Origin of the sequence: Enterococcus sp. BWR-S5 (genome assembly GCF_016745255.1) — a bacterium.
In the GTDB taxonomy this organism is placed as follows: domain Bacteria; phylum Bacillota; class Bacilli; order Lactobacillales; family Enterococcaceae; genus Enterococcus_L.
The window spans coordinates 230,687-346,029 of record NZ_JADOEQ010000001.1; the positions used below are offsets into that span (position 1 = coordinate 230,687).

The window sequence follows — 115,343 nt, forward strand, 5'->3', positions numbered from 1 at the left end:
GTGTAAGTTCACATTCCTTCATTTTTAGTTGCTGCCAGTTAAGCTCGGAAAACTCAGCTTGCCTTAAACTGGTTTCTTCAAAATGAACAACCTTCATTGTAGACATTGAGAAGGAGGCGTAATCAAGAATGCAACCACTGAAAAGGCAATCCTTTAAATAGGCTTCAGCAAAATTACAGCCTGTCAGCTTGCACTGACGAAATTCTACTTGATGGAGTCCTGCACCAATCCACTCAGAATTAGAGAAGTCACAATTTTCAAAGATAACATTGACACATTCGAACTGGCTAAGTCGACTGCCGGGCATCTGTAATTTTTTAATTTGGCTTTCTTTAATAAATAAATGGTGGAAATCTGCATAGTTAATCGAAGTATTTTCGATTAAAACAGCTTCAATCATTGCCTCATCTTCAAATAGAGGCGTCACCGTTGTTAGTTTCTCCGGTACAATTGGAGTGATTCGTTTCTTTTCTTTCATATATAGGACTTCCTTTCACTGTCAATTCTTCTCTATTATACTAGAAGAAATTAGTGACAATAAAAGAAAAAGCGGGTTTTAATGTTTCTGTGAGAAAAATGAGGAGAAATATAGGGAGAAGGACTGTATATTATACACTTCTGGTGATTAATTCTGAGCAAAAAGAATTTTTTATGACTTATTATTAGGATAGGATAAGATTTTTCTTGATTTTTTAATGTTATGAAGGTAAACTATATCCCATAGCAATAAATAATTATTAAATTCTGAGTTTTCAGAAAAATTGATGACAGAATTTTTTAGGAGGAAAAGGGAATGAAGTTAAAGAAGTCATTTGCTTTAGGGACAATCACTTTACTTAGTGTGTCAGTATTAACTGCCTGCGGAGGCGGCGGAGGTTCAACAGACGATTCAAAATCTGCAAGTTCAGAATCTACTGGAAAAGCTAGCGGAGAACAAGTCTTTCGTGTAATCGAACAACAGGAAATGCCTAGTGCCGATTTATCAGTAGCGACAGACGTAATCAGCTTTACTGCATTGAACAACGTTTATGAAGGGTTATACCGATTAGACTTGGACAACAAAGTAATCACTGCTGGTGCAGCTGAAATGGCTGAAATCAGTGAAGATGGAACAGTTTACACAGTAAAACTGAATGAAGATTCTAAATGGACTGATGGTGAGCCTGTAAAAGCAGAAGACTATGTATATGGTTGGCAGCGTACAGTTGATCCAGCGACAGCTTCAGAGTATGGCTACATGTTTGCACCGGTAAAAAATGGTGAGAAAATTGCCAATGGTGAAGCGAAGCCGGAAGAACTTGGAATCAAAGCAGTTGGTGATTACGAATTGGAAATCACGCTTGAGCAAGCAACACCTTACTTTGATTACCTGTTAGCATTTCCTTCATTCTTCCCACAAAGAAAAGACATTGTGGAACAATATGGAAAAGAATATGCAGCAACAAGTGAAAACGCAGTATATAACGGACCGTTTGTATTAGACGGATTCGACGGACCAGGTACAGATACTGAATGGTCTTATAAGAAAAATGCAGATTACTGGGATGCAGACACTGTTCAACTGGAAGAAGTGAAAGTGAGTGTTGTTAAGGAAGCACCTACTTCATTGAATCTGTTCCAAGATGGACAAGCAGATGACGTTATTCTAACAGGTGAGCTTGCACAGCAAATGGCAGCTGACCCTGAATATGTTATTCAAAAAGAAGCATCTACACAATATTTGGAATTGAACCAAATCGAAGAAGATTCACCATTTAGAAATGAAAACTTAAGAAAAGCAATTTCTTATGCTATCGACCGTGATGCATTGGTTACTTCTATTCTTGGTGATGGTTCAGTAGCTCCTAAGGGTCTAGTACCTGCAGATATGTCTACGAACCCTGAAACAGACGCTGACTTTGTAGAAGATGCCGGCGACGATATCAGCTCTGATGTAGATAAAGCAGCAGAATATTGGGAAAAAGCGAAAAAAGAATTGAAGATTGATTCTCTTGAATTCGACATCCTTTCTTCTGATACTGATTCTTCTAAGAAAGTAACTGAATATATTCAAGGCGCTATTCAAGAAGCATTGGATGGAGTAAAAGTAACATTGAGTCCTGTACCGTTCTCTGTACGTCTGGATCGCTCAAATAAGGGTGATTTTGATGTTGTAATGGGCGGCTGGGGTGCTGACTATGTTGATCCAAGTAGCTTCCTTGATTTGTTTATCACTGGTAATTCTTATAACCGTGGACGTTACAGCAACAAGGAATATGACGAGTACTTGAAATCTGCATCTACAACAAATGCCAATGATCCTGAAAAACGTTGGGAAGACATGGTTAATGCAGAAAAAGTTATCACAGGTGAAATGGGTGTCATTCCTCTTTACCAAAAAGCAGAAGGTCATATGCGTTCAGCTAAGGTTAAAGATGTTGGCTTCCACCCAGCTGGAGCTCAGTACGATTACAAGTGGACATACGTTTCAGAATAAGCTGAAATAGCCGTCTATATAAATTCTGTTAGATTCTTGAACACACGAAAATTGGCTTTTGAACGTAGTTTAAACAAAGGAAACAATCGTATGTCTCATCTATCTTAATAGGAGTTCTATATAGCAAAAGGACCCTTGCCTTCTTAGGAAAAGGCAACGGTCCTCTTGCTATCTTTGCTTAGAAAAAGTAAAATAGTAAGGAAACGATAGCTGGAATCAACAACAATCCCCCTGTTTCAAGCCAGTAAAGCCGGTGGGCGTTGCCGATTTCTGAAAATGGTATGAATTCTTTCGGTTCATTTTTCTTTCTCCACTGAAATGCTTTTTTCATAAAGTATTGGAAATTATCGAAGAAGCCTGAGGACATAATCCACATTGCAATTCCGATAATGAGAAAGAAAAGTGAAACGATGAAGAAGGTATCAGATATGGATTGGACAGTAACTGATTTTTTTATTAGAAATAGATAGATAAAAATGCCAAAACTGGAGATTATAAATGTGGCCAATGGCCATTTTAATTTTTTCATGGGTTCTTTCCTTGTCTATATTAGTTTTATTGTCTATACTTTATCGAAAACAGCTGTTGAAGTCAAAAAAATTTCGGAGGTGTCATTCTTGAACAGTTTTGGGAAGTATTTTCTTAAACGTGTTTTCTTCATGATAATCACATTGTGGTTAATCGCAACACTTACGTTTTTCCTAATGCAATTATTACCAGGTACTCCATATACCAATCAGGAAAAACTAAGTCCAGAAACAATTGCCATGTTGAACAAACAGTCCGGGCTGGATAAACCGGTCATCGTTCAATACGGAATCTATTTAAAAAATCTTGTAGTGGGTGATTTTGGGATTTCATTCCAATTTAAAAATCAGCCGGTAGCAAAACTCTTGATTAATCGAATCGGTCCTTCTGTACAATTAGGTGGACAGGCGATTATATTCGGTACACTTGTAGGTATCCTATTAGGTATTATCGCAGCAATGCGTCAAAATACTTGGGTGGATACATTGGCAACCTTGCTTGCAATCTTAGGACGGTCTATTCCGAACTTTGTCTTTGCGGTACTGCTTCAATATGTTTTTGCAATGAAATTGGGTGTACTGCCAATCGCGAAATGGGAAACCTTTGCTTCTACAATCTTACCAACCATCGCATTAGCGATGAGTCCTATGGCAGATTCGGCCAGGTTTATTCGAACCGAAATGGTTGAGGTCTTACATAGTGATTATGTAGAGTTAGCGAGAGCGAAAGGATTGAGCCGCTGGCAGGTGGCATTCAGACACGGTTTAAGAAACAGCTTAATCCCGTTGATTACGTTATTGGGACCTTTAGCTGTCGGATTGATGACAGGTTCTCTTGTAGTTGAAAATATCTTTGCAATCCCTGGTATCGGGGAGCAATTCGTTAAGTCAATCATGACAAACGACTACCCAACAATTATGGCAGTAACGATTCTTTATTCCACAATGCTGGTTATCGTTATTTTGATTGTTGACTTGCTTTATGGATTAATTGATCCAAGAATTCGTGTATCAGGAGGGGAGAATAGCTAATGGAAACAATCAATTTGAACAAAGTACCTGATTCTGTTAAAAATATTCCTTCTGACGAGTTTCAACTTTTAGATGCATCGACATCAAAAGAAAGAGAACGAATCGTTGCGCCTTCACTGAACTTTATTCAGGATTCTTGGCGCCGCCTGAAGAAAAATAAGGCTGCGGTTATTTCTCTGGCTATTTTGATTGTGATTATTATCATTTCTATTGGTTCAATTTGGGTATCTCCTCATGATCCAACCAAGCAAAATGTTGCTTATATCAACTTGCCTCCAAAAATTCCTGGCTTAGATGGAATTGATGGATTGAATGGTAAAGCTGTTGTTGCAGGACAAGTGGTAGATAAATATGCACAAGCTAAAGTTCCGGAAGGTACTAATTTCTATTTTGGTACAGACGGATTAGGACGTGACGTTCTAAGTCGTTTGATGATGGGAACGCGCGTGTCGCTATTGATTGCGTTTATTGCTGCGATTCTGGATATTACAATCGGTGTAACCTACGGATTGATTTCCGGATTGCTAGGTGGACGTGTAGATACTGTGATGCAGCGTATTCTGGAAGTTCTTTCCGGTATTCCGAACTTAGTTGTTATGATTTTGATGCTTACAGTATTTGATCCAGGTATCCTATCTATCGTTCTTGCGATGGTTGTAACGAACTGGATTTCGATGGCGCGGATAGTCCGAGCCCAGACCTTGAAATTGAAGGATCAGGAATTTGTATTAGCAGCACAAACATTAGGGGAGTCCCGTTTGAAAATTGCTATAAAACATATCCTTCCGAATATTTCAAGTATCATCATTGTACAAATGATGTTTAGTATTCCATCTGCAATCTTCTTCGAGGCTTTCTTGAGCTTCATCGGATTGGGATTGAGACCGCCAACCGCTTCACTGGGAACACTATTGAACGAAGGGTACAAAACGTTCAGATTCCTGCCTTACCTGATGTGGATTCCGGCAGCGACATTATCTGTAATTATGATTTGTTTCAATTTACTGGCTGACGGATTACGTGATGCCTTAGATCCTAAGATGAAAGAGTAGAGTGAATGACTATGGAAAAAGTATTAGAAGTAAAAGATTTGCATATATCTTTTGATACATTCGCAGGTAAAGTCAACGCCATTCGCGGTGTGAACTTTGATCTTCATAAAGGAGAAACACTGGCAATCGTTGGTGAATCTGGTAGTGGGAAGTCTGTAACAACCAGAACAATTATGCGTCTGTTGAGCAGTAATGCGAATATTGACAAGGGTGAGATTCTGTTTAAGGGAGCTGACATTGTCAATAAAACTGAAAAAGAAATGCAAAGTATTCGAGGAAAAGAGATTGCGATGATCTTCCAGGATCCAATGACATCATTGGACCCAACGATGCCGATTGGTAAACAGGTTGCGGAATCTTTGATTAAACATAATAAAGTATCTAAAAGCGAAGGGCTTGCTCAGGCTTTGGAATTGTTGAAGCTGGTAGGTATTCCGAATGCTGAAAAGCGTTTGAAAAACTATCCTCACCAATTTTCCGGTGGACAACGTCAACGTATCGTTATCGCGATTGCCTTGATTTGCTATCCGGAGGTTCTGATTGCCGATGAGCCGACAACTGCATTGGACGTAACAATCCAAGCACAGATTCTTGAATTATTGAAAGACCTGCAGCAAAAAATCAGCACATCGATTATTTTCATCACCCATGACTTGGGTGTTGTTGCGAACGTTGCTGATCGTGTCGCTGTTATGTATGGTGGACGTATTGTAGAAGTGGGAACTTCAGAAGAAATCTTCTATAACCCACAACATCCATATACATGGGGCTTACTTGGTTCTATGCCTACATTGGAAGGAACAGAAGACAAGCTTTATGCGATTCCGGGATCTCCTCCGGATCTGCTTGATCCTCCGAAAGGGGATGCCTTCTATCCTAGAAATGAGTTTGCATTGAAAATCGATGCAGAACAGCAGCCTCCTTACTTTGAGGTATCACCTACTCATAGAGCTGCAACATGGTTATTAGCACCACAAGCGCCGAAAGTAACACCTCCGGCGGAAATCGAAAGACGTTGGGCTATTTATAGAGAACGTCATAACATTTCAGAGACAGGAGGGGCAAACTAGTGGATTTAGAAAAACGTAAATTACTTTTAGACGTTAAAGGACTAAAACAGTATTTCAACGTTGGCCGTCCTGATGAAGTAAAAGCAGTAGATGATGTCAGCTTTCATATTTATGAAGGTGAAACATTTGGTTTAGTTGGAGAATCCGGTAGTGGGAAGTCAACAACCGGTCGAAGCGTTATTCGTTTGTACAATCCAACAGACGGTGAAATCATCTTTGATGGCGAAAATATTGCAAATATCCGTTCAAAGGAAAAAATGCAGGCGTTTCGTCGTGAAGTACAGATGATTTTCCAGGATCCTTATGCGTCGTTAAACCCAAGAATGAAAGTCAACGATATCATTGCTGAAGGAATTGACATTAATAAGTTAGCGAAAAATGATGCAGAACGGACTGCAAGAGTGGAAGAGCTTTTGAAGGTCGTTGGACTTGATCCAAGTCACGCGTCACGTTATCCTCATGAATTCTCTGGTGGACAGCGTCAGCGTATCGGGATTGCCCGTGCCCTAGCTGTTGATCCTAAATTCATCATCTGTGATGAGCCGATTTCAGCGTTGGACGTATCTATTCAGGCGCAGGTAGTGAATCTGCTTCAGGACTTACAAAAAGATGCCGGCTTGACATACTTGTTTATTGCCCATGATTTATCAATGGTAAAACACATCAGTGACCGCATTGGTGTTATGCACAGTGGTAAGTTGCTAGAAATGGGTTCAAGTGATGATATCTATAATTTCGGTGTTCATCCGTATACAGAAAGTCTATTGTCAGCTATTCCGTTACCTGATCCGGATTATGAGCGTACTCGTAAACGAATCATCTACAAGCCTCAACCACAAGATGGAAAAGCCCGTAAGCTTAGAGAGGTAGCACCGGAGCACTATGTGTACTGTGCAGAAGATGAAATGGATATGTATCGTGAAAAAATTGAAAGCAAAAAGGCGCAAGCACGTCACTAAGATAAGCGTCATGCGATGAAAAACATTATAAAAGCTGAACAAAGCTGTTCAGCTTTTATAATACTCTTGGTAAGTTTAAAAAAGGAAATACGAGTCTGGTCTGTTTGGGGAAACGATTGTTAAAATGAATAATCATTCCAACAATCGTGAGCTTCCTCTTCAGCCATTCTTGCAGGGTGGTGTTATTGGTGAAAATACTAAAAGCCTGTAAGTACAGACTGTACCCAACTTCTTCTCAAATTGAATTTTTTGAAAAGACTTTTTCGAGTGTCTATCTGGTTCACAATCTTCTGTTGCAGGATCGAATCAATTTATACAAAGAAGCAAAGAAGAACCCAAATAGCAAAAAGAGCCCACCGACTCCGGCAAAGTATAAAAGGGAATATCCTTTGCTGAAAGAGGTTGATAGTCTCGCTCTTGCAAATGCGCAAGTTCATTTAGAGCGGGCGCTAAAACGTTACTACAGTGGGAAGGACGTTGGCTTTCCCAAAATGAAATCGAAGAAAAACCCGGTTAATTCATACACAACCAACAATCAAAATGGAACAATAAAGTTTGTTGGTCTAAATTGTTTGAAAATTCCGAAATTAAAATCATTAATAAAAGTAAAGGTACACCGTGAACCGAAGGGAAAGATAAAGTCTGCGACAATCTCAAGGTCTTCCACTGGAAAATACTTTGTGTCAATTCTCTGCGAAGAAACAATCTGTTGTCAAAAAAAGACGAATAGAGCAGTTGGAATCAGCTTAGGATGTTCTGAGCTGGCTGTTTTATCAAACGGCCGCAGAATTGATAACGATCATCTGACGGAAGAAATTGAGAGGAAAATTCAACGAGAAGAAAAGAAGCTGGCCAGAAAAAAATATTTGGCTAGTGCAAAAGGTCTGGATTTGCTGGAACAGAAAAATTATCAGAAACAAAAAATGAAGGTTGCCAGATTGAGGGAACGCTTGTTGAATCAACGAAATGATTTTTTGAATAAAGTGACGACTCATCTGGTTAAGGAATATGATTTAATCTGTATTGAAGATGCGCATAAAAAGGAATTTAATCGAAATTGCAAGCTAACGAAACGAGTTTCGGATGTTTCCTGGTCGCTGTTTGTTTCCAAGCTGGAATACAAAGCGATGTGGCATGATAAACAACTGATTAAGTTGAAAAAAAATGATGACAAAATAGTGACAACAGCGTCGACAGAAATGACATTGGATATCGATCCGGAGCTCAGTAAAAATGATCCGGAGACTGCTGCCAGTATTCAACTGTTGTTACAGGGATTGAACCAGTAAGTATGAAGAACTGTAGGGACTACAGGGGTAGCTTAGGGCATAGAAGATATTAAATTATCTGTTTCTAAGAAGCTCTTCAATTAACTTGAGGGGCAGTTCACTAATTATTAATAAAGAGTATTACGGAGGGTGTGACAAAGGCGTCTAGCTCTGAGAATTGATAAGGAGCTGCTTTGGGAATACCGGTTGTCCGTTGTTTGATACGAAGAGAGTTTGGAACTTTATTTCTGTTCCAAACTCTTTTTAGTTGCGGGTTTGCTACAGAGGCACGATAGAAAAGTACGAAATATCGTGTTGACATCGAAGGGAATATGGTTTATACTAATCGAGTTGAGAAATAAAAGCAGAAGCACCCGCTTCTCGCCTTAGTTGAGTATATCACTGGGCTGGATAAGAGGATTCCTTGTATCAGTAAGATATGAGTATGAATTTACGCGGGTTCTGAATAGAACCGGCTTTTTTTATGCCTTGTCCTGAGACAAAGGAAAGAATGAAGCATTCCGCTGGATGTTCTCTAAAAAACTTGGAGGTGAATGACCATAGCAAAGGATATGATGGTGAACGACGGGATTCGTGCGCGTGAGTTACGTTTGATCGGGCAAGATGGTGAACAACTGGGTGTAAAGACAAAAGTAGAAGCTTTACAAATTGCTGAAACAGCAAACCTGGACTTAGTCCTTGTTGCTCCAGGCGCAAAACCACCTGTTGCACGTATAATGGATTATGGAAAGTTCCGTTTTGAACAGCAGAAAAAAGAGCGTGAAGCTCGTAAAAAACAAAAAGTAATCAGCGTAAAAGAAGTTCGTTTAAGTCCGACAATTGATGTCAATGACTTTAACACAAAACTTCGTAATGCACGTAAATTCTTGGAAAAAGGTGACAAAGTGAAAGCTTCGATCCGTTTCAAAGGCCGTGCCATTACCCATAAAGAGATTGGTCAGAAAGTTCTTGATCGCTTAGCTGAAGAAACAGCAGATATTGCTACAGTGGAACAGAAAGCGAAAATGGACGGACGCAGCATGTTTCTAACGCTGGCACCGAAAGTCGACAAGTAGTTTGAGAAATATCAATGGACCTGTTCGTCAGAACAAAAGATTTTGAGGAGGAAAATTAGTCATGCCAAAACAAAAAACACACCGCGGATCAGCAAAACGCTTCAAGCGTACTGGTAAAGGCGGTTTAAAAAGATTCCGTGCGTTTACAAGTCACCGTTTCCACGGTAAAACTAAAAAACAACGTCGTCAATTACGTAAAGCAAGAATGGTATCAGCTGGCGATTTCAAACGTATTCGTCAACAATTAGCAGGTATGAAATAAAAAGAGAACCAATTCTTGTAACGAAAAAATAAAAATCCAAAGAAATGATAGATATTTAGGAGGAATTCAACATGGCACGTGTTAAAGGTGGAACAGTAACCCGTAAACGTCGTAAAAAAATCCTTAAGTTAGCGAAAGGCTACTACGGATCAAAACATACTTTATTTAGAACAGCTCAAGAGCAAGTAATGAAATCTTACAGCTACGCATACAGAGATCGTCGTCAAAAGAAACGTGATTTCCGTAAATTATGGATTGCGCGTATCAATGCGGCAGCTCGTATGAACAACCTGAGCTACTCTAAATTGATGCACGGTTTGAAATTGGCTGAAATTGATATTAACCGTAAAATGCTTGCAGACTTGGCTGTTAACGATGCAGCTGCGTTCACTGCTTTAGCTGACCAAGCTAAAGGCGCTTTGAATAATTAATCCTTAAAACATTGATATAGCAGCGTTCAAGCCCCTTTCCTATGAGAGGGGCTTTTTTTGACCCAGAGATTGACCCAGATTATTTTTAGTTCTCATGAAAGTAGAGAAAATCTCTGCAGTTGCTTCTTTCGATTCTTTCGTCACATGAGTATAAACGTTCATAGTTGTTTTTATAGTTGTGTGACCAAGTCTTGATTGTACTTGTTTCATATTTGCACCAGCTTCAAATAATAGAGATGCATGTGTATGTCTGAACCCGTGAACTGTAATTCGTTTAATATGGTGATTCTTACGATAGAACACATCTAACCAACTTTGCGGTGTTCTAGGATACATTAAAGTATTATCAATCGTTGAAAAAACTAGCTGCTCTAAAGAATGTATGTGTCCAAGAGATTCTAACTCCCTGAGTTGCTGCAGCTTCCAGCTCTTCAATACTTCTACTATGTCGTTATCCAGACTGATAGAACGATTGCTTGCTGTTGTTTTGGGCTTTTGTATCAATAAAGCGCCTTTCTGACCACTAGCAAGAGTTTTATTCACTGTTAACAGTTTCTTTTTCAAATCGATATCACGCCAAGTAAGACACAACGCTTCTCCTTTTCTTAAACCAGTATAAGCTAATAAAAAGAAAAACGTGAATCTCTTTAACGAGTAGTGATCCTTCATGTATTGCAAGAAAAATAGTAACTCATCCTTATCAAAAAAGTTGGGTTGTTGTTCCTCATCATTTTCGATTGGTGAAGGTAATATGATTTTTCCCATAGGATCACTCTGTAATTCTCCGATTGATACCCCATATTTAAAAACCATTCCAGTATAATTTATAAACCTCTGATACCGTTTAGGGCTGCTGTTTCTCCATATATTCGCTTGCTTTTGACAATAAGCGACATTTACTCTATTCAGCTTCAAGGAGCCGAAAACGGGCAGAATATGTTTGTCAAATATTAATTTTGTGTTCCAGTACGTACTTTCTTTAACTTTGAATTTATAAACCTCATTAAACCAAACCTCGAAAGCATCGTAGAAAGACATGTTTTTCTTAATCTGCAGATAACCCTCTGATACTTCGACTTCTAACCTTGAGAGTGCGAGCTTCGCTTCTTTCTTTGATGCAAAACCACGTCTAGTTGTTTCCTTTTGTTTACCAGTAACAGGATCGACCCCTAAATATTTCTTGAACATATAGGCGGTTGAACCGTCCTTCTTTGTATATTGTTTGATTGTTGCCATTTGTTTTCCCTCCGTAGCAAGCGTGGGGCGCTGGCGAACTATTAGGAATTAAAGGCGTTGCATCACTCCTTTCGTTTTGGTAAAATGGGTATCATAAATAGCCCACCATCATGGGCGGTGTTTAGTTTCACATTACTCAATCTTTGTCAGGGGGAGAGTAGTGTGTTTTTTTAATCTGATTCTAAAGGAACAGATATTTCTTTAGTTGAATCATAGTTGCTATACAAATATAAGATGTTATATGTGGTATCATCTTTTTTGGAATACATAAAAGAGAATGGGTAGCTTTTGCCTTCAAAAACAAAGTTTCCGATTCCATTTAAAACATTTTTATACTCTTCTCCAGTTTCTGCATTTTTATCATCAGGAAATTGGTTCACGCTGGCATCGGTCTCGATAGTCACACCAGAAATTCCGAATAGTTCTTCGATATGTTTAGCAGCTAAAGTCATAAATTCAGCTTTATCATAACTTTCAGTTTCTTTTATGGTAGAATTAGTTTCACTGTAATCTTTTTTTTCTTCCTCAGACGATCCACAGGCAGAAAGCCCGACTAATAGAATTACGCCAGATAATAAAACAAACCATTTTTTCACTTATTTTCCTCATTTCTATGCTATAATTTATTTGCTACAATCTGCATATAATGTGGATATTAGGCTAATCAGTATTTGCGGTACTGGTTAGCTTTTTTATTTGCGAAAAAATAGTATATCGATTGTTTTACTATATTTTCATATGAATAGTCGATATTGTATTGATTCATAATTCTGATTGAATTCAATTGATCCAATTCTAATGAATCATCAGAAAGATAGTTAGTTATTAAAAAATCAATTGTATCGCATTCTGCCTCGTATTCCATTTTTGAATGCGCAGAATTAGACGCGACATATAACGCAGTTTGTTTCTTATGTTTTATTGCATGACCGATTTCATGAGCTAAAATCCTTACTATTTCATGTTCGCTCTTGTTTGCATTAACAAATATCAAGTCGGCTTCCGGTAAAAATCCACCCGATGAACAAACCTCATTTAAAAACACAACTTCGATATCGAATTTCTTTGCTATTGAAAGCAATTTATTTAACATAAGCAGCACGTCCTATTTATCATTTTTATTGTTTGCTTCTCTTTGTGCAATCACTGCTCTTGCTGCCGCTAAAATAATTTCTCTATCAGCTGCAGATACCTCTTTTCCATCGAGTGTCATTATTAATGTGTCATCTGACAGCTCGGAAACTTTCTCCTCCTTTTCTACTTCTCTACCTAATAAGTAATCGGTAGTTACACCGAAATATTCTGCGACCTTTTGCAAAGTTTCAGCTTTAGGGCTGCTAGTCCTCCAATGGTAAATTGCGCTTTCGCTTAAGCCTATTTCACCAGCTAGCTCTTTTAAACCTATATGTTGTTTTTTTGCTAATTCAGAAACCCTTTCAAATAAAGTCATTATGGACATTCCTCTCTAACAAGAATGTTATAGTATAAAAAATTAAGTTAAAGGTGTTTACAAGGTTAAAGTTTTATACTATACTCTTGTTGTAAGCTAATTAGACAGAAAAAAAGCGATTATTATTATCTTTATAAAGCGTAAGTTTGGCGACTGACTGCTAAAAATATTGATATTTTATTGTGCTTATTTTCTATACTCAAATAGTATAAAACTTTAAGTTTTTTGTCAATAGAAAATATAAAATTCTGTCTATTAGACTTACAATTATTTAATTAAAAAGAGGTGATGAACATGCCAGAAACGTTAGTAGCTAGGGAAAAAATCCAGAATTACTTGAACGAAAACAACATTTCCATCAGTGATTTAGCTGTAATGTACAACATCAAAAAACAAGACTTAGCAGATTATCTTGCAGGCAGAAAGAGCAACCCAAGAGGCAACAAGCTTATTTTGAGAATCATTTCAGATTACAAGATTAGGTAATTAAAGTAACTGTCAATTACATTTACATTGTATCTTATAGTAAGTGGTTTATCAAATTAGAAAACTCAAGTTATAAACAAATTTTTTATTAATCAATTAAAGGAGGTAGGAAAATGAACGAAATAATTAGAGTGACAACGAATGAAAATGATGAACAGTTAGTAAGCGGGCGTGAACTACATGAATTCTTAGAAGTAGGAACAAAATATGAAGATTGGTTTCCTCGAATGACTGAATATGGGTTTGAAGAAAACAGAGATTTTCATACTCTCAAAGTTGAGAACGTGGCAAGAGGGCGTGTTTATCACAAAACAGATCATGCTTTGAGTCTAGGTATGGCAAAAGAAATTTCAATGATTCAACGAAACGAAAAAGGAAAACAAGCTAGGCAATATTTCATCCAACTAGAAAAATTCTGGAACAGCCCGGAAATGGTTACAAAACGAGCACTTGAGTTTCAACAAAAGAAAATTGAAGTTCTGCAGTTGGAAAACGAAGCTATGAAGCCTAAGGCGTTATTTGCTGATGCGGTGAGCGGCAGTACAAACAGCTGTCTAGTTAAAGATTTATCAGTCTTGCTGAAACAAAATGGGATTGATATTGGTCAAAACAGACTATTCAAGTATCTCAGAGGAAATGGTTACCTAGGCAAAGGGAAAGGTCATTACAACAAACCTACACAGCGATCTTTAGATCAAGGATTGTTCGAATATCGTGAGCATTTCCATACAAACGGGAATGGGGAAGTTGAAACAAGATTCACCCCTCTAGTTACCGGCAAGGGACAAACGCATTTTGTCAACAAGTTTCTTAATGATGCCAATCTAACCTAAATGTGCAATTAGAACGACTATATAAAGGACGGTGACAAAAAATGAAACTAACTATAGATGAATTGGACTTGTCACCTGCTTTGCGTGAGGTAGTTCGAGAAGCTGCTGCAGAAGAGGGGAAACGACAGGCAATCATCTTTATCGAAGAATACAAAAAGAAGCTTGCTTATCCGAAGTATATGAACTATAACCAGGCAGCAAAATATATGAATACGAGTTATAACACACTAAAAAAAGTATTTATATTAAAAAAAGGTTTAAGAGTAGTGGTAATCGATGGCTATGAAAAAATCGACCAAAAAGATGCCGATGATTTCATGGAAAAAAACAAAAAATAATTGCAGGCGTGGGGCGCTGGCAAAAACAACACAGGAGGAACTAAGTTATGAATCAAGTAGAAAAACTAGAAAAAGAATTAGATGAATTGTACGAGCAACAAGAGAATGTAACTACCGCAGTCGAGAGTATCGCAAATTTTATCAAAGAAGGAATTATACCCAAAAGAGTTGTAACTTCTGATTATCCTTCTTTTGAAAGTTTTGTTGGTAATTCTTACCTAGAAACAGCAGACGATACTGCAGGCTTTATTATGCGCCAAGAAGAATCAGATGAACTTATTTTCGTGCAACATCTAAGTGACGACAAACAGATATGGACTTATTTTGTAGGTACGAAAATCAATAAAACTGAGTTTCTTGTACTAGACACCGAACTAGACACTCAGAAAAAGAAATGCGAAAAAATTGAAGAATACGGCATCGATTTGACTGTTATTCAAAATAAAATTGATGAAGTTGAAGGAATGCTTGCTGCATATGGCGATAAATAGGGAGGAACAATCATGACAAACAATACGAGAAAAGAAACAGTAGAATCAACACCGGAGGAATCAGCAAAATGAGCGAATCAATTTTAGAAAAACTATCAAAGGAAGCCAAGAAAACCCCATCGAATAGTTCTATTTTTCCTGATTGGAATGAACAGGAAATCAGCAATATTCTACTAGATTACCAAGAGGAGGCACTTAAGGACGAAATGGCTGCCGGAGAAGTAGAGCTAAAGTATACACTCAAGTTAATCGAGTATTTCCAAAGCAAGTTAGAACAACAGTACGAAGAAAAGAAAGTAAAAATCCGGATTATTCATGACAATTTCATTGGCTTTAGCTCATATGAAACCGAAGTAACCGAAGAATACTTTGCAAGTATTGCTGATCGTTTGAAAGGACATGGGAAAATTCAAATAGGCGGCTATATTGGTGATAAAACAGCAATTCGTAGAGTTTATGTTGTGGAGGAGGGAACGGAGTGAAACATGAATCCTACATAGAGGATATACCTCTATCTCAGAAAGACATTGTGGAGTTTAAAGATATTATTGTACGAATGATAAACGGAATGAACATGGATGAAACGGCAATGGATAATATTCTGGCTTGCTGTCTAAAAGAAAACAATCGATTAAAGAAAGAGGCAGAACAGCAATGACTAAACATGAGGATAGAAAAAAGCCTTTTGCTACAAAATTCTTGGCGGAATCAGCAAAAGACACAAAAAATATAATTCTATCCTCATTCTAACAGAACTAAGCAAGTAAAATCAATCATGAAATGAGGAATGACAATGAAACAGTACACAGATGAACAATTTTTAAATGCGACGGCTGCAGTAAAACAAGTGGAAGGTTACAAAGAAAGCGAAGCAGGAGGCATTACTCCGAACGAGTTCGCCATTATCAATCACTATGAACATCTTTTGAATGAGCGACCAACTGCTGATAGCGAGGCGATAAAAGATATTGCATACGATATATCAGATTTTACCTATCAATTAGAGTTTATCCGAAACTATTTTTCAGTATTAGCATCAAATTACAAAAATAATCATGATGAAATAAGCCTAGCTAGGCTACACATGACTTTGTATGAGGATGGAGCGCTACAAAATATAGACAAAGTTCTATTAAAGGGCACTGAGGTATTAAACAAGAATAGCGACGACTTGCTATCGACTGTAGGGGAGGAATAGCGATGGATAAGTTTGAAGTGGGTATCAAATTAGAACGGATTCGGCATTTGCTTTTTCTCATGGGCGACACTTTCGAGAAAGTGCAAGACCGGTCTTTGAAGTACCGAGCTAAGGAAAAAGAGTCAGCCTCCAGATTGGCATATGAGATTGATAGAAGTATTGATGAATTAGAAACGCTACGAGATGTTGTATTTGATAAGGTACTGGAGTTAGAAAAGAATTTTAAGGAATAAGGATGTGATGCACATTGAATTTATACACCTGTGTTGGCTACAGTACCAATACAATGGAGCAAATAAGGACAGATAAAAGACCGTTTGATTATCTATGGGAATATGAACCGGCGGAAGTTCCGATTGATGAAAGTTTCGCAAAAAACACCATAAAAGAAACAAAGCATGCCATTGCACCTTATAAGAAGAAAATTCATTACTTTCTTGCTGGGGAGTTAATAGATAGTCAACGGAACAACGGCAATCTGATTCGAAAAGAAATGATTGTGATTGATTACGACGACATCGATTTAAAATATACAGTATTTCTAAATACGATTAAAGAGAAGCTGCAAAATGTTAGTTTTATTCTTTATCCATCTATCTCCAATTATATAGGACAAATGGGGATGCGGTTCCGTTTAATTATTGATACGAGCCGAACGTATACAGAAAAAGAGAGTGATTGGTTAATTCAGAATGTAATAGACTTCATTGGGATCCCTGCAGACAATGCTTCTAAAACATATAGTCAACTAATGGGAATGCCTACGCTCAATAAATTGTCTCCTTCAACACTTATTACTAAACAAGAAGGGCAGCCCTTAGATATAGATAGTTTTTTGTATGAACCGATTGTTAAGAAGGAATACAAACCATCTGTATCTTTCGATGGAGAACTGACTCATGAAATTGCAGTAGAAATGGTAAGCGCGTATACAAGCCATGTCGGAGATAAATTAGCAGATAGAACTTACTACCTCAATCCATACATGAATATCAAGTATGCGTATGAACAGAGAGAAATCGATTGGGAAACAGTTCAGGAGTGCTTAACTATTTTAGCTATAGGGCATGATGATTGGGCTGCTTCTAACATCGAGCATTTTAAACGAGATTCAACTCCTGTTGTGAATGGTACATCCTTTACTGATTTTTTTGGTTGGGCTATAGCTAATCCACACGATGATTTCAAAGGAATAGAAGTTGGAGAGACAACAAAATATAAGCCAATCCACATTGGAATTGAGCTAAGAGAAATAGAAAAATCAATGCAATCTCTTGCTTCGATGAATGAACAGGCTGAGTACCTAACCAATGCATTGAACAGTCTAAATGAAGCTACGCCATCATGGTTTTGGGTAGCTACTAAGATTAAGCGAGACGGCGAGAATGTAACAAAAGTTGATTATTCACACGGATACGACCATGTAAAGATGGGAGATTTATTGATTAGCAAATATTATCTAGTTCGTTTTCCGAAATTACTTCAAGGAGCTGTATACGATGATAGTCGCGGGTATTGGCGCTACTTTGGTAAAAATGAGATGAAAGATTTTGCTGAAAGGGAAACACTTAGAGAATTGCAAGCTTGGGGCTACTACGATATAAAGCGGATCACACCGACCAGAATTTATATTTTACAAAAAACCTATGATAAAAGCTTTCCAAATGCCACACCATTTGAAACGAGCCGACCGGAATTAGTAGTTTTCAAAAATGGAACTTACAATATCTTGACAGGTCAAATGAAATCTAATGATCCGAACGATTATATTCTAAATGCTTTTAACTATGATTTGGATATGAGCGGTCAACCTACACCTCACACAGATGCATTGTTTAATGGACTAGTAGGCGATTCAACCCTATTCTTGAAACAATTTATCGGTTATATGTTCTACCGGAGTCATGCACCAGCTCAAGAAATGCTATTCCTTAAAGGTAATGGAGGAGAAGGGAAGTCTACGTTTATCAATTATGTGAATAATCACATCTTAGGCGGAGACAATTATTCTGCAGTGACACCTCAAGATTTAGCCAATGATCGTTTTCAAGTAGTTGAATTACTAGGTAAAGCGGCCAATATCAGCGCGGATATCAAAGCGGATTATATAGAAGATTCTAGCATCATTAAGAGGTTAACCGGTGGCGACCCTGTGTATGCACAATATAAGGGAATACAGGGGTTTAAAATGCTAAATTATGCAAAGATGCTTTATAGTGCCAATAAATTACCGAAATTTAAGGACCAAACAGACGGTTTTGCTGACCGCTTGGCTGTTGTTCCCTTCATTAACGGGAATCAACGAGTGAAAGGTGCTACGTTTTGGAAGAATCATGATATGGGAAAAGTCGAAGCGGAAACATCAGCTTTTGTTTATAGCTGCATTGTCGAGTTTACCAAAATATTCGATGGGAAAAAAGCGCAGTTCACAAAAACCAAAAATATGGAAAAAGAAAAAAGTAAATGGCTTCTTGATAATAACCATATTGCTGAGTTTATATTAGAGGCTACCGAAATAAATATAGAGGATAAGAGGGGAGAAATAGCCTCAGTTGTTCATAAAGAATATACGGCATTTTCTAAACAAAATGGTTACTATGTAAAAAGTCCTCAAGCTCTAAGAGATTACTTAGAGTCATTAGGAGTCATCAAAGTGAAAAACTCAAAGGGGTTCAAAGATGGTGGCTCTCAACAATGGCGTTTTAGTGGGCTGAAGCTGACAGCTACCTTTTTATATGACTTTGACGATGTGGTGTGATTCAAAATATCCATAAAATCCAAGTGATATCCAAGCATTATCCATAAAAAAAGTAGAGTTACCAAGGGTTTATCCATAAAATCCAAGAAATGACGAACTCTTATAAAATAAAAGAACAATACTAGTTTTATTATTAGTATATAATAAAAGATTTTCGAAATTTTATGGATTTATGGATATTTCTTGATATACCAGCGTTTATTTATGGATATTGATGGATACTACTATTCTATATGTATGAAAAAAATAACTGATAATGTATCAGAGGAGAATTAAATTATGCAAAAACTATCAATGAACCAAAAATTCAACGTTCCGAAAAACGCCTCATACTTTCGGAAGTCAGATGCAGAGGAAACATTCGAACGTCTGGACCACCCAAAATCATTTTATGAGTTATCGGAAGAGCAGCGAAAACAATTATTAGAATGGTGTTCAGGAATGGAGACTATCAAGCGACCTAATCCACATCATACTTCTTACGGATTAAAACACTGGTTTGAAGCGAGTGAAGGAGGATTTTATGTAACTAACGGACAATTCAAAGGCGCAATGATTTTATCAGGCTACAGTGTTGCTAATCCGGATGCTTTGAATTGGACATTTAATATATCGCAGGCAAGTTATAAAGAAAAGCGTAGTCAATTAAAACGATTGCCAATCTAGGAGGAATAAACAATGAAACATTCAAAAGTAGAAGTTTTTCATGGAAAAGATTTAGATAGCACTGTGGATAAAGCTGTGGAAAAATGCCCGATGGGGTATGAGATTATCGATTTCGACGTTTCTTTTGTAAATAGCGAATGGATCGTGATTGCAAAGATTGATAAAGAAACAGGAATGCAAGTGGAAATGTTCAGCGATTGGGATATCAATCAGCTAGAACGTGACATAGCAGACTTTTTAGAAGATAACCCAGATATCAAGATTAAACACGTAACACATAGCAGCGCATCTTTTGGAACCAGCGACGATCAGGGAATAGCAACTAGTATCGCTATCTGGTACAAGGAGGAATAGCCATGGAAATATCAATCACGAAAGTTAAACAATACAATGGACCACTCCGTCACGTTGTATCAGTTGATGGCGTGCCAGTAGCTGTCACCAAGAGAAGAAGACGAGCGGAAAAGCTGTCTGCATACCTACAAGGCTTTCCATCGGATATATCAGACCGGAGCATTGAAAGAGTTTTGAATGTACTGAGGGAGGATTGAACATGAAGGCTCATGAAATAGTGAAATTGATAAATGAATGGGGCGGCTATAAAACCTTAAATGCCATCTTTGAATGTTATGACAAGCCTTTTAAATGCCCAAACTGCGATGGCTCTGGTAGCTACATGAAAGAATTCGTTATTGAGAATAATGATCCTGCTTGGTTTTATCCTCCAACGGTTAGGCATGAGAAAACAGAGTGCCCGCTGTGCAATGGGCATGGATGGACTGAGAAAGAATATAAACCGAAATTAGTCCAGAGTGGCTGGGAGGTTCAAGAATGAATATTTTTCTTTTATGCGGTGCAGCGATTTTAGCCAGTGTGACTGCTGCAATCTGTATTTTGATTATTGGGGTAGCAGTAAAAGCAGTATTGAAAAAATAAATTAGTCGAAAAGAATTGGAGGGTAAGAGGATGTCTAAAGGATTGACAAAGCACCAGCTGCAGATTATTAGTGAAGTTGCCAGCAGAGAAGCCGCAAAGCACGTGGACCAAAAAGAGAAACGTCAAAAGGCTGAACAGCGAGAACGCAATTTGAAAAATACAGATTTGCTGATGAAGAACTACACCAAGCTAAAAGCGATGGCTGAAGAGTATGAAACCGAAGTAGACGAATACGAGGATACCGTCCTTGATTTATCAACATTGAGCTTAGAGACTTTGGAGAAATACCACTTCAAAACAGTTAAGATGATGAAGCATGTTGACGCCATGGTTCGGGCATATGAATGGAATTGTGGTAAGGGATTACCAGAAGAAAAACGGCGCTTTGAAGTATTGAAATATCGCTATCTGGTTGACGAGAAGCTGACAGCTAAACAGTTGTGTGAAAAACTGTTTGTTGACCAGAAAACTGTTTATCGTGATACAAAGGCTGCTATCAGGGATATGTCGGTATTGCTATTCGGTACTGCTGCTATCGATTTCGCTTGATGTCAAAATCGTGTCAACAAATGTCCCAAACTATGTGTTATTATGATAGCATGAAATAAGTTTAAACATCAGGAGAGATCGAACAAACAAGGAAAACTTTTACTGATGTTTAACTTACTGTCGCTCACAGTCTGAGACTTATTCCTAAAAACAAAAAAATGAAGGCAGGTGAAATCCTGCTCCTTTAATCTACCATAGTCTGTGAGCGATATATGTTTACTAAGTGGCGGAATAGGTAGACGCAATAAAGAGTGAAGAATGAAAGTAACTCATGTGTGGTGCAAATCCACACCTTAGTAATTAGGGAGCACCTAGATAACCAGGCATGGGATTTAGGATTGCGACCCTTTAGCAATCGAGGATGAGGAGCGGGCTCCCGAAGTACAAGGGAAAAACGGCAGACGGCACATGGATGGTCGTCGTGTAGATTGCTAGTACACAGTATTATATTTATATGGCATTCAATATAATAACTGGTGAAATGAACAGGAAATATCAGGTTATAATATATTGAAGGGCTGAAAAATATAATAAGGAATGATAATTTTGATTAGAGCGCTTAGGCGTTCTTTTTATTTTGCATAAGGAGGAATAGACATGACAAACATTATATTGACTATCTGCATAGCTGGATTAGCTTTATTGTTGCTAGAGCTGCTCTTGCTATTCTCTATTTCTAATTATATAGAAAATCGATTCGGACCAGTCATGCGAAGCGGAAGGAATCCTGTACCGCCAAAAGATTTAAAGATAAACCCAGACTACAAGTTACTTAAGCCCGAAAGGAAATAACTTTATGGGAGTGAGAGAGTATAACGAACGTGAGCGCAAATGGGGTAAGGAGTTTAGAGACTGGCAACAGAAGTTCTATAGGTCGAAAGAATGGATCAAACTTAGAAACAGAGTAAGAGATATAAACGGAATGCGTTGCAACAAATGCGGTAAGTTGATTAGAGGTAAGAGTATCGTGGACCACATAGAGGAAGTCACACCGGGTAACAAATATGATGTAAGCATTACACTCAATGAGGATAACCTGCAGTTACTTTGCTTAGGTTGCCATAACTCAAAGACGTTTGCGCATCAAATTGATTACGAAATGAAAAACAGAAATGATGTTAATTTGTTTTAGCATCCCCCCTCTTAACGTTAAGATAAAACCCTTTAAGAAAACGGCGTATGAAGGTTTGCGTATCTCTCCCTTATCAAAAATAACTAGTTAACAGGAATTGAGGTGGAATATTTGAAATTGCAAGATGTGCCGGCAGCCGTCGGAGTATCACGAATAACTATCTATAACTACCGCAAAAGGCTTGGTATTGTGGAAGAAACTACAGAAGAAGTACCGGAGGAAACAGTCGAACAGTTTAAAAAGATGGCTGCAAGCAAAATAAAGCCTGGACCATCAAACAATAAAGGTAAAAAGAAAGTGGATGTTGTGGCAGCTGCGCAATTCTCAAATGATTCTAGCGGATTTTTGGAGATACTACCTAATGATTCTACGCAGCTAAAGAACTTGAAAGACCAATACAACTCTAACCAAGTGTTAATTAACCATTTAACAAAAGAAATTAACACTTGCATTGTTGATGGTGAGACACCAAGCAAATTGGAAAGTGACATGATGGAAAAGTACCAAAAACTAAACATGTCATTAGCAAGAACGATAGAAACCCTTAATCCAGCTGAGGAAAGTTTGGCATCGTTGATTAAAGCGAAACTGGCGAGCTATTCATCATGAAATATTTTGATAGGTACGTAAAATTGATTGAAGCTGGAAAAATAGAAGTTTGCGAACCTGTTAAATTATCAATTAAACGAGTTCAGAGGTTTAAGAAAACTTATCGTTTTAAAGCTAGTGAAGCATACAAGCGAATCGATTTCATAGAAAATGAATGCTCACAAACAAAAGGCAATTCAGGCAAGTTAAAACTGGCGCTACCTCAAAAAGTTTGGCTTGAAACATCATGGGGCTTTTATCACGATGCTAAAGTAACAAAAACTGACCCTGAGACATTAGAAGAATATCAAGCAACAGAAGAACGGCGGTTAATCAACGAGGTTCCAATCATCGTACCAAGAGGAACAGGGAAAACTACACTAGGTTCAGCGATTGGAGAAGTCGGGCAGATTATCGATGATGAATATGGGGCAGATATTCAAATGCTTGCCTACAATCGAGAACAAGCAGGGTATTTGTTTAACGCTTCTGCAGCTATGTTATCGAATGAAGATAGTTTACTTCATCTAATGCGTGAAGCAGATATGTTAAGAAGTACAAAGCGAGGTATTTTGTATAAGCCTACCAATTCGCTCATGAGTATCAAAACATCCGATTATGAATCATTGGACGGTACAAACGCACACTATAATATTTTTGATGAAGTTCACACCTACGACGAGGACTTTATAAAGGTTGTCAACGATGGCTCAAGCCGGAAAAGAAAAAACTGGATGACTTGGTACATTTCTACAAACGGAACAAAGAGAGGAAAGTTATTCGACCAGTATTATGCCGAGTGGATGGCGATTCTTAACGGCGAAAAAGACAATGATTCTATTATGCCTTGGATTTACAAACTTGATACAGCAGAAGAAATCCGTCAGCCTGAAAAATGGGTTAAAGCTATGCCGCTCTTGGGAATTACCACAGAAAAAGAAACGATTGCTACAGACATAGAAATGTCAAAAGGGAATCCTGCAAAGCAAGCAGAGTTAATGGCGAAAACATTCAATTTACCATCAAACAGCCATTTAGCCTATTTCACAAATGAAGAGTGTCAAGGTTCGCACGATAAATTTGACCGGGCTATTTTTATTGGGAATGAGGAACGGAATACAAGATGTGTGTTAGGTATTGACTTATCAGATGTTAATGACATTTGTTCGGTTTCTTTCATGGTTGTTGATGGCGATACAAGATATTTTGATAATTTGAAGTTTGTACCAGCAGCAACCGTGGAGAATATGCCAAAGGAAAGCAAGGAGCAATATGAGCAATGGAAAAATGACGGTCAGTTAATCGTTCATGAACTTGATTACAACGACGAAGAATTTATTTTCGATACCGTTTTGGAGTACATGAAAGAAAACAAAATTTATCCGGTAGCTGTAGGTTATGACCGATGGGGTGCTAAACAGCTTGTGAAGCGATTTAACGACTATTACGGAGATATCTGTAAAGAAGTACCTCAAACGGTTAAAGTTCTTTCTACGCCACTAAAAATCTACAAAGAGAAATTGAAAGCTGGAAAGATTATCTTTAACGATCCTGTTTCAACTTGGTGTCATGGAAACGTCAATATAAAAATTGATGGAAACAACAATATTTTTCCTAACAGAGCAAAAGCAAAGAACAAAATTGACGTGTTCGCATCACAATTGGATGCGTTCATATGCTACGAGAACTATAAAGAAGACTTGAGTTATTACTTTGATTGAAAGGAGGGGAGAAAGTGGCGAATGCATTTACAAACGTTTTATCAAGAGTTAAAACATCGTGGTGGAAATTCCGACATCATCAGGTATTCCATCCGAAGTATTTTCGAGAGCGCAGCTATTGGAAAAGCAATTCAATCTACTTGGATAACATTTTCAATAAGATTGCGACAGATGTTGCGATGATGAAATTCAAGCATGTGAAAGTAACAAACACGACAGGAGATAACGGTAAGAATTTAAAAGTCATGGAATGGCAGGAAATGAGCGATTTGTCGCAGTGTTTGTCAATCAGTCCGAACGACGAAGACACACCAATAGTGTTTTGGTCGAATGTCATTCGAAAGTTGCTGCAGGAACAACTCGCAGTCGTTATTCCGGTATATGAAAATGGCACACTGAAAGAAATTCGGTTAGTGGATGATGTTGTGATGATAAATAGTGGGAAAATAACTGTTTTGATTGACGAAGAATCGCAAGTGTTAGAAGTTGGCTCAGTTTGGATTTTTGAAAATCCTAAAAAGAACCTATCCGCTCAATTGAATCAAATAACTAATATCATCGATGATAACTTGAAAGCATTATCAGAGAAAATCAACGAACAGAGTTCAACGTTAAAAGGATTGTTAAAACTTCCAACTACTTTAGCTGATGATGAACTAAAGCAAAAAGCACAGGATAGAGTGAACAACATTATGGAAGTTGCCGCAAACGGAGAAATTGGCTATTTGGCACGTGATGAAGATTTCGAAGAGTTAACAAACACTTACGGCACAGCATCAAAAGAAGAACTAGAATTTTTAAAGTTACAACTTTATCAAGCCTTTGGTATTAACGAAAAACTATTCACGTGTGATTATACTGAGGATCAATACCGGGCATACTATCAATCAGTTGTTAAAGTATACTTGCGTGTCATTGAAGAAGAAATCTATCGGAAATACTTTAGCAAAACTGCAAGAACACAAGGGCAACGTCTATTCGTGTATATTGACCTGTTCGATATTGCGAGCCTTAAGGATTTGAATAACTTTGCTTATCAAATGAAGTACAGCGGAATCATGAATGCTAATGAATTGCGTGAGATTTTAGGTTATGCAGAGTTTGAAGGTGGCGAAGTATTTGAATCAAATAAAAACGCCGTGCCGATTGGTACGGCTCAGACAGAAGAGAAGCTATTTGAGCTTGAGGTAAAAATGAGCCAGATTCTTGAGAAATTAAAATAAACCATTGAAAGGAGGGGTGGATAAATGAGAAATAAGAGCTTTGAAATTGAGACAATCAAAGAAGCAGAAGAAGGCAGCTTTCATTTTAAGGGTTATGCAAGTACCTATGATAACGAGGACAGAGACGGCGACAAGATGTTAAAAGGATGCTTTGATGCATCAGTAAAAGGAAAGTCGGTTATTCCTATGTTATTCAATCATGACCGGAACAGTGTTATTGGAAAATTGGAAATAGAAGTAGATGAAAAAGGTCTTCTAGTGAAGGGCTTTTTTAATTTGAACGATGAAGTAGCGAAAAAAGTCTATGACTTAATGAAAATGGGTGCGCTCGACTCTATGAGCGTTGGCTTTTTAGTGAAAGATTATGAACCGATTGACAAAAACAGACCATTTGGAGGTTGGGAAATAAAAGAAGCCGAAGTCGTTGAAACGTCAATCGTTACAGTTCCGAGCAACACACAAGCCGTCGTTGATGTTGTGAAATCATTTGATGATAAAGAGGCAGCTGCTTTTAAAGAAATCATCAAAGAAGCGGTAAGAGAAGTACAAACGGAAGAAAAAGCAAAAGAAGCACGAAGAGCAGCTATTTTAAAAACATTAGATAAAGGAGAGGTACACACATGAATTTAGCAGACAAAAGAGAAGCCTTGCAGGAGAAACGTAAGGAACTTGAAAAAGTAGTAAAAGAAAAAGAAACAGTCACTTTAAAATTGAAAGAAGTAACGCTAACAGATAACCAGTTGGCAGAATTGGAGGAAGAGGCTAGTCGTGTAGCTGCTGCAGTTGATGAACTTGAAACGACCATTTCTGCTTTATCCGAAGATATCACGAACGAAGAAAAGTCGCTCGACGCAATCGCAAAAAGAGTAAAAGAAAAGAATGAAAAAACAGGAGGTTCAAAAATGAAGTATTTACAAACGAAAGAAGCGGTTAAAGACTTTGCGGAGCTTTTAGCAAAAACCGGAGGCGGCGAAAAGTTAAAGCAAGCATGGAGCAACCAGCTGAAAGAAAAAGGAATTACTAATCCGGAGGTATTGCTGCCTCAAGCCGTTGTAACGTCTATTACCGATGCCTTTGAAAAATCAGGCTCTATCTTTGCGACATTCAACCATACAGGCTTAACTATGTTGAAAGTTATGCATAATACAAATACTGACGATTCATCAAGAGCTAAAGGACACAAACGAGGAAAAACAAAAACTGAGCAAGAGATCACGCTTGCGCCTAAAGAGATTCGTGCTCAATACATTTTCAAATACATCACACTAGATAAAGAGACAATCAGAGAGCAACGAGATACAAATGCTTTGATTAACTATGTTTTATCTGAATTGCCTAACCGTATCATTTCAGAAATTGAGCGTGCTGCGATGATTGGAGACGGTCGAGCATCAAACGATGATGAACATATTCATTCATACGAGGCGATTATAAGTTCAGATCTTGCTTATAAATCAACGCAAGAAGAAACGACAAACTTGTTAGAAGATTTAGTAAAAATGGATGCAACTATTACGGCGGATGGTGCACGCTATTTGGTAGTTTCTCGAACAACATTAGCGGATTTGAAACTAACTAGTAATAGCGGTGGATTAGTTTTCCCTATTGGTTCTGATATGGCGAGCGCATTAGGCTATGAAGCTATTTTCACCCCTGATTTCATGGCTTTGGATGCAGCACCTAAAGCAATTGAATACGTCGGAAATGCGTATAAAGTTGTTGGTGATGATGTTATGGATTCGTACGAAGACTTCACACTAAGTCAAAACAAAAATGAGTATCTTATGGAAATCTATTCTGGCGGAGGTCTTGGTACTTTCAAATCCGCTGCAGTATTAACTAAAGCTACACCCTAATCAGCCCCGCAATCTAAACTATTTAGATGTGACAAACAATAGTGTCATACTTGAATGGGATGGAGGACCAGGGGATATAGTGATAGGTTCGAACGTACCAACCAAAGACAGCAAAAACGCTGAAATAAAAGCCTATTTAGATGAACAAGATATTTCTTATTTGTCAGGAATGAATAAAGCTGAATTGCTTAAGTTGGCAGGTGTTGAAACGTGAAAATATTAGAGGAAATCAAAAATCTTATTGAAGTTGATGTGGAAGAAACCATCTACGATTCTCAGTTACTTTTATATGCGAACTCAGGGATTCAATACCTAATTAACAATAATGTACCGATTGGAAAAATTGAAGAGAATTCGGAAAGTACCGAGTGGAACGAGATAGACGAGGACGATTATTTGATTATCCTAGACTGGTTGCATTTGAGAATACTGCAGCGTTTTGATAGAACACTCATGACAGGAAATCAGACGACAACAGCTACATGGATTGATTCGGAAATGACAAACCTTATCTATCAATTGAAATGCAAGTACGATAGGAGTGATCGCTCGTGAGATTATCGAGAACAGCAATCACTATTTCATACACGAGCAGAGAAGAGGTAGAAGCTGGCGTTTGGGAGAACATCGAAAGCCAAAAGACAATCAAGGCAGAACAAGAACAGATTTACCAGCGGCGTATCGACCAGGCGCAAGCTGAGGGGCTTGCATTAACTGCACGCTTTAGAATACGCAGTAGTTTTTCATCAGGCATAGAAATTAAGTACGTTGAATGGAAAGGCGCACGTTATAAAGTTTCAAGTGTTGTAAACAATATCGAATCGCATTATATGATTATCGAGATTGGGGAGATGCTTTGATGGCTAAAAAGTATTTTACACGTGAGCAAATACAATCAATACTTTCGAGCAATGAGTTGCAGGCTAGTGCCAGTTATGCGGACCGGGAGCCAACAGGAAGCCCAGACAATTATATTGTCTATTATCGGTTATCGCCTAATGGCTCTTTGACTGCAGACGACCAGATACACATGAGAAAAGTGCTGTTGCAGGTCACACATTATCATAAAAAGAAATTAGACAGTATCGAAGAGTTGATGCTGTCTAATTTTGCTGTAGAGGCGTTTCAATATGATTTAAAGCAATTAGATACAGATTACCTTGCAACGTATTATAGGCTTGAAATATTAACATCGGGGAGATGGTAACATGGCAGGCAGTGTTCAAGTAAATCAATTGAATATCAATTTAGAACAAGAAATTTTGCGAGTGTTGAGTAAGACCGGAGAGAAGTGTGCTGCAGGTATTAAACAGAAGTCGCCTAAAGGGTATTCGGGGAAATATGCTGCTGGATGGACGTCCGAAGTAGACCAGAACGAGAAGAGCGTTACAGTGGGGAATGAAGGTGAACATAGTTCGTTGAGCCATTTAATCGAACTAGGACACAGAACACGCTCAGGTAGCAGTGTAGCCCCACAGGAGCACATTAGACCAGAATACAACACGAGCAAACAATACTATTTAAGCGAAATGCAAAAGATAGAGATTAGACCGAATTAGAGCCTAGTCTCTATTTTTAATTCAGAAAGGAAGATAAAAAGCATGGCTAGACAATACGAAACAAGAGAAGTAACGCACGGTAACGCATGGGGAGCATTTTCAAAAATCACTAAGACGGATTCGGGCGAATTAGATACCAGCGTTGCGCCTACAGTCTTTACAGGCTTGCGTGCTGTATCACTTGATACAACACAAGAGTCAAACCCTTACTACGCAGACAATCAAACACATGTACAGCTTAGAGGGAACAAGACAACAGAAGGAAATATCACAGTATATCAAATGCCGAAAAAATTTGTTGTGGATCACTTAGGGTATAAAGAAATTGCGGCGACTGGCGCATTGATTGATACAGGAAAGCCGGCTAACTTTGTATGGCAGTATATTGAAACAATCACAGACGAATTCGGAACAGAAATCGAGCAATTAACTGTTTACTATAACGTTTCAGCATCAGCGCCAACCAGCGAAAGCGCAACCGATGAGGACAGTGTGGAGCCTAAAGAGTTTGAGATTCCTGTAACTGCACAACCGAACAACCTTGTTGTTGATGATGAAGGGAAAGCAGTAACCTTTATGCAGATTAGAAAGACAGAGGCGAATGCTGCACTGTTTGATTTGGCATATAGTCAAATTATCTTACCAGATACAGCAATCCCCACACCCTAATCAGCCCCGCAATCTCACTTATTCGGACTTAACGAAAGACTCAGTAAAATTAAAATTGGATGGGGGCGATGGGGCTTTGATTCTAAATGAAGAAACAATAGAAAATGTTAGTTCTCCTTATACCGTGGAGAATTTGACACCCAATACGACCTATACAGCAAAGGTAGTAAATGAAGATGGGGAAAGTAATACAGTCACGTTTAAAACAAAAGAAATCACGTATAAAGAAGTCACAATAACGTGCGACTATGTGAACAAGGTAGCTGGTAGTGTGGTTGAGAATGCTAACATCGCAAAAATGCAAGGTTCGCAAACTTTGCTCAATCCTGATTCTAGTAGCTTCTATGAGCTTACGCAATCACGCTATGACGGAATAAAAGAATTAAGCGACGGCAAGCGCTACACAGTCACAAATGCGACGATTAACAACAGATTACAGGTTGCTTTATACTACGATGTTTTTTCTGCTTTCGAAAGCTATGACAGCAACTATTTTAGCGATAGACAAGCAACGACAAACGAAGAGAAGGCAGCTGTAGTCAATCAAGAAGTGATAAAAGCCGTTTCAAATGTTCACGGTTTCGGTTCGTCTTTAGATTCTACATCATTTAGAACAGCGGTATTTGTTAATGCTGCATGGAGCAATGAAACGGTGACAACAGGCACAGAAATTAAACAGAACACAATTATGCTTGATAGCGTGCAAACTGTCTCAGACGGCTTGCTGTGCGTTTTGGTGTATGCAGATGCAAGCGGTGGAACAGCAGAGACAGCAAGTGCTTTGAATATCGATTACACAAATTTAGAACTAACAATTTTAGTAGAAGAAGATTAGCTTTCGCTAGTCTTCTTTTTTCTTTAGGAGGAAAACGGATGATTAAAAAAACGGTTACATATACAGACTTAGAGGGCGACGACGAAATTAAAAAAGAGGAACAGCTGCGCTTCATCTTTACATTACCTGCTTTGAGGCTTTACGAGCAAAGAACTGGACGAGCTTTCTTTGATGATTACCACAAAGCGTTTACTCGATTTATCGATTTAATTAAAGTATCGGGCGCAGATGTTGACGATGTAAAAAACATGACAGAAGAACAGCAGCTAAGCCTATTGCCTATTGTATCTAATCCGGAGGTATTGAAGTTCGTATTGGAGGCAGCGCCGTGTATGTATACAGAAGTGGTCGACGGTCGATTTGTTCAGAATGATGAAACAGCATCGAATGCCGAAATGTCTCTATGGTTGATGAACCTTGTAAATGCAGAATTTTTCGGTGAATTGTTGCAAGAGATTTCTGCCAACCAGGGAAAAGCACCGAAGGGAAACAAAAAGGGAAAAAAGAAATAAAAGTAACTGCAGTAGAAGTTTATCGAGGCGTAATTTTGAATCGTATTGATCCTTTTTGGGCGGACCAGCAACACTTAAATTACTTGCTTAGTATTTTAGCAGCCGTTTCAGAGACAGAAGAGGATAGAAAGCCTAGACAAATGAGCATAGACGAACTTCAAAAAGTTATGACAGATTAGAGGTGGAAAGATGGCTACAGAATTTGAAGGCTTATTCGTCAAATTTGGGGCGAATACAGTGGAGTTTGATAATTCAGTTAAGGGCATGAATAAGGCTTTGACTGGACTTAAGAAAGAGTTTCAAACGATTAACAAGCAATTAAAGTTCGATCCGGACAATATCGATTTATTGAACAAGAAAATGGAAAACCTGCAGGAGCAAGCAAAAGTCGGCGCTTTAAAAATCGAAGAACTGAGAAAAAAGCAAGCAGACTTAGGGAACGAAAAAGTAGGAACAGAGGAATGGAACAAGTTAGAGCTAGAAATTCAAAAGGTTGAACAGCAGATGCAAGTTGTTGATAGAACGATGCAGGCAACAGCAAGCAGGATAAAAGAAGTAGGCGACCCTAGTTCCATTCATAATTTAGATAAAGCGCTGGACGAAGTGGCTCAGGATTTAGATACAGTAAATAAAAAATTACAGTTAAACCCTAATGATGTTGAAGCAGCTGCAGAAAAAATGGAGCTATTGGGAAAGCAAGCACGTTTAGCAGATGAAAAGGTAGAGGCTTTAAAAAAGGAACAAGCAGCATTGGGAGAAGAAAAGATAGGAACCGATGAATGGAAAGCCTTAGAGCGTGAAATCGTTGAAGCACAACTCGAAGCAAAGGAGTTCAGAAGCGAACTTGATAATATCGGGGAAGCGTCTACCTCTTTAGATGATATTGGAAGTAAATTGGATGCTGCAAACTTAATGGAAGCTGCAGAAGCTCTATCCGGTGTCGGTGAAAGTATTATAGATTTTGGGGGACAAGCGTTAGACGCTTTTAGAGAAGTTGATGACGCTATGGACACGATAACTGGAAAGACTGGTATGGCATCAGACGAGTTTAAAGGTTTATATGAAAATATTTCATCAAGCATTGCGGTAGATAGCTTAACGGATATCGGTTCAGCGCTTGGAGAGGTCAACACTCAATTTGGATTGACAGACCAAGCTCTTGAAGATGCATCTGTATATATGTTGAAATTTGCGCAAATTAATGAAACGGATGTAACACAATCAACTATAAACGCAAAACAAGCAATGGATTTGTTCGGGTTGAGTACAGACCAGTTGCCAGCTGTTTTAGATGCAGTGACAGGAACAGCACAAAGAACCGGGCAATCAGTAGATAGTTTATTTGGACAAGTAGAAAAAGGGGCACCGTCTTTACAGCGTATGGGATTGGATTTTGATACATCAGTAGAAGTATTAGGGCAATTCGCTAAGTCTGGACTTGATGCAGATAAGACAGTATCAGCTTTGACAAAAGCGACAGGTGTCTATGCTAAACAAGGGAAGACATTAAATGATGGATTAGCTGAGACGAGTGACAGAATAAAAAACGCTGCTTCCGATCAAGATGCTTTGAATCTAGCGACCGAAATATTTGGAGCAAAACAAGGTCCAGCGATGGCGGATGCGATTAAAAATGGAACTTTAGATTTAGAGCAGTTTGGCGCTGCAGCGAAAGAAAATGGCGGTTTAGTCGGAGAAACATTCGAAAAGCAAAAAGACCCAATCGATGAAATAACAGTTGCACAACAGCAACTTACGAACACAATGGCAGAGTTAGGCGGAGCGATTGCGGAGACGTTAGCACCAGTTTTTGAAACTTTAGTAGATGTATTAAAAGCAGTATCACAAATGTTTAATGCGATACCAGGACCAGTTAAACAATTCATTATTATTTTTGGCGGAGTTTTGGCAGTTGTAGCAATGTTAACACCTATTATAGCAGCAGTAGTCGCCATATTTACCGCGGGATTGTTGCCAGCGATGGGGATAGCAATTGGCGTAATAGCTGGAGTAGTGGCAGTCATTGTCGGGGTTATCGTAGCGATTAAAAACTGGGGCGGTATTTTAGAGTGGCTTAAAGGCGTATGGGCAGGTGTGGGAACATTTTTTTCAGGATTATGGGAAGGAATCAAAGAAGTGTTTGCAGCTGGTTTTGAATGGATTAAGGGTTTATGGGAAGGCATGAAAGTATTCTTCTCAGGATTTTGGACCGCATTACAGGAGATATTTAATATTGGATTGAATGTGTTGCTTGCTATCGTTACAGGTGTTGTTAACCTAATAAAAGCAGCAATAGAACTTGTTTTCAATGGAATAAAAGCATATTTCGAATTGGTGTTTACTGTATGGAAAACTATTTTTACAGTAGCTTGGAATGTGATTGTAACTGTAGTAACAACTGCAATTGAGGTAGTTAAATCTGTAATCACTACCGGATTCAATATCATTAAAACAGTTATATCGACGGTGCTAAATACATGCAAAGCGATTATTTCAGCGGTATGGAATGGCATAACGGCTACTATTTCAACAGCAGTAAAGATTATATCTAATGTTGTATCAAGCACGTTTAATACAGTTAAAAATATCATTACAACAGTGATGAATACAATAATAAATATTGTTAATTCAGTGTGGCAGTCGGTTGTCAACGTCTTTAGAAATGGGGTTAATAGTATTATTAATGTAGTGAGCGGAATTGGAGATAAAATTGCGAATTTCTTTAGAAGTGTTCCATCGGGAATTATGCAAGCATTGGGCGACCTTTCTAGTATAGGTAAAGCTATTGTTGATGGCATTATTGGAGGCATTGGCGACCTTGGCGGCGCAATTATGGGTAAAATTACAAGCGCTATATCAGGTGTGAAGAATGCAGCAAGTGGATTGATTAGCGGTATTTTTGGGAAATCATTCAGTGGTACATTAGGGATAGCCGGAGAGTATGGCGGTGCAATTGGTTCAATGTACAAATTGAAAGCAGATGGCTTAATGTCTGAGAGTGCTGCTTCAAGTAGTTCAACAACTAATTTGAATATCTCCGTACAAGCAACTGGTAACGATGCGAATGCAATTGCTACGGCAGTTGAACGACAAATTGTTAGAAGATTGACGAGGTAAGCCTATGAATCAAGTAAGAAAATTCTCTATTACTAACGCAAAAGGGGAAACTGTTTCCCTTAATAATGATGAAGATTTATTCGCCTATTCCCCTGAGGGGTTAGGCGTTTCTTTTTCAAACGAATACTATGGAGCAAACGGCAACTTTCTTGTAAGCAGCGTAGCATTAAACCAGCCTGTTTTTAGCATCCGTGTTCTTTTCAGTCCAGAAAAAAATCGTTACTATCAGAAATATCATGAGTTCATTCAGTTTTTAAACTATCAACCTCTTACATTGAACTATTCAATAGTTGAAAAAGGTACTTTCAAGCGTGATTGTCGGTTGAATACTTTAACCAAAACAGAGATAAACGAATGGAATATCATTGATGAAGCAATAGAACTCGATTTCCTAACGCCTTGGTATCAATGGATTGAAGGGATTCACACTGAATATAGCGATCAATTGGGCGACGGAAAAATATATATTAACAATGACATGGCAAACAATGAAGGTTTTCATATCTATGATTATGTCTACGAAGAACAGAATGAGGAGAGCCGAGGATTGTTTAAAGTAGTGAACGACTCTATTTACATGGGAGTTTCTGAGGGTTCACCTTTAGAAATTACAATCTACGGCGGAGAAACAGGGGTATCAAATCCATCATGGGAGCTTTATTCAGGTTCCGAACTGATTCAAAACGATAGGTATTTCATTGATATTCCGCCAGGGTATGAGTTTGTTGTATCGAGTGTACCGCAAAACCAATTCGTTAGACTAATTGCGCCTAATGGCACGGTATCAAATGTTTATCAGTCGCAAGATATGACGAAAACAAACTTTGTTACTATTCCAATAGGAACATACACATTAAAACTCGATACAGGAGCGGTTACTAAATACAGACTTAGAAAAGAAATGGTGGTCGTTTAAATGAGGCTACAACTAGCAGTGTTTAATAGACAAGATTTAGCATTAAAATCTATTAGTGAATGCTACGATTGGGAAATAAACATCGATTATTTAACAAATGAAAAAAGTAGTTTTATCCCTCTTTCAAAAATGGACTTTGAAACAGGCGATTTTTTTATGGCAAAAGAAATAGGAAGCGATAATCAAGGTGTCATAGATAGCTCAATTGGTGAAATAACAACAATCACCCCCCTTTTTTTAGGGGTAATCGATAGCATTGAGAACGATGCAATTAAGGCATGTATTATATACAGTCTAATGAATTTTCCATTTGCTGCAACAAGAGCAACAGGGAGCGCAACGGCAGGAGTGAGCGCCGAAAGTCATTTAACAAACATGTTTACCATGCGTGTAACGTTGGACCTGTCCAAAAAGACAGGGCTACCTATCACACCGAAAACGCACACAGCATATTCATACTTGCCAAGCGATCCGCCAACAGTTACAAACCTATTAGACTATGTGATAGGTTTCTTTAAGAAGTATAACATTGTGTTAGATGTTGATTATTTGTCAAGGGTTGCATGGTATAACCGCTATAACATTGTTTTAAAGGTAGAAAGAAGAACGAAAAAGATACGATTGAAAAATAATGCCTATGATTTCGTCAATTGGTCCGTGTATGAACAACCAGCAGGAAAACAGGCAGAAAACATGCTGCAGATTATCGATAAACGGTCAACAAACAGTATATACCCGATAATTCTAAGTACCTGGTATATCGATAAGTATGGAGAGTTGACTCAATCGCTTAATGACAATATTTACACGCCAACACGACAAAAAATCTATATTTATGATATGGAACAAGAGGACAGACCAACCTATTTGGAAGTAGCTCAATCTGAGCTTGCCGGGCAGACATATGCTCACGAAATAAATTTCGATATCAAAAAGGATAATAACATGATAGATATTGATGATTTAGAGGTGGGGTTACTTGTTGATATCGTCTATAATGATACGATTTACAGCAGTGTTTTAACCGGCTATGTGATTAGTTCGGAATCGGAGTTCATTTCCTTGCGGTTCGGTCATGTTCGCTCCACGCTGCAGGATGTTTTAAACAATCTATAGGAGGATAAAATATGACAATTAAAGGGTATCAATTCGATAGGGCAAAAGTTACAGCTCTTAAGGATGCATCGCTCTATAGCGCATTACATTTGAACCAATCTACGGTAATTACAGACAGAGGAAACGAAATGGCAGTAAGCGTAAATGGGTTAGATGCGACGATAGACACAGGACAAGCGGTTATTTGTGGAAGGTTAGTAGAAATTACTGCTGCAGAAACCGTTTCAATTCCTGCGAATACATCCGGATTCTTAGTTATTACAATTGATTTATCTGAGCTGAACGAATCAGAAGGCACACCGGGTTCAAGTGATTACGTTTTCACGAATAATCAACTACGGTGCGAATTTGTAGAGGCACTAAATCAACAAGATTTAAATGATGGAGGGGTATTGTATACGTTTAACCTAGGTGCAGTATCAACAAATAGCTCAAGTATCACATATACAAAGAATACAGATGCTTGGTCGTATCTAAACTATCAAGATTTCGTGCCGCAAACGTGTGTAGTTACACTCACGCAAGTTGACAGTACAGGAACAAACAGAAGTCTTACTGTTCGGCTTATTAGGCATCAAAAGATAGTAGTTGCAAGTCTATTTAGGCAAGCATTACTAAACCAGTGGATTCGAACAGGAGAAAATATGGCGCTTACGGTATCAGCTTCATGGAATGGAAAAACAGCGCCAGTTATTCCAGAAGCATTCCGCCCAACGGTACAGGCAAACATGCTTGTAACTAGAAATGCCGGGGTAAACTACGTATTATCGAACAAGTTTCTTTCATTCAATGACAACGGAACGGTAACATATACTGCAGGAGATAGAGGCAGCGCATCAGCTGCATTAGTATGTGCCGGTTCTACATCATGGGTTACAACTAGTGATATTTCAACAATTTAAAATGAAGAGGTGGAACATGAGATTATTAGGTTTGACATTAGGAGAAATAGCAACTCTTATAGGCTTATTGGGTGGTGGATTCAGTGGGATTATGTTTCTATTTAAATCAATAGTCATAGCTCCGTTGAAATCATCTATTGACAGCTTAGAGAAGACAGTTGCTATTTTTTCAAGACAATTAGAAGAGAGCAAGGCGGATAGACAAACGTTGCATCAGCGGATCAATAAAATAGATGTACGTGTGACCGTATTAGAAGAGCACGATAAATGGGAAGGAACGCACAGAAACGGAGGACAACATGAACAATAAAACATATGATTATTTAAAATGGATTGTATTAACTGTATTGCCGGCGTTGGCGGTGCTGGTTTCGTCGGTAGGAAATAGTCTAACATGGGAATATACGGAAATCACAGTGACGGTACTTAATGCCGTGACTGTTTTTTTAGGCGCTAGTCTTGGATTATCAAGCGTGAACTACCACAAAAACGGAGATGATGAAAATGGCTAGTATTGAAAATATGATAAAGTGGATGAATGATAGAAAAGGGAAAGTCACTTACTCAATGAATAGCCGTTTAGGTCCTTCAAGTTACGACTGCAGTTCAGCGGTTTATTTTGCGTTGATTGCCGGAGGATTTTTACCAGCTGGAACAATGGGGAATACAGACAGCCTTTTTAAACACCTAGAAGCGAACGGTTGGCAGAAATTACCGGAAGTAAATGACTATATCGATGCACAGAGAGGCGACATATTCATTTGGGGTGTCCGTGGACAAAGTGGAGGCGCAGCAGGACATACAGGGATATTCGTTGATAAAGATAACATTATTCATTGTAACTATGGTTACAATGGCATTACTGTGAACAATCACGATCAGATATGGAACTATAACAATGGACCAGCAAACACAATCTATCGTTATGTAGGGGCGCAGACAGGAAGCCCTAACAGCAGTTTTAAGGTAGGTCAAAAAGTAAAGCTGTTAAGGCATGCAACGCATTATCAGACGACTGAGGCGATACCTGGATGGGCTAAAAACCGAACCTATACAGTGCAGCAAGTGAAGAGCGTAAATCAGTCTAATTCTAAAAAGGCGTATTTGCTGAAAGAGATTAGCAGTTGGGTACTTGAGCAGGATTTAAGTTGATGATATAATTGACAGTGAATTTTTATGATAGTATACTTTATTTATTCTATGAATCCGCCTCATAGAAGATAAAAGTATTACCACTCTTCGGGGTGGTATTTTTTTATTAAATAATTTTTAAAATATAGGAGACATTTGTTTTTAAATAGAGCATACTGGTTTTGTGGATATATTTTATTTTATGATGTCGGACATCGTTTGCCTAGAGTGAAGAAATTTAAGTGCCTGTTATTTTTTATACTAATTATTTGAAAACTATTGATATTAGATATACTCTTAGGGTAATAAAGTATGGGAAGACTTCATTACCTTATCTCCTTTTACCGTCTTTTTGGAGACGTTTTTTTTTGCTTTATAGTATAATCATCTGGATTGGAGTTGATAGCGTGGTAAATAAATTCGAGGAACTGTTAGATAGATTGACAATTGCTAATATATCAGCTATTATGGACTTAACCAAAACAACTTTTTTATTTTTTTTCATTGTTACTCTTATAGGGTGACGCTCCTTTACCACTCCTTCGGGAGTGGTTTTTAATGGAATGAGTTTTTTCAAATTAAGTAAAAAAATTCACCTAATTAGACAGTGACAAACGATAGATTGTTTAGTATACTAGTGATGAAACTAAGGGTATTGACACCTCAAAGTCAAAAGAATTATTTTATGCCCTTCACCGCCTCTAGAGGCGGTTTTTTTGTATGAATAACTCATACTCTATAAGTATTTTTCTGTCAATAGCTTTAATATGCATCAGAATCGATAATAGAAAAAGAGGTCATAATTAGTTTTTTCTGTTTGTTGATAAGACCGTGAGCGCTGATGCTACATCTTCCGTTAGGAAGCGATAAGATTTCATTGGCTAAGTCATGGTCAGTAACAATACAATGAATAGGTGAAGGAGTAGTTTCTAGCACAAAACGAACAATGATAGGAGAGTATTGAATTATACGAACATTATTTAATATTCCTGTATAGTTTTCCATATGATCACCCCAATATAATTATAACACTATTAATGATAGAAACAGTCAGAAGATTTAAATATCAATTGTGATAAATTGATGTCAGTTTACGAATAACGAGTATTTCGTAGGTGCTTTATTTGTATAATCTCTAGAACAGAAGTATGCTAGACTTGAGGTAAGGGAAGACCTCAAATCTTACTATCTCTTTAGCCGTCTTTTCGGAGGCGGTTTTTTTACATGTTGAGACAACGTTATTTTTCACTTTAGGGTAATATATTCACTAAAATAGACAGAGATTTTTTGTTTACATTTTGATATACTATATACATAAAAAGGTTATTCATATAGGCGATAGGCACTTACTTCTCTGAACTTTTAAGTTGTCTATTGCTTTTGTTCATATTTATCAAAAGAGCTAAGAATGCAAAATAGAAAAGCTTTCAGTTGAAAAACACCACCAATAATTGTACTTTGGTTGAATCGTTGCGGTTGTTAAAAATCACCAATTATTGTGAAATAGTTGTAAAAAATAGAAAAGTTTTCTAACGTCGTGATTAGTTACTTTAGAGACGACCTCGGATAAACCGACGTCATCCGGTAACGCAATTATGCGTTGCCAGTAAATGGGGTTGCACAAAATTATGTAGCCTGTCCAAAATAGGACAACCCTTAGATTAAATTGAGGGGTTTGTTATTCTATGTATAGCGCCCCACGCTTATGAAAATTTGTTGACCCAGATATTTTATTGCTAGAAATGAAACTGACCCAGAGATTGACCCAGATGTATGTGATATACCATGATTTATAGTGAAAGGTTATTGATTGGATACTAGGCGTTAGCATTCAATTATGAAACCCCATGACACTATATGAAAATTTAAAATCGTCTGACCAAGCTAAAGGCGCTTTAGCTAAATAATTAGTTTGAACTTCTAACTCCTTCTGCTTTTATTAGCAGAGGGAGTTTTTTTGTTGCGTAAAAATCAGATAGAATAGGTAAATAAAAAAGGGATTCTTCAGCAAGAAGCGGAAGAATTCCTTTTTTATATAGAAGTATACGAGCGTTTTGCAAGAATGTTACTGTTCTACTGGTGAGTAAATAAACGGTCGACCAACTGATTGGTCTATTGAATTGTTCAAATAGGAATTGGCAGATTCGTTCTGTGTCTCATTGGTGATTGCAGCCTGAGCTTCTGTTCTTGGGGAGACGCTGTAAGAGCCAATGAAGATGGCGAGAGCAATCATAAGTAAGCTGATAAAGATAACAGCCATAGTGCTTCTTGGTCGTAATTGTTGAAAGGACAGCATTGCTTGTAATCGACGTTGTATTTCGTTGGGATTCTCATAGAGCGTAACAGCAGCTGTTTTTTCTTTGTATTTTCCCGAATGCTTGCTCATTTCTATCAAGGTCATACCATAGTCATAGCGTTCTTCTTTTGTTAGTCCACGTGTCGAGGCCTCATCACAGGCGTATTCGCATTCTCGATTGACCGCCTTACTGATGGCGTAAACCAGAGGATTGAACCAATGAAGACAAAGAATCAACTGCATAAACCATTTGTATAAAATATCTTTGCTCTTAAGATGGCTGAGCTCATGTGTGAGAATATGGCGAAGCTGAGTTTCCGTCAAGTCCGTATGTGGAAGAACGATACTGCTCTTTCTAATGCCCAACAATAATGGTGAAGATACTAAAGGTGTTGTGTAAAGCTCAACTGGCGCAGTTATTTTTTTCTCTTCACAAATGGTACTTAGGAGATCCAGCAGCTTAGGGTCATCAACAGGTGTCCAGTTCGCTTTGATATATTTAACAAAGCTTTGATATTTTGTGACTTTTTGGACGATCAGAAAAAGTGCGACCAGTAACCAAATAATAGCTATATACTTTTCGACAGGTGTACGTACACTCCCTAGCACAACATTATTCCCGATAGCTACGTTTTCTCCTACGATAATTGGAGAGGCGCTGTTCCCTTTGCCAAATATCAGCTCATAAGCAGATGTTGATTCAACGAAAGGATAGAAAGAACCTATTAGACTATATCTGGCTGAAACAGGAAGGATGAAGCGAAAAAGTACAATTAACAACAGAAAGTATTGCACACGTTGAGAAAAAATTTTTTTTAGATAAGGACTGGCTATTCTCCATATAAGAAAGAGGAGTGATCCGGAGAAGCTAAGGGAGAAGAGCAAATTGAGAAATATTTCGATTGTCATTTCGCATTTTTCTCCCAGTATTCTTTTAATTCCTGCATTTCATCGCTGGATATCAAATCATTTTCAACTAGTGTAGCAATCAAGCCTTTGACTTCACCTTCATAAACCTTCCCCACAAAATCAGTTGTTTCCTGTTTAAGGTATTCTTGTTCTGTCAGGACAGCCATATATTCATTTTTCCGGCCTTTTTTTTGAACCTTCAGCATGTTTTTATCTGTCAAGCGAGATAAAAAAGTCAGGATTGTATTATTTTTCCATGTAAATTCTTTTTTGTGCAGCTCGTCGACAATCTCAGAAAACATCATTTGACGATTGTTTTCCCAGAAAATCTTTAGTATTTCTAGCTCTGAGTCGGATATCAATGTAGCCATTCTTCAGTCTCCTTTTTAATAATTACTGTCTCTTGTCAGCAAAATGACAAAGACTTTAGCGATTTAATTATAACATGAATATTGACACAATATAATAACGTATGCTAGTATAACTACATGTTGTAGTTATGAAATGTGAGCGCGCACAAATGAACTTAACAACACTCTCAGTTTTAGGGGGTATTACTTGAATAAAAAATATTTGTTGGGGTTGATTGCTTTATTTATTGTAGTAATCACAATAAATAAGTATGACCTATTTCGTAATCAATCTGAAACACCGGATGCACCGGATGTATCTGAGGTATCCACAACGGAAAGCTCAGAGATAGGCGACGAACTGATTGACGTAGCTAGTCAATCAAAAGAAGAATTATATAGTATTCTCCATATGTACGCCAGTAATCCTCAGCTGATTACTCAAGCGACAATATTTGAACAGCAAATCACGTTTGTCGCTAAAGTGAGCGGGGAGTCTATGGAAATAGAATCTCCTGATACTACTTTGGCAGGGAAATCCTATGTTGCTGTTTATCTATTAAGGGATCAGAGCATACCCATTTATTTAAATATTTCGATGATCGAAAGAGAGAGCTGGCCGCAAGACGGTGATCTTCTAAGAATTACAGGAATACCAACCGGCTACCTGTATGCAGTTCATGAAAATCAACGAATAAATATTCTGGATATTGAGGCAGTGAGTATAGAGCAGCAAACGAGTACCACAAATATGACAGCTGAAAAAATGATTGAAACGAATGAGTATAAAATAACAATTGCAGATACTGAAATCTTGTATGATGCATTTGATAACCAGACCATGATTATTTATTATACATTCAAAAATAAAAAAGCATCGATTGCTGCTTCTCCGATAAAGACCCATTTTTTCTTTAGTCAGGGAGGGGAGCAATTGACCCATACGGTTTTAGCAGACCACAATGAAGCACTTGATCCGTCAGCTTTGAGTATTGAGTTATTGGAACCAGGTACAGAGCTGTTGTATTATTCCGCACTAAAATTAATCAAACTGGACATGCCTGTAGAGATGCGAGTGTACGATGATGAATATACTCTACTGAACAAGCAAAGTCTAAAACTTTCAGAAGCAAAGTAGGAAGTGTTTATAAGAGTGTGGTAGGTCTACATGAAGCACGTCCAGAAGTTAAAAAAAGGATATGAGGAGAAGTAAAATGAGAAAAAATTTGTTATATACGGGGATTTTATTGACGATGATAACTATGCTGATTGCTGGCTGTGGAGCAGCTGCTGACAAATCAGCTGGTAGTAGCCAAGAAACAAAAACAGAAAAAAAGCAGGCCAATTTTGATGAAATTCAAGTTGGATTGACAAAGGATGAGCTAGTCAAAACATATGGTGAGCCAGAGGAGACCATTTCTGATAATACTGAAGTTATTCAAGGGCTGACAACCGATATGACAGAACTGCAAGCTGATTTGGCAGATGAAGAAAAGCAGCAGAAAGTCGTGACTTTTTTTGGCGGCAGTGAAGAAAACATGCAGGAAGCACTCACTGATATGCTAGATACAGCCAGTGAAGGAATAGAGCTTTTGAAATATACAGTAGATGGCAAAGAAATAAATGTCTATATTGTCGGTGGGAAAGTGTTGCTCAGAACTTTTTAGAGTAACGAATCGTGAGAAAATCAAACGAGCATTCTAGTAAAGACGATACCTGGTAATAATACGATTGTGGAGTAAACAAAAAACAGTGTGCCATAGTTTTTCAATTGTATGAGTACGCGAGATAAAAAATGAAATGGAGCACAACCAATGAAATATATTGTGAAACAGAAATTGGTCGCGTTGAAGCCGACCTATGAAATTTTAGATGGTGCAGGGAATGCGGTTTATAAAGTAAAAGGTAGCTTTCTTGGCAGAGAAAGTTTTGAAATTACCGATTTAGAAGGAAAAACTGTTGCGAAATGTAAAACCAATGTAAACCTGATGAGTGTATTAGGCTCGTTTTTACGGTACAATTTTAAAAAATACCACATTGATGTAGAAGATCAGACAGCGTTATCGATTGCACGATCACTGAATATTTTCAGCTATAATTTCAATGTTGATTCTTCGATTGGAGCCGTTCAGTTAGGCTATGGTGCTACAGGCAGTCATCAATTTACTTTGGATGGCGCTGTTCTGTGTGATATCGACAAGCGGAAGCTGACTATGGGCGGTGACGAATATCATCTTGAAATCGACGATGCACACGATCATAGAGTATTCCTGTTAACGACGATTGCCCTAGACCGCATTTATTATACAAAGAGATAAAAGAGAGCATTGCTTAAATTTATAAAGAAACTAGAGAGTGGTCAGATGGTCCAAATGGGGAGCATCAGATCACTCTTTTATTTGTAGTAAGGAAAAGTATCCGGTTTTGGGGGATGTCTGAAATAATACTCTCAGAGATATTTAAGAATAATATAGACGGATAATAGACCACTCCGTTATAATAGAGAAAAAGAAAAAAAGGATGATGACATTTTATGGACCCCCAGATAGGCATGATGCTGCCTGTACTGCTTATATTGATTTTACTTTCGGCATTCTTCTCTTCCAGTGAAACAGCGTACTCTTCACTGAATAGAATCCGAATGATGAAGCTGGCGGAAGCCGGTGATAAACGAGCAAAAATTGCATTAGAATTGTTAAATGATTTTGACCGTTTTCTTTCCGCGGTTCTGATAGGAAATAACATTGTGAATATTGCCAGCTCGTCTATTGCGACGATGCTGTTTGTCGCGTATTTTGGAAATATGGGTGTCACGCTGTCTACGGTAGTGATGACAATCGTTGTATTAATCTTCGCTGAGATTTCACCTAAGACGATTGCGAAGGAGTCACCGGAGTATTTCGCGTTGGCTTTTGCAAGACCTTTAAAACTATTGATTATGGTTTTATCGCCTTTGACCCTGCTCTTTGCAGGAATGAAAAAGATTCTGGTCTGGCTGATGCCTAAAAAGGATGGTGGTCCGTCAATCACTGAGGAAGAGCTGCTAACTTTAGTAGAGGAAGCGGTACAAGAAGGCTCGATTGATGAAGAGGATGAAATTCTGATTAAAAACGTGGTTGAGTTCAATGATCTTGAGGTTCAGGATATTTATACGCCGCGTCCGGAGATTGTTTCAATCAGCAGTAAAAAGAGTCTGGATGAGATTTCAGATTTATTTCGGGAAAGTGGGCTTTCTCGTCTGCCTTACTATGACCAAACAATCGATCAGGTGATTGGCGTGGTGAATCAGAAAGATTTCTATTATGATGTGCTAATTGGTGCGATGGAACTGACGGAGATTGTGAAACCGGTGCTGTTTATCCATAAAACAATGCGTATATCAGAGCTGATGAAGAAATTTCAGATGGAACAAAGCCATTTGGCAATCGTTGTTGATGAGTATGGTGGAACAGAAGGTCTTGTGACCTTGGAAGATGTCGTGGAAGAGCTAGTCGGTGAGATATGGGATGAGCATGATGATCGGCAGACAGATTACCAAAAGCTTAACGAGCGCCAATACTTGATTCAAGGGGCAGCAGAGTTCGATGTGCTGGAAGACCTTTTTAATCTTGAGAATGACACGACAGCCACAACACTTGGTGGGTATATCATGTCTACTTTAGGACATGTACCGACAGTTGGTGAAGTCCTTGAAATTACTGGTCTGAAGCTGGAAATCAAGAAGATGGACGAACATCGTGTCGATGAAGTAATGGTAACAGTCATACCGGAACAAGAAGAAGTTGCCGAGGTGCCTGAGCTGGCTGAAACACCAGTATTGGAAGATGGTCATTAATATAGAGGAATAAAAACGATGGTTTCAAGAAAACAGCCTTTTCTTGAAACCATCGTTTTTTAGTTACATCATTTTTTGGCAGTATAAGAGGTAGCTGTTTCCTTCAAAACAGCGTTGAGTTCTTCAATGTTTTTTCGTCCGATTGTTTGCAGCCATTCTCTGGCGGCTGCTTCACCATCCTTGATGAAAGGCTCCACACCACCAGCCCAAGTAGCTCGTCCACAAAGAACGCCGTTAAACGTTGAGCCAGCCTCTTTAGCAAAATGAAGTGTGTCTTTAAATAAGTCAGCTGAAACACCAGCGCTTAAAAAGATAAAGGGAATATCAGTTATTTCGCTTTGCTCAAGAAAGTAAGCTTGTGCTTGCTCTTTTGTATAAATAATCTCTTCGCCAAAGCCTTCAACAAAGTTCATATTTACAGGTACTTCTACTTTTAATACATCGACATGAAATTGAGGTGCAGAAAAAACCTTCATCATTTCAATTACTTTTCTTGGTTTGACCTGTGCATACTCTTTAGATTGCGGGTCATCGATTGTATCATCGTAAGAAAGGAGCTCAAGATAAAACGGCAGATTTTCTGCGAGACATTCAGAGGCGATTCTTTCAACAAAGGCTTTTTTTCGATCATTGATTTCATTGCTCTCATCTACATCGTAATAAAGCAGGAACTTACAGGCATCGGCGCCGGCTTCTTTCAACCGACGTACTGACCAATGATCGAGTAAATCGGGAAAGCGGCCCTTTACAGAAGAATCATAGCCTGTTTTTTCATACGCCAACAGCAGTCCAGCATGTTCATCTCGTACCTTGCTTGCAGGAAGGCCATATTCTGGGTCAAGCAAGATGGAGGAAGCATAGGGGGTCAGTTCTTCTGAAACTAAGCTTTTGAATGTTTCGATTTCTTTTTCATCGGTTGCGGGCTGAAAGCGAGTCATCATTTTTTTCATGGCTCCTCGCTGATCAATTGCCAGTGCAGCAATCACGCCGTCCTGATTAGCAAGTCTTGTCATTGCAGCTTGTTTTAGTGTGTCGTTCAATGTTATTCCTCCTAAAGTTTTTCTACAAGTATTTGGTCAAAGTAATCCTTGAAATGCTCTGTATTAATCGCTCCGGTCTGGTGCTCTAAGGTATTAAGCAAACCGGTGGTCATGCCAGTTTTTACGATGTCAGGCAACGTTTTTCTTTGATACAGTGCAGCAGCGAACCCAGCCAATGACGCATCACCGGAACCAACAGGGCTAACTGCTTGGATTTTTGGCAGTGAAGCTTTGTAGTAGCTGTCACCATCCTTAATTAGAGCGCCCTCTGCTCCTAGTGTTACGACAATATATGAGACACCATCAAAGAGAGGATTTTGCAGATAATCCAGCAATTGCTCGATATTTTTACTGGTGTCCTTTTGTACTAGTTCAGCAAGTTCATGGTGATTCGGCTTGATAAGATACGGCTTGTCCTTACCTGTCAAAGCCTGAGAAAGATATTTTCCAGAGCTATCCAGCAATACCTTGCAGTTTTCGTTGGCTGCCTGAGAAAGCAGCACCTGATAAAAGTCTTCTGGAAATCCTTGAGGCAAGCTTCCAGAAATGGTAATCCATTCGATGTCTGTCTTTATCAAAGCAGTAAAATTTTTTAAGAATTGATCGATTTCCTTTGAAGTAATAACTGGTCCGGATTCTAGAATCTCTGTCTGTTTATTTTCAGATAGAATCGCAATACAGTTACGTGTTTCTCCGGCACAGGGGGCAAAGGCGTGCTTGATACCTAGTTGGTCAAGACCATCTTTTACCAGCTCACCTGTATGACCGCCAAGAAAGCCTGTAGCAGTGACGGGTATCTCCAATTGATGGAGTACTCTGCTGACATTCAATCCTTTTCCACCAGATGTCTTAGTTACTTGAGCTGCCCGATTAACATCATCCAACTGTAGATTGTCAACAAAATAAGAAATGTCTATTGAAGGATTGAGTGTTACTGTCAATAACATAGATCCATCTCCTAATCTGTATAGTCGCCGCGATCCCATTTTTCCAGAAATTCATCAAAGATGTGTTCATCAGCGATTTCTTCTGCATGGGTCGTTTCGATGTCTTCGATTTTTTGAATCAATTGTTTATTTTCTAGTGTCGGCTGATATTCTGTTTTTAAAAATTCCTGAATGATGTCACATAATAAGAGTTCGCCGATAATTTTTCCACCAAAAGCGATGACATTCGCATTCAATTCTTTTTTTGCATAGACGGCAGTAGACATGTCTCTGACTAATGCTGCTCGAATGCCGGGAACCTTATTGACCGCATTGGTTATCCCAACGCCGGTACCACAAATCGTAACACCGAAATCTGCTCGTCCTGAGCTGACTAACAGACCCACTTTTCTTCCATAAATAGGGTAGTGAGTGCGAGAAAAATCATAGGTTCCAACATCCAGCACGTCATGTCCCTGACTCTTTAAAAAATCTGATACAGCAATCTTTGTATCTGTGACAATATGGTCACAGCCAATAGCAATCTTCATTCTTCTTCCTCCTAAAACATTTTGTTGAGCATATCTACACGAATTTGGTGACGGCCGCCTTCATAGTGGGAAGTCAAGAAAGCGTAAACAATATTCTTTGCGAGATCCGGTCCCACGATACCACTTCCAAGCGTGATGATACAAGAGTTGTTGTGTTCTCGTGTCATATAGGCAGAGCGCTCGTCAGAAACCTCAGCAGCAATGATCCCGTTGTGCTTGGTAGCAGCTATAAAACTGCCGGCACCATAACGATCAAATAAGATGCCAAAAGCTTCGTCATTTTCTCTGATTTTTTCAACGACACGTGTTGTTGAGTCGATAAAGTCCAGAGCTTCAGCTCCTGTTGTATCTATGACCTCAAACTCCTTTTCCTTAAGAAAGCCATGAATCATGTCTTTCATCTGTGTTCCTTCTTTGTCGGCACCAATTATTACTTGCATCACTGTTTCCTCCTAGTTGATAATTTGGATGATTTTTTCATATTTCGTCACTAATTCCTCGGGAATTGTCTTATCCGTAATGAGATAGTCTGCATCTGACAAGGAATAGAATTTATAAAAATCCTGTTTATCCAGCTTAAAATGGTCTGCGATGATGTATTTCGTATGGGCACTCTGCAAGATTGTGCGTTGTGTAACCCCTTCGTCCTCATTTGAATTCGTAACGAACGTATCGAGAATCCCATTGACACCAATAAATGCTTTGTGGACTTGGATGCTTGCGACTGTATCGTTGGCAATCGTACCAACAAATGCACCGGTTTTTGACCGATAAGAGCCGCCGATTAGAACCAACTCAAACCGACTGTCATTTTTGAATTTATCAAATACATGGATTGAATTTGTAATGATTTTCGCATAGTCACAGGTCAGATAATCATAAACCAGCTCAATTGTGGTTCCGGGTCCCAGAAATACAGTATCTCCGGTGTCTATCTGAGCAGCAATGTTTTTAGCGACTTCTTCTTTTTCAGATAAATGGATATTCTTTTTTTCAATATGACTTAGCTCCATAAGTGTAAGGTCATTGCTTTTTGTGGCTTTTGCTCCGCCATGAACACGAATCAATTTTCCTTGCTGCTCGAGTTCTTTTAGGTCTCTTCGTACAGTCATTTCTGTTACATTAATCTTTTCAGTGATGTCACTCACCTTCAAAAATGCTTTTTTATCTAGAAGATCAAGCAGAGCCTTTTGACGTTCTTCCTTTATCAAATCTAACTCCTCCTTAATTTTTTTGTTTTAAAATGTTCGTTTATGTTTAAATAGAACTTATCATCTATTTTCCTTTCTGTCAATGGGAAATATTTTTGTTTATTTAAAGAAATTAGGTTGACATATAAATGAAAGCGGTATATTATTTGTTTGTAACGAACATAAATAAACAAAAACAAACATAAAGTGAGGGAACGATAATGAATAAAGAAGAAGCAGCAATGGTTGGTTTTGAAGTGGTCGCTTTCGCAGGGGAAGCTCGGTCTAAATTAATGGAGGCGTTGAGCGAAGCGGAGAAGGGAAATTTTACAGAAGCAGATCGTTTAGTAGAGGAAGCGAACAGCAGCCTCATCGAGGCGCATAAATCACAAACCCAGATGCTGGCAGCTGAGGCTAGAGGAGAAGCGGTTGAGGTAGGATTTATTATGGTTCATGCGCAAGATCACCTGATGACAACTATGTTATTGAAGGATACAATCAAGCATTTATTTAACATTTATAAGAAATAATTGAAAAAGAGAAAGGAGTTTTATCATGAATGTATTAGTTTCTCGGATAGAAAAAATGAAGCCAACGTTTGAGAAAATATCAAACAATCCATATTTACGAGCAATTAGAGATGGGTTTATTAGTTTGATTCCGGTTATTCTGTTTTCAAGTATTTTCCTATTAGTTGCTTATGTTCCGAATATCTTCGATTTCTATTGGAGTGCGGGAACAGAAGCAGTTCTTATGAAAGCCTACAACTATTCTATGGGGATTCTTGGTTTGTTGATGTCATCCACTGTTGCGAAGAGCTTAACGGATAATTTTAACAGCAAGCTACCAAAAACGAATCAAATCAATAATGTGTCTACAATGATAGCGGCTATTATTTCTTTCTTATTACTTGGTGTTGATCCTCTGGAAGGCGGATTGTCTACTGGCTTTATGGGAACGAAAGGGTTGCTGACGGCATTTGTTGTTGGTTTCGTGGTACCAAATATTTATCGATTCTGTATTAAGAATAATATTACTGTAAAAATGCCGGAGGAGGTTCCGGGAAACATTTCTCAAACCTTTAAAGACTTAATTCCAATCACTCTTTCGGTTGTCTTTTTCTGGTTGTTTGACCTTGGCTTTAGAAATTTTGTTGGAACGAATTTCTCTGAAAAAATTATTGAACTGTTCCAACCTATTTTTAGTGCAGCAGATGGTTATTTAGGCCTGGCACTGATTTTTGGAGCCATGGCATTCTTCTGGTTTGTCGGTATTCATGGCCCATCGATTGTTGAGCCTGCTGTTGCAGCAATCTATATTACAAACGTAGAAGCAAATCTGCAATTGTATCAAAATGGTGAACAGGCGAACCGCATTTTATCTCAAGGAACACAGTATTTTGTTGCAACACTTGGTGGAACGGGCGCAACCTTAGTAATTACCTTGATGTTTGCTTTTATGGCAAGATCCAAGCAGCTAAGAACGATTGGACGTGCCTCATCTGTACCAGTGCTTTTTGGAGTGAATGAGCCAATGCTGTTTGGTGCACCAATCGTACTAAACCCAATTTTCTTTATCCCATTTATTCTAACGCCGATTCTGAATGTCTGGTTATTTAAATTCTTTGTAGATGTTCTAGGTATGAACGGATTTATTTATAACCTGCCTTGGACAACTCCGGGACCACTGGGACTGATTATGGGGACAGGCTTTGCTTTTCAGGCAATTATTTTGATGCTTGTTCTGTTGGTGGTCGATTTTCTTGTCTACTTCCCATTCTTCAAGGTATATGACAATGAACTGTTGGAGAAGGAAAGAACACAGGAAAATGAAGTAATAGAAGAAAAATTAGAAGTAGAAGAAGCGCAGGTCGTGACCGCTGCTGCTGCCGAAGCAATGGCAGAGACGAAAACTGAAAAGAAAGTGTTAGTATTGTGTGCGAACGGAGCAACAAGTGCTATGCTGGCGAATGCAATCAAGAAAGGGGCACAGCAAAAAGGTGTTCCATTAGATTCCACTGCGATGGCTTATGGCCAGCACAAAGAGTTGATTGGCGAATTTGATTTGATTATTCTAGCCCCTCAGATGGCCTCTATGCTTGGCGAACTACAGGAGGATGTCAAAGGGTATGAGACAAAAGCTGCTTCGACCTCCGGTGCTGAGTATGTTGCACTTGCTCGAACACCAGAGCAGGCATTGAACTTTGTATTTGAAAATCTGGCCTAGTGCTGATTGTTGAGAGAATAAAAGAAGAGGAGTTTATCATGCAGAAATTTCCGGAAAAATTTATATTTGGTGCGGCAACTGCGGCGTACCAAGCTGAAGGAGCAACACAAACCGATGGTAAAGGAAAAACGTATTGGGATGACTACTTGAAAGAGCAAGGCACTTTTGACCCAAATACAGCAAGTGATTTTTACCATAAATATCAAGAAGATATTGAACAGGCTCATGCATTTGGTATAAATGGGATTCGGATTTCAATTGCCTGGACAAGGATTTTTCCGGAAGGAACAGGAAAGGTCAATGAGGCTGGGGTAAAATTTTATCATGAGCTGATCGATGCCTGTTTGGCGCAAGGAGTAGAACCTTTTGTTACCCTGCATCACTTTGATACACCTTATCCGTTGTACAAAAAGGGAGATTGGTTATCTTCTGAAATGATTGATGCGTATGTTGCTTTTTCAGATTTCTGTTTCAAAGAATATGGGCGCAAGGTCAATTATTGGATTACGATTAATGAGCCATGGTCAGTGGTTGCCGGACAATATATTATCGGTCATTTTCCTCCGAATATTCATTACGATATTCCTAAAGCAATCCAATCAATGCATAATATGATGGTTGCACATGCTCGAGTGGTGAAGCTATATAAGGAACAGGCCTATTCAGGAGAAATCGGCATTGTTCACATTTTGGAGTCGAAATATCCAATTACTCAGTCTATTGAAGATCAGGAAGCAGCTGCTAGAGAACATATACTGGCAAATCAATTTATGCTGGATGCGACCTTCAATGGAAGATACTCGAATGAAGTCATGGGGATCGTTGAAGATATTTTGATGAAAAATGATGGGAAACTGAAGACCGAGCCAAGCGACTTTGAATATTTGAGTTATGCGGCTGAGCACATTGATTTTCTGGGTATCAACTACTATGCCAGTCATTTTTTAAAAGCCTATGATGGTGACAGCTTAATCCATCATAATGGTACCGGTGAAAAGGGCAGTAGCGTTTTCGCTTTGAAAGGGATTGGAGAGCGTGTCAATAATCCGCTGATTCCAACAACTGATTGGGATTGGCCAATTTATCCTCAAGGCTTGGAAGACATGCTGGTATTCGTTAAAAATACGTATCCAAACTACAAAAAAATCTACGTGACTGAAAATGGTATGGGCGATAAGGATATCCTGATGGATGAAACGGTTCAGGATGATGCCAGAATCGACTATGTTCGACAACATCTGGCAGCAATCCTAAAAGCTGTCGAGCAAGGTGTGAATGTTCAGGGGTACTTTATTTGGTCCTTGATGGATGTCTTTTCCTGGACCAATGGCTACAATAAACGTTACGGGTTATTTTATGTAGAGTTTGAAACACAGCAGCGATACCCTAAAAAGAGTGCTTATTGGTATAAAGCGATGGCCGATAAAAACGAATTATTATAATTGAAGAAAAAACAGGTACACAAGGAAGTGAAAATTTCCTCTGTGTACCTGTTATTTTCTTTAGTTAGTGTTAATCTAGCTCAGCACCGTTACTTTCAATCACTTTTTGGTACCAGCTGAAGCTATCCTTCTTATAGCGTTTCATATCCTTCATATCAAAGTCAGAACGATTGATATAGATAAAGCCATACCGTTTTCTGATGCCTTCATGGGTGCTGATTAAGTCCATTGCACTCCATGGGCAGTAGCCGATGATATCTGCTCCGTCACCAATCGCTTCGTTCATTGTACGGATATGGTCACGTAGATACTCAATGCGATAGGTATCATGGATTTTCCCATCTTCGGTTAATTCATCTCTGCCGCCGAGTCCATTTTCAGTAACAATCATTGGCAGGTGGTAACGAGAATAGATTTCATTGGCTGTTGTACGGAAGCCTTCCGGGTCAATCTCCCAGCCGAATTCAGTTGTGCCTAGATGTTCGTTTTTAACACTTTGGAAGTAGCCTGGTAGAGCAAAGCCGCTTTGCTGGTCCGCTTTTCCTGAACCTTGAGCCACTGTAGGATTCGCTTTTACCGTTCCGGTATTGTAATAATTGAAGGCGATAAAATCACAGGTGCCCGCTTTCATTACGGCTAAATCCTCTTCAGTCATGTCAGGCTCTGCGTTGATAGAACGAAGCATAGCTAATACTTGATGGTTATATACGCCGTAAACCGCAGCGTCAAGGAATAACCAGTTTCTCAATGCATTGAAATTTTGAGCGGCACGCATATCCTCAGGCTTATCTGTTTCCGCGTAAGCAACTGCGATATTAGGAGCAGGTCCAATTTTTCCATTGTAGCCTTTCTCATGATAGTCTCTCATAACCATTGCTTGAGCCACAAGCATGTGATGATTTTCCTGAAACAGCTGTTTATAGGGACGGTCACCGGTTCCAACTGCAGCACCTGCAAGAACCATCATGTTTTGTTCATTAATTGTTTGCCAATAGGTGACACGATCACTGAAATGCTCAAATAAGATATTGCAGTAGCGTACAAAGGCGTCGATGGTTGCACGGTTGCCCCAACCGCCTTTTTCATCAAGTGCAGCAGGTAAATCGAAATGATAGACTGTCACAACGGGTTCAATGTCATGCTTGATACATTCATCGATTAAATCACTGTAAAATTGGATACCTGCTGGATTGATTTCACCGTCGCCGTCAGGAACGACACGTGTCCAAGCAATTGAAAAGCGATAGGCCTTTAATCCTAATTCTTTAAATAGAGCGATATCTTCTTTCATATGATGGTAATGGTCGGCGGCTACCTTGAAGTCGCTGGTATTGTCAGGTAAGATTTTGACATCCTGAACAGATTTTCCTTTGCCGTCTTCATCCCAAGCCCCTTCTACTTGATAAGCACTTGTTGCTGCTCCCCATAAAAAATTCTTTGGAAAATGGTTCGTCATATGGTTTTCATCCTTTCCGTTTTACATCCTAAATAAACAATAAGACATGGGAATGTTCCCATGTCAAGAAGTAACTTCAAATAAATCAATAGTGGTTAGATTTTTTTGAAATTATGATTCTAGGGTTTTAGCTTTCTTCAGCGATTTCCGCTTCCATTTCTGCATCGTAGGCTTTTTCACCTTCGACTTCGATTCTGTAGGCTTTCAAGTCTTCCATCTTGAAGAATGGATAGTAGAGACCGAAGCTTAGGAGAATCTGAACAACTTGAAGGAGAGCGCCACGCCATCCGGAGAGTAAGAAGCCGGCGACAACTGGTGGTGTGGTCCATGGCAGCAGAATCCCGTTCGTAATAGGTACTAATCCGGTCGCCATTGCGGAATAAGCAATGATACACATTAACAATGGCGCAATGATAAATGGAATCAGCATAATTGGATTCAATACAATCGGAATACCGAATACTAAAGGTTCGTTAATATTGAAAATGGCTGGTGCAAAGGACAGTTTACCCAATGTCTTGAACTGAGAAGATTTGGCAAAGAAGAGACAAGCGATTGCCAATCCAATTGTTGCACTGGAGCCTCCCAGTTTAATGAAGTTTCCATAGAACTGTGCATTTACAATATTCGGCAATACATCGCCACGGGCAAATGCTTCAGCGTTTTCTACAGCTAAGGCTGTCCAAATCGGTGTCATAACAGCCCCGATAATGTTTGAGCCATGGATACCGAAGGACCAAAGCAACGCTTCAAACAGCAGAACAATCAAGGTTGCAGGTAGTGAGCTTCCCAAAGCCAGCAGTGGTGTCTGTAATACATTGAAAATAAAGTTTTGAGCAGTTTCAAATTCAGTGAACGTGAAGCCGATTCGAATCAAGTTGAACACAACAATAACGAAAAAGCCCGGAATCAAAGCAGAGAATGATTTAGATACATTTGATGGTACAGATTCAGGCATTTTGATGGTCCAGCCCTTCTGAGTCACCCAACGGAAAATTTCAACAGCAAGAATGGCTGTAATCATTCCAACGAAAAGGCCGGATGCACCAAAGTTTCCTAATGGTAAAAACATATTGCCGGACTCATCAGAAGTTAGTGGTGTTAATACAAGAAAAGCGACAATTGCAATTGCTTGTGAAGAGCCTCGATCGACTTTATAATATTTTGCCAGCTCGCTGGCAATGCCAAGAATAACGAAGATAGTCATCGCATTCATGGTCATATTGTTTACTTGAAGAAATAAGCCCATCCAATCTTCACCAAAAACAGAAGCCATAAAGCTTAAGTAAGCATCAGATGGTAATTGTGTAACCAATAAGAATAAAGAACCAATAATCAATAAGGGCATTGCAACGAAAAAACCATTTTTGATAGCGGATAGATAGCGATTTGAATCCAGTTTATAAGCGATAGGACCTAATTTGTCCTGTAACCCATCCATAAATTTATTCATTTTTTTGTCCTCCTTCTATTAATGATAATGCCATTTCTATTACTTTTGCTCCATCCATTCGACCATAATCAATAATTGAGATAGTACTTACAATTATTGCGCTTCCTTTGAACTGCTGCTTGTACTTCTCCTCCAAAAAAGAAATTTGAGGACCTAGAAGCAAGATATCTGTTTCTGCTAAATGCTTGTCAAACTGCTTTTCGGGAACCGCAAGGATTGAAACCTCGATTGATTGCGCCGCAGCATATTTTTCCATTTTGCTGACTAGAAGACTAGTCGACATTCCGGCTGCACAGGCAACAGTGATGTTAATCATTTAGATTCCTCCTTTATCCAGTCGATGATAAAGCTGGATCATTCGATCGGCCATATCCATTGTAGTGATTGCACTCATCAGGTGATCCTGACCATGCATCAGAAGTAATGGGGTGGGGAGTACAGTTTCCTCGATGTTTTCCTGTGTCAGCAGAGAATGATAATCATGGGCGGTGCTAAGTGCTTCATGTGCTTGTGTCATCAACTCTTCTGACTGTTGATATTTTCCGCTGGCTGCCTGATCGATTGCCTGCATGGCTAAGCTTCGTGCTGTTCCCCCCTGTAAGATCAAGCCAATAATCCAATCCTCCTCTACAAGTTTATTTTCCATTGACAAACCCTCCCGTCCTAGCTGATTCATTTTTATATAATGCAAGAAGTGTGCCAAAACACATGCCTTGTTTAGAAAAAGCAGTTAGCGTTTATGGATAGAAGAGATGGACATTACCGTACAGGCAGAAGCTGATGTTTTTTTCTAGTCTGAAAAGGATGAAAGTGTACCAACAATGCCTCTTTCAAAAAGATGTGTTTTATTTCAGATAAAAAAATGAAACACATGAAAGCACATTGACCTTTACATTTTATGAAAACCCTTTAAAATGGATACAAAGAGGGGTGACACGATGAAACGGGTAGAACTTGTTTACGAAGGATTGAAGCATTTGTATGAAGGAACCGGCATTACAACTAATAAAGTGGCGGAAGAGCTGGAACTTTCCAGAGCGAATGTCAGCAGTGATTTGAATCAATTGGTTGCTCAAGGAATGGCTCGCAAGGAAAGTGGGAAGCCGGTTTTGTATCACCCAGTAGTAAAAATGTCAGAGCTGGAACAATTTATGCTGAAGAATCCATCATTGAAGATGATTGTGAATCAGGCTCAAGCAGCTATTTTATACCCGCCAAATGGGTTGAATATGCTTTTTTATGGGGAAACCGGTGTTGGAAAGTCCATGTTTGTCTCGTACATTTATGATTATGCGAAAACAGTCAAACGAAAAAGTGAAGAGTATCCGTTTATTCGTTTCAACTGTGCAGACTATGCCAATAACCCTCAACTGCTCATGGGGCAGCTATTTGGAGTAACTAAAAATGCTTATACCGGGGCTGAGGAAGAGCGGATAGGACTGATTGAGAAGGCAGATGGAGGCATTCTTTTTTTAGATGAGATTCACCGCTTGCCGCCGGAGGGACAGGAAATGCTGTTTACCTTTATTGATTACGGAACGTATAACCGCTTAGGAGAATCAGCGAAGGAGCGACGAGCGACGGTTCAGTTGATTGCTGCTACAACCGAAGCACCAAATTCTGCATTGCTGCAGACGTTTCAGCGACGGATACCAATGGTGTTGAAAATTCCCAGCTTGGCAGAGCGGACACTTGAGGAGCGAGCTTGGCTGGTATCTCTATTTTTACAAGCAGAAGCAAATCGCCTGAATGAACCAATCAAAATTACGCAAAACAGCCTGCGGGCATTGATTAGCTATCATTGCCCAAGTAATATCGGACAGCTTAAAAGCGATGTTCAGCTATGCTGTGCGAAGGCGTATGCTGATTTTCTTTTGAACGGTCAGCAGGATATTCGTATACATAGTCCGGAGTTGATGCCGCACATTCTGAATGGCTTGTATCAAGAACCGGATAAGCGAATCATTTGGCAAAAAATGAGAACAACGGTTGGCAGATATGTACTGTTTCAACCGGACAAAGAGCTGGATAAGGATGGACCTTCCGACCAAAATAATATCTATAAGCTGCTGAATGAAAAAACAGATGAAGTAAAATCCGGAAAATTGAGTTATGAAGAGCTGGTTAAAATCGTGGAGGAGAATTATCAATCCCTGTATCAAACAGAACAGGATGGACGCTCCATTAAAAATCTAAAAGCTGTTTTTTCTGAGCCGCTCTATGAAACCTGTATCCAAACAATTCAATTAGCGGAACAGCTGTTGAAACGAAAATTGAATGAAAAAATTCAAGCCAGTCTGGCGATTCATCTGTTGAATACGTATGATCGTATTCGACGAGGAGACCACCTGACCATCCATCCGGATAATCTTGAAATAGAAACCAATTATCCTGAATATGTGATGATTGCGAAGGAATGCCTTTTATACCTGAACTGTTCTTTGGATATTAATATCCCTGATGAAGAGGCTGTTTTTCTGGCGATGTTCTTTATCTATAATAGCGATGAAAATCCTGAAAAATCGAAGCAGGTTCAAGTGATTGTACTCGCTCATGGTGCATCTACAGCAACCTCAATGACAACCTTTGTGAATCGTCTATTAAATGTAGAACAGGGAGCTTGGGGCATCAATATGGATTTGGAAGAGAGTCCAAGCGCCATGCTGAAACGCTTGAAGCAGCTTCTCATTGAAAGCAAAACAACAGCAGACCTGCTGTTTTTAGTAGATATGGGTTCCTTGAACAACATCGGACATGAAATAGAAAAAGAATTGGGGAATCGCTGTGCCACGATTGGTTTGGTCAGTACCTCTCATGTGTTGGAGGCTACTAGGAAGGCCGTGTTGGGAATTCCACTAGAGGAAGTCTATCAATCAACACTGCAGGTCAATGAATACGCTGTGCCAATTGAGTCCTCCGTGTGTCACTCTGCTTGGGATGACAAGAAGGAATCGGTGATTCTGACCTTCTGTATCACAGGTGAGGGTACAGCCATTACAATGAAGAATATCCTAAAAAATAAACTGACCATTGATCCAAAGGAGTTAAAGATTATTCCGGTTACTCTACTTCATAATGAGAGTGCGGCGAACTACCTCTTGGCAATGCAGAAAAAATATACCATTCTCTGTATTGTTTCATCCCTGCCAATCAAAACCAGTATTACACAATTTCAATTGTACGACCTGTTCCAGCCAGAAGCTTTATCACAAATTCAGGAGATTGTGGATATCGATAGTACTTATCGAAATATTGGTCAAACGCTAAAAGAAGAGCTGTCAGAGGTTGATAGTAATGAGATCGTTGCGGATGTGAAGAATCTTTTGCCAATCTTAGAGAAAAAGCTGCAGCGGCAGTTTCATAAGCGAACGATTTTTGGTGCGATTTTCCATGTTTGCTGTCTGGTGGATGGTTTGAAAAAAGGATGCAGAGGGAACGATTTTCCGGATCAGCAGCTATATGAAGAAAAATATGCTTGGGAGCATCTGGTAATCAGGGAGGTTCTTCAAGGTATTGAAGAAAAATACCATGTAGTGGTTTCGGATGATGAAATTAGCTATATGGTTAGCCTATTTATCACGTATCCTCAAGCAGCTTTGAGCTGATATGGGTCAAGAAAAAAGGTAGATAATTTAGAAAATGATGTTCTTTTTTACATGCAAGAAAAGGTAATAAGGGTGAAATTACTATAAAAAAGTGGTACACTCACTATAGAAAGTGAGTGATATGAATGATTCGTTTTGCAAGAAAGGAAGATGGCGCGATGATCGCACCATTGATTCTTGTTATTTTAAAGGATATGGAGCTTCCTATTTTTGAGAGGATTTCAGAGGAGCAGGTCTTATCAATCTTGGAAGAGGCTATCGCAGATCCTACCTATCGATATGGCTACAAAAGAGGTCTTGTCTATGAAGTGGATGGAAAAATAGCGGGTATCGCTTTTGGTTACTCTGCCGAAGAAGAACCGCTGATTGATGAGCCGTTGAAGAATGTCTTGAAACAGTATGGTATTCATGAAGATGTCCAGCTGTTTGTTGATCCAGAAACAATGCCAAATGAATGGTATTTAGATACAATCTCAGTTGGGGCGGATTATAGAGGTCTGGGAATCGGCTCTAAGCTATTAGAGGCATTACCTGAATTGGCTGAAAGAGAAGGGAAGCACGTAATTGGCTTAAGTGTGGACGAAGCAAACCCGAACGCAAAACGTTTATATGAGCGTCATGGTTTTAGCGTTGTAGAAGAGCGTATGATTAGCGGACACCTTTATGAGCATATGCAAAAAGAGATAAATTGAATATAAAAAAATGAGCGAATCGTCTTTTTTAAGAGATTCGCTCATTTTTATTTTTCAACAGGAGCCCCAGCCAACCATAGGCTGACGTTTCTGATTGTTGTCTTTCTTTTTGTTATAGAGCCAGTAATCGAGGACTGCAGCAATACAGATACATAGGGGAGCATCCTCATCGTTCTCAACCTCCAGACAAAAATAATTACCTGTAAATAGAGTGGCTTTGCTCATTTCCATAATTTTATGGTTATTATGATGGATGGTGTAATAATGGTTACGAATATCTCCAATCACAGTCCAGTGAAGCTGGTTGACATAGTAAAAATCGGCATTCAGATTCAACAATTTTTTCAAGGTACCAACCTTTTCAAAGCCTTTATAAAGCTCGAAACGAGTACCAAAGAAAAAAGACAGCTGTTTGATGCTGGCGACTAATTCCCCATTCATTGCATAAAGAGATAAGGCGTCTCCGCGAGTGCCCCAACGTCCCACCAGCAAAAAAAGTGATTGACCGTCTTCATCCTTTACAATCGTTCGAGTCACATTGCTTAATTGTTGTTCCTGAATAAAATATTCAGACACGAAGCTCCACCTCTTTTCAGATTCACCAATAAAAAATTATAAATCTTCACGAATTGCCCGTAAAATTGCTTCTCCTACACCGTTTTCCAAATTCGTTGATGTGACATATTTAGCATAATCTTTAACTTCTACTTCCGCATTCCCCATGGCAAAGCTGACTCCGGCCCATTGAAGCATGCTGACATCATTGAAATTATCTCCGATTGTCATGACTTGATCTGCATTAATCCCTCGTAATTTTGCAACATGGGCAACAGCAATCCCTTTTTGGGCATTTTTATGGTTGACCTCAATGTTGTTTTGAGCCGAAGAAGTAACTACTACATCCGACAGCTTTTCAATCTCCATTCCGGTAGGACCGAGAACTTTAGGTCCGTCAATGCTGAAGCCGATGATTTTCAATATTTCAATGTCTCCACGATCAATCACTGTTTTCATATCGTCTACATAGGTAATTTTTAGCAATGATAAGTGAGCAGCAGCCATGGCAATTGCTACCTTATAAGTAAGGTGAGGCATTGTTTCGGCAATGTGCGCTGCAAAATTCTCAATTCTTTTTTCCTGATGCTCAGAGAAAATTCCTTCATTTGTAGAAATTTCATAATAAATATTGTTCTGATCCAGCAGATTAAGCACTTTTTTCGCTGTGTCCTTTTCGATTCCGGCAGTAAAAATGGTATTTCCCTGTTTATCGAAAACCTGAGCGCCATTCAGGGTAATCATTGCGCAATCAATCCCAGCTTCTTCAAGTGCAGGCTGAGCTTCTGAATAGGCCCGACCGGTAGCGACCATAAACTCGACACCTTGGCGAGCCGCTTCGCGTATAGCAGAAGCATTATCATCTGAAATGGCCATTTTAGAATCCAACAATGTACCATCCATATCTGAAGCTATTAATTTAATCATAAACTATTTCCACCTCATTCATTTTACGTACCTATAGTTTACCATGTTTTCAGTCTAACTGTTATAATAAAATTCCTTGTAACTTTTAATAAAGTTGGTTATTCTAGTTAGGGAAAGGAGCTGAGGACATGAAGACAATTATTCATAATAGCTGGCAAGAAATGTTGGCGGAGGAATTCGATCAGCCATATTATAGTGAGTTAAGAGAATTTTTGAAAAAAGAGTATACAACGCAGACGATTTATCCGGATATGTATCACATTTATTCCGCTTTGGAGCTGACCCCTTATGAGGAGGTTAAGATAGTGATTTTGGGACAAGACCCTTATCACGGACCAAATCAGGCACATGGCTTGAGTTTTTCGGTACAACCGGGAATCAAGACACCGCCATCACTTGTTAATATCTATAAAGAGCTGCAGGAGGACCTAGGCTACGCACCGGTTAATCACGGCTTTTTAGAAAGCTGGGCTAAACAAGGTGTATTGCTACTGAACACCGTGCTAACTGTACGAGCTGGTCAGGCTTACTCCCATAGAGGACAAGGATGGGAACAATTGACAGACGCGGTAATCAGAAAATTGAATGAACGTGAAAAGCCTGTTGTGTTCATTTTATGGGGCAAACCGGCACAAGACAAAATGCGCATGATTGATACGGATAAGCATGTGATTATCAAATCGCCTCATCCAAGTCCGTTATCTGCTCATCGAGGCTTCTTTGGTTCGCGTCCGTTTTCTCAGGCGAACCAGGCATTACAGCAGTTGGGAGAAGAACCGATTAACTGGCAGCTTCCTGATACAGTGTCTTAAAACAGCTTTAAACTGTTATAGTATAGATTGTGTAGTTTGTGAAAAAGTTATCAGAATAAGGTTTTTTCACTAATACAGACAAAAAAAACTGTTATTTTCTTTTCGGATGGTGTATGATTGTGGATGAACATGTAAAAGAATATTGGAGGGTGTATTGTGGAACTATTCGATAACTTAAAAGCGAAGGTCATTAACAAGAATGTAAAGATTGTTTTTCCGGAAGCGTTAGATCCAAGAATTTTGGGAGCTGCAGCTCGTTTGAAAGCAGAAGAATTGCTGGAACCTGTATTGCTGGGGAACCCGGAAGAAATCGTTAAAGCAGCCCATGCACGTGGAATCAAGACATCTAATTTTACAATCGTTGATCCTGAAAACTATGAGAAGTGGGATGAAATGGTTGAGTCATTTGTAGAACGCCGTAAAGGGAAAGTCAGCAAGGAAGATGCTGAAAAAATCCTGAAGGACGTGAACTATTTCGGTACAATGTTAACATATATGGGCTTTGCTGATGGTATGGTCAGTGGTGCAATCCATTCTACCGGAGATACTGTACGTCCTGCATTGCAAATCATTAAGACAAAACCTGGTGTTAGCCGTACAAGTGGTGCAATGATTATGTTCCGCGGCCGTGGTCAGGAAAGATATATCTTCTCTGATTGTGCAATCAACGTGAATCCAAATGCAGAAGAGTTAGCTGGCATTGCAATTGAAAGTGCAAAAACAGCGAAACTATTTGATATTGAGCCAAAAGTTGCGATGATGAGCTTCTCAACAAAGGGTTCTGCAAAAGCTCCTGAAGTAGATAAAGTCGTTGAAGCGACAAAGCTTGCGAAAGAAATGGCACCGGATTTGGATATCGATGGTGAATTACAGTTTGATGCTTCTTATGCAGCATCTGTTGCACAACTGAAAGCACCGGAATCTGATGTTGCCGGCAAAGCGACAGTCTTTGTTTTCCCGGAACTGCAATCTGGAAATATTGGCTACAAGATTGCACAACGTTTAGGTAATTTCGAAGCAATCGGACCAATCCTGCAAGGCTTGAATAAACCAGTTTCAGATTTGTCTCGTGGGGCGAATGAAGAAGATGTGTATAAACTTGCGCTTATCACTGCTGCACAAGCAATGATGGATAAATAATTAAGAAATGAAAAACCGACATCAAAGGATGTCGGTTTTTTTGATACAGCTGTCATAATAGTCACTGCTGTATTAGTCAGCTTTGCGCAGCAACACACAAAAAGATGAGCAGGTCTATTTTAAATACTCGTCTTTGGTAAATGTTGTGTCTTCATACTTGCCTTTTTCGCCATAGAAGCGGTTGTAGCGCTGTTTGAATTTTCGGAATAAGTAAATGACTCCAACCTTCAACAGGCAGTAAATCGGAATTCCAAAGATGACACCCACTAATCCTAAAAGATCCCCCATAACCAGTAAAACAAGCAGAATGGTAATTGGATGAATTTTCAGCTTATCTCCCATAACCCGAGGAACGACTAAATCACCATGAATCAGCTGGATGACAAACCAGACGACCAAAAACTTAATGCCCATAAAGGTTGAATCTTGAAAGGCAATAATCAGCCCGGGAATAAATGCAATGAAGGGCCCGATGTATGGAATGATACATAGAATTCCCGCAGCAAGTGCTAAAATGCCAGCAAATGGCATACCGATTAAAAGAAATGTCGGTAGATACATAACACCGAGAACCAGTGATGCAATAATTTGTCCTTTCAGGTAGTCACCGATTTGGATATTCACAATTTTGCTTAGCTCATCGAAATCGTTACGAAATACTGGCGGCATAATCCCTTTTAGTGTTTGGTAAAATTTTTCTTTATCCTTCAATAGAAAGAAGGCGATGATTGGTCCGGTAAACATGGTTAGAAATGTTGTGGATACCGCCGAGAACACATTCCCTAAGCCCTGCGCTCCCTTTTGCAGATAATCTCCGGCTACACCGCTAATTTTGTCCCAAAGATTTTCAAGTGATTCGGTTGCCTGACTGAATTCTCCGGCAAAAGGAGTCTTGGCAACGAAAGCTTCCGTTGTTTTTTGAAAATCATTTAAGAAGGTTGGAAATTGCTCAATCAATTCTTCCGTCTGCTTTTGAATCATTGGGAAAAGCTGTAAACCGCCTAAGAATAATAAGGCTAAAACGAGTACGTATAGACCAGCAATGATCCAAACACGAGGCAGCTTTTTATCCAGTCGTTTTACAATAGGATTCAATAGATAATAGATAATGAGTCCGAAAACAGCTGGAGGAAGAACGGTTACGATAATGACTAGAATAGGGGTAAAAATAAATGAAATTGTGTGAAGTAAAAAAATCAATACAGCACTAAGACATAGTATAGCTAATGTGAACATCAAGTTTCCTCCGCCTAAAAAACGTTGCCAGCGGCTTTTTTCCTTGTCCATTCTTTCTCCTCCTCTTTTATAATGGACATTGGTTATTCAGCTGCGGGTAGAACAGATAGCCAAATGTCCGAATAATAGGTCATATTTATTATAGACTATCGGTGCATAACTGTAAAAGTAAAGGGATATGGAGGACTGGTATTTTATTAAGGAAATTTGATGATATCTCTTTAATCAATCTTATTGGCAGAGTGTTTCCAAAGATTATTTTGTGCTATACTCTCAAAAAGGAAGGTTACCGGATAGGATAGGTAATTTTCAAGAAAACTGCAGATATTTATTGCTGATGTTGATACTAATCGATTGAAGTGATGAATGAAAGGACATGAAAAAAATGGATTTGTCAGTAAATAACAGTTATGAAACAGAGGCCTTGGCAAAAGTAATCGGGTCTTCAGCTCAAGCTGGCGACATTATTATATTATCCGGTGATTTGGGAGCCGGGAAAACGACGATGACAAAGGGAATTGCACTTGGTCTGGGCATCGAGCGAATGATTAAAAGCCCAACATACACAATTATCAGAGAGTATCAGGGTGGTCGTTTGCCGTTATACCATATGGATGTGTACCGTGTGGAAGGTCAGACAGAAGACTTGGGTCTGGAAGAATATTTTGAGGGAGGCGGTCTGAGTGTGGTTGAATGGGGAATGCTGCTTGGCGAAGATATACCGGACTCTTACCTTGCGATAAACTTAGAAAAAGATACGGCAGATGAAGAAAAACGAACTATTTCCCTTCAGGGCGTTGGTCAAGCCGGACGTGCGTTTCTTGATAAAATTGAAGAACAGTGGGGGAAAAGCTATGACACAGGAAGAGATTGAGATTACTATTAGAGAAGCTATCCCGGATGACGCTGCCCAAGTAGCCAGAGTGCTTCAGCAAGTGGGAGGCGAAACACCCTATCTGGTAATGGATGGTAAAGGCGCTGCATTTGATGTGGAGGAAATGGCTCATAACTTTGCAGACCTCTATGCCTCAGAAAACAATGTGTTGATGGTGGCAATCATAGATGAACAGATTGTTGGGACGGCTTCTGTGAGTGCTTCTGCCAAAAAAAGAATGGAACATTTAGGTGAAGTGGGAATTAGCATTTTGAAGGAGTACTGGGGGTTTGGTTTAGGCTATGCAATGATGATGGCGTTAGTTGACTGGGCTTCAGAGAGTGGTGTTATACGCCGATTGGAGCTGACCGTTCAGGAACGAAATACACGAGCAATCAAGCTATATGAAAAGGTTGGATTTCAAACAGAAGCAATAATGCATCGAGGAGCGAAAACCGATGAAAATGAATTTTTAGATGTCCGACTAATGAGTCTGATGATTGATTAAACAGCACTCATATTCGAACTTGAAAAAAATCTTTCTTTCCGAAGGGTTATTGTTTGCAAATTCATCTAAGCGATAGTATTATAATGACACAACAACTAACAACCCTTTTTATTTTTCATTTAACTCCTTTTTCCCACCCTTATATTTAAGGGTGGGTATTTTGTTGTATAGAACAGTTTTATTTCAATATATAAATATTTTTATATGGAAAAATACTTTCTTTTAGTATAAAATTATTTATAATTGTGATAATGTTGTTACAAGGATTAAACAACAATATTTCTAATGGGAAAACATAGACTTCAGCCTAAGAATGATTGGGGATTATGATAGGCTTGGACACTAGGTCAAGAGAAGTCTTAGCATGACATACATAGAAGTGGAGATAGAGGGAAATGGAAAAGAAAAACAAAGCTGATTTTTTGGTTGCTTTAGAGCAGGAAGAGAATCGTGTTGCCAATGAACACTATAAGGCAAAGCAAACAACGAAGGAAATGAAAAAGCTGAAAAAGGACTATGAAGGGATATTTGCTCATTCTGCACAACTATTTTCGAGACTTGAAAAGATGTTCCAAAAAAGTCAGACAAAGTATATTTTTGGTGAGCTTTTTTCGGAGATAAAAAGTGAGGAGCAGGACATCTTTGAGCGGATCGACAAAGAGAAAACAATGCTGACACAGAAAAAGGAAGACTTGGAAAAACGAGAAAATGAAATTTATTATGAAAAGAGACGACTGAGAAAAGAACTGTCTTAATTAGAGCTGACTGAGAATAGTCAAGTCTAAGCCATATGGTGCGATTAAAAAATCATAGACTCAATCATTTGTGAGGATAATTTTCCTTATGAATGATTGAGTCCATTTTTTTGTTTACAGGCATTATATTGTATGGTACGATGTAAATCGTAATTATTACTATTTATGATTTAGGAGGAAATAATTTTGAAAAAAATAGGTGTTTATACAGGTACACTCATATGGCTCATCGCGGGACTGACAGCCTGTGGTACAAGCGAAACTACTGGCGATCAGGCTTCTTCATCTGATGCAGCGATTGTTGAATCAGTATCTGAGACGGAGCATGACCATAATCATTCTCATACAAAGACCAAAGCTGCGCAGGGAATTTTCGAGGATAACGAGGTAAAGGATCGGGCACTTTCTGATTGGGCGGGTGAATGGCAATCGGTATTTCCTTATCTGGAAGACGGAGCACTGGATGATGTGTTCGAGCATAAAGCCGAGGACGGGGAGAAGACTGCTGAAGAGTACAAGGAGTATTATACAATTGGTTATCAAACCGAGGTAGAAAAAATTGATATTTATGAAGACCTGATTTCATTTTACCAAGCTGGAGAGTGGGTTGCAGGAAGCTATAAGTATGCCGGCTATCAAATCCTAACCTATGAATCTGGCAAAAAAGGCGTTCGCTATTTGTTTGATAAAGTAGATGGAGATGAGGCGGCACCAAAAGCTGTGCAGTTTAGCGACCATATTATCGCACCGGAAAAATCAGCACATTACCATATTTATTTCGGCAATACTAGTCAAGAGGAGCTTCTTAAAGAGATGGATAATTGGCCAACCTACTATCCAGCCTCACTTTCAGCCGATGATATCGCTCACGAAATGCTTTATCATTAATCAATGCAAAAGACAAGAGGTATAACGACTAACCGTAGTCGTTATACCTCTTGTCTTTATTTAGTCATATTACTTCCAGCGAATAGGAATTTGACCTGTCCCATTGTAGCCGAATCTTCCTTTGCTGACATTCCAGTTAAATAGTAGAACATCTTCTTCACCAGTTAAGCCTTCCCATTTTAGCTGGTCATTGCTCTCAAATCTGTAATCATAATTGTCTTCCAGCTCAGAAGTATAAGCGATTGCTGCACCATCAAACTGTGAAGATAGAACAAGCGGGTCAACCAACTCGTATGAAGTAGTTCCTTTTTTCAATGTTACGACTGGTAATGCACCCTCAGCTTGGATATAGAGGCTTTCCAGATTTGTTGCATTAGACAATGCAGAAATATCTGTTAACAATGTTTCTGTGAAGCGCTCAGTATTCGCCGATTCTTCAATTTGTTCTCTGTCCTCATCATTTGCATAGCCGCCGGCAACAACATTCAGAATTTTGAGGTTTGTCAAGTTCTTCATAGAGTTTAGATTCATTTGGTTACTGATTGGTAAATCCATTACTTCCATTTTTGTTGTTTTTAAAAGTGGTCTAGTATCAGAAACGGTCCACTCCTTGCCCATTTCTCCAGTAAAATTCTTGAGGTTTGGTACAAACTCTAATCCTGACAAACTTGGGTTTAAAGACAGGAGTTCTGTTGAGATTGTGTCAACAGAAGCTAGAACTTCCTTAGTCGTTAGTTCATAAGTTTCAATAGTATGAACATCGTCCTCTTGCTGCTTCTCCAATTTCTCAAGACCCGTTTCAAATGCGGCTTCAAAGGCTTCTACTCGTTGGTCGAAATCAGTGTTGTATGCCTCACGATCAGCCTGAAGCTTTTCAGATTCTGTTGTATATTCTTCTTCTGTAATCTCCTCATTGCTGTAACGGTCACTCAGCTCTTCATCTAAACGATCAAATTCCTCTTGCTTGTTATCGTACTCCGCATAAAGGGCATCGTAGTCTACTTGATATTTTTCGTTGAACTGTTTGATAAGCTCATCATATTTTTCTTGCGTGAAAGTAGCTGTCTTGCCAACAAGGGGCAGACGAATATCCGAATCAAAGAAATGGACGTACTCTCCCTCGTTCCCCCACGCCTGTGCTGTGACAGGTGTCAACAACAGCATGCTTAATGCAGCAGTACCAACAATCTTTTTCAAATTTTTCATTTTCTCATTCCTTTCTTTTTATAAGGAAAGAATAGCATGCATCGAGTATGGAGGTCAATGCAATTATATTTCTTTTATTTTCATTTTCTGTCAAAAAAATGAATTAAAAAAATATTATTTAAAAAAAAGTATTTTCTTGAGCGAGGTGTGCAAAGTTGTGATATGTAGGAATAAGAACAGATACAGGGTAAATATACTTTTGGAACTAACTTATATATAAGTCGTCTTTTTGTGAAGTCATTTTCAAGAAAGAGGACAATGGAAGCCTTCGATATATCCAGATTAAGTGTTAGCGGACAAGGCAATCGAGCATTGAAGCAGTTAGGATTTCCTGATAGTCCAATAAGTCTTCCGTGTGCAGCTGAGGGACATTCTGCAACCTATAGTCTCTATTCAAGTATTCGTACTTCTTCTCTCCATATTGATGAAAGGGTAAGAGCTCGACTCTCTTTACACCATATTCAGAGAATAGTGCAGCGAAGCGTTTGGCATCGTCCAAGCTGTCATTATAGGACGGAATAATAGGAACTCGAACGACTAAATTTGGGTGTGTTGCCGCTGCCTTCTTTAGATTTTTTAAGATCAACTGGTTGGAAACACCGATTCCGGAAAGGTGTCGTTTTTCGTCATAATGCTTTATATCGAAATAGAGGAGATCCACATACTGGCTAAACATTTCAAAGACATCTATCTGTGCAAATCCTGTTGTTTCACAGGCAGTATGAATTCCTCGGTGCTTCAACTCTTTCAGCAGTTCGATTGCAAAGGGAGCTTGATATAAAACCTCTCCTCCAGATAATGTCACGCCACCATCAGACTCTTCATAGAAGGCTCGATCCTTCAACACTTCTTCAAGAATCTCTTCTATAGATTTGTATTCTCCAACTAAAGTTGTTTGCTTCTTTTGATTGTCCCACATATTTTCCGGCTTGCCTGATTGAGATTCAGGATTTGCACACCAATAACATCTCAGAGGACAGCCTTTAAAAAAGACTACAGATCGAATACCGGGACCGTCGTGGATGCTGAATTTCTGAATATTGAAGATACACGCTTTTGTTTTCATCATAAATCCCTCCTGATTTCAACTTAATCTTATCATGCGATCGTTCAAACGTAAATGTTTTTAATTACGAATGAAACTTATTGCGGGTTTGAGATATGGATGATGCTATGATAAAATGGACAGGCAAGGAGGGTATTATGTCAAGAGAAGAAAAGATTATTGCGATGGTTAGTAAGCAAAAGAAGATAGAGGTTAACCGTTTGGCAGAGCTGCTGGAGGTTTCGAAAGTAACAATCAGAAAAGATTTAGATAAATTAGAAGCTCGAGGAATTTTACATAGACAACATGGCTTTGCACTGCTCAATAATGAGGCCGATATTAATTACCGTTTGGCTAAGAACTATGAGCTAAAGCTAAAAATTGCCAAGAAAGCAGCGGAAAGCGTAGCTGACGGTGAGATGGTCATGGTCGAATCGGGTTCTACCTGCACGTTATTGGCAGAACAACTGGCTTTTCATCGGAGAGATATTACCATCATTACTAATTCGAGCTTTATTGCCTCCCATATTAGAAAGGCTGAGAATGTCAAAATTGTTCTTTTAGGTGGAGAGTACCAGAAGGAATCACAGGTAAATGTGGGACCTTTAATCAGGCAGGTAATTGAGAACTTCCATGTGGATAAAATATTTCTTGGCGTCGATGGCTGTGATTTGGAGCGAGGATTTACAGGCAGTGACATCAATAGATGTGATACAGCAAAGGTCATGGCTGCCCATGCCAATAAAACAATTCTGTTAACGGACTCAAGCAAGTTCCATAAAAAAGGGGCTGTTGCAGAATTTGCTTTCAAGGAAGTAGCCGAGGTTTATACGGATCAGGGGATTCCCGTCCAGATAAAAGCATTCTTGGAGAAGGAACAAATATCCGTCATAACAACTTAATAAGGAACGATGAACTACTGCTGCACATTTGTGCAGCAGTAGTTTTTTCTGTGGCAATGATTGAGAAAGTAGAAGTAAGATGGTACAATTTATTCGAAAGAAACTAAAGTGTGTTTCGAATGTAATTTCGAGAAAGTGGAGGTGCATTAGAATGAAAACGGCTCTTGTGGAAGAACAAAAGAAGACTTATTTTGGATTGTTGACAGAAAGAATGGAAAAATACCGGGAAAGAGTTTTAACTGCCAAACCTTATATTTGTGCTGAGCGTGCTCTATTAGCAACGGAAGCTTACAAAGAGTATCAGCATCAGCCAAATGTCGTGAAACGAGCATTGATGCTAAAAAATATTTTAGAAAAGATGTCTATTTATATTGAGGATGAGACGATGATTGTTGGGAATCAGGCGGCCTCTAATAGAGATGCGCCAATATTTCCAGAGTATACGTTAGATTTTGTTTTGAATGAGCTGGATTTATTCGAGAAACGTGATGGCGATGTTTTCTACATTACAGAAGAAACAAAGGAAGAGTTACGTTCAATTGCTTCTTTTTGGGAAAACAATAATTTGAGAGCTAAGGCAGGAGCTTTACTTCCTGATGAAGTAGCTGTATTTATGGAGACAGGCTTCTTTGGTATGGAAGGCAAGATGAACTCAGGTGATGCCCATTTAGCTGTTGATTATAGAACGGTACTTGAAATCGGACTTGCAGGCTATCGGGAGCGAACCCTAAAAGAAAAAGCCAAGCTCGATTTGACACAACCGGAAAGCATCGATAAATATCAGTTCTACAAAGGAATACTAATTGTTCTTGATGCAGTAAAAACATACGCAGAACGGTTTGCTGCATTAGCTAAGGAGCTGTCAAAGAATGCTGAACCAAAAAGAAGGGCTGAATTATTGGAAATCAGCCGTATTTGTACAAAAGTACCAAATCACCCGGCTGAAACATTTTTAGAGGCATTGCAAGCGGTCTGGTTCATTCAATTAATCCTACAAATCGAATCAAATGGCCATTCCTTGTCCTATGGACGTTTCGATCAATACATGTATCCTTACCTGCAAGCTGATTTAGAGCGGAAGGCGATTAGTGAAACTCAAGCTGTGGAGCTGCTGACAAATCTATGGATTAAAACCTTAACAATCAATAAAATCAGGAGTCAGGCGCATACATTCAGTAGTGCCGGCAGTCCGCTTTATCAAAATGTTACGATTGGCGGTCAAACGAGAGATAAAGGAGATGCGGTAAATAAGCTTTCTTACCTTGTCCTGCAAAGTGTGGCACAGACGAAGCTGCCACAGCCTAATTTGACGGTTCGTTATCATGCTGGCTTAGATAATCGATTTATGAATGAGTGTATCGAAGTGATGAAACTGGGCTTTGGGATGCCTGCTTTCAATAATGATGAAATCATTATTCCGTCCTTTATGGCTATTGGGGTCACAGAAGAGGATGCGTATGATTACAGTGCAATTGGCTGTGTCGAAACAGCTGTTCCCGGTAAATGGGGCTATCGCTGCACAGGGATGAGCTATATGAATTTTCCAAAGATTTTAATGATTGCAATGAATGATGGCGTCGACCCGGTTTCCGGCAAACGTTTTGTAAAGGGCTATGGTCATTTCAACGCGATGACATCCTTTGAAGAGCTTCAAGAGGCTTGGGATAAAACTGTTCGAGAGCTGACACGTATGAGTGTGATTGTAGAAAATGCTATTGATCTGGGACTGGAACGTGAGGTACCGGATGTTTTATGTTCTGCTTTGACAGAGGATTGTATTGGGCGAGGAAAGACGCTGAAGGAAGGTGGCGCAGTCTATGATTTTATCTCCGGTCTTCAGGTCGGAATTGCCAATTTAGCAGACTCTCTTGCAGCCATTAAACGACTGGTGTTTGAAGAAAGAAAAGTAACACAGGAAGAGCTTTGGTTGGCGCTGATGACCGATTATGAAAGCGAACGCAGCAAAGAAATCCAGCAAATGATTCTTCATGATGTACCTAAATATGGAAATGATGATGATTATGTGGATAGCTTGGTAACAAAGGCCTATGACAGCTATATAGAGGAAGTAAAAAAATACCCTAATACGCGGTTTGGTCGCGGACCTATTGGCGGCACACGCTATTCGGGAACCTCTTCCATTTCCGCCAATGTTGGACAGGGAAAAGGAACGATGGCCACACCGGACGGACGAAATGCGTGGGTACCGTTAGCAGAGGGCTGTTCACCATCCCATAATATGGATAATAGCGGTCCTACCTCTGTATTGAAATCTGTTTCCAAGCTGAGAACAGAAGAAATCATCGGTGGTGTACTGCTAAATCAAAAAGTGAATCCGCAAACCTTGGCGAAAGAAGAGGACAAACAGAAATTGATTCTGCTGCTTCGAGCATTCTTTAATCGACTGCATGGCTATCATATCCAGTACAATGTTGTCTCTCGTGATACATTAATCGATGCACAGAAGCATCCTGAAAAGCACCGAGATTTGATTGTTCGAGTAGCCGGCTACTCTGCATTTTTTAATGTCTTATCCAAAGCTACACAGGATGATATCATTGCACGAACAGAACATGTATTGTAAGACAAAAGGTATGAGCCGCATTGATGCTTCTCATGACTTTAATGAAGATAAGGTTGAACCGGTAACCGTAGCCACGTAATTTTTCTGGTAAATCAGCATACTTTCTTTTCGCAAGTGGCACTCGGATACTTGAAACAGCTAGAGCATGCAATGCCATTTAGTTTCAAGAATATAAAAAACGAGTCCGCGATGATGGCCAGTTGTTGCGCTGGCAAACAGGAAGTTGAATTAATTGCTAAAGGAAAAAGCAATCGGTTTGTTGATTTTGAAATTAAGGCTCTATAATATTTTGTGTTGGTGGAAATTCCTAAAGGAAAACTTACCAACACTTTTTTGAGTGTTCCAACACAAAAAAGGAACAACAAACTGATAAATGAAATCGTCTAAAACCACGAATCATCAGAAAGGTTGTTCCTTATGGATAAGACTACCGGAAAATTGCTTGAACTAACAGATAAATACCTCTCCATTGGAGGAGATTGGCTTGAATACAGACAATAGTATGAATGATGAGCGTTTAGTATTTAGATAGTGCAGCTTTATTATTACTCAACCCAAAATGAATCGAGTGAAAACAGTCTGTTAAAGTATAAACTAAAAAAGTAACAAAAGAATATGTAATACAGAAGAGCATAGCGCTACTGATAAGATAATAACCTTATTTTTCTCCAAGTATCCACATAATATAGAGAAGTACGGCAACTGTGGCTACGATGACTAAAATCAACAGAGTGATAATTATTCTGACAATGATTCTGGTAACTGGGGTATCTAAACGGATGAGCACAAACGAAAAAATACCAATTAGAATTAACACGAAAAAAATTAGCGGAAATAACATAAAAAAACTCCTTTAATAGTCCAGTTGCATGAAAGCTGCGATATGAAGCTATGGCCTGTGTAATAGGTAAACTTCCCTCACGCTGTTAACTGATGAGTGAAGGGAATAATTCTAAAATAAAAAACCGTTTGAAGTGTTAGCTTCAAACGGTTTATCACGTGCCAGGAGGGATTCGAACCCCCGACCGCTCGCTTAGAAGGCGAGTGCTCTATCCAGCTGAGCTACTAGCACAGATAGTAATTAAATCTACTATTTGTAGTGTTGGGATAAACAGAAAAACAACTGACCTGTAAATCAGCAACATCAATATCTTATCAAAAAAGTGTGTCTCTTGCAAGTGAAATTTTCACTTTAAAAATAACTATTTTCTTAATGATAGATTAGCCTTAGAAATTCATGGAAGGATATCCTTTATAGTATGAAGCAACCAGTATGAAAATGGAACAATGAAAGGACAGAGGAGCAATAAAATGGATACATAGGTCAAAAATCACAGGATTTCATTCGCTGTTGCTTCTGACTTTGCTTTCCCCTCTGTCGTCTTCTAGTTCCTATTGAGACAATTTTTATGATTAATAAAACCTTGTATGGCTGACTTTCCATTGTTCTAGTTTGATATGAACCCAAAAGCCGTAGATTCCTAATGTGATAATCGTCAGGATTAACCATTTAATCCAGCTGCCGAATAAGCCTACAGCTGTACCGGTAAACTGACAACGACGTCCTTCAATAACAGTGTGTTCGATTTTCCAACGGTACATCATGCAGATTCCCCAAGGTGCACAGATACCAAGCGTAAGACTGGTGATTAGTCCGGCTATAATTGATGTAATGATATAACTGCCAAGTCCTCCGTCAAAATAAGATTCTTTCATGTTTTAACTCCTCCTTTTAGATAAATTTTGTAATAGGCTCTCATTTTAACATAGTAGAAGCAGCATGAAAAAATTTTTTCTCAAGGAAAAAGCAGAAAGCATCTGGAAATAATTCGTTTTTATGGAAGTTTTCATTGACTGAGGAAGAGGTTTTTGGTATGATGTTAATGTTGTAATTGTGGTCTCCACAGCTACAACCGCTCAGAACAAGTCATGTAAGTACATTATTGTCACTTGGGATGGCGAGTCTAAGTCTAGAAGAAGGAGGTGCTGTATAGCATGTACGCAATTATCAAAACTGGTGGTAAGCAAGTTAAAGTTGAAGTAGGTCAAGCAATTTATGTTGAAAAATTAGACGTAGAAGCTGGCGAAAAAGTTGTCTTTGAAGAGGTGATCCTAGTTGGTGGCGAATCTACGAAAGTAGGAGCTCCAACCGTTGCAGGTGCAACAGTTGAAGGAACTGTTGAAAAACACGGCAAACAGAAAAAAGTGGTTACTTACAAATACAAACCGAAAAAACATACCCATCGTAAACAAGGTCACCGTCAACCATATACAAAAGTAGTTATCGAAGCAATCAACGCGTAATTACTTGTATTGACAGAAAGAAGGCCTAACTTATGATTAAAGGTTCTTTCAAACGGAATGAAGCGGGCATGATTGTTTCATTCGAGCTAAGTGGACATGCCATGGCAGCTGAACACGGTGAGGATATCATCTGTGCTGCTGTTTCAATTCTTGCCTTTAATACGGTAAATGGAATTGAAGCGTTAGCTGGATTTCAACCCATTGTTGATATGGATGAAATTGATGAAGGCTACATGTACGTGGAAACGATTTTTGATGTAAATCAAGAACAGACGAATATCTCTCAGATTTTGCTTGAAAGTCTTTTAATAGGGCTTCAAGGGATTGAAGAGGAACATTCGGCGTTCATTCAAATTACTACTGAAAATTAGGAGGTGCAATCATATGTTAAAAATTAACTTACAGTTTTTTGCCCATAAAAAAGGTGGAGGTTCTACTTCCAACGGACGTGATTCAGAATCTAAACGTCTAGGCGCGAAAAGTGCTGATGGCCAAACAGTTACAGGTGGTTCTATTTTATACCGTCAACGCGGGACTAAAATTTACCCAGGTGCTAACGTTGGTATCGGTGGAGATGATACATTGTTTGCAAAAGTTGACGGAGTTGTACGTTTCGAACGTAAAGGCCGCGACAAAAAACAAGTATCAGTTTACCCAGTAGCTAACTAATCTTTTAAAGATATGGCTAGAATCCTTAGGTGATAAGGGTTCTAGCTTTTTTATTTTGCTCAAATATTTTTTTACGACGGATTTAGTTAGTGGTTTTAACTTAAATGGGAGATTTCTGTATAACGATGATAAAATGTAGATAAATTTATTTGAGAGGAATGGTTAAATGAAAAAAGAATTTTCTAGGGTGTTTATCAAAGATACTTCTGGGGATATCCTTGTATTAAGAGATAGAGACGGGATGTGGAATTTCCCTGGTGGAAAACAATAAAAAGAGGAGGATGCAGTAACGTGTGCTATACGAGAGGTGAATGAGGAGCTTGGCTTGGAGATTTCGAACTTGGAAGAGGTCTTCAGTGATGATTTAACTTTTGAAGGTGTTGAATGGGTGGCACATTTTTATTTTGCTGGTTGTGCAAAAGGAAAACCAACATTGAATGAGCCAAACAAAATTAAGGGCGTTCAGTTTATTAGTGAGTTTGATAATGTGTCATTTTCTTCTGGATTAGACCCGTTATTTGAGTTTCTGAGTAAAAGTAAAATTTTGGATAAAAAAATGACGAAGTGGTTGTAAGGCAGTGTCAAAATATAGGTATCTAGTTTGTTCATTCAGAAGCGAGTTTGCCCACCGCTTAATAGATTTAAAGTGGTGTTTTGTACCATTGAACAAATAGCTTCTGACCAGTAGTGTATCCAAGGTGTATAATGGTATGGTTTTGAGATATTTTTCATTTTTTTGATGGTTATTTTCTTTTATTAAAAAACATTTGTGATTTTTCGTTAATAAACCTCCGTTTATCTGTTATTATTTAGGTAATGGCTGTTTTATCTTATAGATAGCTAAGGTATCTCATGGCTTTTATATACTCATAAAAAATAATGAGAAGTGATTAAACAGACATAAAATAATGGAATGGGGAGAAAAAGGATGAATAGAGCAATGAGTAGGGGGAAGCTGGGGATTGTTGGTGTTGCATTGGCAGTATCCATATCGTTGTTTCCGGTTAGTTATTCTGCTGAGACAACCGAATTGCCGCTATACAATCTAAATCAAACATTAAGAGACGATGTGACATCAGCTGTACATTTGAATTATAGGACGGAAGAGACAAGCTCCAGTCGAGATGCTCAGCCTGAAACGATTGTCTATTATTATTTAGCAGAAGAAGAATTTGATGTTGCTTCTAATCAAAAGGTATCAGCAACTGCAACTAAAAGCAGCAAAATTTCTTATCATAAAGCAGATATCGATAATCTGAAACCAGGCACAGCCTACAATTATCGAATTGTAGATAATAACTCCGGAGCAGTGTCGAAAGAGTATTCTTTTAGAACAAAAGCTTCGGTTGACAGTTTTTCTTTTATCGCCGCTTCGGATGCAAATTATCGAACAACTTCATCGTATCAAAATTATTTTGGAAATACCTTGAGTAAGGCAGTTGAACATTATCCGGAGGCTGCCTTCATTTTGCACACTGGGCAAGCCAACAGCTCGTTATCTTCGGAGGCTTATTGGGACGGCTATTTCCAACAAGCTGGGAGTACGTATGAAAACTATCCTTTAGTTGCAACGACGTCATCAACAGGTTCAAGTAACAAGGCTTTTACGCTGAACCATAACCTGACAGCTTCCGGCAATGACATGGCAAACTATTCGTTTGTTTATGGTGATGCCTTATTTTTACAGTTGAATACGAAATTAACCTCTACAGCAGCGATTAACAGCCATCTTAGCTGGCTGAAGGAAGAGGTTGCTGCAAAAGGAGCGAATAAATGGAAAATCGTTTCTATTAATAATAGCTTTTATGGTGCGGGGTCGAATACGACTACAATCAAAAAGAAGCTGGAAGAAGCTTTTGCAGAGTTAGGGATTCATCTGGTGATTCAAGGGAATGAAGCTGCCTACCAACGGTCTTATCCAATTAAGAACGGCACGATTCTTTCAGATTATCCAAGTGACCAAGTGATTTCTGGGAAAGATGGCACAATCTATGTTTCGCCGGGAGCTGCCGGTATCGAACAGAAAAACGGAAATTCCGGCAACCGTGAATGGATGAATACAGCCAGTGATTTCAGCAGCAGTTCAGAAAAGAAATTGGCAGAAAAGAAAATGTATACGGCGATTCAGGTTACGGCAGAAAAAATTGAAGCCACAGCCTACACAGTAGATGGTGAGACTGTTGATACTTTTCAAATTAATCACAGTGCCACACCTGAGCGGGAAGCCAAAGAGCTGACACCCTATGCATTGAATAATGCTTTCAGTGGGGATGCAAAAACGACACGATCTATTAGCTGGCAGACAGATACGACAATGATGTTTAGTGATCCGTTTGTAGAGGTTGTTTCTGCGGGAGACGCATTTACTTCGGAAAATAAGAAAGTTTACTCCGGTACACTTGAGAAAAACAAACAAATTTTTACCAAGAAAGCGACGAATAAAGTGCAGCTTGACGGTTTGACGGCAGGAACTGCTTATCAATATAGAGTTGGGAACATTTTTAAAAATGCGAAGACTGGTTCAGAGACGACGTACTATGGCCCTGTGTATACTTTTACGACAGAAGCAGAGAGCGCTCAACCATTTACATTTTTACATTTGGCCGATTCACAAAGTTCCACCGCTGGCTATGCACCTTATTTTGGCAACACATTAAGTCAGGCATTGAATCGTTTTCCTGATGCACCATTTGTGATTCATACGGGAGATATGGTTGAGACACCAAATGAGTCTCACTTTACTGCATTCTTCAATGCAATAGGGACAAAAATGGCAGGCACAGCGTTTCTTCCGGTATTAGGTAACCATGAGTACAAGACGAGCGAAGCGTTTTATCAATCCGCATTTAATGTCGATTCTGTGAATGGTTTTCCTTTAAATTATTCTTATGTGTATGGAAATGTTCTGTTCTTCAACATCAATTCGAACTATGATTCTACAGCTAATCTGGATAAGCAGATTGCATGGATGAAAGCAGAGGTTGCTGAAAAAGGTGCCGGGAAATTCATTGTAGTTTCCTTCCATAAGAGCCCTTACGGCGGAAAATGGACTAGCTCCAGCAGCTCAGTTTTGGGGTCGAAAAATATCAAGGCCAAGCTGGTTCCGGTCATGGAAACACTGGGTGTAAATCTGGTACTTTCCGGTCACGACCATAACTACATCCGCAGCCTGCCAATCAAAAATGGTCAGCCTGTAACGGATATGGAGGATACTTCACTTATTTCAACGAGTCAAAACGGTACAATTTATATGGTATCCAGAAATAGTGGAGAAAAAACCTATAAACTAGAAGCGGCGAAAGCATGGACAGATGTTCGTTGGGCGCCGACAGGAGATATTACCGGAAAAGACAATCTTCCTGAAAATACGGTTTTCTCTGCAATTAGTGTAGAAGATGATGCGCTGAAGGTGACGGTTTATACTGCAGCATATCAAGTGATTGACAGCTATACAATCACGAAGTGATAAAATGATTATTTAGAGTAGAAAGCCCCTTGATTCTTCTTGAAAGAGAATCAAGGGGCTTTCTTTAATCATTCAAAAAATAGCTCAAATTGATAAGGTTAAAAAAATGTTTCTTACTCAAGACATATTCGTTGACTCTATCACTAATTTTATGTATCTTCGATTTTAGAAGGGTTCTTCTATTGTTCATTTTATTGAATGATTCGAGTACTCGAAATAATGAAGGAGGTGAGAAGGTGTATGCAGTGAAGGTGTTTCATGGATATATTGATGGCTGCGGCAGACGGACAAGGAAAAAGGAGGAGGCACTGCTTTTTCGGGACGTCAATCAAGCAGAGCAATTTGCAGAAAAAATCGGCGGTCGTGTGAAAGAGCTGGTGATCGTTGTTGAAAAATCAGAAAAAACAGGAGCGTTAATGTAGGAATGAATGATTGTTCTATGCAAAAAAAGAATATTTTCTAAAGCAGGAGCTTACCCCAAAAAAGGTTTGCTTCTGTTTTTTTATTGATTAAAATGACTGAATTAGAGATATTATTAAAAAACAGTAACTTTATTACATTATAATATTTAAATACCTGCTTAAATATGGTACACTCATTTTGGAAACGCAAACAATAAGATATAAGGAGAGAATCTATGGATAAAATGAAAAAAATAGTTCCTGTACTATTCGCTATTATTTTAGGGTTATTTACAGTAAGTTCAACATTGGCAGGAACTGGATTTGGGGAAATCGTCCATGCAGAAAGCAAAGAAGCAACCTATCGCAATGTTATGTATTACGGCGACTGGTCCATTGAAGACAGTGAGGGGAATTTCTTTCCAAAGGATATCCCTGCTGAAAAACTGACACATCTGAATTTCGCTTTTCTTGATTTTGATGTAGAAGGGAATCTGGAATGGACAGATGAGTTTGCTGCAATCGGAACTGCTGGGGGAGAAAGTACAGTGGTTGAAAATGCACCGAATGCAGGATTACTGAACGCGTTGCAGGAGCTGCGGCTGAAGAACAACAATTTAAAGGTTGGTGTTTCTGTTGGCGGTTGGACGAAATCAGGCGATTTTGCTTTAAATGCGCAAAATGAGACGTATCGAAAAAATTTGGTAACCAATCTGGTTAAGTTTGTGGAATACAATCAAATGGATTTTCTTGATATCGACTGGGAATATCCGGGAAGCGTCAGAGAACCGGATTTAGTAGATAGTAAGAATGATGAAGGAACGCCGAAGGCTTCTGAAAAAGACCGAGAAAACTTTGTTACGCTATTGAAAGAGTTGAGAGCGGGCTTAGAAACCTTAGGGAAGAAAACCGGAAAAGACTATGAGTTATCCGTTGCTCTTGCTGCGGGACCTTATACGCTGAACATGGGAACAGACATCGCCGGTGTCTTTGAAGTAGTCGATTTTGCTAATTTGATGACCTATGACATTCATGGGGCATGGGAAAATACAACCAATCATCACAGCGGTTTGTACACTAGTTCAAAAGCACCGCAAGGAGATGGTAAACCCTGGTCGTTCAGCACGAATGACAGTGTCAATTTTTTCTTGAACAATGGTGCGACACCTGAAAAGATTGTCATCGGTGCTGCGTTTTATAGCAGAGGCTGGGGCAATGTAGAAAACGATGGACCTGATCCTGAAAAACTGCCTGGATTATTTGGCAGTGCGGATTTTGCGACAACCGATGCGGATGGGAATAAAAGCAGAGGGGCGGAGAACGAGAAGCCTTTAGTAAATGGTGACGGTGGACGTAATGGCGGTATTTGGGCCTATCGTTCTTTTAATCAGCTAAAAGAAAAGTATTCTGATTTAACAGAATACTGGGATGATGAATCGAAGGCTTCTTATATGTACAGTGAATCATCAAAGGTGTTCTTTACGTATGACAGTGTACAATCCATTCAGGAAAAGACGAAGTATATTCGTGAAAAAGGTCTGGGGGGAGTCATCACGTGGATGCAGTCTCAGGATAAGCCTTCACAAGAAGAGAGTGAAAAACGTGACACGTTAACAACGGCTATCTATGACGGTCTGTATAAAGACACTACGCCGCAGGCAAACAATGTGGATTCATTGCCGTTAGCAATCAAGACGGAAGTGACACCTCTGGTAAGCGGTGTTGAAGGATACAAAATAAGTATTACCAATGAAGAAATACTGACAGAGACAGACAATGTTTTAAAGGCTGTGGAAAAAAATCATAAGACAATCAAAAATCCTGTGCTGTCAGTTCCAGCGGAATCAGGAGAAAGCTTTAGCTTATCAGCTGAGGTTGGAAAAAATGCAAAGACTTCTGTCAAACCATTCCAGTCATTGGATTTGTCAGCAGCAGATATAACGTTCATTGCACCGGGAGAAACGGTTACCTTTGATATTTATACAGATGCACCTTTTGCTCATATGAAGCGACTGACCTATTTAAACATAGGACAAAGAATTTTACCTGATAGCGTAGAGTATGGCACTCAGCAAATTTACAAGCTGCCGACTTCTTATGAAACGGTAGGAAATATTTCAGTGCGTCTGGTTAACGAAAAAGATGAGCTTCTAGCGGAAGAAATTGTTGTTCAGGGAGAGGTTGGTACAGCCCTTGAAATGCCTATACCTGCTGTTGAAGGGTACAAAACAGACACGGCAGCAATTAGTGAAACATTCAAGTATTCTCCACAAAGTATCTCCGTAGTTTATACATTGGTTGATACTGAAGCAGTAACAGGGAAAGTTGTGGTTCAGCATGTGGATGGCCAAGGAAAGAAATTGGCTGAGGATGTAGAGCTGGTTGGCGTTCTTGGCGCAGCATATGAAACTGCAGCAAAGACGTTTGCCGGCTACAAGCTGGAAAAAACACCGGAAAATGCTAAGGGTAAATTTACAGCAGAAACACAACAAGTCATTTATGGATATGAAAAACAGCCGGAAGAAACAACTGATTCTTCCAGTTCAACGTCAGAAACGAGCAGCAGTACAACTTCTGACTCTTCAACACCTATCTCGTCTTCACTAAGTGATTCTGGTTCGGGAAGTACAGCTGAGGGTGTTAAGAAACCGGGAGGCGGCAAATATCCTGAGACTGGCGAAATAAGCCAAGGGACGTATCAGATTATGGGATTTGTCGGTCTGGTCGGCGTGTTACTAAGCTTTAGCTATCTTCAAAAGAAAAAACGTGCTTGACGTAAATGTGTGGACGACAAGTATTGATTGAATACTCCTAATAAAAATATAGAAAGCAACAAAAAAACCGACTCGGAAAAGTCGGTTTTTTTGTTGCTTTCTTGATAGATCATAAATTATTAAGAAAAATTCCAAGGAATGTTTATGCAAATATGCAGACTGTTATGCACGTTTTTTTTTTAAATGACTGAATATTTTGAATTCATAATGTAATTTCATTCTTTTTAATTAAATAACAAATGATATTCTTCATTTTATTTGTGATGAATCTCACAACGGCTCTGTTTTTCAGATGCTACAATTGCGCTATGAAAGCAGAAATAACTGCTTGAAACCAAGAGGAACTGTCATTTAGAGGATAGCATTAAGGATTTTCATGTTTAAAGCCATCCTCAGAAACTCATTAAATCTGTTGCGCTTAAAGGTGTAGCCATAAAAAGAGTTGTAGATTTCTTTCTTATGCCGTGACAATAAAAATGTTTTTTTGAAAGCGTATACATTTTTGGGTTATTATTTCAAATCAAGTTGAAGGCGTATTTTTTTTAAGAATTAAGAAACAGAAAAGTCAAAAAAAGTTTGTAGTTAAAATTATTTGAGAGTGGGGGAAAAAGATGGAAGAGAAGAAAAAAGGCATCAGTAAAATGGGTCTTGTTGCATTGGTGGTTAGCTCGTCAATAGGAAGTGGTGTTTTCGGCATAACAAGTGACTTGGCGAGTTCAGCAGCACCTGGACCAGCTATTATCGCGTGGGTGATTGTAGGAATCGGTATCTTGGCATTAGTACTATCACTAAACAATCTGGGGGAAAAACGTCCGGATTTAGATGGAGGGATTTTCGGCTATGCTGAAGCAGCATTTGGCAAGCTTGGCGGGTTCATTAGTGGCTGGGGATATTGGCTGTCTGCTTGGCTGGGAAATGTTGCCTTTGCGACGATGCTGATGAGTGCGCTCGGCGAGTTTGTTCCTACTTTTAAAGGAGGGCAGAATGTTCCCTCTATTCTACTTGCCAGCGTATTTATCTGGGGGCTGACATTGTTGGTGAATAATGGAATAGAAAGTGCCAGTTTTATCAATACAATTGTTACGGTCTGCAAGTTAGTTCCTCTTTTTCTATTTCTGATTATGGGGTTCGTTGCTTTTAAGGCAGGCATCTTTACTGCTGATTTCTGGGGGAATGCAGCAGATAATTTAGGGAATACCGTTGGGAACACAAGCGGTTTATGGGATCAAATCAAGGGCTGCTTGATGGTGATGATGTGGGTATTTGTAGGAATCGAGGGGGCCAGTGTTCTGGCAAATCGTGCAGAGAAGCGTTCAGATGCACAAAAAGCTTCGATTATCGGGTTACTCGTGTTGTTGGCCGTTTATATCTTAGCCTCACTACTTCCTTATGGGGTGATGACACAGGCAGAGCTGGCGGAGATTTCTCAACCGGCAATGGGGAATATTCTGAGGTACATCGTTGGTGGCTGGGGAGCTGCGGTTATTAATATCGGGTTGATTATTTCGATTATCGGCTGCTGGTTATCTTGGACGATGCTTCCGGCAGAAACCACGATGTTGATGGCTCGTGATGGGATGCTCCCAAAAAACTGGGGCAAGCTCAATTCAAAAAAAGCACCTAGCTATTCGTTATTTGTTACAGCTGGATTAACCAATCTATTCTTACTGACATTTTTAGTTACTGATTATGCGTATCAATTCGCTTATTCCTTGTGTACAGCGGCAATTTTAATTTGTTATTTACTGGTAGGCATTTATCAGATTATCTATTCCAGACAACAAGGAGAAGCAAAGCAATTATTGATTGGTGTCATTGCAACGGCATTTCAAGTTGTTGGAATAATGCTGGCTGGTTTTACGTATGTTCTTATGTGCAGTATTGCCTATATTCCGGGGTTTTATTTCTATGTGAAGGCTTGCCGAGAAGAGAACTACAGTAATAACAGCAGAGAAAAAATAGTAATGGGCTGTATTGCGGCTGCCGCGGTTGTGTCCATTGTGATGATTGCAACTGGAATGATTACTGTATAGGAGGTAGGAAAATGGAAATAGCAAATTTTGGAGTAGAAGAATGGTTAAACACCTGGGAAAAAAAAGCGAAATATGATATTTCTCAGAGCTCTATCGAAGCGTTGACTTTGGAAGAATTGATTGGTCTGGATGGAACTTCTGTGACGGAATACTTTGAAGCGTTAAGCAAGCAACCACTGGACTATGGCTGGATTGAGGGCTCAGATACATTCAAGGAGCTTGTGGCCTCACTGTATCAAACGGTATCTCCTGATAGTATTTTACAAACAAATGGTGCAACAGGGGCTAATTTACTGGCATTATTTGCACTAATAGAGCCGGGGGATCATGTGGTATCTATGCTGCCAACATACCAGCAGCTATATGATATTCCAAAAGCTCTTGGAGCCAGCGTGGACTTTGTTAAACTGAAGGAAGAGGAGCATTGGCAATTAGACTTGGATGTATTGAAATCTAAAATTAAGCCGAATACAAAGATGATTTGTTTAAATAGTGCCAATAATCCTACAGGAACACTTCTTGATAAAGCAACGATGTCGGCGATTGTAGAGATGGCAAAAGAGGTAGACGCGTATATTGTTGTGGATGAAGTGTATGCACCTTTGACAGATGAAGGTGAGTTCATTTCTATTGCTGATTTGTACGAAAAGGGGATTGCGACGAATTCCTTATCGAAAACCTACTCTATTCCAGGTATTCGCATTGGCTGGACAGCTTCCAGCAGCGAAATAGCAGAGCATTTTCGTAAATATCGTGACTACACAATGATATGCGGTGGTGTGATTGCAGATGAGCTGGCTGTTCATGCACTCAAAAATAAGGATAAAATCTTGAGTAGAAATAGAAAAATAGTGGCTGATAATCTGGCTATTTTAAAAGAATGGGTGGAGCAGGAGCCGCGAGTAAGTCTTGTTACTCCTCATTACGTGTCGACCTCGTTCATTAAATTAGATATTCCTCAAGATGACTATTCATTTTGTATTGATTTGTTGGAAGAAACAGGAGTTTTGTTGGTTCCTGGAACGGCTTTTGGTTTGCCCCAGCATGCTCGTCTAGGCTATTGCTGCCGTGAAGAGACACTACGTAAAGGAATGGCCTTGTTATCCAAGTATCTCAGAAAATTTGACTGAAAAAGCTGAGCAGAATCTTCATTGAATTGAACAACTGCATCGAAACAACATACCCATACAAGAGGGTGAGATAATAGCCCTCTTGTATGGGTATGTTAATTAAGGAAAAAATTTCTCTGTTTTATTTCTGTAAGAAAGCCGACTTGTTGAAAAAAGGTAGCATCAATTTCGTGTGTAAAAACTGTTTTAACCCTCATTGACATAGAGGATATTTTATTCATGAATTTCCAATGGTAATCCATCTGGATCAAAGAAGAAGGTCATTCTCTCACCAGTGAAGTCATCTGTTCGAACGGGTTCACATGCAACACCGTGCTGCTCCAAATAAGTAATGGTATCTGGTACACTCGTCACTTTGAACGCTAAATGTCTTAAGCCTAAAGCTTCCGGATAAGATGGCCGTTTTGGAAAAACGTCACTCACGAAGAGCTCCAGTTCGTGTGTCCCCAGCTTTAAATCGAGCTTGATGTCATTTTTTTCACTACGGACATTTTCCCGAATGACTGAGAAGCCTAGAATATCGACGTAGAAATGCTTAGATTTTTCATAATTGGACGCATTAATTGCGATATGATGAATTTGTTGAGAAAACATAAAAAAGACCTCCTGAAAAGTGATAGTAGTAGCATACTATGAGTATATCAAAAAATGCCACTTAAATGATTTTTGCTTGTTTTTCTTAGAACTGCAATCTGCTTCTTTGCTTGATAATGACAGCTTGAAAAGGGATATAGTTTATCGATTTGGCAAACTATTGTTATAATGAAAGAAACTAGAGGGGAGATGAGTTTTTATGGAGCTTCATGAGCGAATTCTCAAATTGTTGAGTTCGAGTACGGTTTTCTTGATTGCAACAATAGATCAAAGAGGATTTCCAAATGTTATCACAGTATCCAGACCGTTATGGCGGGAGGGGCTGTTGAGAATGCGTTTTTATATTGATGGGGATGGTGAGACCGTCCAAAATATTTTGCGAAATCCTAATGGTTCTGTTTGCTGCTATCAGGAAATGCAATTTGAAAGCATGTCTCTCAAAGGCAAATTCACGATTGAGCCGATAGAATCTATGGAAGAAGTAGAAGCATCTCTGACAGATTACCAACAGGCATTAGCGCATAAACAGCCGGTGGTTCTTTCTTTTGAAACCTGGACGGCAAAGATTCATGCGGATAAGCAGACACGCGAAATTATCGTATAAGCACTACGGAACGTTGAGAAAGAATAAATGGTTGGACTCACAGAGGCAAGTAAAGCATCTGTGAATCCAACCATTAAAACTTTTCTCCAATTGCTAGATAGAAAGGTCAAATACAGCAATCTGCGGGGGGACACCAATTCTAACCGGAATCATGGTGGTTCCCAAACCAGTATTTACATAAAGCTGGGACTCAGAACCAAGTGAATAAAATCCACTGATGTATTTCTCAGCTAAGGCAGTTGTTACTGGGAAAAAAGGAATATTCACCTGTCCGCCATGACTGTGTCCGCTGAGAACTAAGGACACACCGAGATCAGCAGCAGAATCAACGACATCGGGCTCGTGACTAAGAAGTACTGAATAGGCTTCTTCCGTTCGGCTTGTCATTGCGGCTTCAATCGATGGATTACCAAACAGGGAATCATCAATACCTGCAAGATATAACTTCTTTTGGTTAGTCAGCTCAATCAGCTGTCCGCTATTTTCCAACAGTTGAAAGCCGCTGCCGGCCATGACTTCTGCGTAGACATTGACAGCACCGCCACCGTAGTCATGGTTTCCCCAGATAGCATATTTTCCTAGGGGTGCCTCAATCTGGCTAAGCAGCTCAATTGTTTCGTCCGCCGGTCCGTAAGTAGCGTAGTTATCAAAGAGGTCTCCGGTAAACACCACGATATCCGGTTTTTCCTGGTTGACTGCTGTAACAATTTTTACCAGTTGTTCGGTGGTATAAGCTTTTTGGAGATGAATATCGGAAAGCTGAATTAATCGAACGGTGTTTTGTTCAGCAGTATTTTCGCCAAGCTCAAAATGCTTGATTGTGAGGCGTTTCGGTTCTATAAAAAAGCCATAGGCTGCCAAACAGCCACCCAGAGCTAAAAGGCTGATACAAATGAGAATGAGCTTTTTCATGACATTCCTCCTTCTGTAATATCTGTTAAGTATAGTGGAAATGGGCAGTAAATAAAGGTTTTTAATGGATTCTTTAAAGTAAATTAGAAAAAACAATAAAAGTTGTTTCATCGTTGAACTTTGCTATAATAATAGATAAATGCTCATAAAGAAATGTTCTTTAATTTTTCTTTTGCAGCGACCATAGAAGGCTTAAGTTTTCGTGTATAGAATCTTTAATAGGATTTATATAAATAGAAGCAATTAATTTTGGAAAGAAGGAATAATCGATGATCGTAAGAGTGAACAAATTAAGACAGGAAATGAAGAAAAATGATATTTCGGCATTTCTAGTCACAAGTCCGTATAACCTACGCTATTTAACGAACTTTACCGGGTCGACAGGCTTGGCTGTCATCACATTGGATAAAGCTTTTTTTGTCACTGATTTTCGCTATACGGAACAGGCAGCTCAGCAAGCGGAAGGCTATGAAATTGTTAAGAATACAGGACCGATTTTTGATGAAGTGATGAAGCTTGCAGAAGCAGAAAAGCTTGAAAATATTGCATTTGAAGAAATGCATGTCAGCTTTGCTGATTACAGTATCTTGGAAGAAATCCTGACGTGTGATTTGATTCCTGTTGCCGGAATGATTGAAGAGCTGAGAGAAGTGAAGGACGAAGAAGAGATTGCCATCATCGAGAAGGCCTGTAGTATTGCGGATTCTGCGTTTGACCATATCCTGAAAGTCATCAAACCGGGCATGACAGAAATTGAAGTAGCGAATCAGCTTGACTTCTATATGCGTTCCTTAGGAGCTTCCGGTGTTTCCTTTGACACCATTGTTGCCAGTGGTTTAAGATCAGCGATGCCTCATGGTGTTGCCAGTGAAAAACTGATTGAAAAGGGCGATTTTGTAACCTTAGATTTTGGCTGTTATTACCAAGGCTATGTATCTGATATGACCAGAACCTTTGCAATAGGTGAGCCTGATTCTAAGCTGAAGGACATTTATCAGATTGTATTAGACGCACAGCTAAAAGTCTTGGACGAAGCGCAGCCGGGATTGACAGGCATTCAACTGGATGCAATTGCACGTGATTATATCACTGCTCAAGGATACGGCGAAGCGTTTGGACATAGCACCGGACATGGTATTGGTTTGGAAATCCATGAAGGACCGAATGTATCATTCAAGTCAGACAAGCAATTTGTCGTTGGGAATGTGATTACTGATGAACCGGGAATCTATATTCCGGGTTTGGGTGGGGTCCGTATTGAAGATGACCTGCTGATTACCGCAGAAGGAAATCGGGTACTGACGCATTCACCAAAAGAGTTGATTATACTATAGAAGGAAAGAGTGTAAATCAGCCGTTGAACATTCCTTCTGCGGATGAGAATAAGAAACTGGATAACTGCTTTCGGTAAGGTCGGAGAGAGTTGTCCCGGGTGATTTACCAACCAATCTTTTTTGTTTTTTCTGGTAGCGTAACGAATCGTTTAATGTTAAACTAGGAACGAGTAAAAAGTATGGACGATAGAGGAGGACTCAAATGATTTCGGTCAATGATTTCAAAACAGGTCTTACAATTGAAGTAGATGGCGCAATTTGGCGTGTCGTAGATTTTCAGCATGTAAAACCTGGAAAAGGGGCTGCTTTTGTTCGTTCTAAGCTTAAAAACCTACGCACAGGCGGTGTTCAGGAAAAGACGTTCCGTGCTGGGGAAAAAGTAGCGAAAGCTCAAATCGATAACCGTAAAATGCAGTACTTATATGAAAGCGGCGGCAGCCATGTCTTTATGGACTTGGAATCTTACGAGCAAATTGAGATTCCGGAAGAACAAATCAAAGATGAGCTGAAGTATATGCTGGAAAATATGGAATTGAACATTATCATGTTTGGTTCCGAGATTTTGGGTGTTGATTTGCCGAATACAGTGACATTGGAAGTAACTGCAACTGACCCGAATATCAAGGGAGACACTTCTTCCGGCGGCTCTAAGCCTGCAACGATGGAAACTGGTTTGGTTGTAAATGTACCATTCTTTGTGAATGAAGGCGATCGTCTGATTGTGAATACAGCAGATGGTACTTACGTGTCACGGGCTTAATAAAAGGGAGGACCTATAATGGCAGAAGAAAAAAATCTTATTATCAATACAAAAGATGCACTTGGAGAAATCGTAATTGCTCCTGAGGTCATCGAAGTTATCATTGGAATTGCTGCTTCAAAAGTAGATGGCGTTTATGGCATGAGAGGAACCTTTGCCAATAACGTAACAGAATTTCTTGGCCGTGCTGCTCATGGAAAAGGGGTTTTCCTAGATGCAGAAGAAGAAGGTCTGAAGGTTGATATCTACTGCTATTTGAACTATGGTGTTTCTGTACCTAAAGTAGCACTTGAAATGCAAGAGCGTGTGAAACAGCAAGTATTGTTCATGACAGATATCGATTTGATTGAAGTGAATATTCATGTTGTAGCAGTGATTCCAGAGCGAATTCCCGAACCGGATTTTTCTGAGCTTTTCCCAGAGGAGGATGGGGAAGAGAATGAGTAAAGAGCTTACTCGTCACGAGATTAGAGAAAAAGCACTGCAGTCTCTTTTTCCATTAGACTTTAATAGCGATTTGACGAAGCAGGATGCGATTACTCATGCATTGGAGCTGGATCATGGAGAAATGGTTAGTGAGGACGGCGAAGAGTTTGTTCCTGTGTATCTTGATGTTCTCGTTGGCGGTGTCTGTGAGAAGAAAGAAGAATTGGATCAAGCGATTCATGCGCATTTAGGGAAGAACTGGACAATTCAGCGTATTGCAAAAATGGATTTGATTATTTTGCGAATGGCTATCTTTGAAATGAACTATGTCAGTGATGTACCCAATACTGTTGCATTGAATGAAGCACTTGAGTTGGCAAAGAAATATAGCGACGATCGTTCGCGGAAATTTGTCAACGGAGTCTTATCTAACGTAATGAAGGAAATCGAATAAAAAGCTGGAACACTCTGGGGTTTCCTGCTGCTATCCTTTGGTAGCAGCGGAGGCACAGAGTGTTTTTTACAATTGTTGAAAAACAGTGTTTTTGTAAAAATTAATAGAGCTGTGATGTCAGACAGAACAGCATATGCCAGTTCTGTCTTATTGTTCGGAAGCTGAGCGAGCTCGTGAAGCTTTTCTAGTTGTCCAGCTTCATGAGTCAGCTCACTTGACGATAAGATAAACTGTCTTCAGTGGTAAAAAACACCACTGAGCCAGTTTACTATATCGCGCATGAGCTAATCGACTCATTCAGCTTTTCTAGTTGTCCAGCTTCAAGAGCAAGCTTCTCTCAACAATAAGTCAAAACGTGTCTCATGGTAAAGAACACCATATGCCAGTTCTGTCTTATTGTTCGGAAGCTGGGCAAGCTCGTGAAGCTTTTCTTATAAACGATAGCAATCTTGCTTATTTAGTCGTATTCATATAGAATAAAAGCATTGAAAAATCTGCTGCAGAAGGCTTGATTTGAAGGCTGAGTGAGAATAGGGTTGAAGCCTCGGGAGATGCAGGGGAATGAAAGAAAAATAATGGGAAATTATACAGTCTGTTTATCAATCAAAAATGATGGTGACAGCTGACAATAATAATGGAGGAGTGACACCATGGGACAATTAATCAACGGACGTGAATTAGCAGATAAAATGCAGGAAGAAATGAAGCAAGAGGTCAGCCAGCTGGCAAAAGAGGGAATTCGTCCTGGATTGGTTGTGTTGCTGGTTGGTGAGAATCCTGCCAGTCAAACGTATGTGAAAAATAAAGATTTGGCTGCAGAAAAAATCGGAATTCTTTCAAAGGTTGAACGGTTGCCTGAAACGATTTCAGAGGAAGAGCTGTTGGAAAGAATCGACTATTATAATCGTTCCGAAGATTTTCATGGTATCTTAGTTCAACTACCTTTACCTGCTCATATTGATGAAGAGAAGGTACTATTGGCTATTGATCCTAAGAAGGATGTAGACGGATTCCATCCAATGAATCTGGGGCATCTGTTTATTGGCAATCCAACGATGATCCCATGTACACCCTACGGCATCATGAAGATGTTTGAAGCATACAATATTCCTCTTGAAGGAAAACGTGCAGTCATTATTGGTCGAAGTAATATCGTTGGAAAACCAATGGCACAGCTGATGCTGATGGAAAATGCGACGGTAACGATTGCTCATTCACGAACCAAAGACCTGCCGGCATTGGCAAAGGAAGCGGATATTTTGGTTGTAGCAATTGGCCGAGGTCACTTTGTAACCAAAGAGTTCGTGAAGCCCGGTGCAGTCGTGATTGATGTAGGGATGAACAGAGATGAAAACGGCAAGCTGATTGGCGATGTAAAATTTGATGAAGTATCTGAGCTTGCAGAATATATTACGCCCGTACCAAAAGGGGTCGGTCCGATGACTATCACGATGCTGATGTATCAAACGATTGAAGCCGCAAAAAAGTTGAAATAAGGTGATTGAGATGACGCAGCAATATTTGACAGTGACTGCATTAACAAAATATTTAAAACGAAAGTTTGATGCAGATCCGTATCTGGGAAGAGTGTATTTGACTGGAGAGATATCTAATTTTCGTCCGAGACCAAATGCACATCAATACTTCAGCTTGAAGGATGACCGAGCAAAGATTTCTGCGATTATGTTCAAATCGGCCTTTCAGAAACTGAAATTCCAGCCGAAGGAAGGGATGAAGGTCTTGGTTGTGGGCCGCATTTCACTTTATGAAAATGGCGGGTCTTATCAAATTTATATTGAGCACATGGAGCCGGACGGCGTTGGTGCATTGTATCAGGCATTAGCAGAGCTGAAGGAGAAGCTTTCAAAGGAAGGTCTTTTTGACGGATTTAAAAAGCCTTTGCCAAGATACCCGAAGCGAATTGCTGTGATAACTAGTCCCAGTGGAGCGGTTATCCGAGATATCATTACAACCGTGAAGCGTCGCTATCCGATTGCGCAGCTTGTGCTGTTCCCAACCTTGGTGCAGGGAGACCAGGCAGCAGCGGATATTGTACGGAATATCCATCGAGCAGAAGAACAGGGGAATTTTGATACCTTAATTCTCGGGCGCGGCGGTGGTTCGATTGAGGATTTATGGCCTTTCAATGAAGAACAGGTAGCCAGAGCCATTTATCAGACAAACATACCTGTGATATCATCTGTCGGACACGAAACAGATGTAACGATTGCTGATTTGGTGGCAGATGTTCGAGCTGCGACGCCAACAGCTGCAGCTGAGCTGGCGGTTCCGGTCTTGTCGGAAGAGCTTTTGAGGATCAGAGAAAAACAAACATGCTTGGAGCAAAGCTTTCTTTATCAGCTCCAACAAAAAAATGAACGCTATAAACGATTACGTAACTCGTATGTTTTTCTGCAGCCTGACCGACTGTATGAGGGGCAGCAGGTAAAGCTTGATAAGATGTCTCAACGACTAAGTCAAAGTATGCAATCCATTTACCATGAAAAGTATCAGGAAAAGCAGCGAATTACCAGTCAATTGGAGCAGCAAAATCCATCAGGAAGAATTAGAGAAGCTTCTCAACAGTTATCGTTTATTGATAGGCGTTTGAATGAGCGAATGGCACATTATATGGAGACACGCCAACAGAGATTGATTTCTGCTATCCAGCAATTGGATTTGCTGAGTCCGCTGAAAATCATGGGGCGCGGCTACAGCTATACAACCAAGGCAGACAAGGTTGTAAAGTCAGTCGGAGAGCTGGAGATAGAAGATCAAATAACGATTCATTACAGTGATGGAAAAGTCGCTGCTGCTGTTACTGAAATTGAACGAGTGGAGAAGGAGTAAAGACATGCCAAAAAACAAAGAAGCAACATTCGAAGAATCCTTGAACGAGTTGGAAGAAATTGTCCAACGACTTGAAAGAGGCGATGTGCCTTTAGAAGAAGCACTTGATGCATTTCAAAAAGGAATGGTTCTAAGTAAGCATTGTCAGGACACGCTGGAAAAAGCAGAGAAGACATTAACAAAGATGATGTCGGAAACGAATGAAGAAATTCCTTTTGAAGAGAGTGAACAGGCATGATAGCATTCAGCCAATTTCAACAACAGCAAATACCGTTGCTTGAGCAAGAAATGACTGATTTTATCGACAAGTATACAGCGAATGCCTATTTGAAGGAAAGCATGCTGTATTCTGTGCAGTCCGGCGGCAAACGTTTAAGACCGCTTTTGTTGCTTGCTGTAGTTTCTTCTTTTGATAAGAAATTGGAGAAAAAGGATTTTCAGGCAGCAGCAGCTTTAGAAATGATTCATACGTATTCCCTAATTCATGATGATTTACCAGCCATGGATGATGACGATTTGCGTAGAGGAAAGCCAACAAACCATAAGATTTATGGAGATGCGCATGCAATTCTGGCCGGGGACGGTTTGTTGACCGCAGCGATTCAGCTGCTGGCCTTAAGTCAGCTGGCGTTGGATGAGAAGGTATTATTGATTCAATTGTTGACGAAGGCTGCCGGAACTGAAGGAATGGTCTCAGGTCAGGCCGGTGACTTGCAAGGAGAGTCGCGCTCATTAACTCTTGAAGAGCTGATTGAGGTGCATGAGCGAAAAACAGGTGCATTGATTGAGTTTGCTTTGCTTGCAGGAGGGATTCTGGCTGAACAGACAGATGCAATCGTTGCGTTATTGGGCACATTTGCCCAGCATCTAGGTTTGGCTTTTCAAATCAGAGATGACCTGTTGGATGTAACCAGCTCAGAAGAAGAGCTGGGTAAGCAAGTTGGTAGAGACGAGACGCTTAATAAGAGCACCTATCCTGGTTTGTTGGGTATTGAGGGAGCACGAAAAGCCTTTGATGAACAAATGACATTAGCCAATGAACAGCTAGAAGCTATTCAAAAAAACAATGGTGACTTTCAGCCGGAACTGCTTCAAGAAATTTTAAAGCAGCTTGAGCTTCAGTGAGGAGAAAAGAACATGAAAAAAGAACGTGTAGATGTTCTGGCCTATAATCAAGGGCTGTTTGAAACAAGGGAAAAGGCGAAACGTGCTGTAATGGCTGGGTTAGTCTATGATGGCAACAACGAGCGTCTTGATAAGCCGGGAGAGAAAATAGCTTTAGAGACTCCGCTGCATATCAAAGGACAAGTACTTCCCTATGTTTCAAGAGGCGGGCTCAAGCTGGAAAAGGCTTTGCAAGTTTTTGATGTTGATGTAGCGGGAAAAACTATGCTGGATATTGGTTCTTCAACTGGCGGTTTTACAGATGTGGCTCTGCAAAATGGTGCAAAGCTTAGCTATGCCTTAGATGTCGGCTACAATCAGCTGGCGTGGAAAATTCGTCAGGATGAGCGTGTTGTTGTGATGGAGCGGACGAACTTTCGTTACAGCAAGTCGGAGGATTTTGCTCAAGGTCAACCGGAAATTGCGACTATTGATGTTTCCTTCATTTCTTTGCGACTCATTCTTCCGCCACTGCATGCCATATTGAAGTCCGGTGGGGATGTAATCGCCTTGATTAAGCCGCAATTTGAGGCAGGCAAGGATCAGGTCGGAAAAAAGGGGATTGTGCGAGATCAAGCTGTTCACAGAGCGGTTTTGGAGGATATTTTGACCTTCGCAGCTGGCAACGGATACCTTGTAAAAGCATTGGATTATTCTCCGATTACAGGTGGTGAAGGCAATATTGAGTTTCTTGCTCATTTAGTCTCAGTTGAACAGGAAGGCTCGATTGCCTCCGATGTGAACCTTGAAGAAATCGTCACACGGGCACATCACGAGCTGAAGAAAGATCATTGATTTTTAGACTGAAGCAGATGCAGTGAATGACTGGTCTGCTTCAGTTTTTTGTTATCGAGGTTGATGGCTGCAGTGACAAAACAGATGTTAATGTTTACAAAATCGTGAGAAATGAGACCCGCTTTCTTTTTATTGCTTTAAAAAGAGAAAAAAATAGGCTATGATAAAAAGGAAATGAACCTGAAAAGGAGTAGTTTAGTATGAGGAAGAAAGATCGGCATCGTATGATTGCCCGTCTGCTTGCGGACAACAATATACAAAAACAAGAAGATTTCGTTGCACTGCTTCAGGAAAAAGGTGTTGAAGTCACCCAAGCAACAATCTCAAGAGACATCAAGGAAATGAAGCTGGTGAAGGTGCCTACTGCTGACAATCGTTACCGTTACAGTATTCCTGTTGAAACAAAAGAGAACACGTCGCAGCGACTCGAAAAATTGATGAAAGAGGCATTTGTCTCTGTCGATCAAATGGAGAAATTTGTTGTTTTACATACAATTCCGGGAAACGCCAAAGCGTCAGCGGATTTAATCGAAAAACAGTATAAAGAGCAGCTGTTCGCAACAATCTGTGACGATGATAGCATTCTGATGGTTGCAAGAACCGAGGAGAATGCAAAATTTCTAAGAGAAGAATTTTTCAAATACTTATAATAATCAGAGGTGAATATATATGCTGCAGCAGCTTTCAGTAAAGAATTTTGCAATAATTTCTTCGCTTGAGCTTGAGTTTCAAAAGGGAATGACCGTGCTGACAGGTGAGACGGGCGCCGGGAAATCGATTATCATTGATGCTGTCGGTTTGTTGACTGGCGGCAGAGGCTCAAGTGACTTCATTCGTCAAGGGGCTTCGAAATGCACGCTGGAAGGCTTGTTTGCATTGCCTGAGCATCCTGAATTGGCTGGATTATTAGAAGAGCAGGGGATTGACCAAGATGAGGGTGTGCTGATCCTGCAACGGGATATCTTTTCGTCCGGAAAAAATATCTGCCGTGTCAATGGGCGAATTATCACGATTGCTATGCTTAGAAGAATCGGTGAATTTCTGGTCGATATTCATGGACAAAATGAGCATCAGGAGCTGATGAATAGTGAGCGGCATTTAGGCATGCTTGACGATTTCGGAGGTGCCAAGCTTAGCGCGGTCAAAGCGAAATATGCCAGTGCGTATCAAGAATATCGTCAGCTGGAGAAAAAAGTAAGGAACCTGCAAACGAACGAAAAAGCATTTGCGCAACGATTGGATATGTTGCAGTTTCAAAGCAATGAGATTGCCGAAGCCAATCTTCAAGCTGGGGAAGAAGAAGCGCTGATTGAGGAACGGAATAAGCTAGCGAATTTTCAAAAAATCGCAGATGCTCTTTCAAGCAGCTATGAGGCAATCAACAGTGAAGAGAATAGCAGTCTGGATAACATCGCCTATGCGATGAACGAAATGGCTACGATTGAGATGCTTGATCCGGATTATCAGTCAATTTCAGAGGCCGTTCAAAATAGCTACTATCAGCTGCAAGAGGCTAGTGCCGATTTGGCTCGCCATCTTGGGCAGCTTGAACTGGATGAGAACCGTTTGAATGATGTGGAAAATCGTTTAGAGTTAATTCGTCAATTGAAAAGAAAATATGGTGAGTCAATAGAGGCTGTTTTAGGTTATTATCAGGAGATTACCGAAGAGCTTGAAGAAAATGGTCTGCTGGATGGCAAAGCAGACGAGCTGGAGCAGATTCTTGTAGAAAAGCGGCAGCAGGTTCAAGTAATCGGTGAACAGCTTAGCGCGATAAGGAAAACAGCGGCAGCAGTACTGGAAAAAGATATTTTGAAAGAGCTGAAGGGTCTCTATATGGAGCGAACTGCCTTTGAAGTGAGATTTCTTGAGCAAGCAGAGACCGTATTAACGGAGGATGGCTTGGATAAAGTAGAATTTTATATTACCACGAATCCGGGAGAGCCGTTGAAGCCGTTAGTTAAGGTTGCTTCAGGAGGAGAGCTTTCGAGGGTGATGTTGGCATTGAAAACGATATTTTCTAAGACTCAGGGAATCACAAGTATTGTTTTTGATGAAGTGGATACAGGAGTCAGTGGTCGTGTAGCACAGGCGATTGCAGATAAGATTTACCAAATATCCAGCGATTCACAGGTTCTTTGTATCACTCATCTGCCGCAGGTGGCTGCTGTTGCAGACTATCAATACTTCATCTCAAAGAAAATTATTGATGGTCGCACGGAGACTAGAGTCAGTCGGTTATCAGGCGAAGAGCGGACGAAAGAAATTGCCCGCATGCTTGCCGGAAGTGAAATTACGCCTTTGACAATGGAGCATGCAAAAGAGCTGCTCAACATGGCGCAGAAAGAAAAACGTTCATAAAAAATAAAAAGTGCAAAACGAGAATATGACTGCTTACTGTCTTACTCTCGCTTTGCGCTTTTTTTAGTTTTAAATGGAGATGGCACAACAAAAAAACTCTTTTTTCTCTATTCTACCTATATTCTTATCTAAAAGTCGAAAATACGGTAACAAGCGTTGAACCGATAATGGCGATTAGCATCAGCCAAACAACTACTTTAGTGACTTTTGAGAATGTACTTGTTTTCTTTTTTTCCATTATTATTCACATCCTTTGCCTTTTTATAGTTTACCCTCTTTTAAAAGAATCGGCAATACAAAATTAGAGAAGATTCCTTTTCTTTAAGAAATAAATGACTGCTCCGCAAAGAAAGGAGGTAATAAAGAAAATCCAAAGAAAGGCATCTTCCCGGTTGGCAAAGGGAAGTTTAACGTTCATCCCGTAAATTCCGCCGATAATTGTAGGAATTGTCAGGACAATCGTCAAGGAGGTCAGTATCTTCATTACAATATTCAAATTGTTGGAAACAATAGATGAGAAAGTGCTGCTGATTTGATCAACCAGCTTAAGCTGAATTCGGGTGGTGGTTAGCCCTTGCTTCATCTCTACAAGGATATCATGGAGATGCGGCAAATGATCAAAGGCATCTGGTCGTTCTCGGTCATCGTAAAGGCGCTTAATGACGTTAATATTTTCTGAGAGTGCCGATTCAAAATAAACCAGACTTTTTTGAATGTCCATCATTTGATAAAGCTGGCTGTTTTCTGTTGCAATTTTCAGCTCCCCTTCCAGGTGTCCAATTTCTGTAATGACCTTTGAGAGAAACCCGTTGTAACTTTTCGAAATCTCCCAAAGCAGCTGAAAGAGAAGTGTGCTGTGAACAGACAGCTCTGAACTTTGAAGCCCTGTTTCTTTTATTTTCTCGATAAAATCTGTTGGCTGATCAGTGATTGTAATAATTTTATTGTCCTTTGTCCGAATGACAGACATAGGATACGTATTCAGCTGCATATAACCGCTGGGGCTGATGGACGCTTTAGGAAACTGAATCAGGATTAACGCAGAACGCTCGCTGATATCATGCCAATTGCCTTCAGAGCGGGCTTTCTCATTTTCATCAAGGACACTGGTTACGTAATCGGAAGGCAATTGATAGGTGGAAGTCAGGTAGTCAATCTCATCTTTGGAAGGAGCTTCTGCGATGAGCCATTTCACCTCGTTCGTATCCTTCTTTTCAGTGAGAAACTGCTGATTTTCTTTTTTTAAATAGGTAATCAATCGTACTGCCTCCTTTGGTTTTACTTATTATATCCATTATAAGCGATAAATCTCTTGTTTAGTATCGGATTGCCTTGTAAAATAGTATTATTTAGGCATGAAGTTTTAAAGGAAATGAAACATGTATGTAAACTAAATAAAGTATATTTAAATCAAGTGTTATGAAAGGAATTGTTTGGGATGGTCTCTTTTTCAATTGTTATGCTTCTTTGGTATGTATTTCCGGTTGCGGTGTTGTTTGCAGCTAATTTCATTGTTTCACGGTTGGCGCTGGCAGAGCGTTACAAGGTCAAGTCACCGGATATTGCCATTCCATTTTTGTTGATTGGTCTGCATGTGTTGTCTAAGGACACCTATGGACAGACAATCATTCCCTACATGTTTATATCGATTTTACTATTAGGGATTTGTGTTGCTTTATTTCAAGCATATTACTATGGGGAGCTTATTTACGGTCGCTTCTTCAAAATGTTCTGGCGATTGAACTTCTTATTGGTTCTATTGGTCTATGGATTTTTGATTTTGATGAATATCGGCCACTATTTGTTCTAAAACGGGAGTTAATAGAGAAATCGTATGATAAAGACAATGGTTACGTTTTCTTGTGTAAAAATAAAAAGGTCAAATATTACAAACTTTTTAAATAACAATTAATTGGGGGAAGTTTTCTTGTTTTAAGTGGTAGAAAGTGGTGGAATGTGGTAGACTGTTTCTATCAAGTGGAAAAGCGGGGAAATCAGCTATGTTGATGGGCGAATTTCAACATAATATTGATGCCAAAGGCAGATTAATCGTTCCAGCCAAACTTCGAGATGAACTTGGAGAAAAGTTTATTGTTACAAGAGGGATGGATGGGTGCTTGTTTGGCTATCCATTATCAGAATGGGAAATATTAGAAGAGAAGTTGAAAGAAATGCCGTTAGCAAAGAAAGATGCCCGTACTTTCGTCCGCTTTTTTTATTCTGCTGCTACAGAGTGTGAAGTCGATAAACAGGGAAGAATTAATATCCCGGCGACATTGAGGACACACGGAAACCTTGAAAAGGGTTGTGTGATTATCGGCGTATCTAATCGCATCGAAATATGGGATGAAGAACGTTGGAGAGCATTTTCAGCTGAAGCAGAAGAGAACTTTGACGAGATTGCAGAGACAATGATTGATTTTGGTTTTTAAGGATGAGGAGCAAAGATGGTGGAGTTTCAGCATTATACTGTGATGTTAAAAGAAACAGTAGATGGATTGGCAATTAAAAAAAATGGGATTTATGTCGATTGCACACTTGGTGGAGCAGGACATAGTGAGTATTTGTTATCCCAGTTAGATGAAACCGGTCATCTGTATGCATTCGATCAAGATCAGAAGGCATTGGATTTTGCAGCACAGCGATTAAAAAAATATGTTGATAAGGGTATGGTCACGTTTGTCAAATCAAATTTTCGTTATTTGAAAGACAGGCTGGCTGATTTTAATGTGTATAGTGTTGATGGTGTGCTTTATGATTTGGGCGTATCTTCTCCTCAATTGGATGAAGCAGAACGCGGATTCAGCTATCATAAGGATGCGCCGCTGGATATGCGGATGGATCAGAGTGCTGATTTGAGTGCCTATCAAGTTGTAAATACCTATTCCTATCAGGAACTGGTAAAGATTTTTTTCCGTTATGGAGAAGAAAAATTTTCGAAGCAAATTGCCAGAGAGATTGAGCGTGTTCGCGAGAAACAGGCAATCGAAACAACTGGAGAGCTGGTAGATATTATCAAAACGGCTATTCCGGCACCTGCAAGACGTAATGGCGGACATCCTGCCAAACGTGTTTTTCAGGCGATACGAATTGCTGTGAACGATGAACTAAGTGTGGTTGAAGAATCTTTGGAGCAGGCGATTGAGCTACTGGATCTGAATGGTCGGATCAGCGTCATTACATTTCACTCACTAGAGGATAGAATCGTAAAGACGATGTTCAAGGAATATAGTTCAGTGAAGGATTTACCGCCGGGGCTTCCTATGATACCCGATGAGTTTCAGCCGGAATTGAAGGTAGTTAACAGAAAACCGATTTTACCAAGTGAAGAAGAATTAGAAGAAAACAATCGTTCCAGAAGCGCTAAGCTGCGAATTGCGGAACGAATAAAAAAGTAAACTATATAGAGCGGATTACTTATTGAATCAGTTTTATATTCAATTGCAGCGGATGAAAGCAATCCGCAAGTTACATAAAAAAGGTCATTTAGTGACGTAACAGAAAGTTGTACGTTGTAATATATTTTAGAGGATGAGGAGGGCAGAACATGGCTGAGTTGAAGAAATATGAAGAAACACATTATGATATGCAAATTATCGACGAAGCCGTGGTTGAAACAGAAGCGCCTGCAAAAAAGGCTGAAGCTGCTGACGACTTGCTCTATTCACCGAAACGACGTCTGAGGAACGTGTCATTGTTTGAAAAATTTTTGTCCGTGTTACTGTTGGCTGCTGTGATTAGTATTGCTGTGCTGACAATTCAAGTAAGGACAGCAATTGTTCAGACAACCAATGAAATCACGGATGCTCAGGCTGAGATCACTCAAAAAGAAGAAACGACCTTAAAACTTGAACAGGAAAGAAACGAACTGTCTAAAGCAGAGCGAATCAAAGATATTGCTGGAAAACAGGGGCTTTCAGAAAACGACGGAAACTTAAGGAAAGTGAATTAATATGAGCGTAAGAAATAGAATCAAGATGTTTATTCGTAAAAAGAATTTAAATCCAATGAACAATCGCAAAAAAGTAGGCATTATTCTATTTGCTACAAGTATTGGGTTGTTCTTTTTGTTTGCATTCAGATTATCTTATATCATCGGTACCGGTAAGGTTGCCGGTATTTCTTTGAAAGAAAAAACAGAAGAGCTTTATAATGGCAGCACCGTAATCAAAGCAAAAAGAGGGTCAATCTTGGATCGAAATGGTCAGGTGATTGCAGAAGATGCCACCTCCTACTCTCTCTATGCGGTTCTATCAGAAGATTTTTTAGGGCAGGATAAGAAAAAATTATACGCTCAGAAAAAAGATTTCGACGCAATTGCTACTGTCTTGGCGAATAATACCGATTTAAGCAAAGAAGATGCATTGAAATACTTAAATAGTGGTACGAATGAAGATGGCACAACCAAATTTCAAGTAGAGTTTGGAACAAGCGGAAAAAACCTGACACTCGAAAAGAAGCAGAATATTGAAGCTGCACTAGAGGAACAAGGGATTGAAGGAATCTACTTTGAGGATCACCCGGATCGTATTTATCCTAACGGTGTTTTTGCTTCTCATCTTATCGGCTACACGGATTTAGCGAATAAGGATGATGAATCTGTCGGTCTGACTGGAATGATGGGAATTGAAAGTGCCTATAACGATGTTTTAAGCGGTACTGACGGGAAAATTGATTACCAAAAAGATGTAAACGGCAACCCTGTTCCGGGAACAGTAGTAGAGGAAAGCCAGGTACAGGATGGCCAAGACATTGTAACAACACTAGATATTCGTTTGCAAACGCGTTTGGAAAGTTTGCTTGATCCTTTTGTAGAAAAATTTGAACCCAAAGAATTGACTGCCGTTTTAATGGAAGCGAAGACTGGCGATATTGTTGCCATGTCTCAACGTCCATCCTTTGAACCTGAAACAAAAGAAGGCTTGGAGTTGTGGCGTAATCTTTTAGTAGAAGATAAGTATGAACCAGGATCAACAATTAAGATTATTACTTCTGCTGCTGCCATTCAAGAGGGTGTTTTCAACCCAACTGAAACTTTTGCTTATCCTTATGGGGGCGTGGTTCTCGATGATACGCCTGGAAATGAAACAGTCGTTAATGACTGGGATAAAGGCGAAAAAGGGACGTTGAATTTCCGACAGGCTATTTCATGGTCCAGTAACGTTGGGATGCTTGAGCTTGAACGACGTATGGGTGGAGCTAAATGGCAAGAATACTTGAAGAAATTTGGATTTGGCGAATCGACAAATTCAGGCTTAGAGGCAGAGTCTCCCGGCCATCTTCCAACTGATAATACAGTCGATCAGGCAATGTCTGCGTTTGGTCAAGCTGTTTCAGTAACGAATTTTCAAATGATGCAGGCATTTAGTGCTTTCGCTAATGATGGCACAATGCTTAAGCCGCAATATATAAAAGAGATTGTAAATCCTCAAACAGGGGAAAAGGAAGTAACGCAAAGAGAAGAAGTGGGGACACCGGTGAGTGCACAAGCAGTTAACGATGTTCGGACATACATGATAGATACTGTAGAAGATCCAACTTATGGGATTGCTTATGATGTTTATACTGTACCGGGCTACCGAGTTGCTGCTAAAACAGGAACGGCGCAAATTACAGATGAAGACACAGGTGTTTATCTGACTGGACCAACAGACTATCTTTATTCTGTTGTTGAAATGGTACCGGCTGAAAATCCTGAGTATATTCTCTATATAACAGCGAAAAGACCAAATACAGATTACAATAAAACATCATTGGCTGAAATTGCCAACCCATTAATGAAATTGGCAATGGAGATCAAGTCAACAGATGTAGATACACAAGCAGCAGACACAACTGTCGCTGAAGGAACTGAATAATGAGTTTGAAGTGAATTAGGAGAGATAATATGGAGTGGACACAGATTTTTATTCCCATAGCGGTCAGCTTTGCGCTGACTGTTTCAATCATGCCGATGTTTATTGGCTATTTTCAAATGAAAAAACAAGGACAGGTAACAAGAGAAGAAGGCCCGACTTGGCATAATGTCAAATCAGGAACCCCAACGATGGGCGGAGCTGTTTTCTTAACAGCGGCGTTTATCACTACCTTGATTGCCGGAATATGGTTGAAGCAGTTGACATCTTCTGTGTTGGTTTTATTATTCATCCTCGTTTTGTACGGCTTGCTAGGATTTTTAGATGATTTCATTAAAATATTCAAGAAGAGAAATATGGGGCTTAACTCGAAGCAAAAATTAGTTGGACAGATTTTAGGCGGCATCGTCTTTTACTTAGTCTATCGAATGGACAATCTACCCGACAGTCTGAATTTGTTTGGACTGGTAGAATTACCCTTGGGCATCTTTTACGGAGCCTTTATTATTGTCTGGCTTGTCGGCTTCTCCAATGCAGTAAATCTAACCGATGGAATTGATGGTCTGGTTTCAGGTCTGGGGACAATTTCATTTGGAACATATGCAATTATTGCTTGGAAGCAGCAGCAATTTGATGTAGTCATTGTTTGTTTAAGTGTTATTGGCGGCTTGTTGGGATTTTTCCCATACAACAAAAAACCGGCAAAAATATTTATGGGTGATGTTGGTTCGCTTGCCTTGGGTGGTTTACTGGCAGCTATCTCAATTATGCTGAGACAGGAATGGACGCTGCTGCTGATTGGTTTAGTCTATGTAATTGAAACAGCGAGTGTGATGCTGCAAGTATTTTCTTTTAAAGTATTTGGAAAACGTATTTTCAAGATGTCTCCGATCCACCATCACTTTGAAATGAGTGGTTGGACGGAATGGAAGATTGATATTGTGTTTTGGTTGACTAGCTTAATCTGTTCCGGGATTACGCTTTGGATTATTTTCTAAGGAAGCGAAGGGGATTCATCATGAAAAAAATTACGACATATGAAAATAAAAAAATCTTAGTTCTCGGCCTGGCCAAAAGCGGTGTCAGTGCCGCGAAGTTATTGCAGGAGCTAGGTGCACTGGTAACTGTTAATGACTTCAAACAATTCGATCAAAATCCTGATGCCCAAGATTTATTAAGCTTGGGTATTCGTGTTGTTACAGGAAGCCATCCAATTGAGCTTCTTGATGAGGACTTTTCAATGGTAGTTAAAAATCCGGGTATTCCTTACTCAAACACGCTTGTGCAAAAAGCCTTGGAAAAAGGGCTGCCTGTATTGACTGAGGTTGAACTGGCCTATCAAATTGCTGAATGTCCAATTATTGGTATTACAGGTACAAATGGTAAAACGACGACAACAACAATGATTGGGCTGCTGTTAAATGCAGACCGTGAATCAGGTCAGGCTCGTCTTTCGGGAAATATCGGTTTTCCGGCCAGTCAAGTGGCTCAGGAATCATCTGCGGCAGATGATTTGGTAATGGAATTATCCAGTTTTCAATTAATGGGAACTGAGACCTTTAAACCGGAAATCGCTGTTATTACAAACCTTTATGAAGCACATATCGATTATCATGGTACACGTGAAGAGTATGTTAAAGCAAAATGGAATATCCAAAAAAATATGACAAACGCTGAATACCTGATTTTGAATTGGGATCAGGAAGAATTGCGCCAATTAAGTCAAGGGACGAAAGCAACAGTTGTCCCGTTTTCAATCAAAGAGAAGGTACAGGGTGCTTTCTATGAGAATGGTGAACTGCATTTCAAGGGTGACTATATAATGGAAGCTTCTGAGTTAGGGGTTCCCGGCAGTCACAATATTGAAAATGCTTTAGCAGCAATTGCTGTTGCCAAATTAAAAGGGGTACCGAACGAAGCGATTCGTGAAACACTAAAGAGCTTTACTGGTGTACCGCATCGAACCCAATATGTCGGTGAGCTTCATGGTCGTAGATTTTTTAACGATTCAAAAGCAACAAACATCTTAGCAACAGAAAAAGCATTGAGTGGTTTTGCTAATGAAGAGTTAATTCTTCTAGCCGGTGGATTGGATCGCGGCAATGATTTTGACGAGTTGGTTCCTTTTCTAGTTGGACTAAAGGGAATCGTTCTGTTTGGAGAGACAAAGGATAGGCTGAATCAAGCAGCAATTGAAGCTGGAATCACAACGATCATTTTAACTGAAAATGTTGAGACTGCTGTAAAAGAAGCCTATGATTTTTCACAAAAAAATGATACTATCTTATTGTCGCCCGCTTGCGCAAGTTGGGATCAATACCCCAATTTTGAAATACGCGGAGAGAAATTTATGCAGGCATTTCAGCAGTTAAAACAAATAGAAAAGTGAGAAGAAGCATGAAGATACTAGTAACAGGCGGAGGAACAGGCGGACATATTTATCCGGCACTGGCATTTATTGAGTATGTGAAGAAGACACACCCAGATGCGGAATTTATGTACGTTGGAACAGAGCGCGGGTTAGAGAGTAAAATTGTCCCTACCTATGGCATCCCTTTTGAAACAATTAAAATTCAGGGATTTCGTCGGTCATTAAGTCCTCAAAACTTTAAAACAGTCTATCTTTTTCTATCTAGTATAGGAAAGGCGAAGAAAATCATTCGTTCATTTCAACCGGATATTGTCATCGGGACGGGCGGTTATGTCTCTGGATCAGTTGTATTTGCAGCTAAGCAGCTGAAAATACCAACAATCGTTCATGAGCAGAACAGTGTTCCGGGAGTCACAAACAAATTTTTGAGCAAATTCGCTTCAAGAATTGCTGTGTGTTTTCCAGATGTTATTTCCTATTTTCCAAAAGAAAAGGTTGTTTTGACTGGTAATCCAAGGGCGCAAGAGGTTGCAGATATTGAGAAATCAGCAATTTTGGCAGAGTACGGCTTGGCGTCAGATAAGTCGACAGTTGTTATTTTCGGCGGCAGCCAAGGTGCTTTAAAAATCAATCAAGCTTTTTTAGAGGCTTTACCTTTTTTTGAAGATAAACCGTATCAAGTATTGTATGCTTCCGGAGAACGTTATTTTGAAGAGCTTCAAGAAAAGTTAAATCTTTCTAAAAGAACACTGAAAAATGTGAGTATCCAGCCATATATTGATAAAATGGCAGATGTCATGGGGAATGTACAGTTAGTAGTAGGACGGGCAGGTGCTACTTCGATTGCTGAAATCACAGCATTAGGCCTTCCGTCGATTCTTATTCCCAGCCCATATGTTACAAATGATCATCAAACAAAGAATGCTCAAAGTCTGGTGAAAGCCGGAGCGGCACAGTTAATCAGTGACGGTGAACTTACCGGTGCAGAATTGGTGGCTGCGATAGAGCGTATTCTGTTGGATGATGAGGCTCGCAAAGAAATGGCTGCGAATTCTAAAAACGAAGGGATTCCAAACGCCAGTGAGCGTCTTTATCAGGTAGTGGAGGAGCTTGTACAATGACGGGAGGTGTAGAAGATTAGTGAGAAGGATTTTGAAAACGAAGGCAACGATCAGGAACACACAGAGATTGACGAAGATCAGTTGACACCGTGGCAGAAAGAGAACCTTGAGTATATGAGAAATCAAGGCGATACTCCTATCTGGCATCCCAAGAAAAGAAAAGAAGAACCCGAGGCGGATGCCGAAGAGGAGTCTGTAGTGGAAGCTGATGAATCGGAAGACGTTTCTGACGAACAGCAAGATTCAGAACCTGAGCAGGATGCACTGCAAAATACTTACGAATCTTTTGCCGACCGATTGCCAAATGTCAAAAAGGTCCGAAATACCCGTTTGATGCGCCGTTTGACGCTGATTATTTCAATTTCGGCGGTAATCATTTTGGTTCTATGCTACTTCATCTCGCCATTTAGTAAACTGTCCGGAGTGACGGTCATCGGTAATGAAAATGTTGATTCACAGGCTGTAGTTACTGATTCGAAGCTGACCATTAATGATGCACTATGGACTCAGTTTTTTGATAAGTCTGTCTATGAAAAGAATATTGAAAAAACATTTCCTCGAGTAAAAAAAGCTGCGATTTCCTTAAATGGCGTCAACAGCTTTAAGATTGCTATCGAGGAATATCAAGTACTTGCAGTTGATTATCTGGATGGTGTGTATTATCCAATCTTGGAAAACGGTAAGGTACTAACTGACAAGCTGGATAATCCAATCAGCGGTATGCCGGTATTTGCTAATTTTCAAGACGAAAAATACATTCAGTCATTGATGGATTCATATAATAAGCTTCCGGAAGAACAAAAGGAACAGATTACAGAGATTAAATACTCGCCGTCTGAGTCTAACAAAGAGCTTATAACACTTTATATGAAGGACAGCAATCAGGTGATTGTGAATATTACTCAATTAGCAGAAAAAATGAAGTATTATTCTCAGGTTGCCGGTCAGATGACAGAGCCTGGTGTAATCGACATGGAAGTTGGAATTTTCTCTTACTCTCATAAGAAGGAAACCGAGAACACTGAGGGTTCTGACAGCACAGAAGAGAGCTCAATAGTAGTCGAAGAACAACAGTAAAAAAATAAATTAGAAAATAGTAGAATCTTCTTTCTAAAAAGCCCTTGTTTATGGTAGAATTGAAAGAAGTGAGTATTGACAAAAAATAGATAAACGAGCGTATAGGTTCGCTTACATATTGGATTAATTAGGAGGAGGAACCCCATTCATGGCAAAAACAGGAATGTATGTAGGCCTTGATATTGGTACAACATCTGTAAAAGTTGTCGTAGCTGAATTTATCGAAGGCCAAATGAATATAATTGGCGTGGGAAACGCGAAATCTGATGGTTTAAACAGAGGAATCATCGTTGATATTGATAAAACCGTAAATGCAATCCAGCGTGCTGTTAGGCAGGCGGAAGAAAAAGCGGGGATTCAAATCAAGAGTGTTAACGTAGGTTTGCCGGCTAATATGTTGGAAGTAGAAAACTGCCAAGGAATGATTGCTGTAAGCAGTGAATCAAAAGAAATCAATGATGAGGATGTGCGAAACGTTGCATCTGCAGCTTTGGTTCGTTCAACTCCTCCAGAACGTCAAATCGTTGCAATCTTACCTCAAGAGTTTACTGTTGACGGTTTTGAAGGGATTAAAGATCCACGTGGGATGATTGGCGTTCGCCTTGAAATGCTGGGTGTAGTCTTTACTGGTCCTAAAACGATTATTCACAATACACGCAAGTGTGTGGAAAAAGCCGGACTATCTGTAAATGAAATGGTTATCGCTCCTCTTGCACTGACTGAAACAATTCTTTCAGATGGTGAAAAAGAGTTTGGAACGATTGTCATCGACATGGGCGGCGGCCAAACAACGACTGCGGTGATGCATGACAAGCAATTGAAATTCAATCACGTGAACCAAGAAGGCGGAGAGTTCGTTACAAAGGATATCTCTATTGTTCTGAACACATCCTTCAATAATGCAGAAGCGTTAAAAATCAATTACGGTGATGCTTTCCCGGAACGTACATCTGTCAGTGAAGAGTTTCCTGTAGATGTTATCGGAAAATCTGAACCTGTAAAAGTGGATGAACGCTACCTTTCAGAAGTGATCGAAGCAAGAATAGAGCAAATATTCAGAAAGTCAAAAGAAGTACTGGACGAAATTGATGCATTGGAATTGCCTGGTGGTATTATTTTAACCGGCGGCGGCGCAAGCCTTCCAGGTGTTGTAGATTTGGCTCAGGAAATCTTTGATACAGGCGTGAAGCTTTATGTGCCAAACCATATGGGTCTGCGCAATCCTGTCTTTACAAATGTTATTAGTATTGTTGAGTATTCTGCACAGCTTCCGGAAATCTATCACATTGCTAAAGGAGCTGTTCCCGGTGGGAAATCAACATCCTCTGCGCCTCAAATTGCTGTACAACAGCAAGAAGCAGCTTCTTATGAGAACTATCAAGAAGAGCCGATGGAATCGAATTATGAAAATGCTGAAAATCATGAATCAAATGAAAAAGTTACCGGAAAAATCAAAGACTTTTTCTCAAATATCTTTGATTAATCACTAAAACAGGAGGAAACGATAATATGGAATTTTCTTTAGATAACAATATCAACAACGGCGCTGTCATTAAAGTCATCGGTGTCGGCGGTGGTGGCGGCAATGCTGTTAACCGTATGATTGAAGAAAATGTCAAGGGCGTTGAGTTCATTGCTGCGAATACTGATGTTCAAGCATTGAAAAGCTCAAAAGCTGAGACAGTGATTCAGCTTGGTCCTAAATATACACGAGGCTTAGGTGCCGGTTCTCAACCGGAAGTAGGTCAAAAAGCAGCAGAAGAAAGCGAACAGGTTATCTCCGATTCATTGCAAGGTGCAGATATGATTTTCATCACTGCCGGAATGGGTGGCGGAACTGGTACTGGTGCAGCTCCTGTTGTAGCTAAGATTGCTAAAGAGCTAGGTGCTTTGACAGTCGGTGTGGTTACTCGTCCATTTAGCTTTGAAGGTCCGAAAAGAGGACGTTTTGCAGCTGAAGGAATTGCTTTGCTGAAAGAAAACGTTGATACACTTCTTATTATTTCCAATAACCGACTATTAGAAGTTGTAGATAAAAAGACACCAATGCTTGAAGCATTCCGTGAAGCGGATAATGTTTTACGCCAAGGTGTACAAGGTATCTCTGATTTGATTACCGCTCCTGGTTATGTGAACTTGGACTTTGCTGATGTGAAAACAGTGATGGAAAATCAAGGAACTGCCTTGATGGGTATCGGTGTTGCCAGCGGTGAAGATCGTGTGATTGAAGCGACGAAGAAAGCTATTTCTTCTCCATTACTGGAAACTTCTATCGATGGCGCAGAGCAAGTTCTATTAAATATCACCGGTGGACTGGATATGACATTATTCGAGGCACAGGATGCATCTGATATCGTTACTAGTGCCGCAACTGGCGATGTGAACATTATCTTGGGTACATCAATCAATGAAGACCTTGGAGATGAAATCCGTGTCACTGTAATTGCTACAGGGATCGATCCTTCTAAAAAGGAAAGACGTCCACAAAGACAAAGACCTGCAAACACACAGATTCAATCCGTTCAACAGGCACCTGTCTTAGACATGGAGCAGGCTAGAAATACACAGCCTCAACAATCACAACCACAGGAAGAAACAAGTGCATTTGGCGATTGGGATATTCGTCGCGAACAGAATGTACGTCCTAAAGTAGAAGAAACAACGATTGAAAATGTTGAAAAGAAAGAATTTGAAACATTCCATCGTGAAGAATCTTCTCATAATGATGATGAGTTAAATACACCACCATTTTTCAGAAGAAAAAGATAGAGAGGCATTGACACATGCTGGCAGATAATTTGAATGAAATCAAAGAAACTATCAAGCTGGCATGTGCGCGTGCCCATCGTTCAGAAACAGAAGTAACGTTAGTCGCTGTAACAAAGTCAGTAGATAGTGAAGTAGCTGAGCAGCTTGCTGAGCTTGGGGTTGAAGATTTTGCTGAGAACCGTGTAGATAAATTATTAGACAAAAAGGCTGCATTGAAGAAATTTTCTTCGATAAAGTGGCATTTGATTGGTAATTTACAGCGGAGAAAGGTAAAATTAGTTATCAACGACATCGACTATTTTCATGCCTTGGACAGTTTACGTTTAGCAGAAGAAATACAAAAAAGGGCAGAGAAGGCTATCTCATGCTTTATTGAAGTAAATATTTCTGCTGAAGAAACGAAACATGGACTAAGAAAAGAAGAATTAAAGGATTTTATCAATCAATTGAGTAGCATGGATAAAATTCGTGTTGTTGGTCTTATGACCATGGCGCCTTTGAACACCGATGACCAGAAGCTACATGAAATTTTTTCGGAGTTGAAAAATACTCAGAATATGGTAAAGGAAATGAACTTGCCATTTGCACCGTGTACGGAGCTTAGTATGGGAATGTCCAATGACTTTTCTATAGCTGTAGAAGAAGGGGCGACATTTGTTCGCGTCGGTAGAGGATTATTTAGAGGTGCGTAAAGGAGGGGAATCTATGTCAATTTTTAATAAAAATGCATTATCAAATTTTTTTGGATTATCTGGTGAAGATGAATATGAAGACAGCTATGATAGTTATTCGGAGCAAAGCGTTGTGAATGAGCAGCCGAGACAACAGCAGCCGCGTGTCAGACAACAACCAAGAGCGCAGCAGGCGGTTCCTCAGCAGCAAAATGTCCAACAGCAGACTTATCAACAGTCTAGTTCAGAGCCTTTGAGAGAAAGACCATCTGCTCGTTATCGTTCAACAGAAAAACATCAAAATCCGAATAGTGGTAGTCATCAGACAAGATCATACAATGAGAAAAAGGTTGTCTCCATGCGCAATTCTAATACATCATCTATTTCACAGGAGAGCAATCGTTATGATGAACCAATGAAGATTTCGATTATTGAACCTAGAGTATATTCAGAAGCAATGAACATTGCGAAGCATATCATTGTTGAGGAAGCTGTATTAATCAACTTCCATTTAATTGAAGAAGGTCAGGCACGAAGAATTGTCGATTTTCTTACAGGAACCGTCTATGCCTTGGATGGAGACATTCAACGTGTTGGTGATGAAATTTTCTTATGTACACCACCGAATATGGAAATAGACAGCGCAACGGCGCAATCATTAGCTAAAAAACAAATGTTTGATTTTTAGTTTAGGAGGTAATCATGATTATTCAGATTTTGTATTTTATAAACTGGGCCGTTCAGATTTATTCAGGTGTATTAGTTGTCTATGCGCTCCTTTCTTGGTTTCCGGGAGCACATGATTCATTTCTTGGACAATTGGTTACCAAGCTTTGTGAGCCGTATTTAAGTTTATTTGATCGATTGAATTTGAATATTGGAATGGTTAGCTTTAATGTAATGATAGGAATTCTTGTCTTGAATTTGGCAAACAGTGGGCTGAGAATGCTTATCCTGTCACTTATAGGTTATTGATAAAAGAAGGGTGGTTTATCTATGAATGCAAATGTGTATCAGCATTTTCGGAAAGATGAGCATCCTTTTATTGATTCCGTCGGTGATTGGATTGAAAAGGTTGAAAGCCAATATGCACCATATTTGACTGAGTTTTTAGACCCGAGACAGGCTTATATTCTCGAAACGATTATTCGTCAGAACAGTGATTTGTCCTTTCGATTTTACGGTGGGTATGAGCAGGCTGAAAGAAAAAGATGTTTGATTTTTCCAGATTACTATGAGCCGACAACAGAAGATTTCAATATCAATTTGATAGAGATAGTCTATCCTGTGAAGTTTACATCACTTTCTCATGGGAAAATATTAGGTACTTTCATGAATACTGGAATTAAACGCCAGTACTTTGGAGATATTATTTCTGATGGGGAGCATTGGCAGATATTTCTTGCTGAAGAAACGATGAACTTTGTAATTGCTCAAGTGGATAAGATTGGGAAAATAGCTGTGAGGCTTGAAGAAAGAAAGTATACAGAAATTATCGTTCCGAAGGATGAATGGACATCAGAGCGGGTCACCGTTAGTTCAATGAGGCTGGATAATTTGATTTCAACTGTATATAATATTTCCAGACAGCGTTCTAAGCAGCTGATAGAATCTGGAAAGGTCAAAATCAACTGGGCTGAAAACCTTCGCCCGGATTTTCCTTTAGAGTTGTTGGATATTGTATCTATCAGAGGCTTCGGCCGCATACAGATACAGGAGTTGGAAGGCAAGACAAAGAAAGAAAAATACCGTTTGTTATTGGGAGTACTGCGAAAATAAAACGATGAGGTGAATACGTATGGCATTAACACCGTTAGATATCCAGAATAAGGTTTTCTCTACGAAAATGAGAGGATACAATCAAGACGAAGTAGATGATTTTCTTGATCAAGTAACTAAAGATTATGAAGATTCTATTCAAAAAGTCCGTGAATTAGAAAAATCATTGAAGCATGCAGAAGAAAAACTGCAGTACTTTAATGAATTAAAAGATGCATTAAATCAATCAATTATTGTTGCACAAGATACAGCTGATAAAGTAAAATCAAGCGCAACAAAAGAGTCAGAGGTTATTGTTACTTCTGCTGAAAATACAGCAAATGAAATGGTCAGCAATGCGGAACGTCGCTCTAATGCGTTGATTACAGCGGCAGAGGATAAAGCATCTGAGATTCTGACTGAAGCCACTGATCGTGCGCGCCAATTGGCAGCTGAGACAGATGACTTGAAGAAGAAAACAAGAGTCTTCCACCAACGCTTAAACTTGATGCTGGAAACACAGCTAGAGCAAGTTAAGAGTGAGGAATGGAACGATTTGCTGAAACCATTCTCAAGCTATGTTAGTGATAGTCACACTGTTATTCAGGAGGTTCTTTCTAAAGAACTGACTGCTGATGGTGAAGATACTGGTGCGACAGGGACAATTCCTGTAGTTGAACCAACTGTGGCTGCACCAACAACTGTTTCTTCTTTGGAAGATGCAAAGAAATTATCTGAATCACTGGAGTTTTTAGATAGTAAACCTGAAACAGATGAATAATTTATTCTTAGTGAATAGAACAGAAAAGTCGATAGCTATTCTTTGAAGCGAGTCAATGACGGTGAAAGATTGACAAGACCCTGCTATCGAAAAGATCCTCTATTCCGAATCAGACTTGAAATTAATCAGTAAAGT

The 115,343-nt window shown here is 39.5% G+C and carries 126 protein-coding genes, 1 tRNA gene, 1 pseudogene and 3 other annotated features (2 of these 131 running past the window's edge); of the genes and pseudogenes, 99 read left to right on the forward strand and 29 right to left on the reverse strand.

The features are described from left to right. Positions 1–478, reverse strand: partial view of a pentapeptide repeat-containing protein gene (locus IW510_RS01220; protein ID WP_202055929.1) — the 5' portion only. 155 nt of this gene lie to the left of the window's left edge; 478 of the gene's 633 nt are visible here — the first part of the coding sequence; it begins with the start codon at positions 476–478; its stop codon lies off the left edge, out of view. 315 nt (positions 479–793) lie between these two features. Between IW510_RS01220 and IW510_RS01225 the strand changes: the two genes are divergently transcribed. Next, positions 794–2,476, forward strand: a complete 1,683-nt coding sequence (locus IW510_RS01225; RefSeq protein WP_202055931.1) for a peptide ABC transporter substrate-binding protein — start codon at positions 794–796, stop codon at positions 2,474–2,476. Positions 2,477–2,654: 178 nt separating this feature from the next. Here IW510_RS01225 and IW510_RS01230 read toward each other — a convergent pair whose 3' ends face one another. After that, positions 2,655–3,005 (reverse strand): DUF3899 domain-containing protein, encoded by a 351-nt coding sequence (locus tag IW510_RS01230; protein ID WP_202055933.1) that lies wholly within the window; start codon positions 3,003–3,005, stop codon positions 2,655–2,657. Positions 3,006–3,093: 88 nt separating this feature from the next. Here IW510_RS01230 and opp1B point away from each other — a divergent pair, with 88 nt between their 5' ends. The 8 genes from opp1B to rplT all read left to right on the forward strand — a co-directional run bounded on the left by opp1B (position 3,094) and on the right by rplT (position 10,153). Beyond that, on the forward strand, positions 3,094–4,035 hold the full coding sequence (gene opp1B / locus IW510_RS01235; RefSeq protein ID WP_202055935.1) for an oligopeptide ABC transporter permease Opp1B: 942 nt from the start codon (positions 3,094–3,096) through the stop codon (positions 4,033–4,035). Continuing rightward, a complete protein-coding gene (opp3C, locus tag IW510_RS01240; RefSeq protein ID WP_202055937.1) occupies positions 4,035–5,087 on the forward strand; it encodes an oligopeptide ABC transporter permease in 1,053 nt (350 codons plus the stop codon). Before opp1B ends, opp3C begins: the two co-directional genes overlap by 1 nt. A 5-nt stretch (positions 5,088–5,092) precedes the next feature. Next, entirely contained in the window at positions 5,093–6,157 is a 1,065-nt protein-coding gene (locus tag IW510_RS01245; protein ID WP_202055939.1) for an ABC transporter ATP-binding protein, read from the forward strand. Further along, complete coding sequence (locus IW510_RS01250; protein WP_202055942.1) at positions 6,157–7,116, forward strand: ABC transporter ATP-binding protein; 960 nt, start codon at positions 6,157–6,159, stop codon at positions 7,114–7,116. The genes IW510_RS01245 and IW510_RS01250 overlap by 1 nt, the downstream gene beginning before the upstream one ends. Before the next feature lie 188 nt (positions 7,117–7,304). Continuing rightward, complete coding sequence (locus IW510_RS01255; RefSeq protein WP_202055944.1) at positions 7,305–8,405, forward strand: RNA-guided endonuclease TnpB family protein; 1,101 nt, start codon at positions 7,305–7,307, stop codon at positions 8,403–8,405. Between the two features lie 335 nt (positions 8,406–8,740). Continuing rightward, positions 8,741–8,875: a sequence feature (ribosomal protein L20 leader region), on the forward strand. Between the two features lie 63 nt (positions 8,876–8,938). Then, the gene (gene infC, locus IW510_RS01260; RefSeq protein ID WP_202055945.1) at positions 8,939–9,460 is read left to right on the forward strand and encodes a translation initiation factor IF-3; all 522 of its coding nucleotides are present in this window, start codon (positions 8,939–8,941) and stop codon (positions 9,458–9,460) included. A gap of 61 nt (positions 9,461–9,521) precedes the next feature. Then, positions 9,522–9,722 (forward strand): 50S ribosomal protein L35, encoded by a 201-nt coding sequence (rpmI, locus tag IW510_RS01265; RefSeq protein WP_086350119.1) that lies wholly within the window; start codon positions 9,522–9,524, stop codon positions 9,720–9,722. A gap of 71 nt (positions 9,723–9,793) precedes the next feature. After that, positions 9,794–10,153, forward strand: coding sequence for a 50S ribosomal protein L20 (gene rplT / locus IW510_RS01270; protein WP_202055946.1), 360 nt, complete (start codon positions 9,794–9,796; stop codon positions 10,151–10,153). Between the two features lie 39 nt (positions 10,154–10,192). Here the strand turns inward: rplT and IW510_RS01275 are convergent, their stop codons facing one another. The 4 genes from IW510_RS01275 to IW510_RS01290 form a co-directional block, all read right to left on the reverse strand. After that, on the reverse strand, positions 10,193–11,389 hold the full coding sequence (locus tag IW510_RS01275; protein WP_202055947.1) for a site-specific integrase: 1,197 nt from the start codon (positions 11,387–11,389) through the stop codon (positions 10,193–10,195). A 170-nt stretch (positions 11,390–11,559) separates the two neighbouring features. Beyond that, the gene (locus IW510_RS01280) at positions 11,560–11,985 is read right to left on the reverse strand and encodes a hypothetical protein (RefSeq protein ID WP_202055949.1); all 426 of its coding nucleotides are present in this window, start codon (positions 11,983–11,985) and stop codon (positions 11,560–11,562) included. A gap of 68 nt (positions 11,986–12,053) precedes the next feature. Then, on the reverse strand, positions 12,054–12,482 hold the full coding sequence (locus IW510_RS01285; RefSeq protein WP_202055959.1) for an ImmA/IrrE family metallo-endopeptidase: 429 nt from the start codon (positions 12,480–12,482) through the stop codon (positions 12,054–12,056). A 12-nt stretch (positions 12,483–12,494) separates the two neighbouring features. Beyond that, positions 12,495–12,839: a helix-turn-helix domain-containing protein gene (locus IW510_RS01290; RefSeq protein WP_202055960.1), complete on the reverse strand. Its 345-nt coding sequence runs from the start codon at positions 12,837–12,839 to the stop codon at positions 12,495–12,497. 294 nt (positions 12,840–13,133) lie between these two features. Between IW510_RS01290 and IW510_RS01295 the strand changes: the two genes are divergently transcribed. The 35 genes from IW510_RS01295 to IW510_RS01460 all read left to right on the forward strand — a co-directional run bounded on the left by IW510_RS01295 (position 13,134) and on the right by IW510_RS01460 (position 38,392). Continuing rightward, positions 13,134–13,325, forward strand: coding sequence for an XRE family transcriptional regulator (locus IW510_RS01295; protein WP_202055967.1), 192 nt, complete (start codon positions 13,134–13,136; stop codon positions 13,323–13,325). A 113-nt stretch (positions 13,326–13,438) separates the two neighbouring features. Then, positions 13,439–14,158, forward strand: a complete 720-nt coding sequence (locus tag IW510_RS01300; RefSeq protein WP_202055971.1) for a phage antirepressor KilAC domain-containing protein — start codon at positions 13,439–13,441, stop codon at positions 14,156–14,158. 41 nt (positions 14,159–14,199) lie between these two features. Then, positions 14,200–14,496: a DNA-binding protein gene (locus IW510_RS01305; RefSeq protein WP_202055973.1), complete on the forward strand. Its 297-nt coding sequence runs from the start codon at positions 14,200–14,202 to the stop codon at positions 14,494–14,496. Positions 14,497–14,543: 47 nt separating this feature from the next. After that, entirely contained in the window at positions 14,544–14,987 is a 444-nt protein-coding gene (locus tag IW510_RS01310) for a hypothetical protein (RefSeq protein ID WP_202055975.1), read from the forward strand. A gap of 68 nt (positions 14,988–15,055) precedes the next feature. Continuing rightward, positions 15,056–15,469 carry a hypothetical protein gene (locus IW510_RS01315; protein WP_202055977.1) on the forward strand — a complete coding sequence of 138 codons (414 nt, stop codon included), beginning with the start codon at positions 15,056–15,058 and terminating at the stop codon, positions 15,467–15,469. Next, a complete protein-coding gene (locus tag IW510_RS01320; protein WP_202055979.1) occupies positions 15,466–15,645 on the forward strand; it encodes a hypothetical protein in 180 nt (59 codons plus the stop codon). The genes IW510_RS01315 and IW510_RS01320 overlap by 4 nt, the downstream gene beginning before the upstream one ends. A 135-nt stretch (positions 15,646–15,780) precedes the next feature. Then, the gene (locus tag IW510_RS01325) at positions 15,781–16,185 is read left to right on the forward strand and encodes a hypothetical protein (protein ID WP_202055981.1); all 405 of its coding nucleotides are present in this window, start codon (positions 15,781–15,783) and stop codon (positions 16,183–16,185) included. Between the two features lie 2 nt (positions 16,186–16,187). Further along, a complete protein-coding gene (locus IW510_RS01330) occupies positions 16,188–16,418 on the forward strand; it encodes a hypothetical protein (protein WP_202055990.1) in 231 nt (76 codons plus the stop codon). A 14-nt stretch (positions 16,419–16,432) separates the two neighbouring features. Next, positions 16,433–18,943 (forward strand): DNA primase family protein, encoded by a 2,511-nt coding sequence (locus IW510_RS21205; protein WP_236674564.1) that lies wholly within the window; start codon positions 16,433–16,435, stop codon positions 18,941–18,943. Positions 18,944–19,222: 279 nt separating this feature from the next. Continuing rightward, positions 19,223–19,609 carry a hypothetical protein gene (locus IW510_RS01340; protein ID WP_202055992.1) on the forward strand — a complete coding sequence of 129 codons (387 nt, stop codon included), beginning with the start codon at positions 19,223–19,225 and terminating at the stop codon, positions 19,607–19,609. Between the two features lie 12 nt (positions 19,610–19,621). Further along, positions 19,622–19,963 carry a hypothetical protein gene (locus IW510_RS01345; RefSeq protein WP_202055995.1) on the forward strand — a complete coding sequence of 114 codons (342 nt, stop codon included), beginning with the start codon at positions 19,622–19,624 and terminating at the stop codon, positions 19,961–19,963. A 199-nt stretch (positions 19,964–20,162) separates the two neighbouring features. Next, positions 20,163–20,444 (forward strand): hypothetical protein, encoded by a 282-nt coding sequence (locus tag IW510_RS01350; RefSeq protein ID WP_202055997.1) that lies wholly within the window; start codon positions 20,163–20,165, stop codon positions 20,442–20,444. Between the two features lie 131 nt (positions 20,445–20,575). After that, positions 20,576–21,094: a hypothetical protein gene (locus tag IW510_RS01355; RefSeq protein ID WP_202056000.1), complete on the forward strand. Its 519-nt coding sequence runs from the start codon at positions 20,576–20,578 to the stop codon at positions 21,092–21,094. 597 nt (positions 21,095–21,691) lie between these two features. Next, entirely contained in the window at positions 21,692–21,886 is a 195-nt protein-coding gene (locus IW510_RS01360) for a hypothetical protein (RefSeq protein WP_202056006.1), read from the forward strand. A 130-nt stretch (positions 21,887–22,016) separates the two neighbouring features. Further along, positions 22,017–22,226: an HNH endonuclease gene (locus IW510_RS01365; RefSeq protein ID WP_202056573.1), complete on the forward strand. Its 210-nt coding sequence runs from the start codon at positions 22,017–22,019 to the stop codon at positions 22,224–22,226. A 111-nt stretch (positions 22,227–22,337) separates the two neighbouring features. Continuing rightward, a complete protein-coding gene (locus tag IW510_RS01370; protein WP_202056008.1) occupies positions 22,338–22,835 on the forward strand; it encodes a hypothetical protein in 498 nt (165 codons plus the stop codon). Further along, entirely contained in the window at positions 22,832–24,535 is a 1,704-nt protein-coding gene (locus IW510_RS01375; protein WP_202056014.1) for a terminase TerL endonuclease subunit, read from the forward strand. The genes IW510_RS01370 and IW510_RS01375 overlap by 4 nt, the downstream gene beginning before the upstream one ends. Before the next feature lie 14 nt (positions 24,536–24,549). After that, positions 24,550–25,758, forward strand: coding sequence for a phage portal protein (locus IW510_RS01380; RefSeq protein ID WP_330932571.1), 1,209 nt, complete (start codon positions 24,550–24,552; stop codon positions 25,756–25,758). Between the two features lie 24 nt (positions 25,759–25,782). Then, entirely contained in the window at positions 25,783–26,382 is a 600-nt protein-coding gene (locus IW510_RS01385) for an HK97 family phage prohead protease (RefSeq protein ID WP_202056015.1), read from the forward strand. Further along, on the forward strand, positions 26,379–27,614 hold the full coding sequence (locus IW510_RS01390) for a phage major capsid protein (protein WP_202056016.1): 1,236 nt from the start codon (positions 26,379–26,381) through the stop codon (positions 27,612–27,614). The genes IW510_RS01385 and IW510_RS01390 overlap by 4 nt, the downstream gene beginning before the upstream one ends. A 79-nt stretch (positions 27,615–27,693) precedes the next feature. Next, positions 27,694–27,828, forward strand: a complete 135-nt coding sequence (locus IW510_RS21425; protein ID WP_269091989.1) for a hypothetical protein — start codon at positions 27,694–27,696, stop codon at positions 27,826–27,828. Then, positions 27,825–28,169: a phage head-tail connector protein gene (locus tag IW510_RS01395; protein WP_202056017.1), complete on the forward strand. Its 345-nt coding sequence runs from the start codon at positions 27,825–27,827 to the stop codon at positions 28,167–28,169. The genes IW510_RS21425 and IW510_RS01395 overlap by 4 nt, the downstream gene beginning before the upstream one ends. Continuing rightward, positions 28,166–28,474: a phage head completion protein gene (locus IW510_RS01400; protein ID WP_202056018.1), complete on the forward strand. Its 309-nt coding sequence runs from the start codon at positions 28,166–28,168 to the stop codon at positions 28,472–28,474. Before IW510_RS01395 ends, IW510_RS01400 begins: the two co-directional genes overlap by 4 nt. Then, entirely contained in the window at positions 28,474–28,821 is a 348-nt protein-coding gene (locus IW510_RS01405) for a hypothetical protein (RefSeq protein ID WP_202056019.1), read from the forward strand. Before IW510_RS01400 ends, IW510_RS01405 begins: the two co-directional genes overlap by 1 nt. A 1-nt stretch (position 28,822) precedes the next feature. Continuing rightward, the gene (locus IW510_RS01410) at positions 28,823–29,173 is read left to right on the forward strand and encodes an HK97 gp10 family phage protein (RefSeq protein ID WP_202056020.1); all 351 of its coding nucleotides are present in this window, start codon (positions 28,823–28,825) and stop codon (positions 29,171–29,173) included. A gap of 42 nt (positions 29,174–29,215) precedes the next feature. Then, positions 29,216–29,842, forward strand: coding sequence for a major tail protein (locus IW510_RS01415; RefSeq protein WP_202056021.1), 627 nt, complete (start codon positions 29,216–29,218; stop codon positions 29,840–29,842). A 76-nt stretch (positions 29,843–29,918) separates the two neighbouring features. Beyond that, positions 29,919–30,677: a hypothetical protein gene (locus tag IW510_RS01420; RefSeq protein ID WP_202056022.1), complete on the forward strand. Its 759-nt coding sequence runs from the start codon at positions 29,919–29,921 to the stop codon at positions 30,675–30,677. A gap of 38 nt (positions 30,678–30,715) precedes the next feature. Continuing rightward, positions 30,716–31,189 carry a hypothetical protein gene (locus tag IW510_RS01425; RefSeq protein ID WP_202056023.1) on the forward strand — a complete coding sequence of 158 codons (474 nt, stop codon included), beginning with the start codon at positions 30,716–30,718 and terminating at the stop codon, positions 31,187–31,189. 189 nt (positions 31,190–31,378) lie between these two features. Continuing rightward, positions 31,379–34,306, forward strand: coding sequence for a phage tail tape measure protein (locus tag IW510_RS01430; protein WP_202056031.1), 2,928 nt, complete (start codon positions 31,379–31,381; stop codon positions 34,304–34,306). A 4-nt stretch (positions 34,307–34,310) separates the two neighbouring features. After that, positions 34,311–35,222, forward strand: a complete 912-nt coding sequence (locus IW510_RS01435) for a phage distal tail protein domain-containing protein (protein ID WP_202056036.1) — start codon at positions 34,311–34,313, stop codon at positions 35,220–35,222. Next, a complete protein-coding gene (locus tag IW510_RS01440; RefSeq protein ID WP_202056037.1) occupies positions 35,223–36,338 on the forward strand; it encodes a hypothetical protein in 1,116 nt (371 codons plus the stop codon). A gap of 11 nt (positions 36,339–36,349) precedes the next feature. Then, positions 36,350–37,240 (forward strand): hypothetical protein, encoded by an 891-nt coding sequence (locus tag IW510_RS01445; protein ID WP_202056038.1) that lies wholly within the window; start codon positions 36,350–36,352, stop codon positions 37,238–37,240. Between the two features lie 16 nt (positions 37,241–37,256). Beyond that, positions 37,257–37,550, forward strand: a complete 294-nt coding sequence (locus IW510_RS01450; RefSeq protein WP_202056039.1) for a hypothetical protein — start codon at positions 37,257–37,259, stop codon at positions 37,548–37,550. Next, positions 37,540–37,752, forward strand: a complete 213-nt coding sequence (locus tag IW510_RS01455) for a phage holin (protein ID WP_202056040.1) — start codon at positions 37,540–37,542, stop codon at positions 37,750–37,752. The genes IW510_RS01450 and IW510_RS01455 overlap by 11 nt, the downstream gene beginning before the upstream one ends. Next, positions 37,745–38,392: a peptidoglycan amidohydrolase family protein gene (locus IW510_RS01460; RefSeq protein ID WP_202056041.1), complete on the forward strand. Its 648-nt coding sequence runs from the start codon at positions 37,745–37,747 to the stop codon at positions 38,390–38,392. Before IW510_RS01455 ends, IW510_RS01460 begins: the two co-directional genes overlap by 8 nt. Positions 38,393–39,133: 741 nt before the next feature. Here IW510_RS01460 and IW510_RS01465 read toward each other — a convergent pair. From IW510_RS01465 to IW510_RS01475, 3 genes are all read right to left on the reverse strand, one after another. After that, positions 39,134–39,376, reverse strand: coding sequence for a hypothetical protein (locus IW510_RS01465; RefSeq protein ID WP_202056042.1), 243 nt, complete (start codon positions 39,374–39,376; stop codon positions 39,134–39,136). Positions 39,377–40,436: 1,060 nt separating this feature from the next. Further along, a complete protein-coding gene (locus tag IW510_RS01470) occupies positions 40,437–41,576 on the reverse strand; it encodes a M56 family metallopeptidase (RefSeq protein ID WP_202056043.1) in 1,140 nt (379 codons plus the stop codon). Next, complete coding sequence (locus IW510_RS01475) at positions 41,573–41,947, reverse strand: BlaI/MecI/CopY family transcriptional regulator (protein ID WP_202056044.1); 375 nt, start codon at positions 41,945–41,947, stop codon at positions 41,573–41,575. Before IW510_RS01475 ends, IW510_RS01470 begins: the two co-directional genes overlap by 4 nt. A 187-nt stretch (positions 41,948–42,134) precedes the next feature. On the opposite strand from IW510_RS01475, the gene IW510_RS01480 reads away from it, so the two are divergent. From IW510_RS01480 to IW510_RS01495, 4 genes are all read left to right on the forward strand, one after another. Further along, positions 42,135–43,064 carry a DUF5067 domain-containing protein gene (locus IW510_RS01480; protein ID WP_202056046.1) on the forward strand — a complete coding sequence of 310 codons (930 nt, stop codon included), beginning with the start codon at positions 42,135–42,137 and terminating at the stop codon, positions 43,062–43,064. 76 nt (positions 43,065–43,140) lie between these two features. Continuing rightward, positions 43,141–43,593, forward strand: a complete 453-nt coding sequence (locus IW510_RS01485; RefSeq protein ID WP_202056048.1) for a hypothetical protein — start codon at positions 43,141–43,143, stop codon at positions 43,591–43,593. Between the two features lie 147 nt (positions 43,594–43,740). Continuing rightward, positions 43,741–44,244 carry an LURP-one-related/scramblase family protein gene (locus IW510_RS01490; protein ID WP_202056055.1) on the forward strand — a complete coding sequence of 168 codons (504 nt, stop codon included), beginning with the start codon at positions 43,741–43,743 and terminating at the stop codon, positions 44,242–44,244. Between the two features lie 215 nt (positions 44,245–44,459). Continuing rightward, complete coding sequence (locus IW510_RS01495; RefSeq protein WP_202056057.1) at positions 44,460–45,761, forward strand: HlyC/CorC family transporter; 1,302 nt, start codon at positions 44,460–44,462, stop codon at positions 45,759–45,761. 68 nt (positions 45,762–45,829) lie between these two features. Here the strand turns inward: IW510_RS01495 and lacD are convergent, their stop codons facing one another. Genes lacD through IW510_RS01520 form a run of 5 tightly spaced genes read right to left on the reverse strand, consistent with a single transcriptional unit; the run spans position 45,830 to position 49,489 of the window. After that, positions 45,830–46,774, reverse strand: coding sequence for a tagatose-bisphosphate aldolase (lacD, locus tag IW510_RS01500; protein ID WP_202056580.1), 945 nt, complete (start codon positions 46,772–46,774; stop codon positions 45,830–45,832). Between the two features lie 38 nt (positions 46,775–46,812). Then, positions 46,813–47,748 (reverse strand): 1-phosphofructokinase family hexose kinase, encoded by a 936-nt coding sequence (locus IW510_RS01505; RefSeq protein WP_202056059.1) that lies wholly within the window; start codon positions 47,746–47,748, stop codon positions 46,813–46,815. Positions 47,749–47,759: 11 nt separating this feature from the next. Next, positions 47,760–48,278 carry a galactose-6-phosphate isomerase subunit LacB gene (gene lacB / locus IW510_RS01510; protein WP_202056067.1) on the reverse strand — a complete coding sequence of 173 codons (519 nt, stop codon included), beginning with the start codon at positions 48,276–48,278 and terminating at the stop codon, positions 47,760–47,762. Between the two features lie 11 nt (positions 48,279–48,289). After that, positions 48,290–48,718 (reverse strand): galactose-6-phosphate isomerase subunit LacA, encoded by a 429-nt coding sequence (gene lacA / locus IW510_RS01515; RefSeq protein WP_202056075.1) that lies wholly within the window; start codon positions 48,716–48,718, stop codon positions 48,290–48,292. Between the two features lie 12 nt (positions 48,719–48,730). Continuing rightward, positions 48,731–49,489 (reverse strand): DeoR/GlpR family DNA-binding transcription regulator, encoded by a 759-nt coding sequence (locus IW510_RS01520; RefSeq protein WP_202056077.1) that lies wholly within the window; start codon positions 49,487–49,489, stop codon positions 48,731–48,733. A 200-nt stretch (positions 49,490–49,689) separates the two neighbouring features. On the opposite strand from IW510_RS01520, the gene IW510_RS01525 reads away from it, so the two are divergent. From IW510_RS01525 to lacG, 3 genes are read left to right on the forward strand one after another with little or no spacing between them, the layout of a single operon-like run. Then, positions 49,690–49,998 (forward strand): PTS lactose/cellobiose transporter subunit IIA, encoded by a 309-nt coding sequence (locus IW510_RS01525; RefSeq protein ID WP_202056079.1) that lies wholly within the window; start codon positions 49,690–49,692, stop codon positions 49,996–49,998. Between the two features lie 25 nt (positions 49,999–50,023). Continuing rightward, entirely contained in the window at positions 50,024–51,694 is a 1,671-nt protein-coding gene (locus IW510_RS01530) for a lactose-specific PTS transporter subunit EIIC (protein ID WP_202056081.1), read from the forward strand. A gap of 38 nt (positions 51,695–51,732) precedes the next feature. Then, complete coding sequence (lacG, locus tag IW510_RS01535; protein WP_202056083.1) at positions 51,733–53,136, forward strand: 6-phospho-beta-galactosidase; 1,404 nt, start codon at positions 51,733–51,735, stop codon at positions 53,134–53,136. Between the two features lie 70 nt (positions 53,137–53,206). Here the strand turns inward: lacG and IW510_RS01540 are convergent, their stop codons facing one another. The 4 genes from IW510_RS01540 to IW510_RS01555 form a co-directional block, all read right to left on the reverse strand. After that, entirely contained in the window at positions 53,207–54,592 is a 1,386-nt protein-coding gene (locus tag IW510_RS01540) for a glycoside hydrolase family 1 protein (protein WP_202056085.1), read from the reverse strand. 127 nt (positions 54,593–54,719) lie between these two features. After that, complete coding sequence (celB, locus tag IW510_RS01545; protein ID WP_202056087.1) at positions 54,720–56,045, reverse strand: PTS cellobiose transporter subunit IIC; 1,326 nt, start codon at positions 56,043–56,045, stop codon at positions 54,720–54,722. Next, positions 56,038–56,361: a PTS sugar transporter subunit IIB gene (locus IW510_RS01550; RefSeq protein ID WP_202056089.1), complete on the reverse strand. Its 324-nt coding sequence runs from the start codon at positions 56,359–56,361 to the stop codon at positions 56,038–56,040. Before IW510_RS01550 ends, celB begins: the two co-directional genes overlap by 8 nt. After that, positions 56,362–56,691: a PTS lactose/cellobiose transporter subunit IIA gene (locus IW510_RS01555; RefSeq protein WP_202056091.1), complete on the reverse strand. Its 330-nt coding sequence runs from the start codon at positions 56,689–56,691 to the stop codon at positions 56,362–56,364. It lies immediately after the preceding gene. Positions 56,692–56,983: 292 nt separating this feature from the next. Here IW510_RS01555 and IW510_RS01560 point away from each other — a divergent pair, with 292 nt between their 5' ends. Both IW510_RS01560 and IW510_RS01565 read left to right on the forward strand, forming a co-directional pair. Further along, on the forward strand, positions 56,984–59,650 hold the full coding sequence (locus IW510_RS01560; RefSeq protein WP_202056095.1) for a sigma 54-interacting transcriptional regulator: 2,667 nt from the start codon (positions 56,984–56,986) through the stop codon (positions 59,648–59,650). A gap of 125 nt (positions 59,651–59,775) precedes the next feature. Continuing rightward, entirely contained in the window at positions 59,776–60,342 is a 567-nt protein-coding gene (locus IW510_RS01565) for a GNAT family N-acetyltransferase (RefSeq protein ID WP_202056096.1), read from the forward strand. A 54-nt stretch (positions 60,343–60,396) separates the two neighbouring features. Here IW510_RS01565 and IW510_RS01570 read toward each other — a convergent pair whose 3' ends face one another. Together IW510_RS01570 and IW510_RS01575 are read right to left on the reverse strand one after the other, a co-directional pair. Further along, positions 60,397–60,918 (reverse strand): LURP-one-related/scramblase family protein, encoded by a 522-nt coding sequence (locus IW510_RS01570; protein ID WP_202056097.1) that lies wholly within the window; start codon positions 60,916–60,918, stop codon positions 60,397–60,399. 36 nt (positions 60,919–60,954) lie between these two features. Beyond that, positions 60,955–61,824 carry a Cof-type HAD-IIB family hydrolase gene (locus IW510_RS01575; protein WP_202056098.1) on the reverse strand — a complete coding sequence of 290 codons (870 nt, stop codon included), beginning with the start codon at positions 61,822–61,824 and terminating at the stop codon, positions 60,955–60,957. Between the two features lie 128 nt (positions 61,825–61,952). Here IW510_RS01575 and IW510_RS01580 point away from each other — a divergent pair, with 128 nt between their 5' ends. Further along, positions 61,953–62,636 (forward strand): uracil-DNA glycosylase, encoded by a 684-nt coding sequence (locus IW510_RS01580; protein ID WP_202056100.1) that lies wholly within the window; start codon positions 61,953–61,955, stop codon positions 62,634–62,636. Between the two features lie 156 nt (positions 62,637–62,792). After that, positions 62,793–63,776: a phosphate acetyltransferase gene (pta, locus tag IW510_RS01585; RefSeq protein ID WP_202056101.1), complete on the forward strand. Its 984-nt coding sequence runs from the start codon at positions 62,793–62,795 to the stop codon at positions 63,774–63,776. A 114-nt stretch (positions 63,777–63,890) separates the two neighbouring features. On the opposite strand, the gene IW510_RS01590 is transcribed toward pta, so the two are convergent. Further along, positions 63,891–65,063 carry an AI-2E family transporter gene (locus IW510_RS01590; RefSeq protein WP_202056102.1) on the reverse strand — a complete coding sequence of 391 codons (1,173 nt, stop codon included), beginning with the start codon at positions 65,061–65,063 and terminating at the stop codon, positions 63,891–63,893. Positions 65,064–65,397: 334 nt separating this feature from the next. On the opposite strand from IW510_RS01590, the gene tsaE reads away from it, so the two are divergent. The 4 genes from tsaE (at position 65,398) to IW510_RS01610 (ending at position 68,037) form a co-directional block, all read left to right on the forward strand. Next, on the forward strand, positions 65,398–65,886 hold the full coding sequence (tsaE, locus tag IW510_RS01595) for a tRNA (adenosine(37)-N6)-threonylcarbamoyltransferase complex ATPase subunit type 1 TsaE (RefSeq protein WP_202056582.1): 489 nt from the start codon (positions 65,398–65,400) through the stop codon (positions 65,884–65,886). Next, entirely contained in the window at positions 65,867–66,394 is a 528-nt protein-coding gene (locus tag IW510_RS01600) for a GNAT family N-acetyltransferase (protein WP_202056103.1), read from the forward strand. Before tsaE ends, IW510_RS01600 begins: the two co-directional genes overlap by 20 nt. A 395-nt stretch (positions 66,395–66,789) precedes the next feature. Next, positions 66,790–67,149: a DUF3958 family protein gene (locus IW510_RS01605; RefSeq protein ID WP_202056104.1), complete on the forward strand. Its 360-nt coding sequence runs from the start codon at positions 66,790–66,792 to the stop codon at positions 67,147–67,149. A gap of 186 nt (positions 67,150–67,335) precedes the next feature. Beyond that, complete coding sequence (locus IW510_RS01610) at positions 67,336–68,037, forward strand: metal-binding protein ZinT (RefSeq protein ID WP_236674565.1); 702 nt, start codon at positions 67,336–67,338, stop codon at positions 68,035–68,037. Between the two features lie 69 nt (positions 68,038–68,106). Here IW510_RS01610 and IW510_RS01615 read toward each other — a convergent pair whose 3' ends face one another. Both IW510_RS01615 and IW510_RS01620 read right to left on the reverse strand, forming a co-directional pair. After that, positions 68,107–69,243, reverse strand: a complete 1,137-nt coding sequence (locus tag IW510_RS01615) for a hypothetical protein (RefSeq protein ID WP_202056106.1) — start codon at positions 69,241–69,243, stop codon at positions 68,107–68,109. Between the two features lie 289 nt (positions 69,244–69,532). Beyond that, complete coding sequence (locus IW510_RS01620; protein ID WP_202056588.1) at positions 69,533–70,309, reverse strand: glycyl-radical enzyme activating protein; 777 nt, start codon at positions 70,307–70,309, stop codon at positions 69,533–69,535. A 137-nt stretch (positions 70,310–70,446) separates the two neighbouring features. Here IW510_RS01620 and IW510_RS01625 point away from each other — a divergent pair, with 137 nt between their 5' ends. Both IW510_RS01625 and IW510_RS01630 read left to right on the forward strand, forming a co-directional pair. Further along, positions 70,447–71,190, forward strand: coding sequence for a DeoR/GlpR family DNA-binding transcription regulator (locus IW510_RS01625; protein WP_202056108.1), 744 nt, complete (start codon positions 70,447–70,449; stop codon positions 71,188–71,190). 151 nt (positions 71,191–71,341) lie between these two features. Next, complete coding sequence (locus IW510_RS01630; RefSeq protein WP_202056110.1) at positions 71,342–73,774, forward strand: glycyl radical protein; 2,433 nt, start codon at positions 71,342–71,344, stop codon at positions 73,772–73,774. Positions 73,775–74,772: 998 nt separating this feature from the next. Here the strand turns inward: IW510_RS01630 and IW510_RS01635 are convergent. Continuing rightward, positions 74,773–74,846 (reverse strand) — tRNA-Arg (locus tag IW510_RS01635). Between the two features lie 341 nt (positions 74,847–75,187). Further along, positions 75,188–75,490, reverse strand: coding sequence for a DUF898 family protein (locus tag IW510_RS01640; RefSeq protein ID WP_202056112.1), 303 nt, complete (start codon positions 75,488–75,490; stop codon positions 75,188–75,190). A 185-nt stretch (positions 75,491–75,675) separates the two neighbouring features. Then, positions 75,676–75,750: a sequence feature (ribosomal protein L21 leader region), on the forward strand. Positions 75,751–75,769: 19 nt separating this feature from the next. On the opposite strand from IW510_RS01640, the gene rplU reads away from it, so the two are divergent. The 10 genes and pseudogenes from rplU (at position 75,770) to IW510_RS01685 (ending at position 86,551) form a co-directional block, all read left to right on the forward strand. Next, on the forward strand, positions 75,770–76,078 hold the full coding sequence (gene rplU, locus IW510_RS01645) for a 50S ribosomal protein L21 (protein ID WP_086350198.1): 309 nt from the start codon (positions 75,770–75,772) through the stop codon (positions 76,076–76,078). 32 nt (positions 76,079–76,110) lie between these two features. Then, complete coding sequence (locus IW510_RS01650) at positions 76,111–76,449, forward strand: ribosomal-processing cysteine protease Prp (protein WP_202056114.1); 339 nt, start codon at positions 76,111–76,113, stop codon at positions 76,447–76,449. A gap of 13 nt (positions 76,450–76,462) precedes the next feature. Continuing rightward, a complete protein-coding gene (gene rpmA, locus IW510_RS01655) occupies positions 76,463–76,747 on the forward strand; it encodes a 50S ribosomal protein L27 (RefSeq protein ID WP_202056116.1) in 285 nt (94 codons plus the stop codon). 166 nt (positions 76,748–76,913) lie between these two features. After that, a complete protein-coding gene (locus IW510_RS21630; protein ID WP_442896384.1) occupies positions 76,914–77,018 on the forward strand; it encodes an NUDIX hydrolase in 105 nt (34 codons plus the stop codon). A 15-nt stretch (positions 77,019–77,033) separates the two neighbouring features. Beyond that, positions 77,034–77,321 (forward strand): annotated as a pseudogene (locus IW510_RS21210) (NUDIX hydrolase); the annotation flags it as partial. A 354-nt stretch (positions 77,322–77,675) separates the two neighbouring features. Next, entirely contained in the window at positions 77,676–80,213 is a 2,538-nt protein-coding gene (locus IW510_RS01665) for a fibronectin type III domain-containing protein (RefSeq protein ID WP_202056117.1), read from the forward strand. 236 nt (positions 80,214–80,449) lie between these two features. After that, positions 80,450–80,635 (forward strand): hypothetical protein, encoded by a 186-nt coding sequence (locus IW510_RS01670; protein WP_202056118.1) that lies wholly within the window; start codon positions 80,450–80,452, stop codon positions 80,633–80,635. Between the two features lie 215 nt (positions 80,636–80,850). Further along, positions 80,851–83,388: a glycosyl hydrolase family 18 protein gene (locus IW510_RS01675; RefSeq protein ID WP_202056119.1), complete on the forward strand. Its 2,538-nt coding sequence runs from the start codon at positions 80,851–80,853 to the stop codon at positions 83,386–83,388. A gap of 611 nt (positions 83,389–83,999) precedes the next feature. Continuing rightward, positions 84,000–85,421: an arginine-ornithine antiporter gene (gene arcD / locus IW510_RS01680; RefSeq protein WP_202056120.1), complete on the forward strand. Its 1,422-nt coding sequence runs from the start codon at positions 84,000–84,002 to the stop codon at positions 85,419–85,421. Positions 85,422–85,432: 11 nt separating this feature from the next. Beyond that, a complete protein-coding gene (locus IW510_RS01685) occupies positions 85,433–86,551 on the forward strand; it encodes an aminotransferase (protein ID WP_202056121.1) in 1,119 nt (372 codons plus the stop codon). Between the two features lie 213 nt (positions 86,552–86,764). On the opposite strand, the gene gloA2 is transcribed toward IW510_RS01685, so the two are convergent. Then, positions 86,765–87,145 (reverse strand): SMU1112c/YaeR family gloxylase I-like metalloprotein, encoded by a 381-nt coding sequence (gene gloA2 / locus IW510_RS01690; RefSeq protein ID WP_202056122.1) that lies wholly within the window; start codon positions 87,143–87,145, stop codon positions 86,765–86,767. Between the two features lie 199 nt (positions 87,146–87,344). Here gloA2 and IW510_RS01695 point away from each other — a divergent pair, with 199 nt between their 5' ends. Next, positions 87,345–87,749 carry a pyridoxamine 5'-phosphate oxidase family protein gene (locus IW510_RS01695; protein WP_202056125.1) on the forward strand — a complete coding sequence of 135 codons (405 nt, stop codon included), beginning with the start codon at positions 87,345–87,347 and terminating at the stop codon, positions 87,747–87,749. Between the two features lie 93 nt (positions 87,750–87,842). Here the strand turns inward: IW510_RS01695 and IW510_RS01700 are convergent, their stop codons facing one another. Further along, complete coding sequence (locus IW510_RS01700) at positions 87,843–88,661, reverse strand: metallophosphoesterase (protein WP_202056126.1); 819 nt, start codon at positions 88,659–88,661, stop codon at positions 87,843–87,845. 269 nt (positions 88,662–88,930) lie between these two features. Here IW510_RS01700 and IW510_RS01705 point away from each other — a divergent pair, with 269 nt between their 5' ends. From IW510_RS01705 to recN, 11 genes are all read left to right on the forward strand, one after another. Next, entirely contained in the window at positions 88,931–89,995 is a 1,065-nt protein-coding gene (locus tag IW510_RS01705) for a M24 family metallopeptidase (RefSeq protein ID WP_202056128.1), read from the forward strand. A gap of 202 nt (positions 89,996–90,197) precedes the next feature. Then, a complete protein-coding gene (gene efp, locus IW510_RS01710; RefSeq protein ID WP_202056131.1) occupies positions 90,198–90,755 on the forward strand; it encodes an elongation factor P in 558 nt (185 codons plus the stop codon). Between the two features lie 18 nt (positions 90,756–90,773). Beyond that, on the forward strand, positions 90,774–91,202 hold the full coding sequence (locus IW510_RS01715; protein ID WP_202056133.1) for an Asp23/Gls24 family envelope stress response protein: 429 nt from the start codon (positions 90,774–90,776) through the stop codon (positions 91,200–91,202). Next, a complete protein-coding gene (nusB, locus tag IW510_RS01720) occupies positions 91,195–91,635 on the forward strand; it encodes a transcription antitermination factor NusB (protein ID WP_202056135.1) in 441 nt (146 codons plus the stop codon). The genes IW510_RS01715 and nusB overlap by 8 nt, the downstream gene beginning before the upstream one ends. A 650-nt stretch (positions 91,636–92,285) precedes the next feature. Further along, positions 92,286–93,131, forward strand: a complete 846-nt coding sequence (locus IW510_RS01725; protein ID WP_202056137.1) for a bifunctional methylenetetrahydrofolate dehydrogenase/methenyltetrahydrofolate cyclohydrolase — start codon at positions 92,286–92,288, stop codon at positions 93,129–93,131. A gap of 10 nt (positions 93,132–93,141) precedes the next feature. Continuing rightward, complete coding sequence (gene xseA / locus IW510_RS01730; protein WP_202056139.1) at positions 93,142–94,485, forward strand: exodeoxyribonuclease VII large subunit; 1,344 nt, start codon at positions 93,142–93,144, stop codon at positions 94,483–94,485. A 4-nt stretch (positions 94,486–94,489) separates the two neighbouring features. Then, positions 94,490–94,723 (forward strand): exodeoxyribonuclease VII small subunit, encoded by a 234-nt coding sequence (locus IW510_RS01735; RefSeq protein WP_202056140.1) that lies wholly within the window; start codon positions 94,490–94,492, stop codon positions 94,721–94,723. After that, complete coding sequence (locus IW510_RS01740) at positions 94,720–95,610, forward strand: polyprenyl synthetase family protein (protein WP_202056141.1); 891 nt, start codon at positions 94,720–94,722, stop codon at positions 95,608–95,610. The genes IW510_RS01735 and IW510_RS01740 overlap by 4 nt, the downstream gene beginning before the upstream one ends. 12 nt (positions 95,611–95,622) lie before the next feature. Then, complete coding sequence (locus IW510_RS01745) at positions 95,623–96,444, forward strand: TlyA family RNA methyltransferase (RefSeq protein ID WP_202056142.1); 822 nt, start codon at positions 95,623–95,625, stop codon at positions 96,442–96,444. 200 nt (positions 96,445–96,644) lie between these two features. Then, positions 96,645–97,094 (forward strand): arginine repressor, encoded by a 450-nt coding sequence (gene argR, locus IW510_RS01750; RefSeq protein ID WP_202056144.1) that lies wholly within the window; start codon positions 96,645–96,647, stop codon positions 97,092–97,094. Positions 97,095–97,113: 19 nt separating this feature from the next. Then, positions 97,114–98,805 (forward strand): DNA repair protein RecN, encoded by a 1,692-nt coding sequence (gene recN, locus IW510_RS01755; RefSeq protein ID WP_202056146.1) that lies wholly within the window; start codon positions 97,114–97,116, stop codon positions 98,803–98,805. A gap of 124 nt (positions 98,806–98,929) precedes the next feature. On the opposite strand, the gene IW510_RS01760 is transcribed toward recN, so the two are convergent. Continuing rightward, on the reverse strand, positions 98,930–99,043 hold the full coding sequence (locus tag IW510_RS01760; protein WP_236674567.1) for a DUF4044 domain-containing protein: 114 nt from the start codon (positions 99,041–99,043) through the stop codon (positions 98,930–98,932). Between the two features lie 63 nt (positions 99,044–99,106). Beyond that, complete coding sequence (locus tag IW510_RS01765) at positions 99,107–100,063, reverse strand: magnesium transporter CorA family protein (RefSeq protein ID WP_202056147.1); 957 nt, start codon at positions 100,061–100,063, stop codon at positions 99,107–99,109. A 180-nt stretch (positions 100,064–100,243) separates the two neighbouring features. Between IW510_RS01765 and IW510_RS01770 the strand changes: the two genes are divergently transcribed. From IW510_RS01770 to IW510_RS01845, 16 genes are all read left to right on the forward strand, one after another. Continuing rightward, positions 100,244–100,615, forward strand: coding sequence for a DUF3397 domain-containing protein (locus IW510_RS01770; RefSeq protein WP_202056149.1), 372 nt, complete (start codon positions 100,244–100,246; stop codon positions 100,613–100,615). Between the two features lie 190 nt (positions 100,616–100,805). Continuing rightward, complete coding sequence (gene mraZ / locus IW510_RS01775; RefSeq protein WP_202056151.1) at positions 100,806–101,237, forward strand: division/cell wall cluster transcriptional repressor MraZ; 432 nt, start codon at positions 100,806–100,808, stop codon at positions 101,235–101,237. Positions 101,238–101,252: 15 nt separating this feature from the next. Next, positions 101,253–102,203, forward strand: coding sequence for a 16S rRNA (cytosine(1402)-N(4))-methyltransferase RsmH (rsmH, locus tag IW510_RS01780; RefSeq protein WP_202056156.1), 951 nt, complete (start codon positions 101,253–101,255; stop codon positions 102,201–102,203). Positions 102,204–102,352: 149 nt separating this feature from the next. After that, the gene (ftsL, locus tag IW510_RS01785) at positions 102,353–102,757 is read left to right on the forward strand and encodes a cell division protein FtsL (protein ID WP_202056158.1); all 405 of its coding nucleotides are present in this window, start codon (positions 102,353–102,355) and stop codon (positions 102,755–102,757) included. A gap of 1 nt (position 102,758) precedes the next feature. Then, entirely contained in the window at positions 102,759–104,663 is a 1,905-nt protein-coding gene (locus tag IW510_RS01790; RefSeq protein WP_202056160.1) for a peptidoglycan D,D-transpeptidase FtsI family protein, read from the forward strand. 29 nt (positions 104,664–104,692) lie between these two features. Next, positions 104,693–105,658, forward strand: a complete 966-nt coding sequence (gene mraY, locus IW510_RS01795; protein ID WP_202056162.1) for a phospho-N-acetylmuramoyl-pentapeptide-transferase — start codon at positions 104,693–104,695, stop codon at positions 105,656–105,658. 20 nt (positions 105,659–105,678) lie between these two features. Next, a complete protein-coding gene (murD, locus tag IW510_RS01800; RefSeq protein ID WP_202056163.1) occupies positions 105,679–107,049 on the forward strand; it encodes a UDP-N-acetylmuramoyl-L-alanine--D-glutamate ligase in 1,371 nt (456 codons plus the stop codon). An 8-nt stretch (positions 107,050–107,057) separates the two neighbouring features. Next, positions 107,058–108,152 carry an undecaprenyldiphospho-muramoylpentapeptide beta-N-acetylglucosaminyltransferase gene (gene murG, locus IW510_RS01805; RefSeq protein ID WP_202056164.1) on the forward strand — a complete coding sequence of 365 codons (1,095 nt, stop codon included), beginning with the start codon at positions 107,058–107,060 and terminating at the stop codon, positions 108,150–108,152. A 114-nt stretch (positions 108,153–108,266) separates the two neighbouring features. Continuing rightward, the gene (locus tag IW510_RS01810) at positions 108,267–109,229 is read left to right on the forward strand and encodes a cell division protein FtsQ/DivIB (RefSeq protein WP_202056166.1); all 963 of its coding nucleotides are present in this window, start codon (positions 108,267–108,269) and stop codon (positions 109,227–109,229) included. Between the two features lie 148 nt (positions 109,230–109,377). Beyond that, positions 109,378–110,712: a cell division protein FtsA gene (ftsA, locus tag IW510_RS01815; RefSeq protein ID WP_202056167.1), complete on the forward strand. Its 1,335-nt coding sequence runs from the start codon at positions 109,378–109,380 to the stop codon at positions 110,710–110,712. Between the two features lie 26 nt (positions 110,713–110,738). After that, positions 110,739–111,998 carry a cell division protein FtsZ gene (ftsZ, locus tag IW510_RS01820; protein WP_202056168.1) on the forward strand — a complete coding sequence of 420 codons (1,260 nt, stop codon included), beginning with the start codon at positions 110,739–110,741 and terminating at the stop codon, positions 111,996–111,998. A 14-nt stretch (positions 111,999–112,012) separates the two neighbouring features. Beyond that, on the forward strand, positions 112,013–112,690 hold the full coding sequence (locus IW510_RS01825; RefSeq protein ID WP_202056169.1) for a YggS family pyridoxal phosphate-dependent enzyme: 678 nt from the start codon (positions 112,013–112,015) through the stop codon (positions 112,688–112,690). A gap of 13 nt (positions 112,691–112,703) precedes the next feature. Then, positions 112,704–113,357 carry a cell division protein SepF gene (locus IW510_RS01830; protein ID WP_202056171.1) on the forward strand — a complete coding sequence of 218 codons (654 nt, stop codon included), beginning with the start codon at positions 112,704–112,706 and terminating at the stop codon, positions 113,355–113,357. A gap of 14 nt (positions 113,358–113,371) precedes the next feature. After that, positions 113,372–113,644: a YggT family protein gene (locus IW510_RS01835; protein WP_202056173.1), complete on the forward strand. Its 273-nt coding sequence runs from the start codon at positions 113,372–113,374 to the stop codon at positions 113,642–113,644. Between the two features lie 21 nt (positions 113,645–113,665). Next, positions 113,666–114,448 carry a YlmH family RNA-binding protein gene (locus tag IW510_RS01840; RefSeq protein ID WP_202056175.1) on the forward strand — a complete coding sequence of 261 codons (783 nt, stop codon included), beginning with the start codon at positions 113,666–113,668 and terminating at the stop codon, positions 114,446–114,448. A 19-nt stretch (positions 114,449–114,467) separates the two neighbouring features. Continuing rightward, positions 114,468–115,208 (forward strand): DivIVA domain-containing protein, encoded by a 741-nt coding sequence (locus IW510_RS01845; protein WP_202056177.1) that lies wholly within the window; start codon positions 114,468–114,470, stop codon positions 115,206–115,208. A 6-nt stretch (positions 115,209–115,214) separates the two neighbouring features. Beyond that, positions 115,215–115,343, forward strand: a binding site (T-box leader) (it continues 96 nt past the right edge of the window).

Bases quoted from the DNA above. Each gene is read 5' to 3' on its own strand.
- IW510_RS01225 (WP_202055931.1), top strand. From the start codon at position 794: ATGAAGTTAAAGAAGTCATTTGCTTTAGGGACAATCACTTTACTTAGT.
- IW510_RS01230 (WP_202055933.1), bottom strand. From the start codon at position 3,005: ATGAAAAAATTAAAATGGCCATTGGCCACATTTATAATCTCCAGTTTT.
- opp3C (WP_202055937.1), top strand. From the start codon at position 4,035: ATGGAAACAATCAATTTGAACAAAGTACCTGATTCTGTTAAAAATATT.
- IW510_RS01245 (WP_202055939.1), top strand. From the start codon at position 5,093: ATGACTATGGAAAAAGTATTAGAAGTAAAAGATTTGCATATATCTTTT.
- infC (WP_202055945.1), top strand. From the start codon at position 8,939: ATGACCATAGCAAAGGATATGATGGTGAACGACGGGATTCGTGCGCGT.
- rpmI (WP_086350119.1), top strand. From the start codon at position 9,522: ATGCCAAAACAAAAAACACACCGCGGATCAGCAAAACGCTTCAAGCGT.
- rplT (WP_202055946.1), top strand. From the start codon at position 9,794: ATGGCACGTGTTAAAGGTGGAACAGTAACCCGTAAACGTCGTAAAAAA.
- IW510_RS01275 (WP_202055947.1), bottom strand. From the start codon at position 11,389: ATGGCAACAATCAAACAATATACAAAGAAGGACGGTTCAACCGCCTAT.
- IW510_RS01285 (WP_202055959.1), bottom strand. From the start codon at position 12,482: ATGTTAAATAAATTGCTTTCAATAGCAAAGAAATTCGATATCGAAGTT.
- IW510_RS01290 (WP_202055960.1), bottom strand. From the start codon at position 12,839: ATGACTTTATTTGAAAGGGTTTCTGAATTAGCAAAAAAACAACATATA.
- IW510_RS01295 (WP_202055967.1), top strand. From the start codon at position 13,134: ATGCCAGAAACGTTAGTAGCTAGGGAAAAAATCCAGAATTACTTGAAC.
- IW510_RS01300 (WP_202055971.1), top strand. From the start codon at position 13,439: ATGAACGAAATAATTAGAGTGACAACGAATGAAAATGATGAACAGTTA.
- IW510_RS01305 (WP_202055973.1), top strand. From the start codon at position 14,200: ATGAAACTAACTATAGATGAATTGGACTTGTCACCTGCTTTGCGTGAG.
- IW510_RS01310 (WP_202055975.1), top strand. From the start codon at position 14,544: ATGAATCAAGTAGAAAAACTAGAAAAAGAATTAGATGAATTGTACGAG.
- IW510_RS01315 (WP_202055977.1), top strand. From the start codon at position 15,056: ATGAGCGAATCAATTTTAGAAAAACTATCAAAGGAAGCCAAGAAAACC.
- IW510_RS01325 (WP_202055981.1), top strand. From the start codon at position 15,781: ATGAAACAGTACACAGATGAACAATTTTTAAATGCGACGGCTGCAGTA.
- IW510_RS01330 (WP_202055990.1), top strand. From the start codon at position 16,188: ATGGATAAGTTTGAAGTGGGTATCAAATTAGAACGGATTCGGCATTTG.
- IW510_RS01340 (WP_202055992.1), top strand. From the start codon at position 19,223: ATGCAAAAACTATCAATGAACCAAAAATTCAACGTTCCGAAAAACGCC.
- IW510_RS01345 (WP_202055995.1), top strand. From the start codon at position 19,622: ATGAAACATTCAAAAGTAGAAGTTTTTCATGGAAAAGATTTAGATAGC.
- IW510_RS01350 (WP_202055997.1), top strand. From the start codon at position 20,163: ATGAAGGCTCATGAAATAGTGAAATTGATAAATGAATGGGGCGGCTAT.
- IW510_RS01355 (WP_202056000.1), top strand. From the start codon at position 20,576: ATGTCTAAAGGATTGACAAAGCACCAGCTGCAGATTATTAGTGAAGTT.
- IW510_RS01360 (WP_202056006.1), top strand. From the start codon at position 21,692: ATGACAAACATTATATTGACTATCTGCATAGCTGGATTAGCTTTATTG.
- IW510_RS01365 (WP_202056573.1), top strand. From the start codon at position 22,017: ATGCGTTGCAACAAATGCGGTAAGTTGATTAGAGGTAAGAGTATCGTG.
- IW510_RS01375 (WP_202056014.1), top strand. From the start codon at position 22,832: ATGAAATATTTTGATAGGTACGTAAAATTGATTGAAGCTGGAAAAATA.
- IW510_RS01385 (WP_202056015.1), top strand. From the start codon at position 25,783: ATGAGAAATAAGAGCTTTGAAATTGAGACAATCAAAGAAGCAGAAGAA.
- IW510_RS01390 (WP_202056016.1), top strand. From the start codon at position 26,379: ATGAATTTAGCAGACAAAAGAGAAGCCTTGCAGGAGAAACGTAAGGAA.
- IW510_RS01405 (WP_202056019.1), top strand. From the start codon at position 28,474: ATGGCTAAAAAGTATTTTACACGTGAGCAAATACAATCAATACTTTCG.
- IW510_RS01410 (WP_202056020.1), top strand. From the start codon at position 28,823: ATGGCAGGCAGTGTTCAAGTAAATCAATTGAATATCAATTTAGAACAA.
- IW510_RS01415 (WP_202056021.1), top strand. From the start codon at position 29,216: ATGGCTAGACAATACGAAACAAGAGAAGTAACGCACGGTAACGCATGG.
- IW510_RS01425 (WP_202056023.1), top strand. From the start codon at position 30,716: ATGATTAAAAAAACGGTTACATATACAGACTTAGAGGGCGACGACGAA.
- IW510_RS01430 (WP_202056031.1), top strand. From the start codon at position 31,379: ATGGCTACAGAATTTGAAGGCTTATTCGTCAAATTTGGGGCGAATACA.
- IW510_RS01435 (WP_202056036.1), top strand. From the start codon at position 34,311: ATGAATCAAGTAAGAAAATTCTCTATTACTAACGCAAAAGGGGAAACT.
- IW510_RS01440 (WP_202056037.1), top strand. From the start codon at position 35,223: ATGAGGCTACAACTAGCAGTGTTTAATAGACAAGATTTAGCATTAAAA.
- IW510_RS01445 (WP_202056038.1), top strand. From the start codon at position 36,350: ATGACAATTAAAGGGTATCAATTCGATAGGGCAAAAGTTACAGCTCTT.
- IW510_RS01450 (WP_202056039.1), top strand. From the start codon at position 37,257: ATGAGATTATTAGGTTTGACATTAGGAGAAATAGCAACTCTTATAGGC.
- IW510_RS01455 (WP_202056040.1), top strand. From the start codon at position 37,540: ATGAACAATAAAACATATGATTATTTAAAATGGATTGTATTAACTGTA.
- IW510_RS01460 (WP_202056041.1), top strand. From the start codon at position 37,745: ATGGCTAGTATTGAAAATATGATAAAGTGGATGAATGATAGAAAAGGG.
- IW510_RS01465 (WP_202056042.1), bottom strand. From the start codon at position 39,376: ATGGAAAACTATACAGGAATATTAAATAATGTTCGTATAATTCAATAC.
- IW510_RS01470 (WP_202056043.1), bottom strand. From the start codon at position 41,576: ATGACAATCGAAATATTTCTCAATTTGCTCTTCTCCCTTAGCTTCTCC.
- IW510_RS01475 (WP_202056044.1), bottom strand. From the start codon at position 41,947: ATGGCTACATTGATATCCGACTCAGAGCTAGAAATACTAAAGATTTTC.
- IW510_RS01485 (WP_202056048.1), top strand. From the start codon at position 43,141: ATGAGAAAAAATTTGTTATATACGGGGATTTTATTGACGATGATAACT.
- IW510_RS01490 (WP_202056055.1), top strand. From the start codon at position 43,741: ATGAAATATATTGTGAAACAGAAATTGGTCGCGTTGAAGCCGACCTAT.
- IW510_RS01495 (WP_202056057.1), top strand. From the start codon at position 44,460: ATGGACCCCCAGATAGGCATGATGCTGCCTGTACTGCTTATATTGATT.
- lacD (WP_202056580.1), bottom strand. From the start codon at position 46,774: ATGACAAGACTTGCTAATCAGGACGGCGTGATTGCTGCACTGGCAATT.
- IW510_RS01505 (WP_202056059.1), bottom strand. From the start codon at position 47,748: ATGTTATTGACAGTAACACTCAATCCTTCAATAGACATTTCTTATTTT.
- lacB (WP_202056067.1), bottom strand. From the start codon at position 48,278: ATGAAGATTGCTATTGGCTGTGACCATATTGTCACAGATACAAAGATT.
- lacA (WP_202056075.1), bottom strand. From the start codon at position 48,718: ATGCAAGTAATAATTGGTGCCGACAAAGAAGGAACACAGATGAAAGAC.
- IW510_RS01525 (WP_202056079.1), top strand. From the start codon at position 49,690: ATGAATAAAGAAGAAGCAGCAATGGTTGGTTTTGAAGTGGTCGCTTTC.
- IW510_RS01530 (WP_202056081.1), top strand. From the start codon at position 50,024: ATGAATGTATTAGTTTCTCGGATAGAAAAAATGAAGCCAACGTTTGAG.
- lacG (WP_202056083.1), top strand. From the start codon at position 51,733: ATGCAGAAATTTCCGGAAAAATTTATATTTGGTGCGGCAACTGCGGCG.
- IW510_RS01540 (WP_202056085.1), bottom strand. From the start codon at position 54,592: ATGACGAACCATTTTCCAAAGAATTTTTTATGGGGAGCAGCAACAAGT.
- celB (WP_202056087.1), bottom strand. From the start codon at position 56,045: ATGAATAAATTTATGGATGGGTTACAGGACAAATTAGGTCCTATCGCT.
- IW510_RS01550 (WP_202056089.1), bottom strand. From the start codon at position 56,361: ATGATTAACATCACTGTTGCCTGTGCAGCCGGAATGTCGACTAGTCTT.
- IW510_RS01555 (WP_202056091.1), bottom strand. From the start codon at position 56,691: ATGGAAAATAAACTTGTAGAGGAGGATTGGATTATTGGCTTGATCTTA.
- IW510_RS01560 (WP_202056095.1), top strand. From the start codon at position 56,984: ATGAAACGGGTAGAACTTGTTTACGAAGGATTGAAGCATTTGTATGAA.
- IW510_RS01565 (WP_202056096.1), top strand. From the start codon at position 59,776: ATGATTCGTTTTGCAAGAAAGGAAGATGGCGCGATGATCGCACCATTG.
- IW510_RS01575 (WP_202056098.1), bottom strand. From the start codon at position 61,824: ATGATTAAATTAATAGCTTCAGATATGGATGGTACATTGTTGGATTCT.
- IW510_RS01580 (WP_202056100.1), top strand. From the start codon at position 61,953: ATGAAGACAATTATTCATAATAGCTGGCAAGAAATGTTGGCGGAGGAA.
- IW510_RS01590 (WP_202056102.1), bottom strand. From the start codon at position 65,063: ATGGACAAGGAAAAAAGCCGCTGGCAACGTTTTTTAGGCGGAGGAAAC.
- tsaE (WP_202056582.1), top strand. From the start codon at position 65,398: ATGGATTTGTCAGTAAATAACAGTTATGAAACAGAGGCCTTGGCAAAA.
- IW510_RS01600 (WP_202056103.1), top strand. From the start codon at position 65,867: ATGACACAGGAAGAGATTGAGATTACTATTAGAGAAGCTATCCCGGAT.
- IW510_RS01605 (WP_202056104.1), top strand. From the start codon at position 66,790: ATGGAAAAGAAAAACAAAGCTGATTTTTTGGTTGCTTTAGAGCAGGAA.
- IW510_RS01615 (WP_202056106.1), bottom strand. From the start codon at position 69,243: ATGAAAAATTTGAAAAAGATTGTTGGTACTGCTGCATTAAGCATGCTG.
- IW510_RS01620 (WP_202056588.1), bottom strand. From the start codon at position 70,309: ATGAAAACAAAAGCGTGTATCTTCAATATTCAGAAATTCAGCATCCAC.
- IW510_RS01625 (WP_202056108.1), top strand. From the start codon at position 70,447: ATGTCAAGAGAAGAAAAGATTATTGCGATGGTTAGTAAGCAAAAGAAG.
- IW510_RS01630 (WP_202056110.1), top strand. From the start codon at position 71,342: ATGAAAACGGCTCTTGTGGAAGAACAAAAGAAGACTTATTTTGGATTG.
- IW510_RS01640 (WP_202056112.1), bottom strand. From the start codon at position 75,490: ATGAAAGAATCTTATTTTGACGGAGGACTTGGCAGTTATATCATTACA.
- rplU (WP_086350198.1), top strand. From the start codon at position 75,770: ATGTACGCAATTATCAAAACTGGTGGTAAGCAAGTTAAAGTTGAAGTA.
- IW510_RS01650 (WP_202056114.1), top strand. From the start codon at position 76,111: ATGATTAAAGGTTCTTTCAAACGGAATGAAGCGGGCATGATTGTTTCA.
- rpmA (WP_202056116.1), top strand. From the start codon at position 76,463: ATGTTAAAAATTAACTTACAGTTTTTTGCCCATAAAAAAGGTGGAGGT.
- IW510_RS21630 (WP_442896384.1), top strand. From the start codon at position 76,914: ATGAAAAAAGAATTTTCTAGGGTGTTTATCAAAGATACTTCTGGGGAT.
- IW510_RS01665 (WP_202056117.1), top strand. From the start codon at position 77,676: ATGAATAGAGCAATGAGTAGGGGGAAGCTGGGGATTGTTGGTGTTGCA.
- IW510_RS01675 (WP_202056119.1), top strand. From the start codon at position 80,851: ATGGATAAAATGAAAAAAATAGTTCCTGTACTATTCGCTATTATTTTA.
- arcD (WP_202056120.1), top strand. From the start codon at position 84,000: ATGGAAGAGAAGAAAAAAGGCATCAGTAAAATGGGTCTTGTTGCATTG.
- IW510_RS01685 (WP_202056121.1), top strand. From the start codon at position 85,433: ATGGAAATAGCAAATTTTGGAGTAGAAGAATGGTTAAACACCTGGGAA.
- gloA2 (WP_202056122.1), bottom strand. From the start codon at position 87,145: ATGTTTTCTCAACAAATTCATCATATCGCAATTAATGCGTCCAATTAT.
- IW510_RS01695 (WP_202056125.1), top strand. From the start codon at position 87,345: ATGGAGCTTCATGAGCGAATTCTCAAATTGTTGAGTTCGAGTACGGTT.
- IW510_RS01700 (WP_202056126.1), bottom strand. From the start codon at position 88,661: ATGAAAAAGCTCATTCTCATTTGTATCAGCCTTTTAGCTCTGGGTGGC.
- IW510_RS01705 (WP_202056128.1), top strand. From the start codon at position 88,931: ATGATCGTAAGAGTGAACAAATTAAGACAGGAAATGAAGAAAAATGAT.
- efp (WP_202056131.1), top strand. From the start codon at position 90,198: ATGATTTCGGTCAATGATTTCAAAACAGGTCTTACAATTGAAGTAGAT.
- IW510_RS01715 (WP_202056133.1), top strand. From the start codon at position 90,774: ATGGCAGAAGAAAAAAATCTTATTATCAATACAAAAGATGCACTTGGA.
- nusB (WP_202056135.1), top strand. From the start codon at position 91,195: ATGAGTAAAGAGCTTACTCGTCACGAGATTAGAGAAAAAGCACTGCAG.
- IW510_RS01725 (WP_202056137.1), top strand. From the start codon at position 92,286: ATGGGACAATTAATCAACGGACGTGAATTAGCAGATAAAATGCAGGAA.
- xseA (WP_202056139.1), top strand. From the start codon at position 93,142: ATGACGCAGCAATATTTGACAGTGACTGCATTAACAAAATATTTAAAA.
- IW510_RS01735 (WP_202056140.1), top strand. From the start codon at position 94,490: ATGCCAAAAAACAAAGAAGCAACATTCGAAGAATCCTTGAACGAGTTG.
- IW510_RS01740 (WP_202056141.1), top strand. From the start codon at position 94,720: ATGATAGCATTCAGCCAATTTCAACAACAGCAAATACCGTTGCTTGAG.
- IW510_RS01745 (WP_202056142.1), top strand. From the start codon at position 95,623: ATGAAAAAAGAACGTGTAGATGTTCTGGCCTATAATCAAGGGCTGTTT.
- argR (WP_202056144.1), top strand. From the start codon at position 96,645: ATGAGGAAGAAAGATCGGCATCGTATGATTGCCCGTCTGCTTGCGGAC.
- recN (WP_202056146.1), top strand. From the start codon at position 97,114: ATGCTGCAGCAGCTTTCAGTAAAGAATTTTGCAATAATTTCTTCGCTT.
- IW510_RS01760 (WP_236674567.1), bottom strand. From the start codon at position 99,043: ATGGAAAAAAAGAAAACAAGTACATTCTCAAAAGTCACTAAAGTAGTT.
- IW510_RS01770 (WP_202056149.1), top strand. From the start codon at position 100,244: ATGGTCTCTTTTTCAATTGTTATGCTTCTTTGGTATGTATTTCCGGTT.
- mraZ (WP_202056151.1), top strand. From the start codon at position 100,806: ATGTTGATGGGCGAATTTCAACATAATATTGATGCCAAAGGCAGATTA.
- rsmH (WP_202056156.1), top strand. From the start codon at position 101,253: ATGGTGGAGTTTCAGCATTATACTGTGATGTTAAAAGAAACAGTAGAT.
- ftsL (WP_202056158.1), top strand. From the start codon at position 102,353: ATGGCTGAGTTGAAGAAATATGAAGAAACACATTATGATATGCAAATT.
- IW510_RS01790 (WP_202056160.1), top strand. From the start codon at position 102,759: ATGAGCGTAAGAAATAGAATCAAGATGTTTATTCGTAAAAAGAATTTA.
- mraY (WP_202056162.1), top strand. From the start codon at position 104,693: ATGGAGTGGACACAGATTTTTATTCCCATAGCGGTCAGCTTTGCGCTG.
- murD (WP_202056163.1), top strand. From the start codon at position 105,679: ATGAAAAAAATTACGACATATGAAAATAAAAAAATCTTAGTTCTCGGC.
- murG (WP_202056164.1), top strand. From the start codon at position 107,058: ATGAAGATACTAGTAACAGGCGGAGGAACAGGCGGACATATTTATCCG.
- IW510_RS01810 (WP_202056166.1), top strand. From the start codon at position 108,267: ATGAGAAATCAAGGCGATACTCCTATCTGGCATCCCAAGAAAAGAAAA.
- ftsA (WP_202056167.1), top strand. From the start codon at position 109,378: ATGGCAAAAACAGGAATGTATGTAGGCCTTGATATTGGTACAACATCT.
- ftsZ (WP_202056168.1), top strand. From the start codon at position 110,739: ATGGAATTTTCTTTAGATAACAATATCAACAACGGCGCTGTCATTAAA.
- IW510_RS01825 (WP_202056169.1), top strand. From the start codon at position 112,013: ATGCTGGCAGATAATTTGAATGAAATCAAAGAAACTATCAAGCTGGCA.
- IW510_RS01830 (WP_202056171.1), top strand. From the start codon at position 112,704: ATGTCAATTTTTAATAAAAATGCATTATCAAATTTTTTTGGATTATCT.
- IW510_RS01835 (WP_202056173.1), top strand. From the start codon at position 113,372: ATGATTATTCAGATTTTGTATTTTATAAACTGGGCCGTTCAGATTTAT.
- IW510_RS01840 (WP_202056175.1), top strand. From the start codon at position 113,666: ATGAATGCAAATGTGTATCAGCATTTTCGGAAAGATGAGCATCCTTTT.
- IW510_RS01845 (WP_202056177.1), top strand. From the start codon at position 114,468: ATGGCATTAACACCGTTAGATATCCAGAATAAGGTTTTCTCTACGAAA.